Below are 113,251 nucleotides of genomic sequence, written 5' to 3' on the forward strand. Positions count from 1 at the left end.
CCCCCCACCGCCGGCACGCGGCCCCCCACAAGACCCGGGCCCGGGGGGGCGCGGGCTCCCCGGCGATGGGCTGCGTAGCAGCCCCAAGTGCAGCCGATAAGGCTTAACTGACTGGCATTACCCCGAAGGGCGTTTTTTCGTTACAGGCCGACTCAGGCGTAGTTTTGCTGCGCCGGGCTGCTGTCCTCGACCATTTCCAGCGCTTCGTCGTTCTGCGCGCTGATCTTGTGATAGAGCGCAGCGTCGGTGGCCAGGACCTTTTCGCGGGCCGGGAAGATCTCCTTGAGCTTGGCGGCCCAGGCACCTTTGGCCTGCTCGGGGAAGCAGCGTTCGATCAGCTCGAGCATGATCGACACGGTCACCGAGGCCCCTGGCGAGGCGCCGAGCAGCGCCGCGAGGCTGCCATCCTGGGCCGCGACCAGTTCGGTACCGAACTGCAGGATACCGCCCTTCTTCGGGTCCTTCTTGATGATCTGCACGCGCTGGCCGGCGACTTCCAGGCGCCAGTCCTCTGCCTTGGCTTCAGGGTAGAAGCGGCGCAGGGACTCCAGGCGCTGTTCCATCGACTGCATCACTTCGCTGACCAGGTACTTGGTCAGGTCCATGTTGTCGCGGGCCACGGCCAGCATCGGGCCGATGTTGCCCATGCGCACCGACAGCGGCAGGTCGAGCAGGGAGCCATGCTTGAGGAACTTGGTGGTGAAGCCTGCGTACGGGCCGAACAACAGGGACTTCTTGCCGTCCACTACGCGGGTGTCGAGGTGCGGGACCGACATGGGCGGTGCGCCGACCGCGGCCTGGCTGTAGACCTTGGCCTGGTGCTGCTTGACGATTTCCGGGTTGTCGCAGCGCAGCCACTGGCCGCTGACCGGGAAGCCGCCGAAGCCCTTGCTCTCGGGGATGCCGGACATCTGCAGCAGCGGCAAGGCCGCGCCGCCGGCGCCGAGGAACACGAAGCGGGCGTCGACTTCACGGCTACCGCCGCTGTTGACGTCCTTGATGCTGACGGTCCAGCCGCTGCCGTTGCGACGCAGGCCGACGACCTTCTTGCTGTACTTGACCTGAGCGTCCGGGCTGTTGCCCAGTTGCTTGAGCAGCTTGTTGGTCAGGGCGCCGAAGTTGACGTCGGTACCCTTGATCACGCGGGTGGCGGCGATGTGCTGGTCGGCCGGGCGGCCTGGCATCATCAGCGGCATCCACTCGTTCATCACGGCCTTGTCTTCGGTGTATTCCATCTCGGCGAAGGCGTGATGCTGCTTGAGCAGCTCGAAGCGCTTCTTGAGGAACGCAACACCCTTGTCGCCTTCGACGTAGCTCAGGTGCGGCACCGGGTTGATGAAGGCGCGCGGCGAGCCGAAGCCGCCCTTGCGAATGAGGTAGGCCCAGAACTGGCGGGACACCTCGAACTGGGTATTGATGTGCACGGCCTTCTTGATGTCGATGCTGCCATCGGCGGCCTGGGGCGTATAGTTCAGCTCGCACAGGCCAGCGTGGCCCGTCCCTGCGTTGTTCCAAGGGTTGGAACTTTCCGCGGCACCGGAGTCCATCGCCTCGACGACCTCCAGCTTGATCGTCGGGTCGAGTTCCTTGAGCAGTACGGCCAGGGTGGCACTCATGATGCCCGCGCCTACCAGTACTACATCAACCGATTCGTTCTGCGCCATTTAACGCGTCTCCACAATCTACAGCACCTAATTGACAGCATAGGATCACTGGGGTGGCCAGGATCGCCATGTCCGACTCTTCGCAGTTCTTGCCACTTCCGCGGACACTGCCAACTCAGTCTTGGTGTTCACATATTGAACGCCGTTTGCCACGGGTGCGGCAATGCGACTTATGGTCAAGGTATCCGCCGTGCGGTATGGACCGGCCTCAGCACCCCATCGAGGATGCAGGCTGTTGTCGTCTGTTCGAGGCTGTTCGGGACGCATCTGTCGCTTTTGCACATGCCAGACTGTTCATTTTGCTCGCCACACTCTTGTGAAGTTTGAAAAACCCGTTTTTTCACGTTCTTTTGGAACGTGAACCTCAAAAGGGACTGCGCGATGGCAACCCACAGGTTCATGCAGTGCGAAGGCCGGGAACAGCAGGCACGACAGCCGATGCAAGACCTGAGTGGAAGGCTCTCTGTGGGCGAAGCGTCGAAGGTGCCGTGGTCAACGGCGATGCGGGGCCCGATCAGGAGACGTCCTTATAATCGGGGGGAGATTATAACGATGTCGCGGGCAGAAAGGTGCGCTTAATGGCTTTTTATTGCTGCGTTTGTCAGGCTGGCAGGGTGCGTTGCTGCCAGCGACGGCTTGCGCGTGCGCAAACCCGGGCGCTGGCCGGTAGCGGTTGGCCCAGCCAGCCCAGCTGCGCTTCGCTGACCTGGACCCAGCCGCTGCTGGCGGGTAGCCGGGTGCAGTGCATGAAACCAAGGCATCTGCCGTCGGCGTCGAGGCGGGCGTAGGTGTTCCGGCGGGGGCGGGGGAAAAGCAGGTTCCAGAGCGAGGCCATGGCGAGCGATCCTGTTCGTTCGGTCTGGGCACAGGATACGGTGCAAGGCATGAAACCAATGTGACAGCGTGCCCGCTCCGATGACTGGTTCGCGCGCGACTGGGTATACTGTGGGCCTTTGCCGCATTTTCTGGAGAAACGCGCATGTTGCAACGACTGTTGTTCGGTTTGATCGCGGTGGCCAGCCTGAGCCTGGTCGGTTGTGCCCACAGCCCGCAACAACTCAGCCCGCAACCCAAGCTCACCGCCCAGCTCAACCCGGTCGGTCGTGGCCAGCCGGTGGTGGTCAAGGTGGTCGACGGGCGTGCTTCGCAGTCCCTGGGTACCCGCGGTGGCATGTACCCTGAAACCAGCACCATCAGCGTCAGTGGCAACGACATCGTGCCCAAGCTGCAGGCCCAGGCCGAAGCGGCGGTGCGCCTGCTCGGCTTCACCCCGACGCCTAACGCCTACAACGCCCCGCAACTGACCGTGACCCTGGCCGAGCTCAAGTACCAGTCGCCCAAGGACAACCTGTACGTGACCGAAGCCACCATCGGCGCCACCTTCCGTGCCGACGTGTCCAACGCCAACCGCCGCTACAGCGGCCGCTACGGCGCCTCCCTGGACCAGCGCTTCGGCATGGCGCCGAACCAGGAAACCAACACCAAGCTGGTGGGTGACGTGCTCAGCGATGCGCTGACCCGCCTGTTCAAGGACCCGACCATCGGTCAGGTGCTGGGCGAGTAAGCGATACGCGCCAATAAAAAGCCCGCTGCTCGGTCATCCGACGGCGGGCTTTTTTGTGCGTTCTGTCTGTGATCGTCGGGGCTGCTTTGCAGCTCTTTCGCGGCGCGAGGCCGCTTCTACGGGAGCGTCAGGCTGCGGCGATGTGGAAATCGATCACGCTAAGGCCGGTGTGCGGGTCGACTTCCGGCAGGTCCTGGTGGGCGTGGCCGCCCAAGGCGCAGTAGACCAGCCACTGCTGATCCTGGACGTTGATGGCGAAGCCGTCGATCAGCGCCTGCTGTTCATCGCTCTGGGTGACGAGATAGAGGCGGTCCTGGTTTTCGGCGTGCAGCATGTCTAGCTCCGTTGTAAGAAAAGGCCGACAGAGTGGCGTCTCCTCATGACGAGCGTGTGACAGATGAAATTAATGACAGCTGGTCGCAAAACCCGAGCGCCAGGGGCGGGCTTGGGTAGAATGCCGGCCTCCGCTGTCGTTCTTTCAGATTACCGAGGTTGTTGCGATGTCCTTGCAAGTGCTCTGGGGATTCCTGGCCGCCCATCCAGCCAAGTTGATCAACCTGCTTGCCCTGCTGATCACCTGCCCAGGCGGCATGTTGCTGCACAGTGCCCGGCGGCGCGAGGCAGTGGTGCGTGAGCGTGTGGTGAGTGACGAGGTGATGGTCGATACTTTCGGCCAGCGCGTGCCGCGCTATTACTACATCCTCGGGTTTTCCTGCCTGGCCATGGCGCTGCTGCTGTCCTGGTTCAGCACCTGGATCTGAACAGCCGATAAGCCTGTGGGGCGGGCAGGCCCGCACCCACGGCAAGCGTGTCAGGCGACGGGGCTTTGTGCCTTGACCTGATACTGGTTGCGTACCGGCGTCGCGTACTGCTGCACCAGGTACGGTTGCTGCTCGGTCGGGCAGGCGTCCAGGCGGCGCTGCCATTCTTCCTTGGCCTTGGCCAACTCCTCGGCCGGGAACAGCTTCTGCGCACTCGGCACCTGCAAGGCCGGGTCCGCCTCGCTCCACATCTCATATGCCAGGTAATGCACCGGGAACAGGCGGTAGCCGCCGAGGATCTGCCGGTCGATTTCCTGTGCCAGTTGCTTGGTATCCTCGTAGTACTCGGTCACCGGGGGCGCGAAGTTGATGTGCACGCGGCCTTTGTAGCCGGTGATGCCCTGGGCAATGCTGTTGTCGTCTTCGCCGGGCGCCTTCTTGTAGGTGCCGGTGGTGGCGCGGATGTACAACTCCCGGGCCTTGGCCAGGTCGCAAGGGTCGTACTCGTAGCTGATCGACACCGGGATCAGGTTCAGGCCCTGGATCACTGCGCCGAACGGCTCGTCCTTGCGGCTCATGTGGAACATCTTGAGGATCGCCGAATCGGTACGGTCGTCGCCGTCCTTGGCCCGCCCTTCGGCCTGGGCGATCCAGATCGATACGCAATCGTTGCGTATCGAGTGGTTGATGTAGGCCGACAACAGCTGGTAGGCGGCCAGCTTCTCCCGGCGACCGCTCAGCGAGCGATGCACGATGAAGCTCTTGTTCAGGCGCATCATGTCGCTGACGAAGGGCTTTTGTAGCAGGTTATCGCCGATGGCGATGCGTGGCGTCGGCAGGCCGGCGTGGTACACCGCGTAGTTGACGAAGGCCGGGTCCATGACGATGTCCCGGTGGTTGGCCAGGAACAGGTAGGCGGCGCCCGACTTGAGCTGTTCGACGCCCGAATAGGTCACGCCGTCGGTGGCCCGCTCGATGGTCTGGTCGACGTAGTACTCGACCTTGTCCTGCAGGGTCGAGACGCATTTGACGCCGGCGAACTCCTTGCGCAGGCGGCGGGCGATCAGCGGCTTGAGCAGCCAGCCGAAGGCACCGGCCGCGCGCGGGAAGCGGAAGTGGGTGAGGATATCCAGGAATGCCGGGTCGCTGAGCAGGCGTGCCAGGACAGCAGGCACCTCAGCGTCGTCGTACGGTCGGATGGCATCGAATTCGCCCATCATGCTCTCTTGTTGGAAACGGCTAGGGTAATAAGTAGGGGTGGGGCCCGAAAAACGGCTCGGACACACGCAGGCCCTGTAAACAGACCGGCAATTATACGCATAAGTCAGCGCGGAGGCCGCGATGCTGGAGATCGACTTCTATCGTTGTCCCTATTGCGGCGAAACGGTGGAGACCACCGTGGACATTTCCGGTGGCGACCAGGTCTATACCGAGGACTGCCAGGTCTGTTGCCAGCCCATCGTGTTCATTCTGCAGGTGCATGGTGACGAATGGATGCTCGAAGCACGACGCGAGGATGACGCTTGATGAAACGGATCTACGAGCCGGAAAGCCTGATGGAGGCGCAATTGTTGGTGGGCATGCTCGCCAGCGAAGGCGTCGAAGTGCACCTGGTGGGGCGCGACCTGGTCGGCGGCGTGGGTGAATTGCCGATGCAGGGGTTGCTGGGCCTGGCGGTGCCCGATGAACAGGCCGGGTACGCACGGCAGCTGATCGATGCGTACAATGCCGCCCTGCCACTTGCCGGCGACGAACCGGAGAGTTATCCCGGAACCCTGATCTGTTGAGTTTTTTATCGCCATGTGTGGACGCTACGCCCTGTTTCGCTGGTCTGCGGCCTTTGCCGCCTTGCCGGGCTACCCCGCCGACCAGCAGGCGCAATGGAACATCGCCCCAGGCGCTTCGGTGCTGATCCAGCGCCAGCTCGACGGCCAGCTGCAGCTAGCCCGGGCGCGCTGGGGGCTGACGCCGGCGTGGCTCACCGACCTTTCCCGCACCCCGGCCCAGGCCCGCGCCGAAACCTTGGCCGAGCAGCCGATGTTCCGCGACGCCTTTCGCCAGCGACGCTGTCTGATGCCGGCCAACGGCTTCTACGAATGGCGCGGCAACGTGCGCAAGCGCCCGTACTGGCTTACGCCGGGGGAGGGGGCATCGCTGTTCTTCGCCGGGGTATGGGAGGCGTATCCGGTGCAGGATCAGGTGTGGCTGAGTTGCGCTGTGGTGACCCAGGCGGCGATGAACCAGCGCCGGCCGTTGATCCTCGACGAGGCGGGGCAGGCGGCCTGGCTCGACCCAGATACACCGCTGGCGCGCTTGCACGAGCTGTTGGCCAGTCGGCCCGCGGCATTGCGCGAGCGGGCGCTGGCGCATTTCGTCAATGATCCGAAGCTCGATGGACCGGAGTGCCTGACTCCCGCTTGATGGGGGCGCTTTGCGCCCCAATCGCGGGACAAGCCCGCTCCTTGTACAACGCCGTGTTTGGATGTGGGGGGGGCCTGCGATTGGGCTGCAAGGCAGCCCCATCGCCGGCAAGTCAGCTCCCGCAGGTACAGCGCCTCCCTTGGGTGTGGGAGCGGGCTTGTCCCGCGATTGGGCTGCATAGCAGCCCAGCAGCTATAAGGCTTCAGACGCGGAACTGATTGATCAACCGGCGCTGCTGCTCGGCCAGCTTGGTCAGCTCGGCACTGGCCTGGCTGGACTCGTCCGCACCGCCGGCCACCTCACCGGCTACCTGGCCGATATTGATGACGTTGCGGTTGATGTCCTCGGCCACTGCACTCTGCTGTTCGGCAGCGCTGGCGATCTGGGTGTTCATGTCGTTGATCACCGACACCGCCTGGGTGATGCTTTCCAGTGCTTCGGCGGCGCGGCTGGCCTGCTGCACGCTGTCGTCGGTCTTGCCTTGGCTGTCTTCCATCACCCGGACCACTTCGCGGGTACCCTGCTGCAGCTGCTGGATCATCTGCTGGATCTCTTCGGTAGCCTGCTGGGTCTTCTGCGCCAGGTTGCGCACCTCGTCGGCGACCACCGCGAAACCTCGGCCCTGTTCGCCGGCACGGGCGGCTTCGATGGCGGCATTGAGCGCCAGCAGGTTGGTCTGCTCGGCGATGGCGCGGATCGCCACCAGGATGGCATTGATGTTCTCGCTGTCGCGGGCCAGGGTCTGCACCACGGTGACCGCACGGCCGATCTCGGTGGCCAGGGCACTGATCGAATGGGAGGTGTCGCGCACGATCAGCAGGCCCTGGTTGGCGGCCTGGTCGGCGTTGTTCGCGGCCTGGGCGGCATGGGTGGCGTTGCGTGCCACGTCCTGGGCGGTGGCGGTCATTTCCTGCACCGCGGTGGCCACCTGGTCGATCTCGGCCATCTGCTTGTGCACACCCTGGTTGGTGCGGATGGCGATGTCGGCGGTGTGCTCCGATGAATCGCTGACCTTCTGCACCGAGCCCACCACCTGGCTGATCATTGCCTGCAGCTTGGCCAGGAAGGTGTTGAAGCCCTTGGCGATGGCGCCCAGTTCGTCGGCGCGGTCGCTATGCAGGCGACGGGTCAGGTCGCCTTCGCCCTGGGCGATGTCATCGAGCATGGTCACCATCTGGCGCAGCGGGCGGGCGATGCCGTGGGCCAGCAACCAGATCACCAGCAGGCCGACGGCGGCGATGCCCAGGCCCACAAGGGTCATGCCGGTGATGTCGGTACGGCGTTGCTCGGCCAGGTCCTGCTGCAATTTGTGCACGTCGGCCATGACGGTGCTCAACGGCAACTCCAGCAGCAAAGACCAGCGCGCGGCCGTATTGGCGACCCGGAACGGCAGGTACAGCTCGATGCGGTCCTTGGCCTCGTCGACTTCGTAGTGCAGGTCTTCGCCGCTGAGGTTTTTCAGCGTGCCGGCCTGTTCGGCGTCGAGCACGTCATCGGCCTTTTCGCCGAACTTGGACGGGTCGCGGGTATAGGCCACCAGGCGGCCATTGCTCGACACCAGGGCCAGTTCGCCGGCGCCCCCGTACAGCTGCTGGTCGGCGGCATTGAGCAGGTCCTGGATGAAGTCCACCGACAGGTCGGCCCCGGCGATGCCCTGGAACTGGCCATTGACCAGGATCGGTTCGACGAAGGAGGCGAGCATGACGGTCTTGTCGCCGACCTTGTACGGCGCCGGGTCGATCACGCAGGCCTTCTTCGACTCCTTGGGACACAGGTAGTACTCACTGGCACGCACGCCGGTGGCCAGCACGGTGTGGTTGTCGACATCGATCAGTTTGTCCTGGCCGAGGCTGCCATCGCCATTGCGGAACCACCAGGGCAGGAAGCGGCCGGTGGCGCCGTCGACGCCCACCAGGCTGCTGCCGACATAGCGCGCATCGTCGTGGTCCAGGGCGTTGGGCTCCCAGCCCAGGTAGGCGCCGAGCACCGTCGGGTTGACCTCCACGGTGCGCTTGAGCTGGTTGGCCAGGTGTTCGCGGTCGATGCGCATCAGCGGCTGGCCATCTGCGCCTTGCATGCCGATCATCGCATTGCTGGTGGCCAGGCTGCGGGCGATCAGCAGGGGGGCCTCGAGACCGCGCTGGATCTCGCTGACCTGGGTGCGGGCGAGGGCGGCCAGGCGTTGTTCGATCACGCTCTCGAACTGCTGGCGGGTGCGCTCCTGCACCAGCGCCTGGGTGCGTTCGCCGGAATACACGGCGTACAGCACCAGGGCCGCGACAATGCTCAACACGATGGCGCCGGCAAGGGCTGCCACGGAAAACTGGATCGACTTGAACTTCATGGGGCACCGCGCACTCAGGAGGGTCGTTACCCGAGGTTATCGGCGGGGTAATCCCAAAGCATGAGGGGACGCGGATAAATCTTCCTTGCGGCTCTGGCGACGCCAGGCGACTCGGCCTAGGATACGCGGCATGTAGAAAGGGAGTGTTTTCATGCGTAGATCATTCGTTGCCAGCCTGCTGGGCACCAGTATCCTGCTGGCCGGTTGCCAGGCGGTGAATACCACCAGCGGTGGCGCCGTGGGCGTCGACCGCCAGCAGTACATGTTCAGCATGCTCTCGACCGACCAGGTCAACCAGATGTATGCCCAGTCCTACCAGCAGACCCTCAGCGAGGCGTCGACCAAGGGTGAACTGGACAAGACCAGCGCCAAGGCCAAGCGCATCCAGGCCATCGCCGACCGGCTGATCGCCCAGGCGCCGAAGTTCCGGCCCGACGCCGCGCAATGGAACTGGGAGGTCAACCTGATCAAGAGCGACGAGCTCAATGCCAACTGCGGCCCAGGCGGCAAGATCATCTTCTATACCGGCCTGATGGACCAGCTCAAGCTCACCGACGCCGAGATCGCCGCGGTGCTGGGCCACGAAATCGCCCACGCCCTGCGTGAGCATGGTCGCGAGGCGATGTCCAAGGCCTACGGCGTGGAAATGGCACGCCAGGGCGCCGGTGCCCTGTTCGGTCTGGGCCAGGGTGGCATGGCCCTGGCCGATACCGTGGTGAACTACGCCATGACCCTGCCCAACAGCCGTGCCAACGAGAACGAGGCCGACCTGATCGGCCTGGAATTGGCCGCCCGTGCCGGCTACGACCCGAATGCCGCGATCACTCTGTGGAACAAGATGAACCAGGCCTCGAACGGTGCGCCGCCGGAGTTCATGAGCACCCACCCGGCATCGAGCACCCGGATCGCCTCGCTGCAGGCGGCCATTCCGAAGGTGATGCCGCTGTACCAGGCGGCGAAGAAGTAATCATCGGGGCACAAGGCCGCTCCTACAGGGTTGCGCAAGATCCTGTAGGAGCGGCCTTATGCCGCGAAAGGGGCGCAAAGCGCCCCCGGTCTCAGACCCAACCGCTGGCCTTCATCGCCGAATACACCGCGACGATGGCCAGCACGAAGAACGCCGTCGCTGCCAGGCGACGAATCAGGGTCAGCGGCAGTTTTTCCGCCGCGAAATTGCCTGCCAACACCACCGGTACGTTGGCGATCAGCATGCCCAGGGTGGTGCCGATGATGACCATGATCAGGTGAGGATACTGGGCCGCCAGCATGACCGTGGCCACCTGGGTCTTGTCGCCGATCTCGGCCAGGAAGAACGCGATCAGGGTCGTGACGAACGGGCCGAAGCGGCGTGCTGCACTGTTCTCGTCATCGTCCATCTTGTCCGGTACCAGGGTCCACAAGGCCGTGGCGGCGAAGCTCGCGGCCAGGATCCAGTGCAGCACCGTGTCGCTGAAGAAACTGCTGACCCAGGCGCCTACGGCACCGGCGGCGGCATGGTTGGCCAGGGTGGCGGCGATGATACCGGCGATGATCGGCCAAGGCTTGCGAAAGCGCGCGGCGAGGATGAGTGCAAGCAGTTGCGTCTTGTCGCCGATCTCGGCGAGGGCAACGATGGCGGTGGGGACGAGCAACGATTCCAGCATCAGGATTCCTACGGGGGCGGGCCGACACGGCTATGACACGTACGACCTCCCCGCCCCGGGTAAGGTGTGCGTGTCATAGGTCTTGTCAAACCCGTGATCCGGCGGTGCGGATCGCTCTCTATGGAGCTTGGGTCGCACGCGCCATGGCCTGTGGGCCAAGTGTGTTGACGCGTGCCGGGCGAGCTGGGCGCTCGCGGGAGACTACTCCCCTAGGACGGTGCGGATTCTGCCTAGCAGAACGGGTTTCGGCAAGCCCTGTTTTTAACCGCGTGTTGCCTGGTAGATGCGGAAGCCCTCCGCCTCGGCGCAGGTTCGGCAGTTGCCCAAGGCCCCTTCGATGAGCGGCTGGTAGCGCAGGAAACTGTTGGCGACCAGGCGCATTTCACCGCCTTTTTGCAGGTGATCGCCGGATTTTTTCAGCAAATTTTCCGAAGCCTGGTAATTGGTGTGCACCCCGGTATGGAACGGCGGGTTGCTCAAGATCAGAGCCAGCCCGGTGGGCGCGGCATCGATACCGTCGCCACTGATCACTTCGGCGTCCAGGCCGTTGGCCGCCAGGGTCAGACGACTGCTGGCCACGGCGAAGGCGTCTACGTCGAGCAGGGTGACCTGGCTCTGTGGGTAACGGCGCTTGACCGTCGCGCCCAGCACCCCGGCGCCGCAGCCGAAGTCCAGCACGCGACCGACCGGCAGGTTGTCCAGGTGCTGGAGCAGGAGGGCGGTGCCGCGATCCAACCGGCCATGGCTGAACACGCCGGGCAGGCTGACCACCTGCAGCGGGCCGTCGGCAAGCGGTAGCTCGAAGCGCTCGGCCAGGCTTTCCAACGGTTTGGCCTGGGGGGCGTTGTCCACAGTCACTTGCCATAACTGGCAATGCCGGGCGCTGTCGAGCTTGCGCGGCTTGCCGAACGCCTGTAGCTGCTTGGCCGCGCCCTCGATGCCGCCGCGCTTTTCGCCCACCAGGTACAGGTCACGGCCGGCCAGGCGCGAGGCCAGGGCGTTGAGCAGGTAGGCGGCCAGCTCGCGGGACTTGGGCAGGAACAGCACGGCGGCCTCGAACGCGACGTCCGGCACCTCGACGCCATAATGGCTGCGGCCGGCGAAACGGCTGTCGAGCAGCGCTTGGTCGCCGGCATGCCAGGACCAGCCGTGGGCGCCCGGCAATTGACCGAGCAGATCGTCGGCGGGGAGCCCGGCAAGCAGCAACGGGCCTTGGAACAGTTCGGCCTGGCGAAGCAACACTTCACTGCGCGGGTCCATGGACGGCGTCTCCTGAAAAAGTGGCGCAGTGTACCAGAGGCCCTGGCTTCAGCCGACCACACGCCGTGGTTGGCCGGCGAAGAACGCCTGGGCGTTCTCGCTCAACTGGCCGACGATGCGCTGGCGCGACTCTACCGCGCCCCAGGCGTTGTGGGGCGTAACGATCAGGCGCGGGACATCTGCCTGCAACAGCGGGTTGCCGTTGACCGGCGGTTCGATGCTCAGCACGTCGGTAGCAGCGCCGCCCAGGTGGCCGCTGCGCAAGGCATCGGCCAGGGCCTGCTCGTCGATCAGCCCGCCGCGGGCGGTGTTGACCACCAGGGCGCCGGGCTTGAGCAGCGCCAGTTCGCGGGCGCCGATCATGTGGCGGGTGTGATCGTTGAGCGGGCAGTGCAGGGTCAGCGCATCGACCTGGGGCAGCAGCTCGTCCAGTGGCAGACGTTCGGCGCGCGCCGGACGGCCGGGGATCTGCCCGCTGAGCACACGCATGCCGAAGGCTTCGGCCAGGCGTGCCACCGCGCCGCCCAGCTCGCCATGGCCGAGCAAGCCGAGGGTCTTGCCCTGCAGTTCGACGATGGGGAAGTCCAGCAGGCAGAACTGGCTGGCCGCAGCCCAGCGGCCATCGGCGACGGCCTGGCGGTAGTCGCACAGGCGCGTGGCCAGGGCCAGCAGCAGGGCCAGGGTGTGCTGGGCCACCGAGGGCGTGCCGTAGCCCTGGCAGTTGCACACCGTGACGCCCCGCAGGCGGGCGGTGGCCAGGTCGACATTGTTGGTGCCGGTGGCGGCGAGCAGGATCAACTGCAACTGCGGGTTGGCTTCCATCGCTGCGGCATCGATCATCACCTTGTTGCTGATCACCGCGGTGGCGCCCTGCAGGCGCTCGGCGACCTGCTCCGGGCGGGTCGAGGCATACAGCTGAAGGTCGTCGAACTGCGCATGCAGCGGCGAGAGGTCGAGATCGCCGAGGTCCAGGGACTGGTGATCGAGAAATACGGCGCGACGCGGGCTGGGCATGGCAGGCTCCGGGGCTGGTAGGTTCTGGTTTCGCGTACCCTTTTGTCGGGGCGGGCGTGCCCCGCGATCAAGGGTGAAGCCCTTGCCATACAGGCGCGATGGCAGGGGGCAATCGCGGGACAAGCCCGCTTCCACAAGCGGCACGCTAGTCATGGATTCTCTTCGCGACAGCGCAGCCCGAAGGGCTGGGCTATTTCCCACAGGGGTTCATCAACCTGACGGCGAGCGGGCGATGTGTCAAGCACACGGCACCTGGCCACTCATACCTTGTGCCCGGCAAATCATTCCTTCGGCTGATTTGACCGGTGCGTCACCGTTCTACAGTAACGGCCAGACTTCTCCGGCCCGCAATGCAAAAAAGGGATACCCATGTTGCAGACGCGTATCATCCAGCCCGCCGAGGGCGCCTATACCTTCCCCTTGCTGATCAAGCGCCTGCTGATGTCGGGCGGGCGCTACGAAAAGACCCGCGAAATCGTCTACCGCGACCAGTTGCGCCTGACCTACCCGCAGCTGGTCGAGCGAATCGCGCGCCTGGCCAACGTGCTGACCGAGGCCGGGGTCAAGGCCGGTGACACCGTGGCGGTGATGGACTGGGATAGCCACCGTTATCTGGAATGCATGTTCGCCATCCCGATGATCGGTGCGGTGGTGCACACCATCAACGTGCGCCTGTCGCCGGAGCAGATCCTCTACACCATGAACCACGCCGAGGACCGCTTCGTGCTGGTCAACAGCGACTTCGTCGGGCTCTACCAGGCCATTGCCGGCCAACTGACCACGGTGGACAAGACGCTGCTGCTGACCGACGGCCCCGACAAGCACGCCGACCTGCCCAACCTGGTCGGCGAGTACGAGCAACTGCTGGCCGCTGCCAGCCCGCGCTACGACTTCCCCGACTTCGACGAGAATTCGGTGGCCACCACCTTCTATACCACCGGCACCACCGGCAACCCCAAGGGCGTGTACTTCACCCACCGCCAGCTGGTGCTGCACACCCTGGCCGAAGCCTCGGTGACCGGCAGCATCGATAGCGTGCGCCTCTTGGGCAGCAACGACGTGTACATGCCCATCACGCCGATGTTCCATGTGCATGCCTGGGGCATCCCATACGCCGCCACCATGCTCGGCCTCAAGCAGGTCTACCCGGGGCGCTACGAGCCGGACATGCTGCTCAAGCTGTGGCGCGAGGAAAAGGTCACCTTCTCCCACTGCGTGCCGACCATCCTGCAGATGCTGCTCAACTGCCCAGCCGGCCAGGGCGAACACTTCGGCGGCTGGAAGATCATCATCGGCGGCAGCGCCCTGAACCGTGCGTTGTACGAGGCGGCCCTGGCCCGGGGCATCCAGCTCACCGCGGCGTACGGCATGTCCGAGACCTGCCCGCTGATCTCCTGCGCCCACCTGAACGACGAACTGCAGGCCGGCAGCGAGGATGAGCGTATCTCCTACCGGATCAAGGCGGGCGTGCCGGTACCGCTGGTGGAGGCGGCGATCGTCGATAGCGAGGGCAACTTCCTGCCCGCCGACGGGGAAACCCAGGGCGAACTGGTGCTGCGAGCCCCCTGGCTGACCATGGGCTATTTCGGAGAAAAGCAGAAAAGCGAAGAGCTCTGGGCCGGCGGCTGGCTGCACACCGGTGATGTCGCCACCCTCGACGGGATGGGCTACATCGATATCCGCGATCGCATCAAGGACGTGATCAAGACCGGCGGTGAATGGATCTCCTCCCTGGACCTGGAGGACCTGATCAGTCGGCACCCTGCGGTGCGCGAAGTGGCGGTGGTCGGTATCGCCGACCCGCAATGGGGCGAGCGGCCTTTCGCCTTGCTGGTGTTGCGCGAAGGCCAGGCGATCGACGCCAAGGCGCTCAAGGAGCACCTCAAGCCGTTCGTCGAGCAGGGGCATATCAACAAATGGGCGATCCCCAGCCAGATCGCCATTGTTACCGAAGTTCCCAAGACCAGTGTCGGCAAGCTCGACAAGAAGCGCATCCGCCAGGACATCCTCCAGTGGCAAGCCAGCAACAGCACATTCCTGTCGACGCTCTGACTTCCCAACGGGCCGCCTGGGCTACCGCGCGGCCCCCATTGCAGAGCGGCTGCGAGCTTGTAAAACGGCAGAATTGCGCCATGCTTGCCGTGGCCTGCGGGCCGCCACCGGAGTGGGTGCATGCAAATCACACTTTAGAGGGATCAAGCACCTGTGCCTGCTGGCTATAGTCGGGGTCAGGGGATTTTCAGGAATGGGGGAGGTGCCGCGTGCAAGTCGCGGCGCCGGGGCGAAAGCCTGCACACCGATCGCTCGGGCCGTTTCTGAAAAGGACTCACTGCCATAACAATAAAAGTACATGGAGTAGCGTCGATGACATCTGCAAACCTGTTCTGGCGCCGGGCCAAGCTGCCCCTGGCCGTCAGCCTCGCTTCCACGCTCGCAAGTCCCGCGTTCGGTGTCAGTTTCAACATCGGTGAAATCGAAGGCCAGTTCGATTCCTCGCTCTCCATCGGCGCCAGCTGGTCGACGGCCAACCCGAACAAGAACCTGATCGGTGCCAACAACGGGGGCAAGGGCTTGTCCCAGACCTCCGACGATGGCCACCTGAACTTCAAGAAGGGCGAGACCTTCTCGAAGATCTTCAAGGGTATCCATGACCTGGAGCTCAAGTACGGCGATACCGGCGTGTTCGTACGGGGCAAGTACTGGTACGACTTCGAACTCAAGGACGAACACCGCGAGTTCAAGGACATCAGCGACTCCAACCGCAAGGAGGGCGCCAAGTCGTCCGGCGCCGAGCTGCTCGACGCGTTCGTCTACCACAACTACTCCATTGGCGATCAGCCAGGCTCGGTGCGCCTGGGCAAGCAGGTGATCAGTTGGGGTGAAAGCACCTTCATCGGCGGCGGTATCAACGCGGTCAACCCGATCGACGTGGCGGCGTTTCGCCGTCCAGGCGCGGAAATCAAGGAAGGCCTGATTCCGGTCAACATGTTCTATGTGTCCCAGAGCCTGACCGACAACCTGTCGGCCGAGGCGTTCTACCAGATCGAGTGGGACCAGACCGTCGTCGACAACTGCGGCACATTCTTCTCCCAGCCGGACATCGTCGCCGACGGCTGCACCGACAACCTGCGCGTGCTGGCCAGCAGCCGGGCGATCCCCACCGCGGTGCCATTCCTCAACAGCCAGGGCGTGGACATCAACGAAGAGGGTGTGCTGGTGCGCCGCGGCGCTGACCGCGACGCCCGTGACAGCGGCCAGTTCGGTGTCGCCTTCCGCTACATGTTCGAGCCGCTGGATACCGAGTTCGGCGCCTACTTCATGAACTACCACAGCCGCGCGCCGATCTTCAGCGCCAGTGGCGCGTCCCAGTCGACCTACGACCGTGCCCGCGCCTTGCTGGGTGGCCCATTCGCCGGCCTTGCGCCGCTGATCGTCGCCGGCAACTCGGAATACTTCATCGAGTACCCCGAAGACATCCGCCTGTATGGCCTGAGCTTCTCCACCACCTTGCCGACCGGTACGGCCTGGAGCGGCGAGCTGAGCTATCGGCCCAATGCCCCGGTGCAGTTGAACACCACCGACATCCTGTTCGCCGGCGTGGGCCCGATCGGAGTACCACCGTACAGCAACGCCTCGGTGCTCACCGGCACACCGGGCCAGGACCTGCATGGTTACCGGCGCAAGGAAATCACCCAGTTCCAGACCACCTTCACGCACTTCTTCGACCAGGTGATGGGCGCCAGCCGCCTCACGGTGGTGGGTGAAATCGGCGTCACCCATATCGGTGGCCTGGAAAGCTCGAGCAAGGCCCGGTACGGCCGCGACCCGGTCTATGGGCCAGGCCCGTTGCCGGCCACGGGGCCGTTCAATACCTGCGAGCTGCTCAACGGCAGCACCCTGGGCAACTCGGGCCTGGACACCTCGACCGCCAACCTCAGCCGCAAGTGCGAGAACGACGGCTACGCGACCACCACTTCCTGGGGTTATCGCGCCCGCGCCATCTGGGACTACAACGACGTCTTCGCCGGGGTCAACCTCAAGCCCAACGTGGCCTGGTCCCATGACGTCTCGGGTTACTCGCCCGGCCCAGGTGCCAACTTCGAGGAAGGCCGCAAGGCCATCAGCCTGGGCCTGGACGCCGAGTATCAGAACACCTACACGGCGAGCCTGTCGTACACCAACTTCTTCGATGGCAAGTACACCACCGTGGATGACCGCGACTTCGTCGCCCTCAGCTTCGGCGTGAACTTCTAAGAACAACGATCCAGGACGACAACAGAATGAACAAGACCAAGAGTCTGCTGAAGGCCGGTGTGCTGGGGCTGTCCCTGCTGGCGACCAGCGTCATGGCTGCGGTGTCCGCCGACGAGGCGGCCAAGCTGGGCACGACCCTCACCCCGATGGGGGCGGAGAAGGCCGGGAACGCCGATGGCACCATCGGACCCTGGCAGCCGCTGTCCAAGACTGCAGGCAGTGCCGACGCCAAAGGCTTCCTCTCCGACCCTTATGCGGGCGAGCAGCCGCTGTACACCATCACCGCGCAGAACGTCGACCAGTACAAGGACAAGCTGTCCCCCGGCCAGCTGGCGATGTTCAAGCGCTACCCGGACACCTACAAGATCCCGGTGTACAAGACCCATCGTGGCGCCACCGTGCCCGATGAAGTGTTCGCCGCCATCAAGGAGAACGCCACCAAGACCACCCTGGTCGAAGGCGGCAACGGCCTGAAGGATTTCCGCACCGCAGTGCCGTTCCCGATACCGAAGACCGGCCTTGAGGTGATCTGGAACCACATCACCCGCTATCGCGGTGGCAGCGTCACGCGCCTGGTCACCCAGGCCACGCCACAGCAGAACGGCTCGTACAGCCTGGTGTACTTCCAGGACCAGTTCGTCTTCCGTGACCGGATGAAGGACTACGACCCGAACAACCCAGGCAACATCCTGTTCTACTTCAAGCAGAAGGTCACCGCCCCGGCGCGCCTGGCGGGCACCGTGCTGCTGGTTCACGAGACCCTCGACCAGGTCAAGGAGCCACGCAAGGCGTGGATCTACAACGCCGGCCAGCGCCGTGTGCGCCAGGCCCCGCAGGTTTCCTACGACGGCCCGGGCACCGCGGCCGATGGCCTGCGTACCTCCGACAACCTGGACATGTACAACGGAGCACCGGACCGCTACGACTGGAAGCTCGAAGGCAAGAAAGAGATGTACATTGCGTCCAACGCCTACAAGCTCGATTCGCCGACGCTCAAGTACGCAGACATCCTCAAACCCGGGCACATCAACCAGGACCTGGCCCGCTATGAGCTGCGCCGCGTCTGGCATGTGGTAGCGACCTTGAAACCGGGTCAGCGGCACATCTATGCCAAGCGTGACTTCTACATCGACGAGGACACCTGGCAGGCCGCGGTGATCGATCAGTACGACGGTCGTGGCCAGTTGTGGCGGGTATCGGAGGCCCATGCCCAGGACTACTACAACGTGCAGGTGCCCTGGTACACGCTGGAAGCCATCTACGACCTGCAATCGGGTCGCTACCTGGCGCTGGGCATGAAGAACGAGGAGAAGCGCGCCTACGACTTCGGTTTCAGTGCCAGCCGCAGCGAGTTCCAACCTGCCGCGTTGCGCCAGGATGGCGTGCGTTGAGGTCCGTTCTCGCGTGAGGTCAAAGGGCTGCTTTGCAGCCCTTTTTTCACGGCCTGCGCGGTCCCTGTAGGAGCGGCCTTGTGCCGCGATGGGCTGCATCGCAGCCCATTCACGCATCCAATGCCCGCCCATTCCCGCCATCGGTCTTGTTGCTTTTTGTTGTAGTCTTTTCCTCGTCTGATGCAGCCATCATCTTCAAATGCGCCGCGTTACCCGCTAGTCTCGCAACAATCCGTACTGCCATCGTCCTCCACCCTGAACGAGCCGGCCATGACAGACCTGTCCCGTACGCATGGATTCGCCAGCCAGGCCTTGGACCTGCTGGACGGGCGTTTCTTCCGGCCACCACTGCCGGATGGGCACGTTCCCCGGTCGCGCCTGTGCCAGCGGCTGCACGCCGGGCTGAGTGGGCGCCTGTTGCTGGTCAATGCGCCGGCCGGTTTCGGCAAGAGCTCCCTGGCCATCGAGTTCTGCCAGGCCCTGCCGACCCATTGGCGCAGCCTCTGGCTGGGCCTGAGCCCGCGGGATGCCGACCCAGGCCGCTTCCTCGAACGCCTGCTCGAAGGGCTCCAGCAGTTCTGCCCGGCGCTTGGCGGCCAGGCCATGGGCCTTCTGAAGATGCGCCAGCGCCACCAGCCGTTCGCCTTCGAAGAGTGGCTCGACGGCCTGCTCGACGAGCTTGCCCTCTACCTGCAACCGGACTCGCCCGTGTTGCTGGTGCTGGATGACTACCACCTGGCCCAGGGGCCGGTGCTTGACCGCTGCCTGCAGTTCTTCCTCAACCACCTGCCCAATGGGCTGATGCTGCTGGTCACCAGCCGCCAACGACCGGACTGGCACCTGGCCCGGCTGCGCCTGTCACGTCAGTTGGTCGAGCTCACCGAGCAAGACCTGCGCCTGACGCCCGACGAAGCGCTGGCCGTGATCGGTCGACAACCCTCCGGCCTGCGCGGCCAGGCGCTGGACAACCTGATCCAGCGCAGCGACGGTTGGGTCGCGGGGCTGCGCTTCTGGCAGTTGGCGGCCAGCGAATCGGGCGAGGACAACGCCTTGCCCCAGGCTTTGCACGGCGGCGAAGGGTTGATCAGGGATTACCTGCTGGAGGAAGTCATCGACATCCTGCCAGCGCATGTGCAGGCCTTCCTCTACGACACTGCCTGCCAGGAGCGCTTCTGCGCCGAATTGTGCGATGCCCTGCGCGAGCGCGACGACAGCATGGGCATCCTGCGCTACCTGCAGGCCCACCAGGTATTTTTGGTGCCGCTGGACGAGCACGGCCACTGGTTCCGCTACCATCACCTGTTTTCCGACCTGCTGCGCAGCCGCCAGGGCAGCGAGTCGCTGGGGGTGTTGCACCTGCGGGCCTGCCGCTGGTTCCAGGTCCAGGGGCTGCTCGACGAAGCCGTGGAGCAGGCCCTGCGCGCCGGCCATCTGGACGTGGCTGCCGACTTGGTGCAAAGCCTTTCCGAGGAGCAACTGCTGGCCGAGCAGAATGTCGGCATGTTGCTGCGCTGGAAGATGGACCTGCCCGACAGCCTCCTCATCAGCACCCCGCGCTTGATCGTCCTGTACAGCTGGGCCTTGGGCCTGGCCTGCCAACTGGATGCGGCCGAGGAATTGGCCGCCCATCTCAGCCGTTTCCTGCCTGCGCCCTCGGCCACCGCGCAAAAATCCATGCTCGCCCAGTGGCTGGCGTTGAGCGGCGTGATCGCCAGGGGGCGGGGAGATCGCCAGCGGACCCTGGACTACTGCAGCGAAGCCCTGCAAAGCCTGCCGTACAAGCGTTACGGCCAGCGCCTGGTGTGCCTGTCGACGTTGTCCAACCTGGCGATCGCCGACGGTGATTTCTGGCGCGCGCGTGGCTGGAACCGTGAGTCCCTGGAGCTCGCACAGCGGGTCGGCAACCCTCTGTTCGAGGCCTTGGCCCATTATGATCGCGCCCGGGTCCTGCATGCCCGGGGCGAAGTGCTGCGGGCCCTGGAGGAAGTGCGCCAAGGATTGCAGCGCTTGCAGGGGCTGGCTGCCCAGCGCCTGTATGCGGTGCGGGCCAGGTTGACCCTGTACGAAGGCTACCTGCTGGTCTCCCGCCTGCAGCCGGCCCAAGGCCGCGCTCGGTTGCGCGCCGGGCTCAGCGAAGCGCGGGCCTGCCGCGACATCAGCGTTTTGATCGGCCACTGCGTGATCGCCTCGCTCGACGGCCGCGAAGGGCATTTTGCCGAAGCCTTCGCCGAACTGGCCGAGGCCGAGCGGCTGATGCATATCTGGGACGTGCCGCCGATCTTCTACCTGGCCATGATCACCCTGGTGAAGTGCGAGCTGTGGCTCGCCCAGCGGCGCACGGACCTCGCCGAGTCCTGGCTGTTGCGCCTGGGCCAGACCTACGGCGGCGAACAACCGGCGGCGGCACCGGAGTTCCATCCATTGCTGCCGCTTCATATCGAATTGCAGCAGGCTCTGCTCGACGGCGTGCTGGGCCGGTCACAGGAGACCACCGGCCGCCTTCGCGCGCTGGTCGCCCGTGGCCAGGGCAGCGGCGGGATGATGCTGGTGGTCTGCGGTTTATGCCACTGGATGGCTCAGTTGCTCGACGAAGGCCGGGTGCAGGAGGCCGAGGCCCTTTTGCCCCAAGCGCTGGAGGCGGCCCAGGGGGGTGTGTTGCAGCCCTTCCAGCGGTTGCTCGAGGCGCACCCCTGCTGGTTGCGGGAGCAACTGGCGGCGCATCCGGCCTGTCTGGTCCAGGCGGAGCTGTTGGCGCGCCTGCCGCGTCCGGTGGTGGTCAATGAAAGTACCGAAGCGCTCAGTGGCCGTGAGCTGGCGGTGCTCGAGCTGATCGCCCAGGGGTGCTCGAACCAGCAGATCAGCGAGCGGTTGTTCATCTCCCTGCACACCGTCAAGACCCACGCCAGCCATATCAACAGCAAGCTTGGCGTGGAGCGGCGCACCCAGGCGGTGGCCAAGGCCAAGTCGCTCGGGTTGCTTGCCTGACTGCCATCGCTGCCGGCGTCATCGCGCCCTCAGTTTTCCTCGCCTGCTGCCGATAAGCTGTTCGGGTTACTGGCTATCCGTGCCGACGTCATCGCGGGACGAACCCGCTCCTACAGGGGCGGCCTGCGTCGACACTGCCAGGCCCTATGTCGGGCATCGTCGCGTGCCACCCTCCAACCCCTCGCCAATACAGGTCGTATTGATGCTGCAGTATGGGCAAAAAAGCTTTCTGATCGTCGATGATTTCACCGACTTTCGTACCTCGACCCGCTCCATGCTCCGGGAGCTGGGCGCACGCGACGTGGACACCGCCGACAGCGGTGAGCAGGCCCTGCGCATGTGCGCGCAGAAGCGCTACGACTTCGTGCTTCAGGATTTTCACCTTGGCGACGGCAAGAAGAACGGCCAGCAGGTGCTCGAAGACCTGCTCCTGGACAAGCTGATCAGCCATGAATGCGTGTTCATCATGGTCACCGCCGAGAGCAGCCAGGCGATCGTGCTCAGCGCCCTGGAGCACGAGCCGGATGCCTACCTGACCAAACCGTTCAACCGCGTGGGCCTGGCCCAGCGCCTGGAAAAGCTGGCGCAGCGCAAGACCTTGCTCAAACCCATCCTCCAGGCCCTGGACCGCGGCCGCCCGGCCGAGGTGCTGGCGGCCTGCGCCGAGCTGTGCAAGCAAGACCCGCGCTTCGCCCCGCTGTGCCTGCGCTACAGGGCCGATGCCTTGCGTGATCTGAACCGCGTCGAGGAGCTGGAGAAGTTCCTCAAGACCATTCTGGCCAGTCGCCCGCAGCCCTGGGTCTATGCTGCCCTGGGCAACCTGCTGCACAAGCGCGGCCAGCACGCCGAAGCCCAGGGCGTCTTCGAGCAAGCGCTCAAGGCGTTCCCGATCATGCCCAGCCTTTACGACGGCCTGGCCGAGGTGCTGGTGGCCCAGGGCGAGACCAAGCGCGCCCAGCACATGCTCGAAGAGGCCGTGCGCCTGTCGCCCCTGGCCGTGCGCCGGCAGGCGGCATTGGGCAAGCTGGCCCTGGATAACGAAGATTTCGAGAGCGCGTCCAAGGCCTATCGGCATGCAGTCAACCAAGGGCAGAGTTCGCGCTACAAGGACCCGGAGAGCAACCTGGGCCTGGTCCAGGCGCTGATGAACAAGAATGTCGGCAACGGCCTGGACGCGCGCACCCGCGTCGAGATCAACAGCGTGCTCAGCGATGTCGCCAAGGAACACGTCGAAGACCAGGGCCTGCAAGTGCGCGCGCGCCTGATGAAGGCCGCCAGCCTGCAGCAGGCCGGCGACCCCGAAACCGCTGGCAAGCTCACCGAACAGGCCCTGCAGCGACTGGAGAAAATGGACCAGTTCTTCTCGGTCGAGGCCGCCCTGACCGTGGCCAGGCAACTGCAGCAGCTCGGCCAGGAAGCGGCAGGCACCAGCATCCTCAAGGGCTGCGTGGAAACCTATGGCGACGATCCCAAGGTCATGCAGAGCGTTGCCCGCGTCACCGACGATCCGGCCGTGCTCGGCGCCGTCACCGAAGCGGTCGACCTCAACCGCCAGGGTGTGCGCAGCTACCAGGCGGGCCAGCTCGGCGAAGCCCTGGACATGTTCCGCCGGGCTTTGGCGCTGCAACCGAAGAACATCAGCATCGCTCTCAATACCGCCCAGGCGCTGCTGCGTGTGGGCGGCGAGAGCCCCACTCCGGCGATCATGCAGGAGTGCCGCAACTGCCTGCAAAGCGTTGCAGGCATCCCGGCCAGCGACAGCCGCTACGACCGCTACCGCAAACTGCACATCCGGATCTTCGGCGCATGAATAGAGACGAACTGGGGCTGGATTTTTCCACGGTGATCGCCTCCACCGTGCACGACATGAAGAACTCGCTGTCGGCCTTGATCCAGGCCCACGACCAATGGCTGGCACGCTTGCCCGAGGCACTGCACGGCGGCAGCGAGCAGGGTGTGATGGAGCATGAGTTCCGTCATTTGAACGGCATGCTGGTCCAGCTGCTGGGCCTGTACAAGCTGGGTATCAACCAGTTGCCGATCTGCCCCGACTATCACGAGCTGGACGATTTCATCGAGGCTCAGCTCGCGGCCCAGCAGGAAGTGCTCAGGCATCGCGACATCCTCGCCACCTGGCGCATCGACACCGACAACCCGCTGGGGTTCTTCGACCGCGAACTGGTCGCCTCGGTGGTGGCCAACGTCCTCACCAATGCCATCCGCCACGCCGGCCACGCCCTGCTGATTGGCATCGAGGAGCAGGGCGAACAGCTGGTCATCAGCGTCAACGACGATGGCCCGGGTTATCCAGAGCGTATGCTCGAGCGTCAGCAGGACTACCTCCAGGGTATCGACTCACGCACTGGCAGCACCGGCCTTGGCCTGTACTTCGCCGCACGCATCGCGGCCCTGCACGAACGCAACGGCGTGCGCGGGCGCATCGAGATCGCCAATGGCGGGGCGCTGGGGGGTGGGTTGTTCCGGTTGTATCTGCCTTAGTGGCAGGGGGCGAGGTATGCGGTGCCTGTGAGATCGAGCGCCGCCCGTGCGGCGCTCGATCTGCGTCACACTGCATAGTCCAAGACAAACACCCGAGACAGGCCCACCAGGCACCGCTAACATGCCGGCAGTATCTAGGAGCCGCCCATGACCGCCCCCACCACCCTGATCCGCGAAACCTTCCCCGTAGGCCCGCTGCAATGCAACTGTACCCTGGTCGGCGACCCGGTCAGCAAGAAGGCCATCGTCGTCGACCCGGGCGGTGACCCGGAGAAGATTCTCGCGCGCCTGCAGGCCCACGGCCTGACGTTGGTGAGCATCATCCACACCCACGCCCATTTCGATCATTTCCTCGCCTCGGGCAAGCTCAAGGAGCTGACCGGCGCGACCTTGCACCTGCACAAGGACGACCAGCCTTTGTGGGACAACCTCGAGATGCAGTGCCAGATGTTCGGTGTGCCTTACACGCCAGTGCCGTCGCCGGACCGTTGGCTGGGCGATGACGAGGCGCTGGCCTGCGGCTGCGGTGTGGCCTTGCATACGCCTGGCCACACGCCTGGCTCGATGAGCTTCTGGTTCGCCGATGCCAAGCTGCTGATCGCTGGCGATACCTTGTTCCGCCGCGGCATCGGTCGTACCGATTTGTGGGGGGGCGACCAGCGGGCTATCGTTCGTTCCATCAAGTCGCGGCTGTATTGCCTGGATGAAGAGGCGGTGGTGGTCACGGGCCATGGCCCGGATACCCGCCTTGGCGACGAGATGCGCGAAAATCCTTTCGTGCGGGCCTGAGGTTCCAGGGAATTTTTCCGTTTCGTCTGGGTCCAAGGCTGGCATAGGGCCATCCATGACCTGTTGCACTCTCGAATATCTGTAGGAGCTTGTCCATGTTCACCATGCGTCGTCTGATTATCGTCGCTACCGCTGCTGCCCTGATGACTGGCTGTGCCGGCCAGAACCCCTATGACAGCCAGGGCCAGGCTCAAGGCTCCACAGGGATGAGCAAGACCGCCAAGTACGGTGGCCTGGGCGCGCTGGCCGGTGCCATCGCCGGTGCCGCCATCGACCATAACAACCGTGGCAAGGGCGCGCTGATCGGTGCTGCCGCGGTGGGCGCCGCTGCCGCAGGCTACGGCTACTACGCCGACAAGCAGGAAGCCGAGCTGCGTGCGAAGATGGCCAACACCGGTGTCGAGGTGCAGCGCCAGGGTGACCAGATCAAGCTGATCATGCCGGGCAACATCACTTTCGCCACCGATTCGGCGAACATCTCCCCAAGCTTCTACTCGCCGCTGAACAACCTGGCCAACTCGTTCAAGCAGTTCAACCAGAACACCATCGAGGTGGTGGGCTTCACCGACAGCACCGGCAGCCGCCAGCACAACATGGACCTGTCCCAGCGCCGTGCCCAGGCCGTCAGCACCTACCTGACCTCCCAGGGTGTCGACCCGTCGCGCGTTTCCGTTCGCGGCATGGGCCCGGACCAGCCGATCGCCAGCAACGCCGACGCCAACGGCCGCGCCCAGAACCGTCGCGTGGAAGTGAACCTCAAGCCGATTCCGGGCCAGCAGTATGACCAGCAGGGCACTGTGCAGCAGTACCCGTAAGGTGTAAGGAACGAGGGGCCGCTGCGCGCCCATCGCGGGACAAGCCCACTCCCACCGGGTCTGCGCTGTTTTCATAGACACCGCCGTACCTGTGGGAGCGGACTTGCCCCGCGATGGGGGCGTAGCGGCCCCTTTGCATTTCAGCGCACGGTGCTGGCCTGAATCGCGGTCAAGGCGATGGTATGCACGATATCGTCCACCTGCGCGCCCCGCGGCAAGTCGTTCACCGGCTTGCGCAACCCCTGCAGCATCGGCCCCAGGCTTACGCAATCGGCACTGCGCTGCACCGCCTTGTGGGTGGTATTGCCGGTGTTCAGGTCCGGGAATACGAACACGGTGGCGCGGCCCGCGACCGGGCTTGCCGGTGCCAGTTGGCGAGCGATCTCGGGGTTGGCCGCCGCGTCATACTGCAACGGGCCGTCGATCAGCAGGTCATGTTCGGCCTGCTGCGCCAGGCGTGTGGCTTCGCGCACCTTCTCCACTTCCTCGTCGCTGGCCGCCGAGTCGCTTGAATAGCTGAGCATCGCCACCCGTGGTGAGATACCGAAGGCCTGGGCCGACTCGGCGCTCTGCCGCGCGATTTCGGCCAGCTCCGCGGCGCTGGGGTGGGGGTTCATCACGCAGTCGCCATATACCAGCACTTGCTCGGGGAACAGCATGAAGAACACCGAGGACACCAGGCTGCTGCCCGGTGCGGTCTTGATCAGCTGCAAGGCCGGGCGAATGGTGTTGGCAGTGGAGTGCACCAGGCCCGAGACCAGGCCGTCGACTTCATCCAGGGCCAGCATCATGGTGCCGACCACCACCGGGTCTTCCAGTTGCTGTTCGGCCATCGGCGCGTTGAGGTTGCGGCTGCGGCGCAGCTCCACCATGGGCTCGACGTAGCGCCCGCGGATCAGCTCGGGATCGAGCACTTCCAGGTCAGGCGGCAGGGTGATGCCCTGGGCGCGGGCAACCGCCTCGACCTCCTCGGGCTTGGCCAGCAGCACGCAACGGGCGATGCCGCGGGCTTGGCAGATGGCTGCCGCCTGCACCAGCAGCGGCTCGGCGCCCTCGGGCAGAACGATACGCTTGTTCGCCTGCTGGGCGCGCTGGATCAGCTGGTAGCGGAATACCGCCGGCGACAGGCGCAGCTCGCGCGGCGTGCCGCAGCGCTGATGCAGCCAGGCCGCGTCGAGGTGGCTGGCGACGAAGTCGGTGATGAACTCGGCGCGCTCGCGGTCGTCCACCGGGATTTCCCGGTTGAGCGAATTGAGGCGGTTGGCGGTGTCGTACGAGCCGGTACCCACCGAAAGGATCGGCAGCCCGGCCTGCAGGGCGCCCCGGCACAGTTCCAGGATGCGCGGGTCGGGCTTGCTGTCACTGGTCAGTAGCAGGCCGGCCAACGGCACGCCATTGATTGCCGCCAGGCTCACGGCGAGGATGATGTCGTCGCGATCGCCCGGGGTCACCACCAGGGTGCCGGGCTTGAGCAGTGGCACGGTGTTGGCCACGGTGCGGGCACAGATGATGATGGTGTTCATGCGCCGTTGCTCGTAGTCCCCGGCATTGAGCACCTGGGCACCGAGCAGCTCTGCCACGTCGCGGGTGCGCGGGGCGTTGAGCTCGGGCTGGTAGGGGATGCAACCCAGCAGGCGGAAGTCGTCGCCGCGCAGCAGCGGCGAGTGCTCGCGCAGACGGGCGGCGAAGTCGGTCATGCTTTCGTCGGTGCGTACCTTGTTGAGCACCACGCCGAGCACCTTCGGGTCGCGCGGGCCGCCGAACAGCTGGGCCTGCAGCTCGACACGGCCGGAGAGTTCGCTGAGCACTTCGTTTTCCGGCGCCGACACCAGGATCACCTCGGCATCCAGGCTCTTGGCCAGGTGCAGGTTGACCCGCGCGGCATAGCTGGCGTGGCGGGTCGGCACCATGCCCTCGACCACCACCACGTCGTTGCCGATGCAGGCCTGCTGGTACAGGCGGATGATCTCCTCGAGCAACTCGTCCAGTTGACCATCGCCGAGCATGCGCTCGACCTGGGCCAGGCTCAGGGGCGTCGGCGGGCGGATACCATGGGTGCGCGCCACCAGTTCGCTGGAGCGCTCGGGGCCGGTATCGCCGGGGTGGTGCTGGGCGATCGGCTTGAAGAAGCCGACCTTCAGCCCGCCGCGCTCCAGGGTGCGCACCAGGCCAAGGCTGATGGAGGTCAGGCCGACACCGAAGTCGGTCGGCGCGATGAAAAATGTTTGCATGCGTGCTTCTCGAAATAAGCGGTGCAAGGGTTCAGCCGCCAAGGGTAGCGCTATCGGGCCCCTGGGCGCACCAGCCGCAGGCAAATACCTGGCCGATGCGGCGCTGGCGCTCGGCCGGGTCGAGCACCCAGGGCCGCGCTTGCCACGGTGGCTGGTGGCGCAGGTGCTGCGTATGGCCGCACGACAGCTCGACCACCCAGTGGCCTTCTTCATCCTGGTGGAAGCCGGTGATCCGACTGACGGATTTGTCATTCTCCGACACGCGTTCGCAATCGGGCGATGCGTTGGTTACACTTGATCGCTCTACATTCTTTTGCAAAAGGTCTTGCCCCATGCTGATCGCCGCCAACAAGGCTGTCTCCATCGACTATACCCTGACCAACGACGCCGGGGAGGTCATCGACAGTTCCGCCGGTGGTGCGCCGCTGGTGTACCTGCACGGTGCCGCCAACATCATTCCGGGCCTGGAAAAAGCCCTGGAAGGCAAGCAGGCCGGTGACGAGCTGAACGTTGCCATCGAACCTGAAGAAGCCTACGGCGAATACCTGGCCGAGCTGGTCAGCACCCTGAACCGCAGCCTGTTCGAAGGCGTCGACCAGCTGGAAGTCGGCATGCAGTTCCACGCTTCGGCGCCGGATGGCCAGATGCAGATCGTCACCATCCGCGACATCGACGGCGACGACATCACCGTCGACGGCAACCACCCGCTGGCCGGCCAGCGCCTGAACTTCAAGGTCAAGGTAGTCAACGTGCGTGACGCCAGCGATGAAGAAATCGCTCACCGTCATATCCACGGTGAAGGTGGCCATCACCACTGATTTTCTGCGCTAAGCTCAGAGAGTCGCCAGGCGCTCGGGCAAGCCGTTTTGCCTTCCTTGGGGAAGGATGACGGTTTGGCCGCGCGCCTTTTTAGTGGGCGCGATTCGCCCCTGCGACCATCGGGAACCTGAGAGGGGAGTCATCATGAGTGCATTTCACGACCTGACGTTGAAGGCGCTGAACGGCGAGGAACTGCCCCTCGCACCGTTCAAGGGCCAGGTGGTGTTGGTGGTCAATGTCGCCTCCAAGTGTGGCCTGACGCCGCAATACAAGGCCCTGGAGAACCTGTACCAGGACTACAAGGACAAAGGCTTCAGTGTCCTGGGTTTGCCATGCAACCAGTTTGCCGGGCAAGAGCCGGGTAGCGAAAAGGAGATCCAGGCGTTCTGCAGCCTCAACTACGGGGTGAGCTTCCCGTTGGGCGCCAAGCTCGAGGTCAACGGGCCGCAGCGCCATTCCCTGTACCGCCTGCTGGCGGGTGAGGGGGCTGAATTCCCCGGGGATATCACCTGGAACTTCGAGAAATTCCTGGTGGGCAAGGATGGCCGCGTATTGGCCCGTTTCGCTCCACGTACCACGCCGGACGATCCGGCGGTGGTCCAGGCGATCGAGAAGGCGCTGGGCTGAGTTTTCAGCGTTTTGGGCCTGGGGCTGCTTTGCAGCCCTTTCGCGGCGCAAGGCCGCTCCTACAGGTATCGCGATGCCTTTTAGCGGTGCGCAGCGAACAAGCGGCTAGCGCCGCCCCCCTGTGGGAGACTCTATGGTTGTGGGCAAGCCGGCTCCCACTGGTGCAGCGCCAACCACACCCTGTGGGAGCCGGCTTGCCGGCGATGGGGTTTAGCTGCGCGGCGCCGATGATTCCAGGCCCGCGGTCACCGTTCGGTTGCCCTCAGGCTGTCGGCAGGCATTGGCCAGGTACCCCTCGAACTGCTCGACGATCGCCGGCCAGCCCTGACGGCTGGCGTGCTGCCGTGCATTCAGGCGTACTCTGCGTAGGGTCTCGTCTTCCTCCAACAACCAGCACGCCGCATCGATGAAACCCGCCTGGTCACCTGGCATCGCCAGGCCGCCACTGTGGCCGTGGCGGATATGCTGGGCGGCGGCCGCCTCGTCGTAGGCGACCACGGCCAAGCCCGAGGCCAAGGCTTCGAGAACCACATTGCCGAACGTCTCGGTCAGGCTCGGAAACAGGAACAGGTCGCCACTGGCATAGTGCTCTGCCAGCGCTTGGCCCCGTTGCGCACCGCAGAACACGGCATCGGGGAGCGTCTGTTCGAGGCGCTCGCGTTGTGGCCCATCGCCAACGATCACCAGGCGCATGCGCCGCTGTGGGTAAGCCTTGTGCAGTGCGTCCATGCAAGGCTGCAGCAGCCCAAGGTTCTTCTCTGCGGCCAGGCGGCCGACATGGATCACGGCGATATCGTCCGGCCCCAGGCCCCACGCCTGGCGCAATGCCTGGCTGCGCCGGGCCGGGTTGAACAGGCAGGCATCGACCCCCCGTGCCATCAACCCCAGGCGTTCGAAGCCCCGGCGTTCGAGCTCCAGGCGCTGGCTGGCGCTGGGCACCAGGGTGACCGCGGTGCGCCGGTGGAACCATCGCAGGTAATGGGTGAGCAGGCGGGTCAGCAGGCCCAGGCCATATTGCCCCGAGTACTGTGGGAAGTTGGTATGGAAGCCGCTGACCACGGCGATGCCCAAGTGCCGCGCGGCGCGCAGCGCGCTCAAGCCCAGCGGGCCTTCGGTGGCGATGTAGAGCACATTCGGGCGCTGTCGACGCCAACGTCGTACCAACGCGCGCTTGGTTATTTCACCCCATTGCAAACCCGGGTAGCCAGGCAACGGCCAACCGCGGCAGAGCAACAGGTCGTCGGTGTCGTGGCTGGCGTTGTCGCTGGCCTGGCGAGGGCGTACCAGTTCCACGTGGTGCCCGCGTTGGCGCAGGCCATCGCTGAGGCGACCAAGGGTATTGGCCACGCCGTTGATCTCGGGTGGGAAGGTTTCGGTGACGAGGGTGATGCGCAGGGGCGGTATGTTCATGTCAAAAGTGTCCGCCTGGGCCGTTGCGTTCATGTGACAGGTTGGTGACTGGCCAATGACGCCGTGTGCTTCAGGTTTTGTCCGTGTGAACATTTCCCTGCGGGCCACTCAAGAATCCGGTGGGGCCAGCCGATGCAGAAGTATCCAAACGGTCGGGGTGCGCTCCCGGGAGCGGTCATGTTCAATAGCAAACTCAAGAAAGAAATCCAGCAACTGCGCGAGGACCTGATGTCCATCGAGCAGGTCAAGGAAAGCCTCGACAGCGAGATGCTGGTTCTGCAGCTTGGCCCCGACGGTCGTATCGAGTCGGTCAATAGCAACTTCGAACAGGAGATGCTCTACCGGGCCGAGCAATTGATCGGGCGCAATATCGAGGACATCGTCCCGGCCCATGTGAAGGAGCTGGACTTCTATCACCGCATGAAAAGCGCCATCACCCGTGGCGAACACCTCAACGGCGCCTTCCGCTTGCTGCGCGGCAATGGCCAGGAAGCCTGGCTGCGTTCGATCCTGCAGCCGGTCAAGAGCAGCGACGGGCGAATCCGCTATTTCAGTCTGCATTCGAGCGACCTCACGCGCACCATCGAGACCTCTCGCGAGCACGAAAGCCTGATCAAAGCGTTGATGCGCTCAACCGCGCTGATCGAGTTCAACCTGCAAGGCGAGGTGCTGACCGCCAATGACCGTTTCCTGCAGGCCATGGGGTATTCCCTGGAGCAGGTGCGCGGCAAGCATCACCGTATTTTCTGTGAACCTGAAGAAGCGAATTCGCCAGCCTACCAGGCCTTCTGGGACAAGCTGCGCCGTGGCGAATTCGTCGCCGACCGGTTCAAGCGCATCGATGCCCATGGCCGGGTGGTGTGGCTGGAGGCGTCCTACAACCCGATCATCGATGCCCATGACGTGCTCTACAAAGTGGTCAAGTTCGCGACCGTGATCACCGACCAGGTCAACCAGGAACTGGCCGTGGCCGAGGCTGCGGATATCGCCTACAACACCTCGCTGGGCACTGATGCCAGCGCGCGCAAGGCCACGGAGGTGGTGACCCAGACCGTCGATGTGATGCGTGGTCTGGAGCGCTCGATGCAGGACGCGGCCCAGGGAATCCAGGCGCTGGACACACAGTCCCGGGTGATCGGCTCGATCATCAAGACCATCAGCGATATCGCCGGGCAAACTAACCTGCTGGCGCTCAACGCGGCCATCGAAGCGGCACGGGCAGGCGAGCAGGGGCGAGGGTTCGCGGTGGTGGCCGATGAAGTGCGCCAGCTGGCCTCGCGCACCAGTACCGCCACCGACGAGATTGCCAAGGTGGTACTGCAGAACGAGCAACTGGCCCAGGCGGCAGTGGACATCATCGACACCAGCAAGCGCCAGGCCGAGCAAGGGCTGACGTTGGCTGCCGATACCGGTGGGGTGATCGTCGAGATCCAGGAAGGCGCGAAGAAGGTGGTGGATGCGGTGGGGCGGTTTTCCAGCCAGTTGAGCCTTTGAGCAAGCGCTGGAAAAGGCCTGCGGCGCGAACCGCGCGCAGGCCTTGGAGCATTTCAAGCATCAGGCGATGACGCCTGCCCTCATCATGAGGTTGAAGGTTTCTTGCAGGGCGGCCCAGAAGTTGCCGTCTGTATCGGTAACCACCTCGCCTGTATGAGCATCTTCATACTCAACCACATCTGGCTTTTGCAGGGTTCCGGTAATGAGTGCCCATGTCAGGAAGGTGACGGCATGGGACCGTTCGGAAAAATCGTCCTTGGCGTGGATGATCCAGTCCCCGAACGGGTCCAAGCCATGCGCTGGCAGTACGTCCCGAAGCAGGAACTCAGCACGCGCCTGTACTTTTTCAAATGCTTCATTTTCGGCATTGGTGAGGTCGGGTCCCTCTTTGCCTACCCCGCGTCGTTGACCCAACGGGCCCAGGGGGTCAATTGGGCCTTCAGGTTGCTCTATGGTCTCGAACACACGGGTTTGCTCAGGTTCAGCAAATGTTTCCGGTGCTTCCAGTTCAGGCTCGGCGAGCGCTTCAAGCGCTGCATCAACAGGATCTACGTCAGTCGTTTGCTGGTTAGGGATGGCTTCCTTCAGCTTTTCGTCAATCATCTGGTCATCCTCCAAAGATGAAATACCACAAGGTGTGGGCGATGATTGAGCCACTGACCGGAAGCGTACCTGGTGTAAATATCTATCGCTGGGACGTTCTACCGAGCCCTTCTTCACGCACCCAGAACAACGTGGCCCCGGCCACCGCCGCCGGCATCATCAGCACGTTCACCAGCGGGATCATCAACGCCAGGTAGGTAATGCCGCCAAAGCCCAGGCTCTGCCAGCGTTTCTGGCGCAGCCAGGCGAGCATGTCCTGCCAGCTCATCTTGTTGTTGTCCGCCGGGTAGTCGATGTACTGGATGGCCATCATCCATACCCCGAAGATGAGCCACAGCGGAGCGGCCACGACGTTGACCACCGGGATCAACGAGAGAATGAACAGGCCGATGGCCCGCGGCAGGAAGTAGCCCAGCTTGCGCATCTCGCGGCCAAGGGTACGTGGCACCATGGCGATCAACTCAGCCCAGCTGAAGGCGGGGAAGGTGTCCTCGCCGCGCACCACCACCTCGACCTTTTCCGCGAGGAAGCCATTGAACGGCGCGGCGATGATGTTGGCCACCAGGGTGAAGGTGAAGAACACCATCAGCACCACCAAGGCGACGAACAGTGGCCAGAGGATGTAGGTGAGAAAGCTCAGCCAGCTCGGCAGGGTGGGCATCAAGGCATCGACCCACAGGCTGAACTGGTGCCCGGCAAAGTAGATCAGGCCGCCGAACAACAGCAAATTGACCGCCAGCGGCAGCAGGACGAACAGCCGCAGGTTCGGGCTCATGACCAGTTTCAGCCCTTCGCGCAGGTACTGGGGGCCAGAGAGGACAGGGGCTTGCATCGAGACGCTCCGGATCAAAGGGAAAACGCGCTGACCTTACCCGAGTTTGCCGGCGCGACGAAAGGCGCCATGTCCCGGAGCAATGGCCTGTAACAAAAGCGAGTGAAGATTTTCTATCGGTTTTCGCCTTGGATAGAAGCACTCTATAAGGTGGATTGTCGAAGGATATTTCCTTAATCTCTGCGACCTCGCTACAGTGCGCTCAACTTTTGGTTTCGGATCTACGCGTTGTAGCCTTCCCCAAGTGCTGCGTGGGTCCCTTTTAATTCCACACCGATGCCGGCCCGCGGCCGCCTCGACAGGAGTTCGACATGTCTGAAGTACGTCATTCGCGCGTCATCATTCTCGGTTCCGGCCCTGCCGGTTACAGCGCTGCGGTCTACGCCGCCCGCGCCAACCTCAAGCCGCTGCTGATCACCGGCATGCAGGCGGGTGGCCAGCTGACCACCACCACCGAAGTCGACAACTGGCCGGGCGACCCCCACGGCCTGACCGGCCCTGCGCTGATGCAACGCATGCAGGAGCACGCCGAGCGCTTCGAGACCGAAATCGTCTTCGACCACATCAATGCCGTCGACCTGGCCAACAAGCCGTTCACCCTCAAGGGCGATAGCGGCACCTACACCTGCGACGCCCTGATCATCGCCACCGGCGCCAGCGCCCGCTACCTGGGCCTGCCGTCGGAAGAGGCGTTCATGGGCAAGGGTGTTTCGGCCTGCGCCACCTGCGACGGTTTCTTCTACCGCAACAAGCCGGTCGCCGTGGTGGGCGGTGGCAACACGGCCGTGGAAGAGGCACTGTACCTGGCCAACATCGCCAGCAAGGTGACCCTGGTACACCGTCGCGACACCTTCCGCGCCGAGAAGATCCTGGTCGACAAGCTGCACGCCCGTGTGGCCGAAGGCAAGATCGAGCTCAAGCTCAACGCCACCCTGGACGAAGTGCTGGGTGACGACATGGGTGTAACCGGTGCCCGCCTGAAGAACAACGATGGCAGCAGCGACGAAATCAAGGTCGACGGCGTATTCATCGCCATTGGCCACACCCCGAACACCTCGCTGTTCGAAGGCCAGCTGACCCTCAAGGACGGCTACCTGGTGGTCAACGGCGGCCGTGAAGGCAACGCCACCGCCACCAACGTCGAAGGCGTATTCGCCGCAGGCGACGTGGCTGACCATGTCTATCGCCAGGCGATCACCTCCGCCGGTGCCGGCTGCATGGCTGCACTGGACGTCGAGCGTTACCTGGACGGGCTGGCCAACGCATCGTTCTAACGATCGTTGATGTTTTGAACCCGACCCTGGGCACCCAGGGTCGGGTTTTTTATGCCTGTTCAATAAACAGCCGATGGATCACTAAGCACTATTTTACATTGAGGTAGCGCTCTTGATCGTTGGTGTAGGAAGGGGGGCGGCGTGACCTTGGCTATGACCGTGTTACTTACACCGCTCGATGTCTTGGCAACGATATGGAGGGTGCCGTCGCCTCGTACGTGGGTGTCTTGCGTCATAGTATTTCTCCTTTGATAGCCGGAATAACGCCGGTCCATCAATGGTATGGATGCTCTATGACGTCGGGTACGATCATATCTGCTAGGTAAGTTGCAAGTGGCCAGATTCTTTAATGGGGTAGGAATCTTTTATATGAGGTCAGGTAGCAGGCTTGCCTGCTGTCGAAGGAAGATGGGCTGCGCAATAATCAGGATGTATGTCGGTCATTCAGGCAATCGGGGCGCTTTGCACCCCGTTGCAGTCCCGACGGTACGGGCTTGTTGCAGGATCGATTTACAGGCTAAGACGCATGGATAAATCCACCGCCTTCACATCCTTGGTCATGGCACCAATGGAGATGTAGTCCACCCCCGTCTCGGCAATCACCCGCAGGGTGCTTTCATTGACGCCGCCACTGGCCTCCAGCTTGGCCTTTCCAGCGGTGATGCGCACGGCTTCGCGCATTTCATCGAGCGTCAGTTCGTCGAGCATGACGATGTCGGCGCCGGCCGTCAGCGCCTGGCGCAGCTCGTCCAGGCTTTCCACTTCGATTTCCACCGGCTTGCCCGGGGCGATCTTGTGCGCCGCGGCCACCGCCTCGGCCACCCCGCCACTGGCCGCGATATGGTTTTCCTTGATCAGGAAGGCGTCATACAGGCCGATGCGATGGTTGTCGCAACCGCCACAGGTCACGGCATATTTTTGCGCCAGGCGCAGGCCCGGCAGGGTCTTGCGGGTGTCGAGCAGACGCACCTGGGTGCCTTGCACCAAGTCGGCGAGAAAGCGCGCGCGGGTGGCAACGCCAGACAACATCTGCAGGAAGTTCAGCGCCGTGCGTTCGCCACTGAGCAACGAACGCGCCGGGCCTTCGAGGTGGAACAGCGCCTGGTTGGCCTTGGCCCGATCGCCGTCGGCCACCTGCCAGTGCACCGCCACTCGCGGGTCGAGCTGGCGGAACACCGCATCGACCCAGGCGGTACCGGCGATGGAGCAGTCTTCGCGGGTGATGATGGTCGCCTTGGCCAGGCGCTCGGCCGGGATCAGCTGGGCGGTGATGTCGCCGCTGCCGATATCTTCCAGCAACGCACGGCGCACGTTGGCTTCGATTTCGGCGGTCAGGTCGGCGAGGCGTAGGTTCGGCATGGTCGGCTCCACAAGCTAGGTGCCGGCGATTATAGGGCAGGGGGCCGAGGTGTACAGCGGCAACCACACCGGTGACCTTTGGTCAGGACGAGTGAGCATTTCGGCGAACCCATGGTCAGTTGGGGGCGTAAGTAGATCGCGCTAGAAGCTGTCAGATTTTTTACCGATAATGCGACCAGTATTTGGCGTCATGGTTTTGACTGGCCCAGGTCATTCGAACAGAACACCCTACAAGGAGTCCGGGATGCAGATAGAAGGCAAGGTGGTGCCGCTGGCGGCGGCCATCGATCGAGGGGCGCGTGTGCCCTTGCCTTGCCTGCCGGTCCCGCTCTTGCAGGTGCGCGACCAGGCGGCGCTGCAATTGCGCCTGGGCCTGCAGCGGCTGTTCGACAATGCCGATGACACCCTTTTCGAAATGGCTGACAAGGCCAGTGAACGGTTCGAGCAGAACCTGTACTTCGAGGCGATGCGCGACCTGCGCCTCAAGCGCAAGAGCATCGAACGCGGCTTCCTCGACCGCTTTCACGATGCGTTCGCCCGGCTCAATCAGGCCGATGAGCGGCCATCGAGCGTGGCCGATCGCCCGCGCAGCACCGCGCAACTGGAGCGCTCTGCCGCTGTCGAGGCGATGGTCGCGCGGGTATTGTCCCGGGATGGCCTGGCCCTCAAGCAACTGACGCAGCGCTTCCAGGCCCTGCTCGAGACCCCTCTGGCCCAAGGGCTCGCGCTGGAGCCTGAACGCTTGTGCGAGCTCTTCCTGCAGGCCGGGCGCGACCTGGGCGTAGGGCCAAGGGTCAAGCTGGTCTTGCTGAAATTGTTCGAGCGCTATGTGCTGCGCGACATCGACCAACTCTACGAGCAGGCCAACCAGTTGCTGGCCAGCGCTGGGGTGCTGCCTGAACTCAAGGCTGTGCCACGGCGCCGCGCCGAGGACCGTCGTCACCTGGAGCGTGCATCCAGCCGCCCGGCAGCGGCCGACGAGTTGCAGGTCGATGACGCCAGCCAGGTGTTTTTCGACGCGCTGCAGCCCTTGCTGGCACCCATGCGTGGCCGCGTTGCGCCGCGTGTCCAGCAGGTGGCCGGCGCGCAGCCGGTCAGCACCGGCGACTTGTTGCGGCTGCTTTCTCATCTGCAACATTACCTGCCCGCCACCAGCGAGGCCGACGACTTCGATCTAGGGCAGCAGCTCGAACAACTGCTGCTGCGGGTCAGCGTGCGCAGCGGCACGCGTCGCTGCATCGCCACGGCCGACGAAGACACCTTCAACCTGGTCGGCTTGCTGTTCGAATTCATCCAAGGCGATACCAACCTGCCAGCGACCGTGCGCGAGCTGATCGAGCGGCTGCACATTCCATTGCTCAAGGTGGCCTTGCTCGACAAGGCCGTATTCAGCCGTGCCAGCCACCCGGCCCGGCGCCTGCTCAACGAGATCGCGGCGGCCGCCATCGGTTGGGAGGCCGGCAGCGAGGGGCTGCGCGACAGCCTGCAACTGCGGGTCGAGCGTATTGTCCAGCGCCTGCTCAACGACTTCACCGATGACCCGCGCCTGTTCAACGAACTGCTCGAGGACTTCCTGGCTTTCAGCCAGCAAGAGCGCCGACGCAACGAACTGCTCGAGCAACGCACGCGAGATGCCGAGGAAGGGCGGGCCCGGGCCCTGCAGGCTCGTCTGCAGGTGCAACAGGAGCTGAACCTGCGCTTGCATGGCCGGGTCCTGCCGCAGGCGGTGGTGCACATGCTGGTCCAGGGTTGGAGCCAAGTCTTGCTGCTGGCCTGGCTCAAGCATGGCGTGGGTTCCCCGGCCTGGACGCAAGGGCTGGCGACCATGGACACGCTGCTGGCGAGCATCGCCCCGCACCACGAGCCCCAGGCGCGCGAGCGCTTGCTGCAGCAGGTGCCCGGGCTGCTCAAGGCCCTGCGCGAGGGCCTGGCGAGCGTGGTCATGGACGCGGTTACCACCCGCGAATTCTTCCAGCAGCTGGAGCAATTGCACTTGGCTGCCTGCGTGGGTGCGCCGAGCAGCGCCTGTGCCGTGGAGCACAGGCTAGTGGCCGAGGAAATCATTCTTGCGGTGGCCGACGAGTCCGCGTGCGGCCCCTTGCTGCAGCCGGACATGCAAGGGCCGGAACTGGCCCAGGTGCAGCGACTGCGGGTCGGTGCGTGGGTCGAGGTGATAGATGACGACGAGTTGCTGCGCTGCAAGCTGGTGGCCAGGATCGACAGCCATGACCGCTTCGTCTTCGCCAACCGCACCGGTATGAAGGTGCGCGAGTGGAACCGTGCGGGGCTGGTCCAGGCCCTGCGCCGCGGCGAGCTGCGCCTGCTGGACGACGGGCTGCTGTTCGAGCGGGCACTGGAAGCCGTGCTCGGACGCTTGCGCTCTCAGGCGGCTCGCTGAACAATCATTTACATGCAAGCGCATCGGGTGCGGGGCATACTGGCTACCTTCCCGACGATTTTCAGGAACTGCTCCATGCAATTGGATCGTGCGACAGGCTGGTTCTGCGGCGTTACTCACTGCCCTTCGCCCAACTTCAATGCGCGCCCCGATGGCGAAGCCATTTCCCTGCTGGTCATCCACAACATCAGCCTGCCGCCGGCCTGCTTCGGTACCGGCAAGGTGCAGCAGTTCTTCCAGAACCAGCTAGACCCAAACGAGCACCCCTATTTCCAGGACATTTGCCACCTCACCGTATCGGCGCACCTATTCGTCGAGCGTGATGGTGCGGTGACCCAGTTCGTGTCTCTGCTCGACCGGGCCTGGCATGCGGGTGTCTCGAGCTTCGAGGGGCGTGAGGGTTGCAACGATTTTTCCATCGGCATCGAGCTTGAAGGCACCGACGAGCTGCCCTACACCGATGCCCAGTACGCCGCCCTGGAGCAGCTGACTCGCGAAATTCGTCGCGCCTGGCCGGTGATCGGCCCGCAGCGCATCTGTGGCCACAGCGACATCGCCCCGGTACGCAAGACCGACCCGGGCCCGGCCTTCGACTGGTGCCGCTATCGCGCGGCGCTGCAGTGCAATGAGGACAATGCATGAGTTTCCTGGTGTTGGTGCTGGTGCTCTGGGTCGAGAAATTCTCCGCCCTGCGCCAGCGGCTGCAACGTGATGGTTTCTTCTTGGGCGAGCTGGTGCGCCTGGAGCGCAGCGGCAAGGTACACCCCTGGTGGACCCTGGCCATCCTGGTGCTGGCGCCGGTGGCATTGCTGGTCTTGCTGCTGCACGTACTGGAGCCGGTGGCCTACGGGTTGCTGGCGTTGCCGGTGCACCTGCTGGTGCTGATCTACAGCCTTGGGCGGGGTGATGCCAAGGCGGCCCTGGGGCCGTTCCGCGATGCCTGGCGCCGGGGCGATGACCAGGCCGCGTTGCACGTGGCCGAGCGAGACCTGGGGTTGGCCGCCGACGATGCGCAAAGCTTGTTGATCCGGGTGCAGGGCCATTTGCTGTGGCAGGCGTACCAGAGCTTTTTCGCGGTGATCTTCTGGTATTTCCTGCTGGGGCCGGGTGCGGCCCTGGCCTATCGCCTGCTGGCTCTGTGCGCGGGCAACAGCCGGCAACCGGCGCTCAAGGAACGGGCCGAGCAACTGCGTCATGCCATGGACTGGGTGCCGGTGCGGGTGCTGGCGTTGAGCTTCGCCCTGGTCGGTAACTTCGTCGCGGTGGTGCGGGTCATGTTGCACGAGTTGCTCAACTGGCACATCAGTGCCGGGCACCTGGTGGCGCGGGTCGGGCGGGTGGCCGACACGGTGCCCGAGGAAGAAGACAACCAGCGCGGGCTGGGGCGGTTGGACAGCCTCTGGGAGCTACTGCTGCGTTGTGCGGTGCTGTGGTACGCGTTTTTTGCGCTGTGGACCGTGTTGGTCTGACTGGGCGTGCGGGGTTAGGGGCTGCTTTGCAGCCCTTTCGAGGCACAAGGCCGCGCCTACAGAAAATTACAAACCTTGGATTCGTTCTGCGCTATACAGGTCGCCTGGCCGTTAATGGCCTTGTGCTACCTCAAAGAATAAAAAGAATCCAAGGAGATGCGCATGCAGCGTTTGCTCTATCCGGCCATCGCCCTGATGGACCGGCTGAGCTTCGGCTTGAAGTTCAGCCTGATCAGCGCCCTGTTCTTCGTGCCGATGCTGGTCACCAGCTTCTACCTGGTGCGCGGCGTCTATGAGCAATTCCATACCACTCGCGTCGAGCTCCAGGGCCTGGCCCCTCTGACGGGCGCCCTGGCCTTGCGCGGGGAGCTGGAAACCCTGGGCAACCTCTTGCAGGTCAACGTCATGCTCGGTCAATCGGGGCAGGCCGGCGACCTGGAGCAACGCATCGGCCAGAGCCAGGAGCAGGTCGCAGCGAAGCTGCAGGCCCTGCAGTTCGACGACCCGCAACTGCGGGCCCGGCGCGACGAGGTGGGCGAACTGCTCGATCGGGCCCGCAACGAGTCCTCCCTGCAAAGCAAGGCGGCCCTGGTGGACAAACTGCTGGTGCAGGCTCAGGTGCTGGTCAAGCAGGTGGCCAGCCACGTGGGCCTGGACCAGGACAGCCAGGCGTCGGTGCGCCATTTCAGCGAGGTGCTGGGTACGGCCACGGGCCAGGTGACCCAGGCGCTGGGCGAAGGGCGGGCGATGGGGGCCACGGCCCTGGGCCGTGGCTTCATCGACTCCTCCGGCAGCGCCCGTTTCGAAGATTTGCTGCAACGCCTGGAGCGGCTGGCCGCCGACTACGGCATTCGACTGGACGAAGCCTTGGCCGCCGACCCGTTGGCCAAGGCCGGCCTGGCCGAGCTGGCCCAGGCCAGCCAGGCGACCATCAAGCAGGCGGCCGGCCTGTTCGAAGACCAAGTGGTGATGGCCGAGACCCTGGAGGCGCCCTGGGCAGGGTTCTACCAGCAGGTCAGCGGCCTGATGGCGCAGACCTACCGGCTCAACGACGCCATTCTCGCCCACTTGCAGGTGCAGTTGCAGGCGCGCCTGGAGGAGCACCGGTTGCGCATGGTCGCCCTGGTCGCTGCGCTGGCCGTGGTGTTCGCCCTGATCATCTACCTTGCCGGAGCCTTTTACGTCTCCATTCGCGAGACGTTGGGCAACCTCGGCTCGGCCATGGACAAGGTTGCCGCCGGAGACATGACCGTCAGTTTCCGCGCCCGCAGCCAGGACGAGCTGGGTGAACTGGGCCAGGGGTTCAACCAGACCGTACAACGCATCCGCGAGCTGATCGGCCAGGTCAGCCGCACGGTCGGCCTGGTCGAGGAGCAGGCCGATCAGGTGTTGGCGGTGTCGGTGCGCAGCAACCAGGCCATCGGCGGCCAGCGCGAGCAGATCGAGCAGGTGGCTGCGGCCATGAACCAGATGAGTGCCACGTCCCAGGAAGTCGCACGCAGCGCGGCCCTGGCCGCCGAAGGCGCGCAACAGGTCAACCGCGAAAGCGCCACGGGCCGAGGCCTGGTGGAAAGCCAGCAGGGCAGCATCGCCCGCCTGGCCGGCGAGATCGACCAGACGGTGGCTGCGGTCAACCAGCTGGCCGGCGACAGCCAGGCCATCGGCCGGGTGCTGGAAGTGATCCGCAGCATTGCCGAGCAGACCAACCTGCTGGCCCTGAACGCTGCCATCGAGGCCGCCCGGGCCGGCGAGCAGGGCAGGGGGTTCGCCGTGGTCGCCGACGAGGTGCGGACCCTGGCCAGGCGCACCCAGGACTCCACCGAAGAGATCGCCCAGATGATCCAGCGCCTGCAGGAAGGAGTGGGCGCGGCAGTCAGGGCGATGGGCAGCAGTCACCAGATGGCAGCTGGTACGGTGGGCGAGGCGCGCCAAGTGCAGCAGGCGCTAGGCAACATTCTCGGGGCGGTGGGTGGCATCGTCGAGCAGAACCAGCAGATCGCCGCCGCTGTCGAGCAGCAGACCGCGGTGGCCCACGACATCGACCAGAACATCGTGGCGATCAACCGCGCCGCCCAGGACACGACCCAAGGGGCCAACCAAGCCGAGGATGCCAGCCGGAGCCTGTCGACCCAGGTGCTGGAGCTCAAGCGGCTGATCGGGGCGTTTCGTATCTAGGCAGTGGACGGCCCGATCGCGGGGCCAGCCCGCTCTCTCATAGAGCAGCGCATAACAATTTGATTTTGCAGGACCTTTGTGGGAACGGGCTCGTCCCGCGATTGGGCCGGTGCTACCAGCCAAATACCTCACAGGCATTGCGGCTGCTGACGTGCGCCAACCGTTCGGCCTCGATGCCCATCACCTCGGCCAGTGCGCCGGCGATCTGCGGCAGGTGCTCCGGGCTGTTGCGCACGCCGGGGAACATCGCCGGCGCCATGTCCGGCGCATCGGTCTCCAGCACCACGCTTTCCAGCGGCAACCGCGGTAAGGTCTTGCGCAGGCGCAGTGCCTGGGGCCAGGTGGCGGCACCGCCCAGGCCCAGCTTGAAGCCCAGCCTGATGTACTCGCGGGCCTCCTCGTAGCTGCCGGCGAAGGCATGGATGATCCCGGCGCGGGCGGGTCGGTAGCGCTTGAGGGTGGCGATCACCTGAGCGTGGCTGCGGCGTACATGCAGCAGGGCGGGCAGGGCGAAGTCGCAGGCCAGTTGCAACTGCGCTTCGAACAGCGCTTGCTGACGGCCCTTGTCCAGTTCTGGCAGGTAGAAGTCCAGGCCGAACTCGCCCACCGCACACAGGCGCGGGTCGCCGTGCAGGCGCTCTAGCCAGTCGCGCAGCTGGGCCAGGTGCTCGGGGCGGTGCTGGTCGAGGTACACCGGGTGCAGCCCGAGCGCGGCATGCAGGTTGGGCGTGCTGCAAGCCAAGTCCCACACACGTTGCCAGTTGCCTTCGTACACAGCCAGCACCACCATGCGCTCTACGCCGAGGGCCTGCGCGTTGGCCAGCAGGCGCTGGCGGTCGGCATCGAAGTCGGGAAAGTCCAGGTGGGTATGGGTGTCGATCAGGCGCATGGTCAGCCTGCGCTGATGCGTTGCTTGAAGGTACGTGCCACGGCATGCACACCGGGCTCGTAGCGTTTGTCCTCGATGGCGGCCAGGGCGAGCTCCAAGGCGGTGGCGGCGATCAGTCCGTGCTGCTGGGCCATGGCGTTGACCGGCAGCGGCAGGAAGTCCAGCAGCTGGTTGTCACCGAAGGTACCCAGCTGCAGTTGGCGCGAATCGGCCGGGCGTGCCTGCAGGGTGTCGAACACGCCTTGCAGCAGCACGTAGGACGTGGTGACCAGGGCATCGGGCAGGCCGCCGAAGTCCTCGATCAATTGCAGCATTAGGCGTTGGCCGCATTCACGGCTGAAGGCCTCGCCCTGGTAGCGGCGTACCTGGCCACTAAACGGTTGCAGCGCTTCGTCGAAACCGCCAGCGCGGGCCTGGCTGACCGACAGCTCCGGGCGGGCGCCAATCAGGGCGATGGTGCGAGGGTGGGTGTCCAGCAGGCTCTGGGCCAGTTGGCGGCTGGCATCGCGGTCGTCGCTGATCACCGAGCAGAAGTGCGCTGGGTCCATGCGCCGGTCGATGGCGATCACCGGCAGGCCCTTGTCCTGCAATTCGCGGTAGCTGTCGTCGTCCGGCGGCAGGCAGCTGGCGACGAACAACGCATCGCAGCGGCGCGCGCGGAACAATTGCTGCAACTGCCGTTCGCTGTCCGGCTGGTCATCGCTGCTGGCGATCAGCAACTGGTAGCCACGGGCGCGGGCGCCCTGCTCGAGCTGCTTGGCAATGCGGGCATAGCTGGGGTTTTCCAGATCCGGGAGAATGAAGCCCAGGGTCCGGGTGTGCCGGCTGCGCAGGCCGGCAGCCTGCGGGTTGGGTGTGAAGCCGTGGGCTTCGACCACCGCGCGCACGCGCTCGACCGTGCTGTTGCTGATGCGCTGCTGTTCGGCCTTGCCATTGATGACGTAGCTGGCGGTGGTCACGGACACACCGGCCAGACGGGCGATATCGCTGAGTTTCACCGAATTTTCCTTGTTATTACCGGGGCTGCTGCGGACTTGACCGGGTACTGTGACTCAAGGGCCAGGCCGTGCGCAGGCGACCATTGTCGCAATTGTCCGACAGGATGGGGCTTTTTCGTCGCAAGATTATCGAGTAACGTGGCCTCCTGGTCAGGTTAAACGATTCAGCAGGTGATTTACCTGCCGCGGCTTGCCACCCGCGCAAGGTCGTTGCACTGGCCCTTTTCGTGAATTTCACAACAATACCTCAGTACCCGACCCCGGGGCTGCAAAAGGAGAAGGTCATGCTGGAGCTCGCTCAGGAGCAGATCGCCATGGGCCAGGTGGCCGCCGACAAGGCCCAGGCGCTGCGTCTGCTGGCCGATCGGCTGGTCGCTGATGGACTGGTCGCCGAAGGTTACCTGCAAGGGCTCGAGGCTCGCGAGGCGCAAGGCTCGACCTTCCTCGGCCAGGGTATCGCCATTCCCCACGGCACCCCGCAGACCCGTGACCAGGTGTTCGCCACCGGCGTGCGCCTGCTGCAGTTTCCCGAGGGGGTCGAATGGGGCGATGGCCAGGTCGTCTACCTGGCCATCGGCATCGCGGCCCGCTCCGACGAACACCTGCGCCTGTTGCAATTGCTGACCCGTGCCCTGGGCGAGACCGACCTGGCCGAGGCCTTGCGCCGCGCCAGTTCCGCCGAGGCCCTGCTCAAGCTGCTGCAAGGCGCGCCCCAGGCGCTGGCGCTCGATGCGCAGCTGGTGGGCCTGAACCTGGCGGCTGAAGATTTCGATGAACTGGCCTGGCGTGGCGCACGCCTGTTGCAGCGCGCCGGGTGCGTCGAGGCAGGCTTTGCCAGCGTGCTGCAGCAGGCCGAGCCGCTGCCCTTGGGCGAAGGCCTGTGGTGGCTGCACAGCGAACGCCAGGTGCGCCAGCCGGGTCTGGCTTTCGTCACGCCGCAGCAGCCGCTGCGCTATCGCGACCAGCCGCTCAATGGCCTGTTCTGCCTGGCCAGCCTGGGCGTTGCCCACCAGGCGTTGCTCGAGCGCCTGTGCGAGGTGCTGATCGAAGGCCGTGGGCAGATGCTCTACCAGGCCACCAACAGCCGCGACGTGCTCGAGGTGCTGGGCGGTGAGGCGCCGAGCGATTGGCCCTGTGCGCGCATCGTCCTGGCCAACCCCCACGGCTTGCATGCCCGCCCGGCCAAGGTGCTGGCGCAACTGGCCAAGGGCTTCGAGGGCGAGATCCGTGTGCGCCTGCTCGACAGCGGCCAGCCGGCGGTATCGGTCAAGAGCCTGAGCAAGCTGCTGAGCCTCGGTGCCCGGCGTGGCCAGACGCTTGAACTGATCGCCGAACCGAACATCGCGAGCGATGCGTTGCCGGTGTTGCTTGCCGCCATCGAACAAGGCTTGGGCGAAGACGTGGAGCCGCTGCCCGAGCAGGTGGTGCTGGCTACGCCCGTTGCTGTCGAAGTGTTGCAGGCACCTGCCGCCGGCAGCCTGGTCCAGGGTATCGGTGCCGCGCCGGGCATCGCCAGTGGCCCGGCCCATGTCCATGTCGAGCGTGAGATCGATTACCCCCTGCGCGGCGAGTCGCCCGCCCAGGAGCGTCAGAAGCTGCGCCAGGCCCTGGAGACGGTGAACGCCGAACTGCAAGCCTTGGTGCAACGCAGCGACAAGGCTATCGGCGAGATTTTCGTCACCCACCAGGAAATGCTCGCCGACCCGGGCCTGGGCGATGAGGTCGAGCAGCGGCTGGCGCAGGGTGAAAGCGCCGCAGCCGCCTGGATGACCGTCATCGACAGCGCCGCGCGCCAGCAGGAGGCGCTGCACGACGCGCTGCTGGCCGAGCGTGCCGCCGACCTGCGCGACATCGGCCGGCGCGTGCTGGCGCAATTGTGCGGGGTCCAGGCAGTAGCGGAACCCCAGCAGCCTTATGTGCTGGTAATGGCCGAGGTCGGTCCATCCGACGTGGCTCGCCTGGACCCGGCGCGCGTCGCCGGCATCGTCACCGCACAGGGTGGTGCCACCGCCCACAGCGCCATCGTCGCCCGTGCTCTGGGCATCCCGGCGGTGGTTGGTGCAGGGGCTGCGATCCTGCTGCTAGAGCCCGGTACGCCGTTGCTGCTCGATGGCCAGCGTGGCCGGGTCAGCGTGGCGCCGCCTGCCGACGAACTGCAACGTGCCCTGGCCGAACGCGACCTGCGCGAGCAACGCCTGCAGGCCGCCTGGGCCAAGCGCCACGAACCCGCGGTGAGCCGCGATGGCCGCGCCATGGAGGTGTGCGCGAACATCGGCCAGAGCACCGGCATCGAGAAGGTGGTGGAGCAGGGCGCCGAAGGCGTAGGCCTGCTGCGTACCGAACTGATCTTCATGGCCCACCCCCAGGCACCGGATGTGGCCACCCAGGAAGCCGAATACCGCCGCGTGCTCGATGGCCTGGCCGGGCGCCCGCTGGTGGTGCGTACTCTCGATGTGGGCGGCGACAAGCCCTTGCCCTACTGGCCGATCGCCGCCGAGGAAAACCCCTTCCTCGGCGTGCGTGGCGTGCGCCTGACCCTGCAGCGCCCACAGGTGATGGAAGACCAGCTGCGCGCCTTGTTGCGCGCCGCGGATGATCGCCCGTTGCGTATCATGTTCCCGATGGTCGGCCAAGTGCACGAATGGCGCGAGGCCAAGGCCATGGTCGATCGCCTGCGCGAGGAAATCCCGGTCGCCGACCTGCAGGTCGGCATCATGGTCGAGGTGCCATCGGCTGCCTTGCTGGCACCACAGCTGGCCCGTGAGGTGGACTTCTTCAGTATCGGCACCAACGATCTGACTCAATACACCCTCGCCATCGACCGTGGCCACCCAAGCCTCTCGGCACAGGCCGACGGCCTCCACCCGGCCGTGCTGCAACTGATCGACATGACCGTGCGCGCCGCCCATGCCCAGGGCAAGTGGGTAGGCGTGTGCGGTGAGCTGGCGGCCGACCCGCAGGCGGTCGCGGTGCTGCTCGGCCTGGACGTGGATGAGCTTAGCGTCGCCGCCCGCAGCATCGCCGAAGTCAAGGCACTGGTTCGCCAGGCCGATCACCAGACGGCCCGCGCCCTGGCGCGCGAGGCCCTGCAACAGGACAGCGCCGCTGCGGTACGGGCGCTGGTGGAGCGTTACTGAATGGCCAAGATCCTCACCCTCACCCTCAACCCGGCGCTGGACATCACCGTCAGCCTGCAGGCCCTGCACCCGGGGCAGGTCAACCGTAGCCAGGCCCAGCACAGCCATGCCGCCGGCAAAGGCCTGAACGTGGCGCAGGTGCTGGCTGACCTGGGCCATCGCGTGACCGTGGGTGGTTTTCTCGGCCGCGACAACCTGGCGCCGTTCGAAGAACTCATCGCCTGGCGCGGTTTTGTCGACTGTTTTGTGCGGGTGCCTGGCGAGACCCGCAACAACATCAAGCTGGTCGAGGCCGATGGCCGCGTCACCGACATCAACGGCCAGGGGCCTGAGGTCGACGAGGCCGCCCAGCTCGCCCTGATGCGGCGCCTTGAACAGGTGGCGGCAGAGCACGATGCGGTGGTGGTGGCCGGCAGCCTGCCAAGAGGCGTCGATGCGCAGTGGTTCCAGGCCCTGTTACAGATGCTCAAGGGGCTAGGCCTGAAGGTTGCCCTGGACACCAGCGGCGAAGCATTGCGCGTAGGCCTCCAGGCCCAGCCTTGGCTGGTCAAGCCCAACACCGAGGAATTGGGCGAGGCGCTCGGTGCCGCCATGCACAGCCCGGCCGACCAGCGTGCGGCTGCCCAGCGCCTGTTGGCGTCGGGCATCGAGCATGTGGTGGTGTCCCAGGGCGAGCAGGGCGTCAGCTGGTTCGCCCAGGACCTGGCCTTGCACGGGCAACCGCCCAAGGTGCGGGTGGCCAGCACGGTCGGTGCTGGCGATTCGCTGGTCGCCGGCATGGTCCATGGGCTGCTGCAGGGTGAGCCGGCCGGGCAGACACTGCGCCGCGCCACGGCCATCGCCGCGCAGGCGGTGAGCCAGGTCGGCTTCGGTATTCGCGATCGGGAACAGCTGGCGCGCCTGGAAAGCGCCGTGCAACTGACAGAACAACAAGAGGGTTGCCGATGAACATCGCCATCATCACCGCCTGCCCCAACGGCCAGGTGTCCAGCGTGCTGAGCGCGCGCCTGCTGTCGGCGGCGGCCCAGCAACGGGGCTGGAGCACCAGCGTGGAGGTGCAGGATGCCGAGCATCCCGAGCGCTGCCTGAGCCCGGCGCAGATCGCCGAGGCCGACTGGGTGCTGGTGGTCAGTACCGGTGCTGTGGACCTTGCCCGCTTCGTCGGCAAGCGCGTCTACCAGAGCACGCCTGCCCAGGCCTTGGCAGACCGTGGCAGCTTCCTCGACGAGGCCGCAGCCAAAGCCCAGGTGCTGCGGCCGGTGGACGCCGAGCAGGCGCTGCCGGCTGCTGCCGTGCCCAGGCTCGTCGCGGTCACGGCTTGTCCCACGGGGGTGGCTCATACATTCATGGCAGCCGAGGCGTTGCAGCAGGCGGCCAAGGAGCTGGGCTACCAGCTCACCGTGGAAACCCAGGGCTCGGTGGGGGCGCGTAATCCTCTGCCCGCCGAGGCCATCGCCGAGGCCGACGTGGTGCTGCTGGCCGCCGACATCGAGGTGCCGACCGCGCGCTTCGCCGGCAAGCGCATCTACCGCTGCGGCACCGGCATCGCCCTCAAGCAGGCCCGCGCCACCCTCGACAAGGCCTTGGCCCAGGGCAAGGTGGAGGCGACGGGCGAGACGTCCGGCGAGGCCGTGAAAAAGGGCGAGAAGACCGGCGTCTACAAACACTTGCTCACCGGCGTCTCGTTCATGTTGCCTATGGTGGTGGCCGGTGGCCTGCTGATCGCCTTGTCGTTCGTCTTCGGCATCGAGGCCTACAAGGAGCCCGGCACCTTGCCGGCGGCGTTGATGCAGATCGGCGGCGAGGCGGCTTTCAATCTGATGGTGCCGTTGCTTGCCGGCTATATCGCCTGGTCCATCGCCGACCGGCCCGGGCTTGCCCCCGGCATGATCGGCGGCCTGCTGGCCAGTACCCTTGGTGCGGGCTTCATCGGCGGCATCGTCGCAGGGTTCCTGGCGGGTTACAGCGCCAAGGCCATCAGCCGCTGGGCGCGCCTGCCGAGCAGCCTCGACGCGCTCAAGCCGATTCTGATCATTCCATTGCTCGCCAGCCTGTTCACGGGCCTGGTGATGATCTATGTGGTCGGCCAACCTGTGGCGGCGATGCTCGAAGGCCTGACGCACTTTCTCGACAGCATGGGCACGACCAACGCCGTCCTGCTTGGGCTGCTGTTGGGCGGGATGATGTGTGTCGACCTGGGCGGGCCGATCAACAAGGCGGCTTATGCGTTTTCGGTGGGGTTGCTGGCATCGTCGAGCTACGCGCCGATGGCGGCGACCATGGCTGCCGGCATGGTGCCGCCGATCGGCCTGGGCATGGCCAGCTTCCTGGCCCGGCGCAAGTTCGCCCAGAGCGAGCGCGAGGCGGGCAAGGCGGCGTTGGCGCTGGGGCTGTGCTTCATTTCCGAGGGCGCAATTCCCTTCGCGGCCAAGGACCCGCTGCGGGTGATCCCGGCGAGCATCGCTGGTGGCGCGCTGACCGGCGCCTTGTCGATGTACTTTGGCTGCAAGCTGATGGCGCCCCATGGCGGTTTGTTCGTGTTGCTGATTCCCAATGCGATCAACCACGCGCTGCTGTACCTGGTGGCGATCCTGGCCGGGAGCGTGCTGACGGCGGTGGTGTATGCGGTGATCAAGAAGGGTGAGCGGGTGGAGCTGGCGGTGGCGCCGGTGAAAGGCTGAGGCCCTGCTCGCGTCTATGGTCCAATCGCCGGCAAGCCGGCTCCTACAGGTTCTGCGCTGCGCTCAAGAGCAGCGGTAACCTTGTCGGAGCCAGCTTGCCGGCGATAGCTGCTTCAAGGCTGGCGCGGCTGTTTGTGCCGCAACGGCACCAGCAACTCCCCCAGCCCGTTGTGATCGATCTCGTGCATCAGGGCCAGCAACCCACCCAGCTCCCCGGCCGGGAAGCCTTTGCGAGCGAACCATGCCAGGTAGTCGCCCGGCAGGTCGGCGATCAGGCGCCCCTGGTACTTGCCGAAGGGCATGGTGCGGGTAACCAGCAGTTGCAGGGATTCGGGTTTCATTGGACGGCCTGGCAGTGCAAAGCGCCGACCATACTGCAAAGTGCACGAACGCCCAAGCGGCAATCATGCAGAACGCCTCGTCAACGGTTGCGCCTTTTGGCTGTAACTTATTGTTTTTAATGGGAATTATATTCTCTGCCTGGCTTGGCACGATGCCTGCTCCTCTACAAGGGACTATCACCTGCCAAGGAGTTCGCGCCATGAGTCATCCAAACAAAGACGTGATCGACGTACTCAACGACCTGATCGAGTACAGCAAAGACGGCGAAAAAGGCTTCAAGGAGTCGGCCGAAGATGTGAAGAACACTGAGCTCAAGGCGTTCTTCGTCCAACGCGCTGGCGAGTGCGCCAGTGCCGCCGCCGAGCTGCAAGGCGAAGTGCGACGCCTGGGCGGCGACCCGGAAACCTCCACCAGCCTGAGCGGCGACCTGCATCGGGGCTGGGTCAATTTCAAGTCGATGCTGACCGGCAAGAGCGAGGAAGCGGTGCTCAACGAGGTCGAGCGCGGTGAGGACTTTGCCCTGAAAGCCTACAAGGACGCGCGCGAGAAGCTGGTCAAGCTTGGCCGCACCGCCAGCGACGAGACCTATGCCCTGGTGGAAAAACAGCTGCAAGGCGTGCAGCGCAACCATGACCAGGTAAAAGCACTGCGCGACGCCGCGCGGGCACGTTCCTAACCCGTGGGGCCTTCCACGCGGTTGCGGCCGTTGGCTTTGGCCCGGTAGAGCGCCTCGTCCGCCGAGCCCAGCAAGCCCGTGAGGTCTTGCTGGGTGCCTGGCGTATGCAGGCTGATGCCGATGCTCACGGTCACCGACCGCTCGTCGTCGCCGAACGGTGGCAGCGCCTGCACACTGTCGCGTATGCGTTCGGCCAGCAGCCTGGCACCGGGTAGATCGGTGTCGGGCAATACCACCTGGAACTCTTCCCCTCCATAGCGCGCAGCCAGGTCCGCCGGGCGGCGGATGCAGCGCTCTATCGTCTTGGCGACCTCGCGCAGGGCATGGTCGCCGCCAGCATGGCCGTGGCGCTGGTTGAAGGATTTGAAATGATCCACATCCACCATGAGGATGGCCAGCGGCTGGCGGTTGCGCTGGGCGCGGGCCCACTCCTGGCGCAGCACCTGGTCCAGCCGGCGGCGGTTGGCGAGCCCGGTGAGGCTATCGGTGGCTGCAAGGGCCGCCAGGCCTCGCTCGGCCTCTTGGCGGCGGCGCAATTCGCGGCCCAGCAACAAGGTCAGCCAAAGAATACCGATGCACAGCATGCCAGTGGCGACGCCCACCAGGGTCGCGGTGCGACGCCAGGACTGGAACACCTCATCGGAAGCATCCACCACCAGCACGATCAGCGGCAGGTCAGCGACCCGGGCGAAGGTATAGATGCGCTGCACCCCGGTGTGCTCGGACCTGGCGGTGAAACTGCCGCTGCGCTCGTTGAGGATGCGCTGGAAGTTGGGCCGCTCGCTGTAGTCGCTGCCGATCATTGGGTCTTGCGGGCGTGAAGGTTGCCTGGCTAGCAACTGGCCGTCGGTGTTGAGCAGGTTGATGCTGCTGTCCTTGCCGATGTCCAAGCGCTCGAACAGCTCGGTGAAATAGTCCAGGCGCAGGGCGCCGGCGGCGACGCCGGCGAATTCGCCATTGGGGCCTGAGATGCGGCGGCTGAAGCTGATGCACCAGTCCAGCTCGCCCAGACGGGCCTTGAACGGCGGGCTGATGAACAGGCCAAGGTCCGGTCGGTCGCGGTGGGCCTGGAAGGCGATGGTATCGGCGAAATTGGCCTGGCGTGGCCGCGTATGCAGCGAGTCGCCCAGCACATCGCCGTGGGCGCCGAGCCAGAGGATATCCCCACGCACCGGGGCGGCGAAGGTCTGGTTGAAGAGGATCTGCTGGCGCAGCTCTGGCGATGTGTTTAGCAATTCGGGATGTTTCACCGCCCAGATCAGCCCGTGCAGGGACTGGTCATAGAGTTCGACGTTGCGCAGGATATCGCTTTCGATGAGTTGGACGATATTGCCCGAAGAACGTATGGCCGACTGCTCGACGCTGTCGCGCTCGCGGGCCAGTAGGTAGCTGACGATGGCTACGATGGCGAGCACGGCGAGGCAACTGCCCAGGTTGAGGATCAGTTCGGGGTGCGACCTGTACAGGGAAGAACGCGATGATCGGGTGGGCATGCTCGCTACTGCACGGGCGGGGCCATTACGCGGCGGCAGTATTCTAGGGAAGCCCGCAGGGGCGAACAAGATTCGGTCGACGGAAAACATGGAGCCCTGGCCGAATGCCAGTCCAATTGAGCCTTGTCGGCTGCAGCTGGGGCTGCTGCGCAGCCCATCGCCGGCAAGCCGGCTCCCACAGGGGGACCAGCGCTAGCCGCTTGTTCTTTGCGCGACAGCGCAGCCCGGGAGGGATGGGTTATCTCCCACAGGTACTGCGCGGCTTCCAGATGTGGGAGCTGGCTTGCCAGCGATAGGGCCTGGGCAAGTAGCTCTAGATAGTTGCTCCCACAAGGCGCAGCCCCTCGCCGGGCCTTGAGGTCAGAAGATGTTCAAGGGGTAGTCGACGATCACCCGCACTTCATCGTTGTCGCTGTTGTCGTCGATATCGGCGTAGCCCTGGCTGCCGCGGTGGCTGGCGTAGCGCAGCAGCACCGACAGGTCCTTGAGGTTGCCTTCCTGGAACACGTACTTGATGTCCAGGTCGCGTTCCCAGTGCATGGCGTTCTTGCCATCGGCGTTGTAGTACCCGTAGTAGTCGCTCTGGGCCGCCTTGGTCAGGTCGGCTTCGCCGCGCGAATAGGAAACCGAGGTGCTCAGGCCGGGGATGCCGATGCCTGTGAAGTCATAGTCGTACTGCAGCTTCCAGGAACGCTCGTTGGGGGCGTTGAAGTCCGAGTACATGCGCGAGTTGTCGAGGTACACGCTGTCGCCCAGGTTGATGTAGTCGAACGGCGTGTTGCCGTTCACGCGCTGGTAGGCGGCAGTGATGCTGTGGTAGCCAGCATTGACGGTGAAGTGCAGGCTGTAGGTGTTGTTGTCGATCGTGCCCAGCAGCGCCTGGCCGGTGTCCTGGGTGTGGTAGAAGTGCAGGCCGGGGTTGAGGCTGACCAGGTCGTTGACCACATAGGTGTAGTCGAAATCGAAGTAGTACTGGTTCCAGATGTCCTTCAGTTCAGCGGCGTACAAGTTGGTGGTGATGTTCTCTGTACCGCTCCAGGACAGGCCGGCCCAGCTCAGGTGGTCGCTCTTGGTGCCGTCCGCCAGTTGCCCGTAGTAGGTGTCGATGCGGCGGTGGCCGCTCTGGTTGTAGGGCTTGGTGAAGCTGACCTGGCCGCCTTCGAGCAGCAGGCCGTCGATGCTGGTGTTGGTCAAGCTCACGCCGCGGAAGGTCTGCGGCAGCATGCGGGTTTCCCCGCCGGCGATCACTGGGTTGGTGAGGAACAGGTCACCGGCCTTGAGCTCGGTGTCGAAGGCCTTGAACTTGACCGCCGCGCCTGCGGTGGAGAAGGCATGTGGGGCTGCGCCCAGCTCACCGTTGTCCTTGAAGTGCTCGGGCAGGATGCTGGTACCGGCATGGCCGCCACCGCCGTCGAGCTTCAGGCCCAGGATGCCGTGGGCATCGAGGCCGAAGCCGACCACGCCCGGCGTGTAACCGGACTCGAAGCGCGCGACGGCACCCTGGCCCCATTCGCGCAGATCACGCACGCCTGGGTTGAGGTTGTTGCGGTTGAAGTAGGCATTGCGAAAATGCAGGTTCAGGGTTGCGCCTTCGATGAAGCCATCAGCCTTGGCTTCATCGCCGTGTGCGGCGACAGGCATCGTTGCGGCGAGTGCAACGAACAACGGGGTAAAGCGAAACGCGGAAGACACCGGTACGAGCTCCTTTGGTCTGGCGGTGAGGCGTTGTTGTTTTCGGGTTTTGCAAGTTTCTTTATGGGATACGTAACAGCGTGGCTGATAATTCGGGCACATAAAAAAAGCCGCTGATCGGCAGCGGCTTTAAAAGGCTAACATATCGACGCACAAGGCGCCCACGGGCTAGCCGAGGGAAAAACAGGCGCTATGAAAGTCGTCGATCAACTTTCGCTCTGATCATCGGTAACGACCTTGGAGGCAGTCTGCTGCACGTCTTTTGCCGCGTCTGCTTGCTGAGCGGCATAGGCGTCGCGGGCGTCTTGGTGAACAGCGGAAAGTTCGGCGTTACGGGCTACGAAGGCCGGCGATTCTTCAGCCATGGCCAGGGGCGACAGCAACAGGGACGACAGGACGAAAACGCTGGCAATACCCATACTGTTGGACATTTGAAACAACCTTCTTGCAAGGCAAGTGTTAATTGGGACAGGCGTAAGTTAGTCCTAACACAGGCGCGGAAACAGGCTTGAGTTGGATAAGCACTGTTGCGCAAAAAGTAATGATCAAGTCGGAAAATAGCCGGATCTCACCGCAAACCCGCGTAGTTGAGGGCTTGGCAGGGGTGTCGTCAGAAGCCGATGAAGGCGTAGTACACCGGCGTCTCGGCGGTGGTCAGCAACCCATGGCTGGCCAGCTCCTGAGCAAGGGCAGGGGCCTCGACATGAAGCGTCCAGGGCGCATGGTTGTCGTCCGGCACCTGTGCCAGGGCCTGGGCGAATGGCTCCATCGCCGGCAGGTAGGCAGTGAACCCGTTGCCCTTGAGGGCGCTGGTGGTCATGCCCAGGGCCTGGCAGATGGCGACCTTGGCCGCGATGTCGTCGCGGTCGGCCTGGCGCGAGGCCTCGATCAGCGCCGCCAACTGCGGGTCCACCGGTATCCGGCCATGGATCAATTCGGGGCCTTGTTGCCAGGCCTCGGGTGGGCAGTCCTTGTTCTCCGGGCGCAGTGGCAAGTGCGGGTTGATCTCCGCCGGGTAGATACGGCACACCAGCGGGCGGGTTTCATAGATGGTGCACAGGTCGTTGTCGTCCAGGTTGCGACAGCGGCCGGGGTTGAACGCGGCGAAGGTCACCGAGACGCGCAGCTCGGCTTCGCCGCAGGCCACCGGGCAGGAACGGCGCAGCACATGGTCGCGCTGCTCGGCGGGCAGGCCTGGGCCGTCAACGACGAAGCCTTCGATCAGCACCACCACCTGGCCGCCGCTGGCCGCCCACTGGCGGGCTTCGCCCAGGGTCAGCGGAACATGGTGGCCGGTGCAGCACTTACCGCAACCGGTGCAGGCGAAACGGATGTTTTCGGTCACGGGGTTGTGGCCACTCGCTGACGAAGGAAGCTGCGCGAATTATGCCCGAGCACACCCTGCCTGCAAGCCCAGGTGTTGGTTACCTGGGATCTCAGTGCTCGGCAAACACCACCGTGCGCGCCGCCACCACCAGGCAGTCGGTCAACTCTGGCGAGGAGAACTTGGTGAGGATGGCATTGGCTCCGGCCAGCTTGGCCTTCTCGGCGCTCATGGTGCTGTCCAGCGAAGTGTGCAGCAGCACGTAGAGGTGCTGGAAGTCCGGGCTTTCACGCAGGGTACGGGTGAAGGCGTAGCCGTCCATCTCGGACATCTCGATATCCGAGACGATGATATTGATCTCCCGCTCGGTGCCTTGTAGCTCCAGCAGCACGTTGATCGCATCCTTGGCGCTGCGCGCGGTATGGCATTCGATGCCCAGGTTGCGCAGGGTATGGACCGATTGCTGCAGCGCGACCTGGCTGTCGTCCACCACCAGGATGTTGGCGGCGGCCAAGAGGCTGGCATCTTCTTCGCTGAGCTCGCCCGGATGGGGCTCGGGTTCTGGCGGGGCAATGGCATGGATGACCTTTTCGATGTCCAGTACCTGGACCAAGGTGTTGTCCACGCGGGTGACGCCGGTGATGAACGAACGGGGGCCGGAGCCGTAGGGCGGTGGTTTTATGTCGGTGCTCAGGCAGTGCACGATGCGGCTCACCGCCTGTACGTGCAGGCCTTGGCGCGAGCGGCTGATCTCGGTGACGATCAGGCAGCCGCCATCCGGGTCGGCCAGGGGCTGTTCGCCGATGGCGCGGGACAGGTCGATCACCGACAGCGGGTTGCCACGCAGGGTGGCCACGCCTTTGACGTGGGGGTGCGACTCCGGCAGCTTGGTCAGCGACGGGCAGGGGATGATTTCGCTGACCTTGAGCAGGTTGATCGCCATCAGCTTGCCGCTGCGCAGGGTGAACAGCAGCAGGGACAACGAGTCCGCACGGGCGTTTTGCGTGGCCATGGGCAACCTTCGAGTCTGTCGGGAATAAAGGAGGATGCCGGGTTATCGGCCTGTTCGGGTCAGGCTTTAGGTCGATGGCCCCATCGCGGTCCGACTTGTCCCGCGATTGGGCCGCTTCGCTCAGCGCAGGCCCAGTCGCTTGGCCAGCCGGCTGAGGTTGGCCCGGTCCAGCCCTAGCTCCCGTGCTGCCGACGCCCAGTTGTCTTGGTGCTTGACCAGGCAGGCCTCGATCAAGCGTCGCTGGTAATCGTCCACCGCCTCGCGCAGGCCGCCCTGGGGCAGACTGGCCTGTGGTGCGGCGAGCGACGGTGTCGGCTCGGCGTTGGCCGGCAGGGCAGGGCGCAGGTCCAGGTCGCTGGCTTCCAGGGTCAGGATCCGCGGGCGCTGGGCATGCTGGCCGAGCGCCTTGAGCGCCGAGCGGCCGATCAGGTGCTCGAGTTCGCGTACATTGCCGGGCCAGTCGTAGGCCAGCAGGGCGGCCTGGGCGTCGGTGCTCAGGCGCAAGCTGTTCAGGCCCAAGCGCGAGCGGTTCTGCTCGAGGAAATAGCCGGCGATCAGCAACACGTCGCGACCGCGCTCGCGCAATGGCGGGACCTGCAGCGGGTAGACGCTCAGGCGATGATAGAAGTCGGCGCGGTACTTACCGTTGCGCACCTCCTCGGCCAGGTCGCGGTTGGTGGCGGCGATCAGGCGCACGTCGACCCGGTGCTCCCGGTCCGAACCCAGGCGCTGCAGTTGCCCGCTCTGCAACACGCGCAGCAGCTTGGCCTGCACGGCCAATGGCAGCTCGCCCACCTCGTCGAGGAACAGCGTGCCGCCGTTGGCCAGCTCGAACTTGCCCCGGCGTTCGCCATGGGCGCCGGTGAAGGCGCCACGCACATGGCCGAACAGTTCGCTTTCCACCAGCGTGTCGGGCAGGGCTGCGCAGTTGAGGCTGATCAGCGGTTTGTCGGCCCGGGCGCTGGCGCGGTGCAGGGCCTGGGCCACCAGCTCCTTGCCCACACCAGTTTCGCCGGTGATCAGCACGGTCAGGTCGCTGCCGCCAACCAGGCGGATCTCCTCCAGCAGGCGCTTGTGCGCCTTGCTCTGGCCGATCAGCTCCTTGTCCAGACCACTGGCCTGGCGGTAGACCTCGGCGCGCTGGTGTTCATCCTCGGCGCGCAGCGACAGGTCCTCGATACGTTCGGCCACGGTCACAGTGGCGGCGGCGAGGCTGGCGAACGCTTGCAGGGCATCCAGCTCCAGGCTCTGGAACTGCCCGGGGGTGAGGGCGTCGAGGGTCACCAGACCCCAGGGCCGTTCATCCACCATCAAGGGACAACCCATGCAATCGTGCACTTCCAGGTCGGCATGAGGCGCGTTGACCAAGCCGTCGTAGGGGTCGGGCAGTTCGCTGTCGCTGGCGAAGCGGGTTGGCCCGCTGCGGCTGAGCAGGATCTGGAAACGGGGGTGTTCGCTGACCTTGAAGCGTCGCCCGAGGGTGTCGGCCGACAAGCCATCAACGGCCAAGGGCACCAGCCATTCGCCATCCAGGCGCAGCAGCGCGGCGGCGTCACATGGCAGAAGATCGCGCATCGCTTCGAGCAGGCGCCGATAGCGCTCTTGGTCGGGTAGGTCGCGGGACAGGTCGCTGACCAGCGGCAGCAGGCTGGTGAGGAGGGGCTTTGCAGTCATAAGGACTCCTGTTGGTCGATATGACTATACGCCGGTCAGTGTCGTTTTGACTCCCCCTTGTATGGAGCCCCCGGATTCATTGGCCGGAAAAGTTGGCACGATTGGTGATATAGCCAAGGCAGTCAAGTTCAAGCCATAGGCTCAGGAGTCGTTGCAATGCTCAATGCCGAACAACGTGCAATCATCAAGGCCACCGTTCCGCTGCTCGAAAGCGGCGGCGAAGCCCTGACCACTCACTTCTACAAGATGATGCTCAGCGAGTACCCCGAGGTACGCCCGCTGTTCAACCAGGCTCACCAGGCCAGCGGCGACCAGCCGCGTGCTCTGGCCAACGGCGTGCTGATGTACGCCCGCCACATCGACCAGCTGGAACAGCTCGGCGGCCTGGTTGGCCAGATCATCAACAAGCATGTTGCCCTGCAGATCCTGCCCGAGCACTACCCGATCGTCGGCAGCTGCCTGCTGCGCGCCATTGAGGAAGTCCTGGGCAAGGACATCGCTACGCCGGAAGTGATCGACGCCTGGGGCGCAGCCTATGGGCAACTGGCCGACATCCTCATCGGCGCCGAGGAAAACCTCTATAAGCAGAAGGAAGAGGCCGCCGGTGGCTGGCGTGGTACCCGTGAATTCCGCCTGGTGCGTCGTGAGCAGGAAAGCAGCGAAATCACCTCGTTCTATTTCGCTCCGGTGGATGGCAAGCCGGTACTCAAGGCCGAGCCCGGCCAGTACATCGGCCTGCAGTTGTTCGTCGACGGCACCGAACAGCGCCGTAACTACTCCCTGTCGGCCCTTTGCGATGGCGAGCAGTACCGCATCAGCGTCAAGCGTGAAGAAGGCGGCAAGGTATCGAACTACCTGCATGACCAGTTGATGGTCGGCCAAACGCTGCAGCTGTTCCCGCCATCCGGTGATTTCACCCTGGCCGCCAGCGACAAACCGCTGGTGCTCATCAGTGGCGGTGTGGGTATCACCCCGACCCTGGCCATGCTCCAGGCCGCACTGCAGACCCAGCGCCCGGTGCATTTCATCCATTGTGCGCGCAATGGCGCGGTGCATGCCTTCCGCGACTGGATCGACGGCCTGGCCGCGCGTCACCCGCAGCTCAAACGCTTCTACTGCTACGAGCAGGGCGGCAGCGGCGAAGCCGATGCCGTGGGCCTGCTGAGCCAGGAACAACTGGGTCACTGGCTGCCGGGCGAGCGTGACGTGGACGCCTACTTCCTGGGGCCTAAAGGCTTCATGGCGGCGGTCAAGCGCCACCTGAAAGGCCTGGGCGTGCCGGAGCAGCAGAGCCGCTACGAGTTCTTCGGGCCGGCGGCCGCGTTGGAGTAACGAACCGATAGCTGCGATGACCCGATCGCCGGCAAGCCGGCTCCCACCAGGCCTGCGCTGTCTTAAGAGACACCGCCGTACCTGTAGGAGCTGGCTTGCCAGCGATAGGACCGGTGCAAGCAACTCAAGACAGTTGGCTCCCACCTGTGCTGCGCTGTTTCATAGGCGCCGCCGTACCTGTGGGAGCCGGCTTGCCGGCGAAGCGGACTCCATGGTTTTTCCAATCGCTGGCAAGCCAGCTCTCGTACGCGGTGCTCCCGAACGTGGGTAATCGAGACGAAACGAACGTGACATCGTGCGTGCGGGGGCTGGCTTGCCAGCGATTGGGCCTTACTGGCCTTCCTTTTATATAGAAGGAGATGAAATAAGCAGGCGCAATTTCATCTTTAATCTTCCATTAATCACGGTATCCTTCACTCCCGGGTGTCGAGGGGCTTTCGCCTGTCCGACATCCGGGCTGCCGCTTTTGGGCGGGCGACGTTGAACCGACGTCGCTTCGTCTGGTCAGAAGTCGTCACCGGATAGCCCCAGCGCAGTACCGCATACCGCCTCGGCGCGCGTGTAGACTGTCGCCAGGCAGGCCAACGCCCTGATGGGCCCCTCGCCTTGCCACTATCCATCGAAGGAACCGGTAATGAACGAACAAACCTCGCACCTGAACCGCGAACGGCGCTTCCTGGTGTTGCTGGGCGTGATCTGCCTGTCGCTGATCGGCGGCGCGCTCTACATGCAGGTGGTGCTCGGCGAGGCACCATGCCCGCTGTGCATTCTGCAACGCTACGCGCTGCTGTTGATCGCGGTATTCGCCTTCATCGCCGCGGCCATGCCCGGTCGGCGCAGCCTGACCTTCTTCGAAGCCCTGGTGGTGCTCAGCGCAATCGGCGGAATCGTTGCGGCCGGCAACCATGTGTATATACTCGCGCACCCGATGGTCAGTTGCGGTATCGATACCCTGCAGCCGATCGTCGATGACCTGCCGCTGGCACACGTGTGGCCGCTGGCGTTCCAGGTCGATGGGTTCTGCTCCACGCCTTATCCGCCAATTCTGGGGTTGTCCCTGGCGCAATGGGCACTCCTGGCGTTCGTCCTCACCGCGGTCCTGGTGCCGCTGGGCATCTATCGCAATCGTCGGCGGGCTTAGACAAAAGTCCCGCTTCGAGCCCCCTCTGTTGCATGGCGAGATAACATCTTTACCTCGCCTCCCGCTTGACCCAGATCAACGATAAAGCCTTGTAGAATGCGGGCTCCAGGGCTATCAAGCGGGGTGCGACAAACTGTCGCGAAGTTGATTTTTTGAGCAGTATTGTTACCGATTCGGTAAAAGACTGTTGCTCAATAAGTCATAGTCAAGGGGGGGCGACCTATCTACAATCGCCCCCAATTTCCGTTCGGCACTGCTTGCGAGTCGCAGGATTGGAGGAAGCCGCAGCGCTTTCTTTTGCTGACTTCGACAAGTTTCGCCCAACGGCGATACCGGGCGGACCCCCCTCCGCGTTTTCCCGCACCAAATGGACTTGGTCTGAAGTACAGGCCGTTAGCCTACGAACCACAAAGCACCGTAAACCCGCTCGCGCCCAGGTCCAGCAGTCGGACCACAGGCAGGAGCGAATTCGAGCCCGAAATGCTGACGCTTGGCAGGACGAAGTGTTGGCGACCAAAACACAAATTGCATTGAAGCAAGCTGATCTAGAGGTCGTGAGATGAGTAAAAAGCGTTACCCCAGACTGTTTGGCATATTGCCCTTTTTAGGCATGCTTTTACTCAGTGGGTGCAACTGGACCCTGCTCGATCCAAAGGGCCAGGTGGGCATTGAGCAAAAGAACCTGATCCTGATCGCCACCGGCCTGATGCTGCTGGTCGTCATCCCGGTCATCATCATGACCATCGCGTTCGCCTGGAAGTACCGTGCTTCCAACAAGGCTGCCACCTACACCCCCGACTGGTCGCACTCGACCAAGATCGAAGCGGCTGTCTGGATCATCCCGATCCTGATCATCATCGCCCTGGGCTACGTCACCTACCAGTCCACCCACAAGCTGGACCCATACCGTCCACTGGATTCCGATGTGAAGCCGGTGCAGATCGACGTGGTCGCGCTGGACTGGAAATGGCTGTTCATCTACCCGGAGCAGGGCATCGCCACGGTCAACAAGATCGTCTTCCCGGCTAACACCCCGGTCAACTTCCGCGTGACTTCCGACGCCGTGATGAACTCCTTCTTCATCCCGGGCCTGGGCGGCCAGATCTACGCCATGGCCGGCATGACCACCAAACTGCACCTGATCGCCAACGAGAACGGTGAGTTCGACGGTATCTCCGCCAACTACAGCGGCGCCGGTTTCACCGGCATGAAGTTCAAGGCTACTGCAACCTCCCAGGCTGACTTCGAGAAGTGGGTCGCCGAGGTCAAGCAGTCGCCGAAGAAGCTGGATAAGGCTGAATACGAAGCCTTGGCCAAACCTAGCGAAAACAACCCAGTCACGCTGTACAGCGAGGCTTCGGCTGACCAGTTCCAGATCATCGTCGACAAGTACGAAGGTATGAACCGCGGTCGCCCAAGCCACGAAGAAGTAGGCAGCAAGGAACTGGCCACTACCAAGGGTGTGGAGTCGAGTATGCAACCAGCTGCCGGGGCAGAGGAGTAAGAGATGTTCGGTAAACTAAGTCTGGAGGCGATACCCTATCACGAGCCGATAGTCATGGTGACGCTTGCCATGATTGCGCTCGGTGGTATCGCTGTCGTCGGTGCTATCACCTATTTCCGCAAGTGGACCTACTTGTGGACCGAGTGGCTGACTACGGTCGACCACAAGAAGATCGGGGTGATGTACATCATCGTCGCGATGGTCATGCTGCTGCGCGGCTTCGCCGACGCCATCATGATGCGTACCCAGCTCGCTGCCGCTACCGGTGGCGCCGAAGGCTACCTGCCGCCTGAACACTATGACCAGATCTTCACCGCCCACGGTGTGATCATGATCATCTTCATGGCGATGCCGTTCTTCACCGGCCTGATGAACCTGGCGGTTCCTCTGCAGATCGGTGCACGTGACGTTGCCTTCCCGTTCCTGAACTCCCTGAGCTTCTACCTGCTGCTGGCAGGCGTGCTGCTGGTCAACATCTCCCTGGGCGTTGGCGAATTCGCCAAGACCGGTTGGGTTGCCTATCCGCCGCTGGCGGGCATCCAGTACAGCCCTGGCGTGGGTGTCGACTACTACATCTGGGCGCTACAGCTCTCAGGCTTGGGTACGACGCTTACCGGCGTGAACTTCCTCGTCACCGTGATGAAGATGCGCGCCCCTGGCATGAAGCTGATGGACATGCCGATCTTCACCTGGACCTGCACCTGGGCCAACGTGCTGATCGTCGCTTCGTTCCCGATCCTGACTGCTGCTCTGGCCCTGCTGACCGTTGACCGTTATCTGGACTTCCATATCTTCACCAACGAGCTTGGTGGGAACCCGATGATGTACGTCAACCTGTTCTGGGCATGGGGTCACCCTGAGGTCTACATCCTGATCCTGCCGGCCTTCGGCGTGTTCTCGGAAGTCACCTCGACCTTCGCAGGCAAGCGCCTGTTCGGTCACCACTCGATGATCTACGCATCGGGCGCGATCGCCGTTCTCGGCTTCGCGGTCTGGCTGCACCACTTCTTCACCATGGGTGCCGGCGCCAGCGTCAACACCTTCTTCGGCCTGGCGACGATGCTGATCTCCATTCCGACCGGTGTGAAGCTGTTCAACTGGCTGTTCACCATCTACCAAGGTCGTCTGCGCTTCACCGCGCCGATCATGTGGACCCTGGGCTTCATGGTCACCTTCTCCATCGGTGGCATGACCGGCGTCCTGCTGGCTGTTCCAGGTGCTGACTTCGTCCTGCACAACAGCCTGTTCGTGATCGCCCACTTCCACAACGTGATCATCGGTGGTGCGGTATTCGGCTACATCGCCGGCTTCGCCTACTGGTTCCCGAAAGCCTTCGGTTTCACCCTGAACGAGAAGTGGGGCAAGGCTGCCTTCTGGTTCTGGATCTCCGGCTTCTACGTAGCGTTCATGCCGCTGTACGCCCTGGGCTTCATGGGCATGACCCGTCGTCTGAACCACTCGGACAACCCGGCTTGGGAACCGTACCTGTACGTTGCCGTCGTCGGCGCCGTGCTGATCCTGTTCGGTATCGCCTGCCAGCTGATCCAGCTGTACGTATCGGTTCGCGACCGCAACCAGAACCTGGACGTCACCGGCGACCCATGGGGCGGCCGTACCCTGGAATGGTCGACCTCGTCGCCACCTCCGTTCTACAACTTCGCCCACATGCCTGAGAAGGTTGGCCTGGACGCCTGGCACGAAGCCAAGGAAGCCGGTGTCGCCTACAAGCCTGCGGCCAAGTACGAAGCGATCCACATGCCGAGCAACACCTCCACCGGTTTGTTCATGGGCCTGTTCCTGACCGTCTTCGGCTTCGCCTTCATCTGGCACATCTGGTGGCTGGTAGGCGCGAGCCTGGTTGCAACCATCGCTGTCTTCGTTCGCCACGCTGCACGTGACGACCAGGGCTACATGGTTCCGGCCGAAGAAGTGGCGCGCATCGAAGGCGAGCGCATGAAAGCGCTGGCCAAAGCAGGTGCTCTGCCTGCCGGCGCACGTGTCGAATCGTTTGAGCGGGTGTAATCAATGTCCAGTCAAGTAATCCACGCCGGCGCTCATGGTCACGACCATGGGCACGACGACCACCACCACGACTCGGGCCAGATGACCGTACTCGGTTTCTGGCTGTACCTGATGACCGACTGCATCCTGTTTGCGTCGCTCTTCGCCACCTACGCGGTGCTGTCCGGCAGTTTTGCCGGCGGCCCGTCGGGTCATGACATCTTCCAGCTCGATTTCGTAGCTGTCGAAACCGCACTGCTGCTGCTGTCGTCGATCACCTTCGGCTTCGCCATGCTGCAGATGTTCAAAGGCAACAAGGGCGGCGTGCTGGGCTGGTTGGCCATCACCTTCCTGTTCGGTGCCGGCTTCATCGCGATGGAAGTCTATGAGTTCCATCACCTGATCGGCGAAGGCTACGGCCCGAACCGCAGCGGCTTCCTGTCGGGCTTCTTCGCCCTGGTAGGTACCCACGGTCTGCACGTGACTGCCGGCCTGATCTGGATGGCTGTCCTGATGTACCAGATCAGCACCAAGGGCATCACCCCGACCGCCAAGACCCGCATGAGCTGCCTGAGCCTGTTCTGGCACTTCCTGGACGTGGTCTGGATCTGCGTCTTCACCGTCGTCTACCTGCTGGGAGTTCTGTAATGGCTAGCGCACACGACACTCATCACGAAGGCAACCACGGCAGCGTCAAGTCGTACGCGATCGGCTTCATCCTGTCGATCATCCTGACCGCGATCCCGTTCGGTCTGGTGATGTACCCGAGCCTGCCGAAGAACCTGACCGTCCTGATCGTGGTGGCCATGGCCGTCATCCAGGTGGTGGTGCACCTGGTGTACTTCCTGCACATGGACCGCTCGAAAGAGCAGCGCTCCAATGTGTCGACGTTCCTGTTCACCACTCTCGTAATCGCTCTGTTGGTCGGCCTGTCGCTGTGGATCATGTTCAGCATCCACATCGAAATGATGGCCAAGTGAGGTAAGACTGCATGTCCGTGAAGCACTTTATCCAAATCACCAAACCGGGGATCATTTTCGGTAACGTGCTTTCCGTGGCAGGCGGTTTCTTCCTTGCCGCGAAGGGCCATGTGGACTTCGCCCTGTTCCTGGCGGTGGTGGTGGGTACCTCCCTGGTGGTCGCGTCTGGATGCGTGTTCAACAACTGCATCGACCGCGACATCGACCAGAAGATGGAGCGCACCAAGAACCGCGTCATGGTCCAGGGCGGCATGTCGCTGCCCTTCGCGCTGGTCTATGCCACCCTGCTTGGGGTGGCGGGCTTCAGCTTGCTGTATGTCCAGGCCAACCCGCTGTCGGCGTTCTGTGCGCTGGTGGGCTTCGTCGTCTACGTCGGCTTCTACAGCCTCTGGCTCAAGCGCAAGTCGGTGCACGGCACCTTGGTCGGCAGCCTGTCCGGTGCCATGCCTCCGGTGATCGGTTATTGCGCTGTGAGCAACAGCTTCGACCTGGCTGCAGTGACCCTGCTGGTGATGTTCAGCCTGTGGCAGATGCCGCACAGCTTCGCCATCGCCATCTTCCGCTTCAAGGACTACAGCGCGGCCAACATCCCGGTCCTGCCGGTGGCGCGCGGTATCCTGGCGGCGAAGAAGCAGATCGTGCTGTACGTGCTGGCCTTCGTGCTGGCTACCCTCATGCTCACCCTCGGTGGCTATGCAGGGCTTGGCTACCTGGCCGTTGCCGCCGCCATGGGCCTGTACTGGCTGTACATGGCCTGGGGTGGCTACAAGGCTGAGGACGACAGCAAGTGGGCGCGCAAGGTATTCGGTTTCTCTATCCTCACTGTCACCGCCCTGAGCGTGATGATGTCGGTGGACAGCCAGACCGCTACCGACGTGCTCATGACCTACGCACGCTGACAGTCGCCTGTTACACGAAAAGCCCCGGCCATGTGCCGGGGTTTTTTTTTGCATGTTCGGGCCCTATCGCGGGGCAAGCTCGCTGGCACATGGAAAAATAAACCTGAAAAAAACGATAAAAACAGGAAATAGACCTTTACAGAGGTCGTGTTTCGGCACTATCTTCTGATTCAGGCCGCCGCAGCGGCCAGCGTCGCTCGGACGGTTCCGGGCGCTTACGTACTCAGAGGAAGCCATGGCCAACCCAGGTTCGCCGCGCCGCTTTGCGCGCATCGATCGTCTCCCCCCTTACGTCTTCAACATCACCGCCGAGCTCAAGATGGCGGCCCGCCGTCGTGGCGAGGACATCATCGACCTGAGCATGGGCAACCCCGACGGTGCTACCCCACCGCACATCGTCGAGAAGCTGGTGCAGGTCGCCCAGCGCGAAGACACCCACGGCTACTCCACCTCTCGCGGTATCCCGCGCCTGCGCCGGGCCATCTCGCACTGGTACAAGGACCGCTACGATGTCGAGATCGACCCGGAAAGCGAAGCCATCGTCACCATCGGTTCCAAGGAAGGCCTGGCACACCTGATGCTCGGCACCCTCGACCATGGCGACACGGTGCTGGTGCCCAACCCCAGCTACCCGATCCATATCTACGGTGCAGTGATCGCAGGCGCCCAGGTGCGGTCGGTGCCGCTGGTGCCGGGCGTGGACTTCTTCAACGAGCTGGAGCGGGCGATTCGCGAGTCGATCCCCAAGCCGAAGATGATGATCCTGGGCTTCCCGTCCAACCCGACGGCGCAGTGCGTCGAGCTGGACTTCTTCGAGCGCGTGGTGGCCCTGGCCAAGCAGTACGATGTGCTGGTAGTCCACGACCTGGCCTATGCCGACATCGTCTACGACGGCTGGAAGGCGCCGTCGATCATGCAGGTACCCGGCGCCAAGGACATCGCCGTGGAATTCTTCACCCTCTCCAAGAGCTACAACATGGCTGGCTGGCGCATCGGCTTCATGGTCGGCAACCCGGAGCTGGTCAGCGCCCTGGCACGGATCAAGAGCTACCACGACTACGGCACCTTCACCCCGCTGCAGGTCGCGGCCATCGCCGCGCTGGAAGGCGACCAGCAGTGCGTGCGCGATATCGCCGAGCAGTACCGCCAACGGCGCAACCTGCTGGTCAAGGGGCTGCATGAGCTCGGCTGGATGGTCGAGAACCCCAAGGCTTCGATGTATGTCTGGGCGAAGATCCCCGAAGCCTATGCCCACCTGGGTTCGTTGGAGTTTTCCAAGAAGCTGCTGGCCGAGGCCAAGGTCTGCGTATCGCCCGGCATCGGCTTCGGCGACTACGGTGACGACCATGTGCGCTTCGCCCTGATCGAGAACCAGGACCGTATCCGCCAGGCGATCCGGGGCATTCGCCAGATGTTCCGGGCCAATGGTCTGACCCGCAAGTAACGGCGCAAACGGGGCTGCGAGTCGGCCCCGTTTTTCCCGGATCAGCGGCAAACTATTTTTGCTTTACCCCTCTTCTCAGCCACCCCGGCTTGGATTGAAAATGGCGCGCGGGCCCAGCCCCGAAAACAACAACTTTCCCTCCGTGCCATCATGTCCGAATACAACCCTTGCCTTGACTGCGGCGCCTGCTGCGGGTACTTCCGTGTGTCTTTCTTCTGGGGCGAATGCCAGTCCGCCGGTGGCCTTGTGCCCGATGACCTGGTGGTGCAGATCAACCCGACCCGCGTCGCGATGATCGGCACCGATGCCAAGCCATGCCGTTGCATCGCTCTGAACGGCGAGGTCGGCAAGCAGGTCGCTTGCACCATTTACGAAAACCGTTCCAGCCCTTGTCGGGAATTCGAGGCGTCCTGGGTCAATGGCGTGCACAACCCCAGCTGCGACGCCGCACGCGCGCATTACGGGCTGCCGCCGCTGGAAGCCAACGAGCCGCATTGGCCGGAGGATGACGGGGCCGAAGTCGCCTGAGGGCGAGCAGGGCAGGGCGCGGCGCTGGTTCTGCCTGTCACCTGAGGCCTGGGTGCGGTATGGTCATGGGCTTGTCGTTATCCGATGGAGCTCGCGGTTGCCTGCCTATTACCTCACCTTCAGCCTGGCGCTCTACCTGCTGGGGCTTTGTTTCGACGGTGCCTTGACCAGCGCCGGCCGGCATATGCCCGCGCTGCAAATGCTGCTCTACGGGCCTTGGGGCGTACCTTTCGGGCTGTACCAATGGTTCGCCAACCCGTTGCTGGCGCTGGCGGTCCTGGCGCACCGGCGCTTTCGCCGCCTGGCACTGCTGTTGGGGCTGGGCGCCCTTTACCTGGCCGCCAGCAGCCTGGGTATCGAGCGCCTGCCGGACAACCAGAGCTATGCATTCCAGGATGTCACCGGCTTTGGCGCAGGCTTCTACTTGTGGCTGCTGGCGATCGTGTCGTTCTGTCTGGGCCAGGCCTGGTGGTGCTGGAAGGCAAGGCGCGTCGACGACATGCCGGCCTGGCACTGGCTCGATGTCGGGCTGATCGCGGCCTTGGCCGTGGTGATGTATGCCGGCACCCAGATGCCCGCGCTGCATTTCGATGTGGACAAAGTGCTGATGCCGCCGGAGCAACCGCAGGCCTTGTAATGACGGCTGCCACCCTATGAGGCGCGGGACGTGCCCCATTGCACGACCAGCATGCCGATCACGATCATGCCCACCCCGGCCAGGCGAATCGCATTGACGGGCCGCTCCGGCAGCCCCATCAACCCCCACTGGTCGATCAGCAATGACGACAGCACCTGCCCAGCGATCACGCAGACGATGAACCCCGCCGCACCCAGGCGCGGTGTCAGCACCAGCGCGGCGGTGATGTAGAGCACGCCTGCCACGCCACCGAACCAGGCCCACCAGGGGGCCTGGGCAAGGTTTTGGAGCTGCGGCGCAGGCGCGCGCATTGCCAACAAGGCCGGTACCAGCATCAACAGGCTGACCATCAGCGATACCCCGGCCGCCCACAGCGGGTGGCCAAGCAGGCGTCCCAGCGCAGCGTTGCTGCCGGCCTGGAAGGGCACCGCCGCGCCGGCCAGCAGCGCAACGAGCGAGGGGAGGAGGGCGGACAGCGTGAGGGCATGTGGCATCGGGGGCTCCTTTGGAAAAACACTAGGCGCAGTGTTGTTTATCCATTTCAATGATGGAAATTCGAAGTTTGTACGGGCCCTATTCGTACCATGGATGATTTTCGCCGCATCGACCTCAATCTGCTTTTGACCCTGCATGCCTTGCTCAGCGAGCAGCATGTGTCCCGTGCTGCGGTGCGCCTGCACCGCAGCCAGCCTGCGGTCAGCCATGCGTTGGCGCAGTTGCGAGAAATCTTCTCCGACCCCCTGCTGGTGCGCAGGGGCGGTCGCCTGCACCTGAGCAGCCGGGCCCAGGCCTTGCGCGAGCCGCTCGAGCAAGCCCTGGAGCAATTGCACGGCTTGTTGGGCAGCCCACGCTTCGAGCCGAGCCGGGCGCGGCGAACCTTTCGCTTGGCCATGTCGGACTATGGCGCGCGGGTCGTGCTGCCCGGGCTGATGCGCCTGCTCAGGGCCGAGGCGCCGGAAATCGACCTTGTGATGTCCCAGGGCAGTCGGGAGGCCATGCTTGGGCAGTTGATCGATGGCGAGGTGGACTTGGCCCTGGGGGTATTCCCTGAGCTGCCGTCCGAGGTCCAGGTACAGGTATTGTTCGAAGAGTCTTTCGTGTGCCTGGCCGACCGCCAGACATTGCCGCCCCGTGGTGGGCTGGCGCTGGATCGATGGCTGGCTCGCCCCCATGTATTGGTGGCCGTGCGGCCGGGCATCGACAACGAGATCGACCTGGCACTCCAGGCACTGGGCGAACGACGTCGCATTGCCTTGACCTTGCCGCACTGGGGCGTGGCCCAGGGGCTGATCATCGGCACCGACCTGGTGCTTACCGTGGCCCGTCGGAGCCTGGCGGGCACCCGCCTGGAGCCGGGCTTGCGCTGCTTCGAGCCACCGTTGGCCATTGCGCCCTTTGGTTTTACCCAGGCTTGGCATTCACGACGCGAGGGCGATGCCGGGCACCGATGGTTGCGCGAACGGATTCGCACCTTGTGCGAGGCGGACCAGGCGCAAGAGTAGGACGTGTCCGATTTTTCCAGGCTACGGCTGATCGAGTGGGCAGGAGTGCTAGTGTGGTGTTTCACAAATAACAACCATAAGTCGCGGCGCTTTTTGCGCTCATGCTGCGTTGTCGCTCCTCGCCGTAGCCGGGCTACGACTCGTCGCGACGCCTTGCTTGAGCACAAAATTCACTTGCGACTTATTGGTCGTATTTGCAAAACACCACACTAGGCTCTGACCCCAATGTCAACGCACAAGGAGCGTACATGACCCGATATTCTCTGGCCGCCATCGTCCTGGCCTGCTGTGCCACCCAGGCCCAAGCACAGGCGCCGTCATCGACCTACTCGCAGTGCATGGACAAGGCCATGAGCACCCTGGCCATGAGCAATTGCATCGTCACCGAGACCCAGGTACAGGATGAGCGCCTGAATCGTGCCTACAAGCAGTTGATGGCCAAGCTGGAGCCAAGCCAGCAGAAGGCGTTGCGTGAGGTGCAGCGCACCTGGATCAAGTTCCGTGACGACAACTGCGCGTTTCATGGGCAGGTAAGCGGGGGCACTCTCCGCCAGCTCGAAAGCGGCATGTGCCTGATGGACCTGACCCGCGAGCGGGCCGCGGAGCTGGAGCGGGTGCTGAGCCCGGGGCCATGACAAGCCAGGGCAGCGCTGTCGCGCCTCCTTGTGGGAGCCAACTGTCTTGAGTTGCTTGCCCCGGTCCTATCGCTGGCAAGCCAGCTCCCACAGGTACGGCGGTGTCTCTGAAAACAGCGCAGGCCGGGTGGGAGCGGGCTTGTCCCGCGATCAAGGGCGAAGCCCTTGCCAGGCGAGGTGATATCGGGCCCGGCCCAATCGGGGGACAAGCCGGATCGCCGCACCGCCGCTCCCACAGGCTCTGCGAGCGCTATCGAGGTTCGCGCTGGGCCCGGGCCTTCAGGTATTCCCGCACTTCCACGCCATCGCCGGCAAACTCGATACGGCTCGCCTTGGCCTCGCGCTGGTAGGCGTACATCGGGTCGTAGTACTCGTTGAGCAAGCCTTCGATCCAGCCCCGGTGCAGGCCCACGTCGCCGCTGCGCAGCTGCTCGTCCAGCGCCTGTTCCAGCAGCGCGGACAACCGCTGGAAGCGCTCGCCGCCAAGACGCTTGTGGATATTGGCCATGCTCTGGAGCATGCGCTGGGCAAACAGGGTTGGCCCCTGTTCTTCACCGTGCACCGTGACGAACTCGGCACACAGGTTGATCACGTAGTCGCGCAGGATGCGTTCCACGCGGTTCTCGAAGCTGTCCTCGAGCCACACCAGTGGGTACTGCTGCATGCCCTGGTACAGCTCCAGGGGCACCGAGCAACTGCCGACGATGCGTCCTTCGTCTTCCAGCACGAATTGCTGCAGGCCGCGGGCGCGCTTCTTGAGGATATCGATGGCCAGCTGGTTCTCGAAATCGATCTGCGCTGGCTGCGCGGTGGCGCGCTTGCCAAAGCTGGAACCACGGTGATTGGCATGGCCTTCCAGGTCCAGCACGTTGTCTAGCTGGACCAGCACATCGGTCTTGCCCGTGCCGGTAAGCCCGCCCACCAGCACGAAGTCGCACTGCTCGACCGCCTGCAAGGTTGTGCCCAGCAGGAAGTTACGCATGGCCTTGTAGCCACCTTTGACCTTCGGGTACTGGATGCCGGCTTCATCCTTCAGCCAGCCCTGCACGATCTGTGAGCGCAGGCCGCCGCGGAAGCAGTACAGATAGCCCTCGGGGTGGGCCTTGGCGAATGCCGCCCAGGCCTCCAGGCGCGCTTGTTTGGTCGCCCCGCTGACTAACTGGTGGCCCAGGGCGATGGCGGCGGCCTGGCCCTGTTGCTTGTAGCAGGTGCCGACCTTCTGCCGCTCCTGATCATTCATCAACGGCAGGTTCACGGCGCCGGGGAAGGCACCCTTGGCGAATTCGACCGGCGCGCGCATGTCCATCATCGGCACGTCGTTCAGGAACAGCTGGCGGTAATCGGTGCAGTCGTTGCGCATCAAAGCACCTCGACTGCGTGGGTCTGTCGCTCGACCAGCTCGCCGATCGGCGAGAGGGTAAGGTTCAGTTGCGCTGCCACGGCGAGGAACTCGGCCTCGCCTTCGGGGCTCACGGCCACCAGCAGGCCGCCGCTGGTCTGTGGGTCGCACAGCAGGTGCTTTTGCGCGTCGGTGAGGGCGCCGATCTTGTGGCCATAGCTGTCGAAGTTGCGCAGGGTGCCGCCAGGAATGCAGCCCTCGGCCAAGTAGTGCTCGACGCTGGGCAGGCGTGGCACGGCGTCGTAGCGCAGGTGCGCGGTCAGCCCGCTGCCTTCGGCCAGCTCCACCAGGTGGCCGAGCAGGCCGAAGCCGGTGACGTCGGTCATGGCCTTGACTCCATCGAGCTTGCCGAAGCGGCTGCCGGGGGTGTTGAGAGTGCACATCCAGTCGCGGGCCAGGCCCTGGTCCTGCTCGCGCAGCTTGGCCTTCTTCTCTGCGGTGGTGAGGATGCCGATGCCCAGGGGCTTGGTCAGGTACAGGCGGCAGCCCGCACTGGCAGTGTCGTTGCGCTTGAGATGACGCTTGCCGACCACGCCGGTGACGGCCAGGCCGAAGATCGGCTCGGGGGCATCGATGGAATGGCCGCCGGCCAGCGGAATGCCCGCCTCGGCGCATACGGCGCGGCCTCCACGGATCACTTCGCGGGCCACCTCGGGCGGTAGCACGTTGACCGGCCAGCCGAGAATGGCGATGGCCATCAGCGGGTCGCCGCCCATGGCATAGATGTCGCTGATCGCGTTGGTGGCGGCGATTCGGCCGAAGTCGTACGGGTCGTCGACGATGGGCATGAAGAAGTCGGTGGTCGAGACCACGCCGCGCTCATCGTCCAGCGCATAGACCGCCGCGTCGTCGCGCGAGGCGTTGCCGACCCAGAGTTTCGGGTCCAGGGCCTGGGTGCCGCTCTCGGCGAGGATCACATCCAGCACCTTGGGAGAAATCTTGCAACCACAGCCGGCGCCGTGGCTGTACTGGGTCAGACGAATCGGTTCGCTCATACGCACCTCGGATTTTCGTGATGCGCGATTGTAGCAAAGCTGGCCTTTGCGCCAGCGACTCTTATAATTCCCCTCCGTCGGCGCGTCGCCGGCCCTTTCCCCGCTATTGAACCGGAGAATCCCATGCTCAAACGTCCCCTGGCGGTCGCCGCCGGCCTCGTGCTGTCCTGCTGTGCCGTCATTGCCCAGGCTGCAGATACCCTGCGGGTGAGCGCCATCCCTGATGAGGCGCCGACCGAACTGCTGCGCAAGTTCAAGCCACTGGGGGAATACCTCTCCAAGCAATTGGGCATGGACGTGAAGTTCGTACCGGTGGCCGACTACCCGGCGGTGGTCGAGTCGTTGGCGTCCAACCGCCTGGACATGGCCTGGCTGGGCGGCTTCACCTTCGTCCAGGTGCACCTGAAGGACCCGACCGCCACGCCACTGGTGCAGCGTGAGCAGGACGCCCAGTTCACCTCCAAGTTCATCACTGCCAACCCGGATGTGAAGAGCCTGGCCGATCTCAAGGGCAAGTCGTTTGCCTTCGGCTCGATCTCGTCCACCTCCGGCAGCCTGATGCCACGCTACTTCATGCTCAAGCAGGACAACATCAAGCCTGAAGGCTACTTCAGCCGTGTAGCCTACTCCGGTGCCCACGACGCCACCGTCGCCTGGGTCCAGGCCGGCAAGGTCGACGGCGGCGTGCTCAACGCCAGCGTCTGGCAGAAGCTGGTCGATGCCGGCAAGGTCGACACCAACAAGGTCAAGGTCTTCGCCACCACCCCGACCTACTTCGACTACAACTGGACCGTGCGCGGCAACATGGACCCGGCCTTGAAGGAAAAGATCAAGGCGGCCTTCCTCGCGCTGGACCCGGCCAACCCGGAGCACAAGGCGATCCTTGACCTGCAGGCCGCCAGCCGCTTCATCGAAACCAAGCCGGAGAACTACGTAGGCACCGAGCAAGCGGCACGCGAGGCCGGTCTGCTCAAGTGACTATCCATCTGCACGGTGTGGGCCTGCGCCATGGCCAGGTCCGCGCACTCGATGCGGTGAGCCTGCGTATCGACAAGGGCGAGCGGGTCGCGATCATCGGCCCCTCGGGGGCCGGCAAGTCCAGCCTGCTGCACGTGATGGCGACCGCCATCGAGCCCAGTGCCGGGCGCCTGGAGCTGCTCGGCGAACAGCCCTGGGCGCTGTCGGCCGGGGCCCGGCAACGCCTGCGCGCGCGCGTGGGGCTGGTGCACCAGGCGCCGCCCTTGCCGCCACGCCAGCGTGTGGTCACTGCGGTGCTGGCCGGGCGGCTGGGGCAGTGGGGCACGTTGCGCGGCCTGCTCAACCTGGTCTACCCGACCGATGTGCCCGGTGCGCGACAGGCCCTGGCTGAACTGGGCCTGGCGGACAAACTGTTCGTCCAGTGCGGCCAGCTCTCCGGCGGCCAGCTGCAGCGCGTCGGCATCGCCCGCGCGCTGTATCAGCGGCCTGACGTCTTGCTGGCCGACGAACCTGTGTCGGCCATGGACCCGGTACTCGCCGAACACAGCCTGGCACTGCTCAACCGCCATGCCCAGGCCAACGGCGTAACGCTGGTGGCCAGCCTGCATGCGGTGGAGCTGGCGCTGGCGCATTTCCCTCGGGTGGTCGGTATCCGCGACGGCCAGGTGGCATTCGACTGCCCGGCCCAGGCGGTCACCGAAAGCCTGCTCGACGCGCTTTATGCCAACGAGCAGTTGAGCTCGCCGCCGTCGCCGGGCCCGACCTTGACGGTACAGATTCCACGATGCTGAAGGCCGACGCCCGCGACCCGGCAGCTTGGCCCCGGTTGTTGCTGACCCTGCTCGCCCTGGCCGTGTTATGGCCAGGCTTGCACCTGAGCGAGCTGAACCCAGGTGTGCTGCTGCAGGCCGAAAACCGTCAACAGATGGCCAGTTTCGCCAGTGGGTTCTGGCCACCGGCCCATGATGCCGACTTTCTCTCGCTGTTGTTCGAGGCCACCTTGCAGACCCTGGCCGTGGCCACCGCCGGCATGGCCCTGGCCTGGCTGCTGGCGGTGCCGACCAGCCTGCTGGCCAGCCGCGCGCTGTCGCTGCGCGCGGCCTCCCGGGGTGGGCGCCCTGGGTTGGGGTCACGGCTGCTGCGCCTGCCGGTGCGCGGGCTGCTGGTGTTCCTGCGCAGCGTGCCGGAAATCGTCTGGGCGTTGCTGTTCGTCCGTGCCGTGGGCCTGGGGCCGACCGCTGGGGTGCTGGCCATCGCCATCACCTATGCCGGCATGCTGGGCAAGGTTTATGCGGAGATCTTCGAATCGGTGGACCAGCGCCCGGCGCATGCCTTATTGCAGGCGGGTAGTGGTCGGCTTACGGCGTTCTTCTACGGCATCCTGCCGGGGGCGGCGGCGGAGGTGGTCTCCTATACCGTCTACCGCTGGGAATGTGCCGTGCGCGCCTCGGTGGTGATGGGCTTCGTCGGTGCCGGCGGGCTGGGGCAGCAGATCGACCTGTCGATGCGCATGTTCGCCGGGGCCGAGGTGGCGAGCATGCTGTTGGCGTTCCTGGTGCTGGTGATGCTGGCCGACCTGCTCAGCCGCGTGCTGCGGGGGAGGCTGGCATGAACCGGGTGATCAACCTGTTGGTGGTCGTCGCGATTCTCGCCGCCGTGGTGGCGTCGTTCGGCTACCTCGAGTTGGACATGGCGTCGGTGGTGGGCAATGGCGGGCTGGCGCAGATGGGTGAGTATGCCCACCGCTTCCTGAGCCCGGACCTGTCCGCCGAGCACCTGCGGGCTGTAGGTAAGGGCGCACTGGAGACCCTGGCCATGTCCGGGCTCGGGACCCTGCTGGCGATGGTGCTCGGCCTGCTGCTGGCGCTGCCGGCCGCGGGCCGCTTCGGCTGGCCATTGCAGGGCGCTGCGCGGTTGCTGCTCAATGCCCTGCGTGCAATCCCTGAGCTGGTCTGGGCCGCCCTGACCGTGCTTGCCGCAGGCCTGGGGCCCAATGCCGGCACCCTGGCCCTGGCCCTGCATACCGCTGGTGTGTTGGGCCGCCTGTTCGCCGAGGCCCTGGAGAACGCCCCCACCGAGCCTGCCGCCGCCATCCGCCTGCAAGGTGGCAGCCAGGCCGCGGCGTTCTGCTTTGGAACGTTGCCCAACCTTTGGCCGCAACTGCTTGCCTACAGCCTCTACCGCTGGGAGAACAACATCCGCATGGCCAGCGTGCTTGGCTTCGTGGGTGCGGGTGGGTTGGGGCAGATGCTCTACACCACCCTGAGCCTGTTCCAGGAAGCCCAGGCCAGCACCGTGATCATCGGCATGCTGGTGCTGGTGTTGCTGGTGGATGCCTTCAGCGACGTGCTGCGCCAGCGGTACGTGCGCGCCTGATCACCCCAGGGGCCGCCTTGCGGCCCTTTCGCGGCATGAGGCCGCTCCTACAGGTACGATGCCGCTCTCGAAGCGCCTGTGTGGGAGCGGGCTTGCCCCGCGATCGAGCGCGTAGCGCTCGCCATCTGTTGTCTCTCGAACTGCGACGATAAAGCCGACCCAATCGTGGGGCCGCACTGGCTATCTCATCGCTGATTGCTGGACAGCGATGAGGCAATCAGTGAGTACCTGAGCCAGGTGCTGGCCGATGGTGACAGCGATGAAATCATCCGTGCACTCGAACATATCGCCAGGGCGCGGAGAATGTCCGAAATTGCAGCAAACAGCGGCCTGGGGCGTGAGAGTCTTTACGTGCTTTGGGAATCGACCTTTTTGCACAGCCTCATTCCGTATCACGCTGACGACCTGCTCATGTGAGTCTTTGACTCATCTGCACCAGCGCGACCCGGCTGCCATCCGGTGCCTGCCGTTCCTCGATGCCGAACGGCACGAACCCCAACTGTGGATAAAGCAGCAGCCCCGCCGTGTTGTGGTTGAAGCACGACACCCACACCTCCCGCGCGGCGAACTGTTCGCGGGCCAAGTCGATCATGCATTGCACCAGGTAGCGTGCGACGCCACGGCCACGCGCGGCGGGAGCGACCACCACGTTGCCCAAGGCACATACGCCACCGTGCTCGGCCTTGTAGAAATTGGCAAAGCCCAGCACCACGCCATCACCTTCGATCACCGTCGATCCGCTGCGCTGGGCGATGGCATCGTTCAGTTGGTCTGGCGTGAGCGGGTAGGTGGCCTTGGGGAACATGTAGAACAGCTCGTCCGCACCTTGCGGGAAGCAACAGATGGCGGCGATATCGTCGTGGCGCACGGGGCGGTGTGTCAGCTTCATGGGGTATGCCTTGGATAAGTGGGGCTTACTTCAAGGATACATCGTTGAACTTAAGGGCCTGTGTACCGTTATCCCGTGTTGAGAAGATCAGCTTGATCGAAGGCCAATGCTCGACCTTTGCACTGCTCCTATGGAGATCACCTAGCCCTGTCATGCAGAGAACAAGCGGCTAGCGCTGATCCGCTGTGGGAGCGGCGGTGCGGCGGTCCGACTTGTCCCGCGATCAAGGGCGAAGCCCTTGTCAGGCGATGGAGACATCGGGCTCGGCTAATCGCGGGACAAGCCCGCTCCCACAGGGTTTCGTGCATCGTTCTATGAGGGCGGGCTTATCCGGCGGTGGGCTATGGCTGTGTACGCTGCCGCCCAATTTCCACGTCATCCATGATCGCCTTGGCCATGTCGCTGAGCAGATGTGCCGCCCAGCCGAGGTCTGCCTCGCCATCGGTTGCCGCCAGCAGCGTCATCCGCCGAACGCATTGAAGCATTGCTGAGGCTTGGTCCAACGCGAGGATCGCGTCCTGTCCCGGTACCACCCGAAACAAAGGCGCATCACCCGTGCCATAGCCAAAACAGGTGACGCCTACCGTCTTGCTCGTCATCGTAATCCTCCTTGTCAGTGGCGTACCTGAACCTTGCTCAGCGCCATTTCCACCATGCCGCGGGCCGCCTCGATCTCATGCATCGTGGCCAGGGTCAGCGCCTGGACGGATGAGGCTTGATGGGTGAGGGTGTTCTGTTGGGCGATGGAGAGGGCGCAAACCAGCTATTCGGAGGTTTGCATCAGGATGTCTTCGAGGGAATGGGCGAGTTCGGTGGGGTAGGGTGGGTCGGGGACGATCTTTAGCATGGTGAAGCTCCTCATTTGAACGGAGCCGCCACCTTTTGCTGTCAAACAAAAGGGTGGCAGCTATACGCAGGGTTGACAGACCGGTCAAATAGAGGAAACCCGGCGCACACGAGGTGCCCCCACGTACAGCCGCCATTGAGGGCGAGCCATGAGGTTTCTACTTGGGTCGGCCTGTCAAAGCCGGTCGTTGAATTGGCAACGACAGGCCGAGACTAGAGCCCGATCCAGAGCACCGCAATGGCTTGAAAGGGATAGGCAGTATGTTTGGGAAACAGCCTACAGGGAATGGGGAAAATCCGAAAACTCAGGTTCTTTCACGGGATGTGGAGCGCGTCGCTGCTTGTCGGGAGATAGGGGGGGCTGGCAGGTGCCTGTCTTGGTTTCGAGGCGGCGCGCGATCTACGCATCACCTCAAACCCCAAGTCATGCCCCCAAAAAAATCCCAGGCACAAAAAAACCGACCATAAGGTCGGTTTCTTTCGGATCTTGGTGCCCCGAGGGAGACTCGAACTCCCACTCCTTTCGAAAACGGATTTTGAATCCGCCGCGTCTACCAATTCCGCCATCAGGGCTTGTGGGGGCGCAGTATAGAGAGCCTCTGAGGGACGGTCAATCGGGTTTCATGGTCAATTTTCGCTCTTTGGGCTAAACTTTCCGGCCCTGTCGAACCGAACACCATCATGCGCGTCGCCGATTTTTCCTTCGAACTCCCCGATTCCCTGATCGCCCGCCACCCCCTGGCCGAGCGCCATGGCAGCCGTCTGCTGGTCCTCGATGGACCGAGCGGGGAGCTGGCGCACCGTCAATTCACCGACTTGCTCGACTACCTGCGCCCCGGTGATCTGATGGTATTCAACAATACCCGGGTGATTCCGGCGCGGCTGTTTGGCCAGAAAGCCTCCGGCGGCAAGCTGGAGGTGCTGGTCGAGCGCGTGCTCGACAACTACCGGGTACTGGCCCATGTCCGCGCCAGCAAGGCGCCCAAGCCAGGCACGCAGATCCTCATCGACGGCGGTGGCGAGGCCGAGATGGTGGCGCGCCACGAGACGCTGTTCGAGCTGCGCTTTGGCGAAGAGGTGCTGCCGCTGCTCGAGCGCGTCGGCCACATGCCGCTGCCGCCCTATATCGACCGCCCCGACGAAGGCGCCGACCGTGAGCGCTACCAGACCGTCTATGCCGAGCGCGCCGGCGCCGTGGCCGCGCCGACCGCGGGCCTGCATTTTGACGAGGCGCTGCTGGAAAAGATCGCCGCCAAGGGTGTGGAGCGAGCCTTCGTCACCTTGCACGTGGGCGCCGGTACCTTCCAGCCGGTGCGGGTCGACAAGATCGAAGACCACCACATGCATAAAGAGTGGCTAGAGGTCAGCCAGGACGTGGTCGACGCCGTCCAGGCCTGCCGCGCCCGTGGTGGGCGGGTGATCGCGGTGGGGACCACCAGCGTGCGGTCGCTGGAAAGTGCCGCCCGTGATGGCCAGCTGAAGGCCTTCAGCGGCGACACCGACATCTTCATCTACCCGGGCCGGCCGTTCCACGTGGTCGATGCCCTGGTCACCAACTTCCACCTGCCGGAGTCCACGCTGCTGATGCTGGTCTCGGCCTTCGCCGGCTACCCCGAGACCATGGCTGCCTACGCGGCGGCGGTCGAGCAGGGGTACCGCTTCTTCAGTTACGGTGATGCCATGTTCATCACCCGCAATCCGGCGCCACGCGGCCCCGAGGATCAAGCATGAGTCGCACCTGTCGAATGTCGTTCGAACTGCTGGCTACCGACGGCAAGGCCCGTCGCGGCCGCCTGACCTTCCCCCGTGGCACGGTGGAAACCCCGGCGTTCATGCCGGTGGGCACCTATGGCACGGTCAAGGGCATGCTGCCACGCGACATCGAGGCCATCGGCGCCGAGATCATCCTGGGCAACACCTTCCACCTGTGGCTGCGCCCGGGCACCGAGGTGATCAAGAAGCACGGCAGCCTGCACGACTTCATGCAGTGGAAGGGCCCGATCCTCACCGACTCCGGTGGCTTCCAGGTGTTCAGCCTGGGCGCCATGCGCAAGATCAAGGAAGAGGGCGTGACCTTCGCCTCGCCGGTCGACGGCTCCAAGGTATTCATGGGCCCGGAAGAGTCCATGCAGGTCCAGCGCGACCTGGGCTCGGACATCGTGATGATCTTCGACGAGTGTACGCCGTACCCGGCCGAGCACGACGTGGCGCGCGCCTCCATGGAACTGTCGCTGCGCTGGGCCCAGCGTTCGAAGAACGCCCACGCCGACAACACCGCGGCGCTGTTCGGTATCGTCCAGGGTGGCATGTACCAGGACCTGCGCATGCGCTCGCTGGAAGCTCTGGAGAACATCGGCTTCGACGGCCTGGCCATCGGCGGCCTGTCGGTGGGCGAGCCCAAGCACGAAATGATCAAGGTGCTGGATTACCTGCCCGGTCAGATGCCGGCTGACAAACCTCGTTACCTTATGGGGGTAGGCAAACCCGAGGATCTTGTAGAGGGTGTGCGCCGCGGCGTCGACATGTTCGACTGCGTGATGCCGACGCGCAATGCGCGCAACGGCCATCTGTTCGTCGATACCGGGGTGATCAAGATCCGCAACGCGTTCCATCGCCATGATGATTCGCCGCTGGATCCGACCTGTGACTGCTATACCTGCACTAACTTCTCCCGCGCCTATCTCCATCACCTGGATAAATGTGGCGAAATGTTGAGCAGCATGCTGAATACCATCCACAACTTGCGCCATTACCAGCGCTTGATGGCCGGTTTACGCGAGGCTATTCAACAAGGTAAATTGGCCGCCTTTGTCGACGCCTTCTACGCCAAGCGCGGGCTACCCGTGCCGCCCTTGGACTGACTGTTTGCACTTATAAACTTATAGCAACTGGAGTGCCCAATGAGCTTTCTGATTCCCGCCGCCTACGCGGACGCTGCTGCCCCTGCCGCCGGCCCAGCCGGTACCGGCTTCGAATGGATCTTCCTGGTCGGTTTCCTGGTCATCTTCTACCTGATGATCTGGCGCCCGCAGGCCAAGCGTGCCAAGGAGCAGAAGAACCTGCTGAGCAACTTGCAAAAAGGTGATGAAGTTGTCACCAACGGCGGCATCGCCGGCAAGATCGTCAAAGTGGCCGACGACTTCGTGGTCCTGGAAGTGTCCGACAACGTCGAGCTGAAGTTCCAGAAGGGCGCCGTGGCCGCGACCCTGCCAAAAGGTACGCTCAAGGCTATCTGAGTTACCGGTTTTCTTTTCCAGTCGGGGCGCGCAACGCGCCCCGCGTCTTGAACGGGCGGCGTGATGCTGAACAAATACCCTCTGTGGAAATACCTGCTGATCCTGGCTGTGCTGGCGATCGGCTTTATTTATTCCGCTCCCAACCTCTACCCGGATGACCCGGCGGTGCAGATCAGCGGTGCGAGCTCCGCGCTGCATGTGGGTCAGGCCGACCTGGACCGCGCCACCAAGGCGCTGACCGATGCCGGTATTGCCGTCAAGGGCGGCAGCCTGGGCGAGAAGGGCAGTGCGCTGGTGCGCCTGACCAACCAGGAAGACCAGCTCCCGGCCAAGGATGTGGTGCGCAAGGCATTGGGCGATGATTACGTCGTGGCCCTGAACCTGGCCCAGACCACCCCGCAATGGCTGCGCAACCTGGGCGCGAGCCCGATGAAGCTGGGCCTGGACCTGTCCGGTGGTGTGCACTTCCTGCTGGAAGTGGACATGGACAAGGCCATGAGCGCCCGCATGAAAGTCTACGAAGGCGAGGTCAAGACCTTGCTGCGCAAAGAGCGCGTCCGCTACCGCAGCCTGCCTCAGCAGGACGGCGGCATCATGCTGGGCTTCGCCGACGATGCCACCCGCGAGCAGGCCCGCAGCCTGATCCGCAAGAATTTCAATGATTTCGACCTGACCACCACCGAGCGTAACGAGCTCGCCGTGCTGCGTCTGGCGCTGACCCCGGCGAAAGTGACCGAGATCCGCGAATACTCGATCAAGCAGAACCTGACCACCGTGCGCAACCGGGTCAACGAGCTGGGCGTGGCCGAGCCGCTGGTCCAGCGCCAGGGCGCCAACCGTATCGTGGTCGAGTTGCCGGGCGTGCAGGACACCGCCGAAGCCAAGCGTATCCTGGGCAAGACCGCCAACCTGGAGTTCCGCTTCGGTGCCGAGCCGGGCGCCTCCAAGGCCACCACCGAGGTCTTCGAGTTCCGCGAAGGCGGCCGTTCCGCCGCGGTCGAGCGTGGCCTGATCATCACCGGTGACCAGGTGACCGACGCCCAGGCCAGCTTCGACGAGCATGGCCGCCCGCAGGTCAACATTCGCCTCGACGGCCACGGTGGCGAGCTGATGAGCCGCGCCACCCGCAGCAACGTCGGCCGCAGCATGGCAGTGATCTTCATCGAGCAGAAGCCGATGACCCGCTACGAGAAGCAGGTTGTCGACGGCGTCGAGAAGGACGTGGCGATCCAGACCTTCAAGGAAGAGAAGAAGATCATCAGCCTGGCGACCATCCAGTCGCCGCTGGGCAGCCAGTTCCGCATCACCGGCCTGAACGGCCAGGGCGAATCGTCCGAGCTTGCCCTGCTGCTGCGTGCCGGTGGCCTGGCCGCGCCGATGTACTTCGCAGAAGAACGTACCATCGGCCCGAGCCTGGGTGCCGACAACATCACCAAGGGTATCGACGCGTCCCTGTGGGGCATGCTGTTCGTCTCGCTGTTCATCATCGCCATCTACCGCGCCTTCGGCGTGCTGGCCACCATCGCCCTGGCGGGCAACATGGTCCTGCTGCTGGCGCTGATGTCGTTGCTGGGCGCCACCCTGACCCTGCCGGGTATCGCCGGTATCGTGTTGACCATGGGTATGGCGGTGGACGCCAACGTGCTGATCTTCTCGCGTATCCGTGAAGAGATCGCCGCCGGTATGTCGGTGCAGCGTGCCATCCACGAGGGCTTCAACCGCGCCTACTCGGCGATCGTCGATGCCAACCTGACCACTTTGCTGGTCGGCGGCATCCTGTTCGCCATGGGTACCGGCCCGGTCAAGGGCTTCGCGGTCACCATGTCCCTCGGGATTTTCACCTCGATGTTCACCGCCGTCATGGTGACCCGTGCACTGGTCAACCTGACCTGCGGCGGGCGTGACATCAAGAAGCTGTGGGTTTGAGGGAGCTGCGATGAAAACCATCAACTTCATGGGCGTGCGCAATGTCGCGTTCGCCATTACCGTGCTCCTCACCGTCCTGGCGCTGTTCAGCTGGTGGCACAAGGGCCTGAACTTCGGCCTGGACTTCACCGGCGGTACGCTCATCGAGCTGACCTACGAGCGCCCGGCCGACCTCAAGGCCGTGCGTGCCGAGCTGGTCCAGTCCGGCTTCGACGAGGCCGTGGTGCAGAGCTTCGGCGCCACCACCGACCTGCTGGTGCGCATGCCCGGCGACGACCCACAGCTGGGCAACCGCGTTGCCGCGGCCCTGCAGAAGGCCGGTGGCGACAACCCGGCCACGGTCAAGCGCGTCGAGTTCGTCGGCCCGCAGGTGGGTGAGGAGCTGCGCGACCAAGGTGGCTTGGGCATGCTGCTGGCCCTGGGCGGCATTCTGGTCTACCTGGCCTTCCGCTTCCAGTGGAAGTTCGCGGTCGGTGCCATCATCTCGCTGATCCACGACGTGGTGGTCACCCTGGGTATCCTGTCGTTCTTCCAGATCACCTTCGACCTGACGGTGCTGGCGGCGGTCCTGGCGATCATCGGCTATTCGCTCAACGACACCATCGTGGTGTTCGACCGGGTGCGTGAGAACTTCCGCGTGATGCGCAAGGCGTCGCTGATCGAGAACATCAACGTCTCGACCACCCAGACCTTGCTGCGCACCGTGGCCACCTCGGTGTCGACCTTGCTGGCCATCGCTGCGCTGCTGTTCTTCGGCGGCGACAACCTGTTCGGCTTCTCCCTGGCGCTGTTCATTGGCGTCATGGCCGGTACCTACTCGTCGATCTACATCGCTAACGTGGTGCTGATCTGGCTGAACCTGAGCAGCGAAGACCTTATCCCGCCGGTCAAGGCCGAGGGTGAGGACGACCGTCCGTAAGCTGTTGCAGGCTGCCGTTTGGCGTGAAGAAAGGCGCGGGTATTGAACTCGCGCCTTTTTTTATGCTCCAAGGCTGGGAGAAGGCGGCTGACGCCGCGGGTACGATCAGGAGGTTCACGTGAATAAATCAATGCTTGTGGGTGCGGTGCTGGGTGCTGTCGGTGTGACCGCCGGAGGTGCTGTCGCAACCTACAGCTTGGTGAACAAAGGGCCGGAGTACGCCCAGGTTACGGACGTGCAGCCCATCAAGGAAACCATCAAGACCCCGCGCCAGGTGTGCAAGGACGTCACCGTGACGCGCCAGGCGCCGGTGAAGGACCAGCACCAGATCGCAGGTACCGTGGTCGGTGCGATCGCAGGTGGTTTGCTGGGCAACCAGATCGGCGGCGGCACCGGCAAGAAGATTGCCACCGTGGCCGGTGCCGTGGGTGGTGGTTACGCCGGCAACAAGGTGCAGGAGGGCATGCAGGAGCGTGACACCTATACCACGACGCAAACCCGCTGCAACACGGTCAATGACCTGAGCGAGAAGGTGGTCGGCTACAACGTCACCTACTCCATTGGCGACAAGGTTGGCCGAGTGAAGATGAACCATGAGCCGGGTTCGACCATTCCGCTGGACAAGAACGGTAACCTGGTCCTGAGCGAGAACCAGGCCGGGCAGTAAAGCCTCAATCTGCCGTTGTAGGAGCGGCGCAGGGTAATGCCGCGCCCATCGCCGGCAAGCCGGCTCCCACAGGGGCGGCGCTAGCCGCTTGTTCTCTGCGCGACAGTGCGGCCCTCCCAGAGAGACAGTGCTGTCCTCAAGGCTGACGCATCACTTGTGGGAGCCGGCTTGCCGGCGATGGGCTGCGTAGCAGCCCCAACTGCAGCCGATAAGGCTTAACTTTTGTGCCTGTACGCAGCGCTTAGCGCTTCATGTACTCGGGCAGGTGCGGCTGGATGGCCGTCAGCACGGCCTTGAAGCACTTGATGTTGCCAGCGACGATGTGACCCTTCTCGAGGAAGTCGTGGCCACCATTGAAGTCGCTCACCAGGCCACCGGCTTCCTGGATCAGCAGCACGCCTGCAGCCATGTCCCACTCGGACAGGCCCGACTCCCAGAAGGCGTCGAAGCGGCCGGCAGCGACGTAGGCCAGGTCCAGGCTGGCGGCGCCGGCGCGGCGGATGCCGGCAGTCTGGCCGGTCAGTGCGCGGAACATGCCCAGGTAGTTGTCCAGGTCGGCCATCTGGTTGTCACGGAACGGGAAGCCGGTACCCAGCAGGGCGCCTTCCAGGCTGGTGCGCGAGCTGACGCGCAGGCGACGGCCGTTGAGCTGGGCGCCGCGACCGCGGCTGGCGGTGAATTCTTCCTGGCGAACCGGGTCGACGATGACGGCGTGCTCGAGGCGGCCACGGTATTTGCAGGCGATGCTGACCGCAAAGTGAGGAACGCCACGCAGGAAGTTGGTGGTGCCGTCCAGTGGATCGATGATCCACAGGTAGTCCTTGCCTTCTTCACCGGTACCGGCGTGCAGGCCGGTTTCTTCACCCTGTATGGAGTGGTTCGGGTAGGCCTTGCGCAGGGCGTTGACGATGGTCTGCTCGGCGGCGCGGTCAACCTCGGACACGTAGTCCTTGGCTTCTTTCTCGTCGACTTTGATGCTGTCCAGGCGTTCGATGGAGCGGAAAATCAATTCACTGGCGCTGCGAGCGGCGCGCAGGGCGATATTCAGCATAGGCTGCATGGGCGTTTCACCTGGGATGTTAAAGAGGAAAGCCGCATAGTCTATCAGAAATCTGCTTCGGCAGAAGGGTGACATGTGCTTTCGTGGCGTTACGTCCGTCGCTTCTGTAAGATCGTTTGCCCCGTTATCCACATCCGTGAGCTCAACACCTTGTTGCAGAATATTCGTGTTGTTCTGGTCAATACCAGCCACCCCGGCAATATCGGCGGCGCTGCGCGTGCCATGAAAAACATGGGCCTGTCGCGCCTGGTGCTGGTCCAGCCTCTGGATTTCCCTGCCGTGGATGCCACGGCGCGCGCATCCGGCGCAGACGATGTGCTGGACAACGCCCAGGTGGTCGACAGCCTCGAAGAGGCATTGGTCGGCTGCAGCCTGGCGATCGGCACCAGTGCCCGCGAGCGTAGCATTCCCTGGCCGTTGCTCGACCCCCGCGAATGCGGTGCCAAGGTTGTCGAGCACGCCGGCGCCGGTGAGGAGATCGCCCTCGTGTTCGGTCGCGAGCACGCCGGGCTGACCAACGAAGAGCTGCAGCGATGTCACTTCCACGTGCACATTCCTTCGAACCCCGACTTCAGTTCGCTGAACCTCGCCGCGGCGGTCCAGGTGCTCTCCTACGAGGTGCGCATGGCCTGGCTGGCGGCCGAGGGCGCGCCGACGAAGGTCGAGAAGTTCGAGGCCAACTCGCTGCGCAGCGGCGAGCTGGCGACCATGGACGAGATGGAGCTGTTCTACGAGCACCTGGAAAAAACCCTGGTGCAGATCGGCTTCCTTGACCCGGAGAAGCCCAAGCACCTGATGCCGCGCCTGCGTCGGCTCTATGGGCGCAGCTCGGTCAATCGTTCGGAAATGAGCATTTTGCGCGGCATCCTCACCGAGACCCAGAAAGTCGCACGGGGCGAGCCGCATAAGCGGAAGGACTAGAAAAAGATGTTCGAACGTCTGCGCGAAGATATCCAAAGCGTATTCCATCGCGACCCGGCGGCGCGCAATGCCTTCGAGGTGCTGACCTGCTACCCGGGCATGCATGCCATCTGGCTGCACCGCCTGGGCCATGCCCTGTGGGTGCGTGACTTCAAGTGGCTGGCGCGCCTGGTGTCGAATTTCGGTCGCTGGCTGACCGGCATCGAGATCCATCCCGGTGCCACCATCGGTCGGCGCTTCTTCATCGACCACGGCATGGGCATCGTCATCGGCGAGACCGCCGAGATCGGTGACGACGTCACCCTGTACCAGGGCGTGACCTTGGGCGGCACCAGCTGGAACAAAGGCAAGCGCCACCCGACCTTGGAAAACGGCGTGGTGGTCGGTGCCGGGGCCAAGGTTCTCGGCCCGTTCACCGTCGGTGCCGGGGCCAAGATCGGTTCCAACGCCGTGGTGACCAAGGCGGTGCCTGCCGGTGCCACGGCGGTGGGGATCCCCGGGCGGATCATCGTCAAGGCCGAAGATAACGAGGTCGAGGCCAAGCGCAAGGCCATGGCCGAGAAGATCGGCTTCGATGCCTACGGCGTCAGTGGCGACATGCCCGACCCGGTGGCCCGCGCCATCGGCCAGATGCTCGACCACCTGCAGGCGGTCGACGAACGGCTCGAGGGCATGTGCGGTGCGTTGACCAAGCTGGGCAGCGACTATTGCGGCAAGGAACTGCCGGCACTGCCCGAGGAAGACTTCGTCGAGGTCAAGCAAGCCGCGCAGAGCGACACCCAGGCGCATTGATTACGGCGCGGTGAGATATGGGGCGTGTGCTCACGCCCCTGGTCTGTTAGACTCGCGCCCGCCTCCCCGATGCATACCCGACTAAAGCACTAGGTCTAATAGTTGACTTAAATGCTCGGGAATCGCATACTCGCACACATCCTGTAACTCCCGTGGTACCCAATAGCCATGCGACTGACTACCAAAGGCCGATATGCCGTGACCGCCATGCTTGACCTGGCGTTGCATGCGCAGCATGGGCCGGTGTCTTTGGCCGACATTTCCGAGCGCCAGGGCATTTCCCTTTCCTATCTGGAACAGCTGTTCGCCAAGCTGCGCCGTGGCAGCCTGGTTTCCAGCGTGCGCGGTCCGGGCGGTGGCTACCAGCTGTCGCGTGGCATGGAAACCATCCAGGTGGCCCAGGTCATCGACGCGGTCAACGAATCGGTCGATGCCACCCGTTGCCAGGGCCTGGGGGACTGTCACGCCGGCGACACCTGCCTGACCCACCACTTGTGGTGCGACCTCAGCCAGCAGATCCACGAGTTCCTCAGCGGCATCAGCCTGGCCGATCTGGTCGAGCGCCGCGAGGTGCAGGAAGTCGCCCATCGCCAGGACCTGCGCCGCGTCTCGGGCCGTACCGCCCGGATGGACAAGATTGAGACGTCCGCCGTCGACTGATAGCAGCGACGAGCGACGCCACCGCCTGATAGGAGATACCCAATGAAGTTGCCGATCTACCTCGATTACTCCGCGACCACTCCGGTCGATCCGCGCGTCGCCCAGAAGATGGCCGACTGCCTGCTGGTCGACGGGAACTTCGGTAACCCGGCCTCGCGTTCCCACGTGTTCGGCTGGAAGGCCGAGGAAGCCGTCGAAAACGGTCGTCGCCAGGTTGCCGAGCTGATCAACGCCGACCCGCGCGAGATCGTCTGGACCAGCGGTGCCACCGAGTCCGACAACCTCGCCCTCAAGGGCGTGGCGCACTTCTATCAGACCAAGGGCAAGCACATCATCACCTCCAAGATCGAGCACAAGGCGGTCCTGGACACCGCTCGCCAGCTCGAGCGCGAAGGTTTCGAAGTCACCTACCTCGAGCCCGGCGAAGACGGCATCGTCACCCCGGCCATGGTCGAGGCGGCCCTGCGCGAAGACACCATCCTGGTCTCGCTGATGCACGTGAACAACGAAGTCGGCTCGATCAACGACATTGCCGCCATCGGTGAACTGACCCGCTCGCGCGGCGTGCTGTTCCACGTCGATGCCGCCCAGTCCGCCGGCAAGGTCGAGATCGACCTGCAGAAGCTGAAGGTCGACCTGATGTCGTTCTCGGCGCACAAGGTCTATGGCCCGAAAGGCATCGGCGCGCTGTACGTCAGCCGCAAGCCGCGCGTACGCCTGGAAGCCATCATCCACGGCGGTGGCCATGAGCGCGGTATGCGTTCGGGCACCCTGCCGACCCACCAGATCGTCGGCATGGGCGAGGCCTTCGCCATCGCCAAGCAGGAAATGGCCGCCGAGAACGTGCGCATCAAGGCCCTGAGCGACCGCTTCTTCGAACAGGTTTCCAACCTCGAAGAGCTGTACGTCAACGGCAGCCGCACTGCCCGCGTGCCGCACAACCTGAACCTGAGCTTCAACTACGTCGAAGGCGAGTCGCTGCTGATGTCGCTCAAGGACATCGCCGTATCGTCCGGCTCGGCCTGCACCTCCGCTTCGCTCGAGCCGTCCTACGTGCTGCGCGCCCTGGGCCGCAACGACGAGCTGGCGCACAGCTCGATCCGCTTCTCCTTCGGCCGCTTCACCACCGAGGAAGAAGTCGATTACGCCGCGCAGAAAGTCTGCGAGGCGGTGAACAAACTGCGCGAATTGTCGCCGCTGTGGGACATGTACAAAGACGGCGTCGACATCTCCAAGATCGAGTGGGCCGCCCACTAAGCAGTCGCCAGCAAGAGCGGCTCCCTGATGAGGAAGGAATTGCACCATGGCATACAGTGAAAAGGTCATCGACCACTACGAAAACCCGCGCAACGTCGGCAAGATGAACGCCGACGACCCGGATGTCGGTACCGGCATGGTCGGCGCGCCGGCCTGCGGCGACGTCATGCGCCTGCAGATCAAGGTCAACGAGCAGGGCATCATCGAAGATGCCAAGTTCAAGACCTACGGCTGTGGCTCGGCCATTGCCTCCAGCTCCCTGGCCACCGAGTGGATGAAGGGCAAGACCCTGGACGAAGCCGAGACCATCAAGAACACCCAGTTGGCCGAAGAACTGGCGTTGCCGCCGGTCAAGATCCACTGCTCGGTACTCGCCGAAGATGCCATCAAGGCTGCTGTGCGCGACTACAAGCAGAAGAAAGGCTTGGTCTAAGACGCTTGTGCGCTAACTGAAGTTGAGGAAAGAGTTCCGATGGCTATCAGCATGACAGAAGCCGCCGCCAACCACGTGCGGCGTTCCCTCGAAGGGCGCGGCAAGGGCGAGGGCATTCGCCTGGGCGTGCGCACCACCGGCTGCTCGGGCCTGGCCTACGTGTTGGAGTTCGTCGATGAAGTGGCGGCCGAAGACCAAGTCTTCGAGAACCACGGCGTGAAGGTCATCATCGACCCCAAGAGCCTGGTCTACCTCGACGGCACCGAGCTGGACTTCGTCAAGGAAGGGTTGAACGAAGGCTTCAAGTTCAACAACCCCAACGTGCGCGGTGAATGTGGCTGCGGCGAAAGCTTCAATGTCTGAGGCTTGACGTGGGTACTCCTTGCCATTTCGCCCTGTTTGACCTGCAGCCCGGTTTCCGCCTGGACCTCGACAAGCTGGCCACGCGCTATCGCGAGCTGGCCCGTGAGGTCCATCCGGACCGCTTCGCCGATGCCTCCGAGCGCGAACAGCGTCTCGCGTTGGAGAAGTCCGCGGCTCTCAACGAGGCCTATCAGACCCTGCGCAGCGCCCCGCGGCGTGCCCGCTACCTGCTGGCCATCGGTGGCCACGAAGTGCCCCAGGAAATCACCGTCCACGACCCGGACTTCCTGCTGCAGCAGATGCAGTGGCGCGAAGAGCTCGAAGAGCTGCAGGACGAAGCCGACCTCGACGGTGTCGCTGTCTTCAAGAAGCGCCTGAAAGCCGCCCAGGAGACGTTGAACGAGGATTTCGCCGCCTGCTGGGATGTGGCTGCCGAGCGTGACAGGGCAGAGCGCCTGATGCGCCGCATGCAGTTTCTCGACAAGCTCGCCCAGGAAGTGCGCCAACTCGAAGAGCGCCTCGACGATTAACCCCGGCGTTGCACGTGACGACGCCTAAGGTACTCAGATAAGCATGGCCCTACTGCAGATCGCCGAACCCGGTCAAAGCCCCCAGCCACACCAGCGCCGCCTGGCGGTGGGGATTGACCTGGGCACCACCAATTCCCTGGTCGCTGCCGTGCGCAGCGGTCGCAGCGAGCCGCTGCCCGATGCACAAGGTAATGTCATTCTGCCTTCGGCGGTACGTTACCTCGACAGCGGCATCGACGTAGGCCTGGCTGCCCGCGAGGCGGCCTCCAGCGACCCGCTGAATACCGTCCTGTCGGTCAAGCGCCTGATGGGGCGTGGCCTGGCCGATGTCAAGCAACTGGGCGAGCAGCTGCCGTACCGCTTCGTCGGTGGCGAGTCGCACATGCCGTTCATCGACACCGTCCAGGGGCCAAAGAGCCCGGTGGAAGTGTCCGCCGACATCCTCAAGGTGTTGCGCCAGCGTGCCGAGGAAACGCTCGGTGGCGAGCTGGTGGGTGCGGTGATCACCGTGCCGGCCTATTTCGACGACGCCCAGCGCCAAGCTACCAAGGACGCCGCGCGCCTGGCCGGCCTCAACGTGTTGCGCCTGCTCAACGAGCCGACCGCGGCCGCCGTTGCTTATGGCCTGGACGAGAAAGCCGAAGGTGTGGTGGCCATCTATGACCTGGGTGGCGGCACGTTCGACATTTCCATTCTGCGCCTGACCGCGGGCGTGTTCGAAGTACTGGCCACCGGTGGCGACACCGCCCTGGGCGGCGACGACTTCGACCACGCCATCGCCGGCTGGATCGTCGAGCAGGCCGGGCTGTCGTCCGACCTCGACCCCTCCGCCCAACGCCAACTGCTGCAGGCCGCCTGCGCCGCCAAGGAAGCCCTGACCGACGCCGACGTGGTCAGCGTGCGCCACGGCGCCTGGCAGGGCGAGCTGACCCGTGCCGGTTTCGAGGCCCTGATCGAGCCCTTGATCGCCCGCAGCCTGAAGGCCTGCCGCCGCGCCGTTCGCGACAGCGGCGTCGAGCTCGAAGAGGTCGGCGCCGTGGTGATGGTTGGCGGCTCCACCCGCGTCCCGCGTGTACGGGAGGCGGTAGGTGGGCTGTTCGGCCGTACCCCGCTGACCTCGATCGACCCGGACCAGGTGGTAGCCATCGGCGCCGCGATCCAGGCCGATACGTTGGCCGGCAACCGCCGCGAGGGTGGCGAATTGTTGTTGCTGGACGTCATCCCGCTGTCCCTGGGGCTCGAGACCATGGGCGGGCTGATGGAAAAGGTGATCCCGCGCAATACCACCATCCCGGTGGCCCGCGCCCAGGAGTTCACCACTTATAAAGATGGCCAGTCGGCCATGATGATCCACGTCCTGCAGGGCGAGCGCGAGCTGATCAGCGACTGCCGTTCCCTGGCGCGTTTCGAACTGCGCGGCATTCCAGCCATGGTCGCTGGTGCTGCGAAGATCCGCGTCACCTTCCAGGTCGATGCCGACGGCCTGCTCAGCGTGTCGGCCCGCGAACTGGGCTCGGGCGTGGAATCGAGCATCCAGGTCAAGCCGTCCTACGGCCTGACCGATGGCGAAATCGCCCGCATGCTCAAGGACTCCTTCGAGCATGCCGGCTCCGACAAGCAGGCGCGCCAGCTGCGCGAGCACCAGGTGGACGGCGAGCGGCTGCTCGAGGCGGTGCAGGGCGCCCTGGATGCCGATGGCGAGCGTTTGCTCAGTGCCGAGGAGCGCGAGGCGATCGAGTTCCAGATGCAAGAATTGCGTGATTTGCTCACCGGCACCGATGGCGCGGCCATCGAGCAGCAGACCAAGCGTCTGTCGCAGGTGACCGATGCTTTTGCCGCCCGTCGCCTTGATTCGACGGTCAAAGCCGCACTGGCCGGGCGCAACCTGAATGAGATCGAGGAGTAACCGATGCCCCAGGTGATTTTCCTGCCGCACGAGAAGTTCTGCCCGGATGGGCTGGTGGTAGAGGTGGAGCCAGGCACCAACATCCTGGAATTGGCCCACGAGCATCACATCGAGATGGAAAGCGCCTGCGGTGGCGTTTGCGCCTGCACCACCTGCCACTGCATCGTCCGCGAGGGTTTCGACTCGCTGGAAGAGGCCGATGAGCTGGAAGAGGATATGCTGGACAAGGCCTGGGGCCTGGAAGCGCAATCGCGCCTGGCCTGCCAGGTGATCGTCGGCGATGAAGACCTGACGATCGAAATCCCCAAATACTCGCTCAACCACGCCGCCGAAGCGCCGCACTGAGGTTCCAGCATGAGCCTGAAATGGATTGATGTACTTGAGATCGCCATCCAGCTTGCGCAAAGCAAGCCGGAGGTCGATCCTCGTTATGTGAATTTCGTCGATTTGCACCGCTGGGTGCTGGCCTTGCCAGAATTCAGCGACGATCCGTCACGTGGCGGTGAGAAAGTGCTCGAGGCCATCCAGGCGGCCTGGATCGAAGAAGCCGACTGAGCGTCACCTGCAGGTTAGGCAATCCCCTGGAACCCGCGTATAATTCGCGGGTTTAATTTTTCGCAACACTCAATTTTGGAGTTATCCATGGCTGTTCAACGTACCTTCTCCATCATCAAGCCTGACGCCGTTGCCAAGAACGTCATCGGCGAGATCACCACTCGCTTCGAAAAAGCCGGCCTGCGCGTCGTCGCTTCGAAGATGAAGCAACTGTCCAAGGCCGAGGCCGAAGGCTTCTACGCTGAGCACAAAGAGCGCGGCTTCTTCGCCGACCTGGTTGCCTTCATGACTTCCGGCCCGGTCATCGTTCAGGTTCTGGAAGGCGAAAACGCCGTCCTGGCCAACCGTGAGCTGATGGGCGCCACCAACCCGAAAGAAGCTGCTGCCGGCACCATCCGCGCCGACTTCGCCGTTTCCATCGACGAGAACGCTGTTCACGGTTCCGACTCGGAAGCTTCGGCTGCCCGCGAAATCGCTTACTTCTTCTCCGCTACCGAGCTGTGCGACCGCATTCGCTAAGCGAAGCAGGTCTTGGGTGATTCCATGAGTGACATGACTGGCAAGATCAACCTGTTGGGCCTGACCCTGCAGGAAATGGAAAAATTCTTCGAGTCCATCGGAGAGAAGCGTTTTCGTGCCGGTCAGGTCATGAAATGGATTCACCACTTTGGCGTCGATGATTTCGCCGCCATGACCAATGTCGGCAAGGCCTTGCGCGAAAAGCTCGAGGCCGTTGCCGAGATTCGGGGCCCGGAGGTGGTCAGCGAAGACATTTCCGCCGACGGTACCCGCAAGTGGGTGGTCCGCGTTGCCTCCGGCAGCTGCGTCGAGACCGTCTACATCCCCACCGACGACCGCGGCACCCTGTGCGTCTCGTCGCAAGCTGGCTGCGCCCTGGACTGCAGTTTCTGCTCCACCGGCAAGCAGGGCTTCAACAGCAACCTCACCGCCGCCGAAGTGATCGGCCAGGTGTGGCTTGCCAACAAATCCTTCGGTACCGTCCCGGCCAAGATCGACCGCGCCATCACCAACGTGGTCATGATGGGCATGGGCGAACCGCTTTTGAATTTCGACAATGTCATCGCCGCCATGAAGATCATGATGGAAGATCTGGGCTATGGCATTTCCAAGCGCCGCGTCACGCTGTCCACCTCGGGCGTGGTGCCGATGATCGACGAACTGGCCAAGCACATCGACGTGTCGCTTGCGCTGTCGCTGCACGCACCGAACGACGAGCTGCGTAACCAGCTGGTTCCGATCAACAAGAAATACCCGCTCAAGGTCCTGCTGGACTCCTGCATGCGCTACATGTCCACCCTCGGGGGCAAGCGCGTGCTGACCGTCGAGTACACTCTGCTCAAGGACGTCAACGACCAGCCCGAGCATGCGGCCCAGATGATCGAGCTGCTGCGCGACGTGCCGTGCAAGATCAACCTGATCCCGTTCAACCCGTTCCCGCATTCGGGCTACGAACGGCCGAGCAACAACGCTATCCGTCGTTTCCAGGACCTGCTGCACCACGGTGGTTTCAACGTCACCACCCGTACCACCCGCGGCGAAGACATCGACGCTGCCTGTGGCCAGTTGGTGGGCCAGGTCATGGACCGTACCCGTCGTAGCGAGCGCTACATCGCCGTGCGTCAGTTGAACGCCGAGGCGGAGCTCCAAGACAACGCCGTGCGCCACTGACAGGACCCGGCCATGACCCTGCGCACTGCGCTGTCGATCCTGACGCTTACGCTGCTGGCCGGCTGCGTGTCCGGTGGTGCGGTTGACCCACTGGCCAGTCGCCAGGGGCGGGCGGACGCAGGGCGGGCCTACGTGCAGTTGGGCCTGGGTTATTTGCAACAAGGTTTGACCGGGCAGGCCAAGGCGCCGCTGATCAAGGCCCTGGCCCTCGACGGTAATGACGCCGATGCCCACGCCGCCCTGGCCCTGGTATTCCAGGCCGAAGGCGAGCCGACCCTGGCCGAGACGCACTTTCGCAAGGCCCTGTCGGCCCGCCCGAGCGATACACGAATTCGCAACAATTACGGCAGTTTCCTTTATGCTCAGGGGCAATTTCGCCAGGCCCAGCAGATGTTTCGCCAAGCCGCGGCCGATACCCTGTATCCTGAGCGCTCGCGGGTCTACGAGAACCTCGGCCTGGTCGCCCTGAAGCTCGAGCGTCGCGACCAGGCACGCGAGTACCTGGGCAAGGCTCTGCAACTCGACCCGCGGCAACCGAAAGCGTTGCTGGAAATGGCTGAGTTGTCCTACGAAAACAGGCATTATGTGCCGGCCCGGGACTACTACGATCGTTTCAGCCAGCTGAGCGACGCGAACGCCCGGAGCCTGCTGTTGGGCAGCCGCCTTGCCAGGGCCCTGGATGAGCCTGGCACCGTGGCCGAGCTGGGCCAGCAACTACAACGACTTTATCCCGGTACGCCGGAATATCAGCAATACCTGTCGGAGCAACGATGAAAGCCGCGCACCCCGAAGTAGCAGCAGCGACTCGCCAGAATCCCGGTGAGGTCTTGCGCCAGGCCCGCGAGAACCGGGCGTGGTCGCAAGCCGAGGTGGCCCGCAAGCTCAACCTCACGGTCAGTTCGTTGAACAACCTGGAAAACGGCGCCTTCGACAAGCTGCCGGGGCATACCTTCGCCCGCGGCTATATCCGTGCCTACGCCAAGCTGATGGACATGGACCAGGCACCGCTGGTCGAGGCCTTCGACCAATACACCGGCACCCATGCCAAGGGCAGCGAGGTCCATTCGCTGGGCCGCATCGAAGAGCCGGTGCGTCTTTCCCACAATATTCTGCGCGGTGTCAGCCTGTTGCTGCTGGTGGTCGTGGTCGGCGGCGGCTTCTTCTGGTGGCAGGACCAGAACAGCCTGCGCGGCAAGGACCTGGCCAAGATGGCCCTGGAGCACGTCGAGGTCGAGAGCGCCGACGGCACCACCCAGATCCACCCGCTGGATGAGCCGGAAGACCAGGCCGTGACCGCAGGCCAGCAGCCTGAAGCCGCTGCGCTGCCGCTGGAGCAGGCTGAGAACGCCGCTGCGACAGAGGCAGGCAGCGCCAGCGAAACGCCGGTCGAAACGCCTGCGCCTGCCACCACGCCTGCGCCTGCCGTGCCTGCCGTGCCTGCAGTAGCCCCGGCCGAACCTGCAGCCCCGGCGGCCTCGACGCCACCGGCTACCCCGGTCGCGCCCGTCGCCACCGCGCCAGCTGCTGCCGCGCCCGTTGCCCCGGCAACCCCGGTTGCACCCGTTGCCACTGCCGCCGCCAACACTCAGGTCACCCCGGCAGAAATCCCCGCCGGCAGCGGCAAGGTACAGATCCAGTTCACCGCCGATTGCTGGACCCAGGTCACCGACGGCAACGGCAAGGTGCTGTTCAGCGCCATCAAGCGTAAGGGCGACAGCCTTGACCTGAGCGGCAAGCCGCCGTTCGCAGTGCGCCTGGGCTTCGCCCGCGGCGCCCAGGTCAGCTACAACGGCCAGGCGGTCGACGTAGCTCCGTTCACCAGTGGCGAGACCGCTCGCCTGAAGTTGGGACAGTAAGTCATGCACGGCGAATCTCCGATCAAACGTCGCGAATCCCGGAAGATCTGGGTCGGCAATGTGCCGGTGGGCGGTGATGCCCCCATCGCGGTGCAGAGCATGACCAACACCGACACCAATGATGTCGCGGCCACCGTGGCGCAGATCCAGCGCCTGGTCGATGCCGGTGTCGATATCGTCCGCGTCTCGGTGCCGGACATGGACGCCGCCGAGGCGTTCGGCCGTATCAAGCAGCAGGTCAGCGTACCGCTGGTTGCCGACATCCACTTCGACTACCGCATTGCCCTGCGCGTGGCCGAGTTGGGCGTCGACTGCCTGCGCATCAACCCGGGCAACATCGGCCGCGAAGACCGCGTGCGCGCGGTGGTCGATGCTGCCCGTGACCGCGGCATCCCGATCCGCATCGGTGTCAACGCCGGCTCCCTGGAAAAGGACCTGCAAAAGAAATACGGCGAGCCGACCCCGGCTGCACTGGTGGAATCTGCCCTGCGCCACGTCGAGCACCTCGACCGCCTGGACTTCCAGGACTTCAAGGTGAGCGTCAAGGCCTCCGACGTGTTCATGGCCGTCGAAGCCTACCGCCTGCTGGCCAAGCAGATCGTCCAGCCCCTGCACCTGGGCATCACCGAAGCCGGTGGCCTGCGTTCGGGGACGGTGAAATCCGCCGTCGGCCTCGGTATGCTGCTGGCCGAAGGCATCGGCGATACCATCCGCATTTCCCTGGCTGCCGACCCGGTCGAGGAAGTGAAGGTCGGCTACGACATTCTCAAGTCGCTGCACCTGCGCTCGCGTGGCATCAACTTCATCGCCTGCCCGAGCTGCTCGCGGCAGAACTTCGATGTGGTCAAGACCATGAACGAGCTGGAAGGGCGCCTGGAAGACCTGTTGGTACCGATGGATGTGGCCGTGATCGGCTGCGTGGTCAACGGCCCGGGCGAAGCCAAGGAGTCCCATGTGGGCCTGACCGGCGGCACGCCGAACCTGGTCTACATCGATGGCAAGCCGTCGCAGAAGCTGACCAATGACAACCTGGTCGATGAGCTGGAAAAACTCATCCGCCAGAAAGCGGCCGAAAAGGCCGAGGCCGACGCGGCGCTGATCGCCCGTGGCTGATACCCAGATTCGTAAGGATTTTCCGTGAGCAAATCGCTGCAAGCCATCCGTGGCATGAACGACATCCTGCCCGAGCAGTCGCCGCTGTGGCGCTACTTCGAGGGCACCGTGGCCGGCCTGCTGGACACCTACGGCTACAGCCAGATCCGCACGCCGATCGTCGAGTTCACCGAGCTGTTCAAGCGCTCCATCGGTGAAGTCACCGACATCGTCGAAAAAGAGATGTACACCTTCGAGGACCGCAACGGCGACTCGCTGACCCTGCGCCCCGAAGGCACTGCAGCCTGCGTGCGCGCCGTGCTCGAGCATGGCATCACCGGCAACGGCCAGGTGCAGAAGCTCTGGTACATCGGCCAGATGTTCCGCCACGAGCGCCCGCAGAAAGGCCGCTACCGCCAGTTCCACCAGATCGGCGTCGAAGTGTTCAACCTGGAAGGGCCGGACGTCGATGCCGAACTGATCATGCTGACCTGGCGCCTGTGGGGCCTGCTGGGCATCCAGGATGCGGTCAAGCTCGAGCTCAATAGCCTGGGCACCAGCGAAGCCCGCGCGCGCTACCGCGACGCGCTGGTCGAATTCCTGTCGGCTCGCCTCGAGCAACTGGACGAAGACAGCCAGCGCCGCCTCAAGAGCAACCCGCTGCGCATCCTCGACAGCAAGGACCAGGGTACCCAGGCGGTACTGGTCGACGCACCGAAGCTCGAGGACTATCTGGACGAAGAGTCCCGCGTGCACTTCGAGGGCCTCAAGGCCCGCCTGGACGCCGCTGGCATTCCGTTCGTGATCAACACCAAGCTGGTTCGTGGCCTGGACTACTACAGCAAGACCGTGTTCGAGTGGGTCACCGAAAAGCTCGGCGCCCAGGGCACCGTCTGCGCCGGTGGCCGCTACGACGGCCTGGTTGAGCAGATGGGCGGCAAGCCGACCCCGGGCGTGGGCTTCGCCATGGGCATCGAGCGCCTGATCCTGCTGCTCGAGACCCTGGGCAAGGTCCCCGAGTCCATCAGCCGTCAGATCGACGTGTACCTGTGCGCCTTCGGCGAGCAGGCCGAACTCGCTGGCCTGCGCCTGTCCGAAGCCCTGCGCGATCGCCTGTCGGGCCTGCGCCTGGCAGTCAACGCCGGTGGCGGCAGCTTCAAGAGCCAGTTCAAGAAGGCCGACAAGAGCGGGGCGCTGTTCGCCCTGATCCTCGGTGACGACGAGCTCGCGCAGCGCGTGGTCGGCGTCAAGCCCCTGCGTGGCCAGGGCGAACAACAGAACATTGCCTGGGATGCTCTGGCCGAGCATCTGCAAGCCGCTCTCGCCCAGGCGTGAAGCGGACCAACCAGCCGAATTGCTGAAAAGGAGTATTGGGGTGTCGAGTACCGATGATGAAGGCCTGGCCGCAGCCAAGGACTGGTGGAACCGCAACGGCAAGCCGCTGCTGACCGGTGCCCTGCTGGCCGCCGCGGTGGTGATGGGCTGGCAGACCTGGCAGAAATACCAGACCAACCAGTCCCAGGGTGCCTCGGCGTTGTACCAGGCACTGCTGGAAACCAGCCTGACGCCGAGCGGCCAACCTGACGCGACCAAGGTCGCCGAGCTGTCCGGCAAGCTCAAGAGCGAGTTCGGTGGTTCGGCCTACGCCCAGTACGGCAGCCTCTTCGTGGCCAAGGTCGCGGTCGAGAGCGGCAAGCTGGACGATGCCGCCGCCGAGCTCAAGAGCGTGATGGACAAGCCAGCCGACGCCACCCTGGGCGAGATCTCGCGCCAGCGCCTGGCCCGCGTCCTGGCTGCCCAGGACAAGGCCGAAGAGGCCCTGAAGCTGCTCGATGGCGATACCGACAAGGCCTTCCAGGCCAGCCGCGAAGAGCTCAAGGGCGACCTGCTGGTTCAGCTGGGTCGCGCCGACGATGCCCACGGTGCCTATGAAAAAGCCAAGGCCGCGCTGTCTGACGACGCCGCGATCGGTGGCCTGCAACTGAAGCTGGATGACCTGGCCAAAGGGGACGCCTGACGTGATCGGTTGGAAACAAGCAGCAGTGCTGACCCTGGCCGTACTGGCCGCAGGTTGCAGCAGCAACAGCAAGAAGGAACTGCCCCCGGCCGAACTGACCAAGTTCACCGAGGAAGTGGTGCTCAAGAAACAGTGGAGCCGCTCGATCGGCGACGGCCAGGGCGAGACCTACAACACCCTGGTGCCGGCCATCGAGAACGACCGTATCTACGCCTCGGACGTCAACGGCCGGGTCATGGCCCTGGACCGCCTCAACGGCGACGTGGTGTGGAAGCAGGACCTGGACCTGCCGGTCTCCGGCGCTGTGGGCGTTGGCTACGGCCTGGTCATGCTCGGCACCCTCAAGGGGGAAGTGATCGCCCTGGATGCCAGCACCGGTGAAGAGCGCTGGCGTTCGCAGGTGACCAGCGAAGTGCTGGCACCACCGGCCAACAATGGCGACGTGGTTGTCGTGCAGACCCAGGACGATCGCCTGATCGGCCTGGATGCCGCGACCGGCGACCGCCTGTGGATCTACGAGAACACCCCGGCCGTGCTGACCCTGCGCGGCACTGGTGCGCCGATCGTGACCAACCGCCTGGCCGTTGCCGGCCTGTCCTCGGGCAAGGTTATCGCCGTGGATATCCGCAACGGCGTGCCGGTGTGGGAAAGCCGCGTGGCCATCCCGCAGGGCCGTTCCGAGCTGGACCGCGTGGTCGACATCGACGGCGGCCTGTTGCTGTCCGGTGGCACCCTCTATGTGAGCACCTACCAAGGCCGCGTCGCCGGCCTGGACCTGGAAAGCGGCCGTGTCATGTGGCAACGCGATGCGTCGAGCTACGTGGGTGTCGCCCAGGGCTTCGGCAACGTCTACGTCAGCGAGGCGTCGGGTACCGTCGAGAGTATCGACGAGCGTTCGTCCACCGCGCTGTGGAGCAACGACGCCATGGCGCGCCGCCAGCTGTCGGCACCGGAGGTGTTCTCCAGCTACGTGGCGGTGGGCGACTTCGAAGGCTACCTGCACTTGCTCAGCCAGGTCGATGGCCGCTTCGTCGGCCGCGAGAAGATCGACAGCGATGGCCTGCGCGCCCGGCCCCTGGTGGTCGGCGACACCATCTATGTCTTCGGCAACAGCGGCAAGCTCGAGGCATTGACCATCCGCTGAAGCTAAGCTTGAGATCGCATTCGGTCTCGAGCGGCGGCGCACGACGCGCCGCACGAACTCCGGCCGCTGCCTTGCAGCGGCCTTTGCATTTTCAAGAATTCAAGAGTGGAGAGCCGCATGGTTCCCGTAATCGCCCTGGTGGGACGGCCGAACGTCGGCAAGTCCACCATGTTCAACCGCCTGACCAAGACCCGCGATGCCATCGTCGGTGACCTGTCGGGCCTGACCCGTGACCGCCAGTACGGCGATGCCACTTGGCAGGGTCGTTCCTACATCCTGATCGACACCGGGGGTATCACCGGTGACGAAGTGGGCATGGACGAGAAGATGGCCGAGCAGTCGCTGATGGCCATCGAGGAAGCCGACTATGTCCTATTCCTGGTAGACGCCCGCGCCGGCATGACTGCCGCCGACCAGATGATCGCCGAGCATCTGCGCAAGCGGAACAAGGAAGCCATCCTGGTCGCCAACAAGATCGACAACATCGATGCGGACGTCGCCCGCGCCGAGTTCTCGCCCTTGGGCATGGGCAACGCCATTCCGGTGGCCGGCTCCCAGGGACGCGGTATCAACGCGCTGATGGAAGCCGTGCTCGGCCATATCCCGCGCGACAAGGTCGAGGAAGCCCTCGACGAGGAAGTCGCCGAAGGCGAGGAGGCCACGCGCATCCCTGGCCCGAGCGAGAAGGATGGCATCAAGATCGCCATCATTGGCCGCCCCAACGTCGGCAAGTCGACCCTGGTCAACCGCATGCTCGGCGAAGAGCGCGTGGTGGTGTACGACCAGCCGGGCACCACCCGCGACAGTATCTACATCCCGTTCGAGCGCGATGACGAGAAGTACACCTTCATCGACACCGCCGGGGTGCGCAAGCGCGGCAAGATCCACGAGGAAGTCGAGAAGTTCTCGGTGGTCAAGACGCTGCAGGCGATCAAGGACGCCAACGTGGTGATCTTCGTCATGGACGCCCGCGAAGGCGTGGTCGACCATGATTTGAACCTGCTGGGCTTCGCCCTGGAGGCGGGCCGCGCCATCGTCATCGCCTTGAACAAGTGGGACGGCATGGAGCCGGGCGAGCGCGACTACGTCAAGACCGAGTTGGAACGCCGGCTGTTCTTCGTCGACTTCGCCGACATCCACTTCATCTCCGCTCTGCACGGCACCGGCGTGGGCCACCTGTACAAGTCGGTGCAGGCCGCGTTCAAGTCGGCGGTCACCCGTTGGCCGACCAGCCGCCTGACCCAGATCCTCGAGGACGCCATCAGCGAGCACCAGCCGCCGATGGTCAACGGCCGCCGGATCAAGCTGCGCTATGCCCACCTCGGTGGCGCGAACCCGCCGCTGATCGTGATCCACGGCAACCAGACCGACAAGATCCCACGGTCCTACTCGCGCTACCTGGAAAACACCTACCGCCGGGTGCTCAAGCTGGTCGGCACGCCGATCCGCATCGAGTACAAGGGCAGCGACAACCCGTTCGAGGGCAAGAAGAACACCCTCACCGACCGCCAGGTCAACAAGAAGCGCCGCCTGATGTCGCACCACAAGAAGGCCGAGAAGAAGCGCAAGGACAAGCGCAAGTAAACCTAGGCCACCGCACTGGGGCCGCTGTGCGGCCCTTTCGCGGCACAAGGCCGTTCCTACACAGGTCACGCGATCGCTGTAGGAGCGGCCTTGTGCCGCGAAAGGGGGGCGAAGCGCCCCTGGGGCCTAGCACTGTCCCATATTGTTTCAACCTTTTTCCTGACCGCTCGATCCGCTATGCTCGGCCTCTACCCCGTGCCGAATGCAGTGTTCAGGAAAGAGGGCGTCATGATCCGCAGCAAATTGCCGAACGTCGGCACGACCATCTTCACCACCATGTCGCAGTTGGCAGTGCAGACCGGTGCGCTCAATCTCTCCCAGGGCTTCCCCGACTTCGACGCGCCCCAGGCGCTGCTCGATGCCGTCTGCCGCCATGTGCTGGCAGGGCACAACCAGTATTCGCCGATGACCGGCCTGCCGGCGTTGCGCCAGCAGGTGGCGGCCAAGATCGCCCGCCTCTATGGCGCCAAGGTCGATGCCGACCAGGAAGTGACCATCACCCCCGGAGCCACCGAGGCAATCTTCTGCGCCATCCAGGCGGTGATCCAGGCTGGCGACGAGGTGATCGTCTTCGACCCCTCCTACGACAGCTACGAGCCGTCCGTTGAGCTGGCCGGTGGCCGCTGCGTGCATGTGCAGCTCACCGACGGCGATTTTCGTATCGACTGGCAAAAGTTCAGCGAGGCCCTGACCCCGCGCACGCGCATGGTCATCCTCAATTCACCGCACAACCCCAGTGGCGCGCTGATCAGCCGCGAGGACCTGGACCAACTGGCGCGGCTGATCGAAGGCCGGGATATCTACCTGGTCAGTGACGAGGTCTACGAGCACTTGGTCTACGACGGGGTGCGCCATGCCAGCGTGCTGGCCCATGAGCAGCTGTATGCCCGGGCGTTCGTGATCAGTTCGTTCGGCAAGACCTACCATGTCACCGGTTGGAAGACCGGCTATGTGGTCGCACCGCCAGCATTGAGCGTCGAGCTGCGCAAGGTCCACCAGTACGTCAACTTCTGCGGCGTGACCCCCTTGCAGTGTGCCCTGGCCGACTTCATGGCCGAACACCCGGAGCACCTCGACGAGCTGCCGGGCTTCTACCAGGCCAAGCGCGACCTGTTCTGCGACCTGCTGCAGGGCTCGCGTTTCAACTTCACCCGCACGCCGGGCACTTATTTCCAACTGGTGGACTATTCGCAGATCCGCCCGGACCTGGGTGACGTCGAGATGTCCCTGTGGCTGACCCGTGAGCATGGCGTGGCCACCATCCCGGTTTCGGTGTTCTACCAGCAACCCATTCCCGAGCAACGCCTGGTACGCCTGTGCTTTGCCAAACGCGAGGAGACGCTGCGTCAGGCGGCGGAAAGACTATGCGCGATCTGAGTGAACTGCCCAACCTGAAAGTCGCCCTGGTACAGACGACGTTGGCCTGGCATGACCGCGAGGCCAACTACGCCCACTTCGAGGAACTGCTGGCGCAGGTCGAGGGTGCGGACCTGGTGATTCTTCCCGAGATGTTCACCACGGGTTTTTCCATGGAGTCGGAGCGCCTGGCCGAACCTGAGAACGGCCCGACCTACAAGTGGCTCAAGGCCCAGGCGAAAAAGCATGACGTGGTGATCACCGGTAGCGTGATCATCCAGGCCGCTGATGGCAGCCACCGCAACCGCCTGCTCTGGGCCCGGCCCGATGGCGAGATCCTGCACTACGACAAGCGCCACCTGTTCCGCATGGCCGGCGAGCACAAGCACTACACCCCAGGCGAGCGCCAGGTGCAGTTCGAACTCAAGGGCTGGCGGGTGCGCCCGCTGATCTGCTACGACCTGCGCTTCCCGGTGTGGAGCCGCGACGCACAGGATACCGACCTGCTGCTGTATACCGCCAACTGGCCGGCCGCGCGTCGCCAGCACTGGAACCGGCTGTTGCCGGCGCGGGGCATCGAGAACCTGTGCTTCGTGGCGGCGGTGAACCGGGTGGGCACCGATGGCAAGGGCTTTGCCTATTCGGGCGACAGCCAGGTGCTGGACTTCCAGGGAGAGAGCCTGCTCAGCGCAGGCGAGGCCGACGGGGTGTTCACCGTGGTGCTGCGTGCGGCGGAGCTGGCCGCCTACCGGGCGCGTTTCCCGGCCAACCTGGATGCCGATACCTTCGAGTTGCATTGAGACCCAGGGGCTGCTTCGCAGCCCATCGCGGCACAAGGCCGCTCCTACAAGGGATCGCGGGCTCCTGTAGGAGCGGCCTTGTGCCGCGAAAGGGGTGCCTGATCAATACACATCCCGTCGATACCGCCCATCCTCGATCAGCTGCTGTACCACTTCACTCCCGAGGATGCCGTTGAGCGCTGCGTCTGCACCGGCTGCCATGCCTTTCAAGCTGCCGCAGACATAAATGCATGCCCCATCGGCTACCCAGCGCTTGAGCGTCTCGGCCTGCTGCATCAACACATCCTGCACATACACCTTCTGCGCCTGGTCCCGCGAAAACGCTAGGTCCAGCCGCTGCAGGTCTCCCTTGGCCAGCCACCCGTGCAGCTCGTCAGCGCACAACAGGTCATGGGCCCGGTTGCGCTCGCCGAACAGCAGCCAGTTGCGTTGCTCGCCCTCGGCGATGCGCGCCTTGAGCAGGCTGCGCAGGCCGGCCAGGCCCGTGCCGTTGCCCACCAGGATCATCGGTGCCGGGGCATCGGGTAGGCGGAACCCGCTGTTGCGCCGCAGGCGCACGCCGACGTTGCCATGCACGGGTAGGTACTCAGTCAGCCAACCCGAGCCCAGGCCCAGGGTACCGTCTGGGTGCAGTTCCTGGCGCACGATCAGCTCCAGCACGCCGTCGCTGGCGATCGAGGCAATGGAATATTCCCGGGCCGTGATGGGGATCAGGGCATCGACCAGGGCCTGGGCATGCAAGCCCACCAGGTGTTCGCGGCTTTTCGGCAATTGGCGGCTGGCCAGGGCCTGCCCGAGCGGTTCGCTCAGGCCGTCGAGTTGGACGGGCGTATCGGCATCCAGGCCCAGGCCGGCAAGCAGGGCATCGACGCGTGGCTGGCCATTGCGCGGCAGCACCTCCACCAGGTCACCGGCTTCCCAGGCCTGGGGGGCTTGTGGCTGCAGGCCGAGCAGGTAGACCGGCGCGCCCTGGCTGCCAGGGTTGAGCAAGGTTCGCTGGCGCAGGGTCCAGTTGGCGAAGCTCTGCGGTTGCCAGGCGTCGATCGGCTGGGCGCCGGTCAGTTGTGCCAGCTCTCGCTGCCATTGTTGCAGCGCGCCCTGGTCGGCGTTGTCCACTTCCACCGGGCTGAAGGCGCGGGTGGCGCCGCGTTCGGCCAGCCAGGCCTGAAGCCTGCGGGCGAAGCCGCAAAAGTGCGGATACTGGCGGTCGCCCAGGGCCAGTACCGCATAGCTGAGGTTGTCCAGCGCCCACGGCTGGCCCAGGGCCTTGCGTTCGAAGGTGCGCGCACTGTCGGGCGCTTCGCCGTCGCCGAAGGTGCTGACCACGAACAACGCTCGCCTGGCTTGGCGCAGTTCGGCCTCGCCCAGCTCGGCCAGCGGGCGCACCTGCACCGGCAGGCCAGCCGCCTGCAGTTGCCCGGCGCTCTGCCAGGCCAGCTGCTCGGCGAAACCGCTTTGGCTGGCGAAGCCGATCAGCCAGCCGTCTGCGCCCGTGGCAGCGGGTGCGACGCTGCCGCGAGCTGCTTGGACTTGGCGTTTCTTGCGGCGGCGATCGAGGTACAACAGCCAGCCGGTGACGAAGAACAGCGGCATGGTGAGGCTGGCGAGGGTGACGATGATGCGCCCTGGCAGGCCGAAGTATTCGCCGACATGCAGGGCATAGACGCTCTGCAGCAGCTGGGCCTTGAAGGATTTGTCGGTGTAGCGGTCGTGGCGTTTGACCTGGCCGGTGGCCGGGTCCAGCACCAAGGTGTTGAACGCACGTGGGTGGTCGGCATCGGCCAGGAGGTAGAACAGGTTGGCCGGCTGGCCGCCAACCGGTGGCAGACGCAAGTTGTACATGGCCAGGCCGGGGCCTGCGGCGTCCTTGAGGTTGGCCCAGATCGCGTCGTAGTCGACCACCAATGGCGGCGCGTTGTTGTCCACTTTTTGCGGGCCGTGGCGCCCGCGGCCTTCGCCACGTTTGTGCTGTTGGCCGGCAGCCGGTGCGTCGGCCAGCAGCTTGTTCAGGCCTTCGCGGTACCATTCGTAGGACCAGAACAGGCCGGTAAGGGCGAACAGCAGGTAGAACAGCAGGCACCAGGTACCGGCCACCGCGTGCAGGTCCCAATTGAAGGCACGGCCTTTCTTGGCCCAGTCGAAGGTCAGCCAGGTGCGCCAGTTCAGAGCCTGCCGCGGCCAGCGCAGGTACAGGCCGGAGAGGCAGAAGAAAATCAACATCAAGGTGCAAGCGCCGGTGATCTGCCGGCCGGTGTCGCCCATGGCCAGGAAGCGGTGCAGCTGCAACATCAGGTTGAAGAAGCCCAGCCCGGCCACTTCGCCCTTGAGCTCGCCCGTGTACGGGTCGGCATAGCGCAGCTCGCCGCGGCGCTCGCCAGGCGGAGGCGTGAAGAAGATGCGTGCGGCATTGCCGTCACGGGTATCGACCCACAGCATCGCCACCTTGTCGCCCTGGGCCGCCTCGACTCTGCGTACCAGTTCGGCCGGTGGCAGCACGCCTTCCTTGCGCACCTCGACCTGGAGCGTGTGCGGGTTGAGCAGGCGCAGCAGCTCGTCCTGGAACGAATAGAGCGCGCCGGTGACGCCCATCAGCGCCAGCACCAGGCCGGCGGTGATGCCAAAGAACCAGTGCAATTGGAACAGCGACTTCTTCACCACATCGATCACCTTGTCTCGGCGCCGGGCAGGGCGCGGTGTGCATTATGCCTTGGTACGCGAAAGCCCCGCACATCGGAATGGGCGGGGCTTTCGGTCAACATCCTCAAAAATGGACGCTGGTGGTCAGCAGGGCAGTGCGGCCTGCCGCCTGGTTGGCGAAGTGGGTGGAATACGCCTTGTCGTAGTAGACCTCGTTCGTGAGGTTCTGCACGTTCAGTTGCAGGTCGATGTTCTTGGTCAGCTTGTAGGCCGCCATGGCGTCGTAGCGCACATAGCTGTCGACCATGGTGGTGTTGGCAACGCTGCCGTACACATCATCCACATAGAAGGCACCGCCACCGATTGTCAGCTTCGGCGTGACTGCGTAAGTGGTCCACAGGCTGGCGCTATTGTTCGGGGTGTTTGGCAACTGGTTGCCGTCATTGGCCTTGCCACGTGGGCCACCATCGATCTGCCGGGCTTCCATATAGGTGTAGCCGGCGAACACCTGCCACTTGTCGGTGAGCTTGCCGCTGGCCGACAGCTCGATGCCCTCGACGCGGGTTTCGCCAACGTTCTCGTAGCTGGTGGTGTCGACCTGTACGCGGGCATTTTCCTTCTCGGTGCGGAACAGGGCGGCAGCCAGGGACAGGCGCTCGTCAAGCAGGTCCCACTTGGTGCCGATTTCGTAGTTGGTGGTCTTTTCAGGTTCCAGATCGCTGCTCAGGATATTGCCGCCACGGTCGGGAACTCCCGGCAACGGGTTGGCTTCGGTGCCTTCGCCGAGCATGGCACCCGGCGGGGTCGCGGAGGTGGCGTAGGAGACGTAGATGCTGCCGTTTTCGGCTGGCTTCCATACCAGGCCCAGCTGACCGGTGAAGAACTCGCTCTTGTCACGGCCTTTGTTCAGGGTGCCATCCTTGTTCACGACGGTGGCGCCGGACTCGTCGTAGCCGCGGAACTTGGTGTCGAAATGGTCGTAGCGCAGGCCCATGTTCAGCAACCACTGGGGCGTCAGCTCCAGGGTATCGAAGACATAGATCGCACGGGTCTTGCTGCTGGTCTTGGTGCCTGCGTAGTTGCGCGTGACAGTGCCATCCCAGGCATCGTCCGGGTTCGGATCGCTCAGCGACGTGCAGCTGCCGCCGTGGCTTGGGCCGGTGCAATCAGAGATCTTGCTGTTTGGCGAGACCGTATAGCTCTGGCGGTCGGACTCTTCCTTGGTGAATTCCACACCGGTGGAGAAGCTGTTCTTGAAGCCGCCCACATAGAACTCGCCGAACAGGTCGGTCTGGTTGGTGGTGGTTGCGGTGTTGCCCACACGGGTGTTGGCACGGCGCCAGACACCATTGTTGTTGACGTTGCCCGCGCTGTCGTCAGGCTGGGTCAGGACATAGTCCTGCATGCTGTTGCCATGGCGCAGGGTGTTTTTGATCGTCAGCGAGTCGGTCAGGTCGTGCTCGATGGCGATGGTCGCGATATCGGTGCGAGTCTTGCGGAAGTCGCGGTCGGTCAGGCCGTAGAAGTTGTCGCTGTCACCGCCGTCGGTGGGCTTGCTCGGGTGTGCCGATGTGCGCGCGTTGCTGCCGGCGCGTGGAATGCTGTACGGAATGCCCGAGTCTGGCAGGTCGTCACTTTCCAGGTGGTAGTAATCGAGATTCACCCGGGTCGGTGTGCCCAGGCCGAAGGCCAGGGAAGGTGCGATACCCCAACGGTCATAGTTGACCTTGTCGCGGCCAGCGACGTTGCTTTCGTGGGTCATCAGGTTGAGACGACCGGCGACGGTGTCGCTGAACTGGTAGTTGCCATCGAAGGTGTAGCGCTGGGTCTGGTCGCTGCCCCAAGTCCAGGCGCCATCGAGCGAGTTGCCCAGGTGCGCGCGCTTGCTCACCAAGTTGATGGTACCGCCTGCTGCACCACGACCACCGATGGCCGAGTTCGGGCCTTTGGCCACCTCTACCGATTCGATGGCAAAAATTTCGCGGCTCTGTGCGCCGGTGTCGCGTACACCGTCCAGGTAGGTGTCGCCCTGGGCATCGAAACCACGGATGAACGGGCGGTCGCCCTGAGGGTTGCCGCCTTCGCCGGCACCGAAGGTGATGCCTGGTACGGTACGCAGAGCATCCTGCAAGGTCAGCGCATTGGTGTCCTTGATGACTTGCTGCGGAATCACGGTGATCGAGCGGGGAGTGTCCACCAGCGGTGCGGTGTACTTCTGCGAAGAGGCCTTGTCGACTTTGTACTCGGTATTGGCCTGCTCAGCCTTGCCATTGACGCTGGTGGCATCCAGGGTGATGGCAGTGTTGGCCGCAGGGTCGGCCGCATAGGCGGAGGTGGCAGTGATCGCCACGCCAATGGCAGAGGCAAGCAGACGTGGTGAACTCACAGCAGATGGCACGTGACGCATTTCGATGAACCTTCCCCAAGGTATGAAGTGCGCGGATCTTAATGTAAGCAATTGTGACTAACAATTGAGAACCGTTAACATTCGTGAGGAATTTACAATCTTTACAATTTCTCTTTACGGTTTTGGGTGGCTGAAACGTCGGAAGCGGCGAGTGGGGCTTGTAGGGCGTAAAAGGTAATCAATATCATTGGCGACTTTCCTCATTCCAGGTGCGCCATCATGCTGCTTCACATTCCCGGCCTGTTCGACGCCGACGAGCTGTCCCGCATCCGCGAGGCGCTGGAGCAGGCCGACTGGGCCGACGGCAAGGTCACGGCGGGCTACCAGTCGGCCAAGGCCAAGCACAACCTGCAATTGCCCGAGGGGCATGCGCTGGCCAAGGAGATCGGCAACGCCCTGATCGACCGTCTGTGGCGCAACCCTCGGTTCATGTCCGCGGCCTTGCCGCACAAGGTGTTCCCGCCGTTGATCAATTGCTACCGCGAAGGCGGTAATTTCGATTTCCATATCGACAACGCACTGCGCCAGCCCAAGGGCAGCCCGGAGCGGGTGCGCACCGACCTGTCCTCGACCCTGTTCCTGAGCGATCCGGACAGCTACGACGGCGGCGAGCTGGTGATCCAGGACACCTTCGGCACACAGCAGGTGAAGCTTGCGGCCGGCGACATGGTGCTGTACCCCGGCACCAGCCTGCACAAGGTCAACCCGGTGACCCGCGGTGTGCGCTATGCGGCGTTCTTCTGGACCCAGAGCCTGGTGCGCGAGGACAGCCAGCGGGCCCTGCTGTTCGAGATGGACAACGCCATCCAGCAATTGACCGCCGACGTGCCCGATCACCCCTCGCTGTTGCAACTGACCGGTACCTACCACAACCTTCTGCGCCGTTGGGCCGAGGTCTGAGCCGTGTCCTATCCGTTGCATCGCGAGGAAATCGTCGATATCGCCGACTTGCAGGCCATGCTCGAAGACAGCCCTGGCAAGGCTGCCCAAGCGATCTTGGCAGCTGCAGCGCAGGGCGTGGTGCAGGCCCAGTTGCTGCTGGGGCAGATTCTGCTCGATGGGCGCGGCATCGAGCGCGACCCGGTGCTGGCACGGCAGTGGTTCGGTATCGCTGCCCAGGGTGGCAGCGCCATGGGGCACAACATGTTGGGGCGTTGCCTGGAGCACGGCTGGGGAGGCGAGGTCAGCCTTGCGCAGGCGGCCATCCATTATGCGCACGCGGCCGACGCCGGCCTGGATTGGGGGCTCTACAACCTGGGCAACCTCCTGGCGACCGGGCGTGGCGTGAAGACCAACCAGGCGCAGGCGTTGGCCTGCTATGAGAAAGCCGCGCACATGGGCCACGCCAAGTCGATGAACCTGTACGGGCGTTACCTGGAACAGGGAATCGCCACGGCCGCCAGCCCGGCGCGTGCCATGCGCTGGTATCGGCGTTCGGCCGAGGCTGGGGATTTTCGTGGGATGTTCAGCCTGGCGATGGTCCTCATCGAACGAGGGCAGATGTCCGAGGCAGGCCCTTGGTTGGAGCGCGCACGCAGCGAAGGCAACCTGAACTTCCTGCGCAGCGCCTTGGCCACGCTGCTCGGCGCAGGGCCGATGTTGGCTGAGCATGCTGCGGCCTATGCCGCCGAACTGGACACGCGCGCGGCCTGACCCGGCGCTCCCCACAGCCCGGCCCTAGCAAGCGCGGGCTTGTCCCGCGAAGCGGATGGACGTGCGGGAGGTGAACGTGCCGGAGTTCGTCAGGTTCGATCAGTACCGACGCCGCTGATCGGCATGATGGAAAAACGGGGCGCGAAGCGGCCCCGCTCTGCTTTACAGGTAGAACGCCTTCAGCGGCGGGAAACCATTGAACTCCACCGCGCTGTAGCTGGTGGTGTAGGCGCCGGTCGACAGCCAGTACAGGCGGTCGCCGATGGCCAGGTTCAGCGGCAGGCCGTACTTGTAGTGCTCGTACATGATGTCGGCGCTGTCGCAGGTGGGGCCGGCGATGACCACTTCTTCCATCTCGCCTTTCTTCTCGGTCCAGATCGGGAACTTGATGGCTTCGTCCATGGTTTCGATCAGGCCGGAGAACTTGCCCACGTCGGTGTATACCCAGCGCTCTACCGCGGTACGCGACTTGCGCGCCACCAGCACCACTTCGCTGACCAGGATGCCGGCGTTGGCGATCAACGAGCGGCCCGGCTCGAGGATGATTTCCGGCAGGTCATCGCCGAAGTCTTCCTTGAGGAAGCGGATGATTTCCTCGGCGTAGGTTTCCAGGCTGTTGGTGCGGGTGATGTAGTTGGCCGGGAAGCCGCCACCCATGTTGATCATCTTCAGTTCGATGCCGTCTTCGTCCTTCAGGCGCTCGAAGATCACCTTCACTTTGGCGATAGCCGCGTCCCAGACGCTGATGTCGCGCTGCTGGGAGCCCACGTGGAACGACACGCCGTACGGCACCAGGCCCAGATCGCGGGCGAGGATCAGCAGGTCCATGGCCATGTCGGTCTGGCAACCGAACTTGCGCGACAGCGGCCAGTCGGCGGTGGTGGAGCCTTCGGTGAGGATACGTACGTACACCTTCGAACCCGGGGCGGCCTTGGCGATGTTGCGCAGGTCAGCCTCGGAATCGGTGGCGTACAGGCGCACGCCCTTCTCGTAGAAGTAGCGGATGTCCTTGGACTTCTTGATGGTGTTGCCGTAGCTGATGCGGTCGGCGCTGACACCCTGGTTCATCACCTTGTCCAGCTCGTAGATCGAAGCGATGTCGAAGTTCGAGCCCTTGTCCTTGAGCAGGTCGATGATCTCGACCGCCGGGTTCGCCTTGACGGCGTAGTACACCTTGGCGAACTCGAAACCGGCGCGCAGGTCATCGTAGGCCTGGCTGATGATCTGGGTATCGATGAGTACGAACGGGGTTTCCTGCTTGTCGGCGAACGCCTTCATCTTCTGGAAGGTTTCGCGCGCGAAATAATCTTCGACCTGGATCGACATGCTGAGGGACTCCATGGGCAAACTGAAAATGTAAGTGGCAACAAACTGAACGTCCTCCGTATCCCCACTTTGGTTCGCCTACTTCCCAAGGCATGTCGCCGAAAGCAAAAAGGTCAACCGTGCCCGTGAAGCGGAGCGGCGGGTGACCTTGCTGTCTCGTCGTCAGTACTTGAGCCGGATGGATCGTTTCCAGCATGGACGTTCGGCGCGCACTTTAGGGCGTGAACAAAGCAAGATCAACAGGCAATCCCGGCGTGTTGGCCGCGGATCGACGACCAGCTCATGGAATAACCGACTCATGTGACCGGCTGATGTTCCCCAGGGGTTGGAAGGCGTAAAAAATTGTGGAATGGAGAGTGATTGCCC

At 64.1% G+C, this 113,251-nt stretch carries 102 protein-coding genes, 1 tRNA gene, 5 pseudogenes and 1 riboswitch; of the genes and pseudogenes, 74 read left to right on the forward strand and 34 right to left on the reverse strand.

Annotated elements, in window-relative coordinates:
* Positions 1–152: 152 nt before the first annotated feature.
* Both mqo and ACNFG0_RS04510 read right to left on the reverse strand, forming a co-directional pair.
* The gene (mqo, locus tag ACNFG0_RS04505; RefSeq protein ID WP_196143725.1) at positions 153–1,664 is read right to left on the reverse strand and encodes a malate dehydrogenase (quinone); all 1,512 of its coding nucleotides are present in this window, start codon (positions 1,662–1,664) and stop codon (positions 153–155) included.
* 601 nt (positions 1,665–2,265) lie between these two features.
* Positions 2,266–2,499: a hypothetical protein gene (locus ACNFG0_RS04510; RefSeq protein WP_196143724.1), complete on the reverse strand. Its 234-nt coding sequence runs from the start codon at positions 2,497–2,499 to the stop codon at positions 2,266–2,268.
* A 144-nt stretch (positions 2,500–2,643) separates the two neighbouring features.
* On the opposite strand from ACNFG0_RS04510, the gene ACNFG0_RS04515 reads away from it, so the two are divergent.
* The gene (locus tag ACNFG0_RS04515; RefSeq protein ID WP_084858573.1) at positions 2,644–3,228 is read left to right on the forward strand and encodes a YajG family lipoprotein; all 585 of its coding nucleotides are present in this window, start codon (positions 2,644–2,646) and stop codon (positions 3,226–3,228) included.
* 127 nt (positions 3,229–3,355) lie between these two features.
* On the opposite strand, the gene ACNFG0_RS04520 is transcribed toward ACNFG0_RS04515, so the two are convergent.
* Positions 3,356–3,562, reverse strand: coding sequence for a hypothetical protein (locus tag ACNFG0_RS04520; RefSeq protein ID WP_416764094.1), 207 nt, complete (start codon positions 3,560–3,562; stop codon positions 3,356–3,358).
* A 166-nt stretch (positions 3,563–3,728) separates the two neighbouring features.
* Between ACNFG0_RS04520 and ACNFG0_RS04525 the strand changes: the two genes are divergently transcribed.
* The gene (locus tag ACNFG0_RS04525; RefSeq protein ID WP_196143722.1) at positions 3,729–3,989 is read left to right on the forward strand and encodes a hypothetical protein; all 261 of its coding nucleotides are present in this window, start codon (positions 3,729–3,731) and stop codon (positions 3,987–3,989) included.
* Positions 3,990–4,039: 50 nt separating this feature from the next.
* On the opposite strand, the gene ACNFG0_RS04530 is transcribed toward ACNFG0_RS04525, so the two are convergent.
* Entirely contained in the window at positions 4,040–5,209 is a 1,170-nt protein-coding gene (locus ACNFG0_RS04530; protein ID WP_196143721.1) for a 1-acyl-sn-glycerol-3-phosphate acyltransferase, read from the reverse strand.
* Positions 5,210–5,330: 121 nt separating this feature from the next.
* Here ACNFG0_RS04530 and ACNFG0_RS04535 point away from each other — a divergent pair, with 121 nt between their 5' ends.
* From ACNFG0_RS04535 to ACNFG0_RS04545, 3 genes are read left to right on the forward strand one after another with little or no spacing between them, the layout of a single operon-like run.
* Positions 5,331–5,516 carry a CPXCG motif-containing cysteine-rich protein gene (locus ACNFG0_RS04535; protein WP_084858569.1) on the forward strand — a complete coding sequence of 62 codons (186 nt, stop codon included), beginning with the start codon at positions 5,331–5,333 and terminating at the stop codon, positions 5,514–5,516.
* Positions 5,516–5,776, forward strand: coding sequence for a putative signal transducing protein (locus tag ACNFG0_RS04540; protein ID WP_196143720.1), 261 nt, complete (start codon positions 5,516–5,518; stop codon positions 5,774–5,776). Before ACNFG0_RS04535 ends, ACNFG0_RS04540 begins: the two co-directional genes overlap by 1 nt.
* A 13-nt stretch (positions 5,777–5,789) precedes the next feature.
* Positions 5,790–6,410, forward strand: a complete 621-nt coding sequence (locus tag ACNFG0_RS04545) for an SOS response-associated peptidase (protein WP_196143719.1) — start codon at positions 5,790–5,792, stop codon at positions 6,408–6,410.
* Between the two features lie 202 nt (positions 6,411–6,612).
* Here the strand turns inward: ACNFG0_RS04545 and ACNFG0_RS04550 are convergent, their stop codons facing one another.
* A complete protein-coding gene (locus ACNFG0_RS04550; protein WP_416764204.1) occupies positions 6,613–7,455 on the reverse strand; it encodes a methyl-accepting chemotaxis protein in 843 nt (280 codons plus the stop codon).
* Between the two features lie 12 nt (positions 7,456–7,467).
* Positions 7,468–8,754 (reverse strand): annotated as a pseudogene (locus tag ACNFG0_RS04555) (HAMP domain-containing protein); the annotation flags it as partial.
* Positions 8,755–8,905: 151 nt separating this feature from the next.
* On the opposite strand from ACNFG0_RS04555, the gene ACNFG0_RS04560 reads away from it, so the two are divergent.
* Positions 8,906–9,721, forward strand: a complete 816-nt coding sequence (locus ACNFG0_RS04560; protein WP_196143717.1) for a M48 family metallopeptidase — start codon at positions 8,906–8,908, stop codon at positions 9,719–9,721.
* A 91-nt stretch (positions 9,722–9,812) separates the two neighbouring features.
* Here ACNFG0_RS04560 and ACNFG0_RS04565 read toward each other — a convergent pair whose 3' ends face one another.
* The 3 genes from ACNFG0_RS04565 to ACNFG0_RS04575 all read right to left on the reverse strand — a co-directional run bounded on the left by ACNFG0_RS04565 (position 9,813) and on the right by ACNFG0_RS04575 (position 12,671).
* Positions 9,813–10,394 (reverse strand): TMEM165/GDT1 family protein, encoded by a 582-nt coding sequence (locus ACNFG0_RS04565; RefSeq protein WP_196154629.1) that lies wholly within the window; start codon positions 10,392–10,394, stop codon positions 9,813–9,815.
* Positions 10,395–10,485: 91 nt separating this feature from the next.
* Positions 10,486–10,619: riboswitch (yybP-ykoY riboswitch) on the reverse strand.
* Between the two features lie 39 nt (positions 10,620–10,658).
* Positions 10,659–11,657, reverse strand: coding sequence for a class I SAM-dependent methyltransferase (locus tag ACNFG0_RS04570; RefSeq protein WP_196143716.1), 999 nt, complete (start codon positions 11,655–11,657; stop codon positions 10,659–10,661).
* A 48-nt stretch (positions 11,658–11,705) separates the two neighbouring features.
* Entirely contained in the window at positions 11,706–12,671 is a 966-nt protein-coding gene (locus ACNFG0_RS04575; protein WP_416764095.1) for a 2-hydroxyacid dehydrogenase, read from the reverse strand.
* A gap of 369 nt (positions 12,672–13,040) precedes the next feature.
* Here ACNFG0_RS04575 and ACNFG0_RS04580 point away from each other — a divergent pair, with 369 nt between their 5' ends.
* The 8 genes from ACNFG0_RS04580 to ACNFG0_RS04615 all read left to right on the forward strand — a co-directional run bounded on the left by ACNFG0_RS04580 (position 13,041) and on the right by ACNFG0_RS04615 (position 25,404).
* Positions 13,041–14,723 (forward strand): fatty acid--CoA ligase, encoded by a 1,683-nt coding sequence (locus tag ACNFG0_RS04580; protein ID WP_416764096.1) that lies wholly within the window; start codon positions 13,041–13,043, stop codon positions 14,721–14,723.
* Between the two features lie 312 nt (positions 14,724–15,035).
* Positions 15,036–16,925 carry a DUF1302 domain-containing protein gene (locus ACNFG0_RS04585; RefSeq protein WP_196143713.1) on the forward strand — a complete coding sequence of 630 codons (1,890 nt, stop codon included), beginning with the start codon at positions 15,036–15,038 and terminating at the stop codon, positions 16,923–16,925.
* Positions 16,926–16,951: 26 nt separating this feature from the next.
* Entirely contained in the window at positions 16,952–18,316 is a 1,365-nt protein-coding gene (locus tag ACNFG0_RS04590) for a DUF1329 domain-containing protein (RefSeq protein WP_196143712.1), read from the forward strand.
* Between the two features lie 270 nt (positions 18,317–18,586).
* Entirely contained in the window at positions 18,587–21,301 is a 2,715-nt protein-coding gene (locus ACNFG0_RS04595) for a LuxR C-terminal-related transcriptional regulator (protein ID WP_416764097.1), read from the forward strand.
* Positions 21,302–21,503: 202 nt separating this feature from the next.
* A complete protein-coding gene (locus ACNFG0_RS04600) occupies positions 21,504–23,111 on the forward strand; it encodes a tetratricopeptide repeat-containing response regulator (RefSeq protein WP_196143710.1) in 1,608 nt (535 codons plus the stop codon).
* Positions 23,108–23,800 (forward strand): sensor histidine kinase, encoded by a 693-nt coding sequence (locus tag ACNFG0_RS04605; RefSeq protein ID WP_196143709.1) that lies wholly within the window; start codon positions 23,108–23,110, stop codon positions 23,798–23,800. The genes ACNFG0_RS04600 and ACNFG0_RS04605 overlap by 4 nt, the downstream gene beginning before the upstream one ends.
* A 147-nt stretch (positions 23,801–23,947) precedes the next feature.
* Positions 23,948–24,589 carry an MBL fold metallo-hydrolase gene (locus ACNFG0_RS04610; protein ID WP_196143708.1) on the forward strand — a complete coding sequence of 214 codons (642 nt, stop codon included), beginning with the start codon at positions 23,948–23,950 and terminating at the stop codon, positions 24,587–24,589.
* Positions 24,590–24,684: 95 nt separating this feature from the next.
* Positions 24,685–25,404: an OmpA family protein gene (locus ACNFG0_RS04615; protein WP_196143707.1), complete on the forward strand. Its 720-nt coding sequence runs from the start codon at positions 24,685–24,687 to the stop codon at positions 25,402–25,404.
* A gap of 140 nt (positions 25,405–25,544) precedes the next feature.
* Here ACNFG0_RS04615 and pta read toward each other — a convergent pair whose 3' ends face one another.
* Both pta and ACNFG0_RS04625 read right to left on the reverse strand, forming a co-directional pair.
* Entirely contained in the window at positions 25,545–27,635 is a 2,091-nt protein-coding gene (gene pta, locus ACNFG0_RS04620; protein WP_416764098.1) for a phosphate acetyltransferase, read from the reverse strand.
* A 31-nt stretch (positions 27,636–27,666) separates the two neighbouring features.
* Positions 27,667–27,969 carry a DUF3565 domain-containing protein gene (locus ACNFG0_RS04625; protein ID WP_196143705.1) on the reverse strand — a complete coding sequence of 101 codons (303 nt, stop codon included), beginning with the start codon at positions 27,967–27,969 and terminating at the stop codon, positions 27,667–27,669.
* On the opposite strand from ACNFG0_RS04625, the gene ACNFG0_RS04630 reads away from it, so the two are divergent.
* On the forward strand, positions 27,968–28,453 hold the full coding sequence (locus ACNFG0_RS04630) for an FKBP-type peptidyl-prolyl cis-trans isomerase (RefSeq protein ID WP_084858548.1): 486 nt from the start codon (positions 27,968–27,970) through the stop codon (positions 28,451–28,453). The two genes, ACNFG0_RS04625 and ACNFG0_RS04630, sit on opposite strands and share 2 nt — an antisense overlap.
* A gap of 145 nt (positions 28,454–28,598) precedes the next feature.
* On the forward strand, positions 28,599–29,081 hold the full coding sequence (locus ACNFG0_RS04635; protein WP_196154590.1) for a glutathione peroxidase: 483 nt from the start codon (positions 28,599–28,601) through the stop codon (positions 29,079–29,081).
* A gap of 210 nt (positions 29,082–29,291) precedes the next feature.
* Here ACNFG0_RS04635 and ACNFG0_RS04640 read toward each other — a convergent pair whose 3' ends face one another.
* Positions 29,292–30,491: a glycosyltransferase family 4 protein gene (locus ACNFG0_RS04640; RefSeq protein WP_416764099.1), complete on the reverse strand. Its 1,200-nt coding sequence runs from the start codon at positions 30,489–30,491 to the stop codon at positions 29,292–29,294.
* A gap of 267 nt (positions 30,492–30,758) precedes the next feature.
* Between ACNFG0_RS04640 and ACNFG0_RS04645 the strand changes: the two are divergent.
* Together ACNFG0_RS04645 and ACNFG0_RS04650 are read left to right on the forward strand one after the other, a co-directional pair.
* Positions 30,759–31,391 (forward strand): annotated as a pseudogene (locus ACNFG0_RS04645) (PAS domain-containing protein); the annotation flags it as partial.
* Positions 31,392–31,625: 234 nt separating this feature from the next.
* Positions 31,626–31,985: pseudogene (locus ACNFG0_RS04650) on the forward strand (methyl-accepting chemotaxis protein); the annotation flags it as partial.
* A 60-nt stretch (positions 31,986–32,045) separates the two neighbouring features.
* Here ACNFG0_RS04650 and ACNFG0_RS04655 read toward each other — a convergent pair.
* Positions 32,046–32,588, reverse strand: coding sequence for a hypothetical protein (locus tag ACNFG0_RS04655; protein ID WP_416764100.1), 543 nt, complete (start codon positions 32,586–32,588; stop codon positions 32,046–32,048).
* Between the two features lie 82 nt (positions 32,589–32,670).
* Positions 32,671–33,420, reverse strand: coding sequence for a sulfate transporter CysZ (gene cysZ / locus ACNFG0_RS04660; protein ID WP_416764101.1), 750 nt, complete (start codon positions 33,418–33,420; stop codon positions 32,671–32,673).
* 311 nt (positions 33,421–33,731) lie between these two features.
* Between cysZ and trxB the strand changes: the two genes are divergently transcribed.
* Positions 33,732–34,694 (forward strand): thioredoxin-disulfide reductase, encoded by a 963-nt coding sequence (gene trxB / locus ACNFG0_RS04665; protein WP_196154585.1) that lies wholly within the window; start codon positions 33,732–33,734, stop codon positions 34,692–34,694.
* Between the two features lie 510 nt (positions 34,695–35,204).
* Here trxB and nadC read toward each other — a convergent pair.
* A complete protein-coding gene (nadC, locus tag ACNFG0_RS04670) occupies positions 35,205–36,053 on the reverse strand; it encodes a carboxylating nicotinate-nucleotide diphosphorylase (RefSeq protein WP_196143698.1) in 849 nt (282 codons plus the stop codon).
* A 244-nt stretch (positions 36,054–36,297) separates the two neighbouring features.
* On the opposite strand from nadC, the gene ACNFG0_RS04675 reads away from it, so the two are divergent.
* The 5 genes and pseudogenes from ACNFG0_RS04675 to ACNFG0_RS04695 all read left to right on the forward strand — a co-directional run bounded on the left by ACNFG0_RS04675 (position 36,298) and on the right by ACNFG0_RS04695 (position 42,095).
* On the forward strand, positions 36,298–38,451 hold the full coding sequence (locus tag ACNFG0_RS04675) for a DUF1631 domain-containing protein (protein ID WP_416764102.1): 2,154 nt from the start codon (positions 36,298–36,300) through the stop codon (positions 38,449–38,451).
* A 75-nt stretch (positions 38,452–38,526) separates the two neighbouring features.
* Positions 38,527–39,093, forward strand: coding sequence for a 1,6-anhydro-N-acetylmuramyl-L-alanine amidase AmpD (gene ampD / locus ACNFG0_RS04680; protein WP_416764104.1), 567 nt, complete (start codon positions 38,527–38,529; stop codon positions 39,091–39,093).
* Positions 39,090–39,920: a regulatory signaling modulator protein AmpE gene (ampE, locus tag ACNFG0_RS04685; RefSeq protein ID WP_416764105.1), complete on the forward strand. Its 831-nt coding sequence runs from the start codon at positions 39,090–39,092 to the stop codon at positions 39,918–39,920. Before ampD ends, ampE begins: the two co-directional genes overlap by 4 nt.
* A 1,113-nt stretch (positions 39,921–41,033) precedes the next feature.
* Positions 41,034–41,240, forward strand: a pseudogene (locus ACNFG0_RS04690) (HAMP domain-containing protein); the annotation flags it as partial.
* A gap of 150 nt (positions 41,241–41,390) precedes the next feature.
* Entirely contained in the window at positions 41,391–42,095 is a 705-nt protein-coding gene (locus tag ACNFG0_RS04695; protein WP_416764205.1) for a methyl-accepting chemotaxis protein, read from the forward strand.
* Positions 42,096–42,207: 112 nt separating this feature from the next.
* Here the strand turns inward: ACNFG0_RS04695 and ACNFG0_RS04700 are convergent, their stop codons facing one another.
* Positions 42,208–42,984, reverse strand: a complete 777-nt coding sequence (locus ACNFG0_RS04700; protein WP_416764107.1) for a TatD family hydrolase — start codon at positions 42,982–42,984, stop codon at positions 42,208–42,210.
* A gap of 2 nt (positions 42,985–42,986) precedes the next feature.
* Positions 42,987–43,982, reverse strand: coding sequence for a catabolite repressor/activator (gene cra, locus ACNFG0_RS04705; RefSeq protein WP_196143692.1), 996 nt, complete (start codon positions 43,980–43,982; stop codon positions 42,987–42,989).
* A 284-nt stretch (positions 43,983–44,266) separates the two neighbouring features.
* Here cra and ptsP point away from each other — a divergent pair, with 284 nt between their 5' ends.
* From ptsP to ACNFG0_RS04720, 3 genes are read left to right on the forward strand one after another with little or no spacing between them, the layout of a single operon-like run.
* Positions 44,267–47,119, forward strand: coding sequence for a phosphoenolpyruvate--protein phosphotransferase (gene ptsP / locus ACNFG0_RS04710; protein WP_416764109.1), 2,853 nt, complete (start codon positions 44,267–44,269; stop codon positions 47,117–47,119).
* Positions 47,120–48,067 carry a 1-phosphofructokinase gene (pfkB, locus tag ACNFG0_RS04715; RefSeq protein WP_416764110.1) on the forward strand — a complete coding sequence of 316 codons (948 nt, stop codon included), beginning with the start codon at positions 47,120–47,122 and terminating at the stop codon, positions 48,065–48,067.
* A complete protein-coding gene (locus ACNFG0_RS04720; RefSeq protein WP_416764112.1) occupies positions 48,064–49,800 on the forward strand; it encodes a PTS fructose-like transporter subunit IIB in 1,737 nt (578 codons plus the stop codon). The genes pfkB and ACNFG0_RS04720 overlap by 4 nt, the downstream gene beginning before the upstream one ends.
* A 113-nt stretch (positions 49,801–49,913) precedes the next feature.
* Here ACNFG0_RS04720 and ACNFG0_RS04725 read toward each other — a convergent pair whose 3' ends face one another.
* Complete coding sequence (locus ACNFG0_RS04725) at positions 49,914–50,141, reverse strand: DUF3820 family protein (RefSeq protein ID WP_196154577.1); 228 nt, start codon at positions 50,139–50,141, stop codon at positions 49,914–49,916.
* A 200-nt stretch (positions 50,142–50,341) separates the two neighbouring features.
* Here ACNFG0_RS04725 and ACNFG0_RS04730 point away from each other — a divergent pair, with 200 nt between their 5' ends.
* Positions 50,342–50,818 carry a ferritin-like domain-containing protein gene (locus tag ACNFG0_RS04730; protein WP_084858530.1) on the forward strand — a complete coding sequence of 159 codons (477 nt, stop codon included), beginning with the start codon at positions 50,342–50,344 and terminating at the stop codon, positions 50,816–50,818.
* Here ACNFG0_RS04730 and ACNFG0_RS04735 read toward each other — a convergent pair.
* From ACNFG0_RS04735 to norR, 6 genes are all read right to left on the reverse strand, one after another.
* Positions 50,815–52,311: a sensor domain-containing diguanylate cyclase gene (locus tag ACNFG0_RS04735; protein WP_196143687.1), complete on the reverse strand. Its 1,497-nt coding sequence runs from the start codon at positions 52,309–52,311 to the stop codon at positions 50,815–50,817. The genes ACNFG0_RS04730 and ACNFG0_RS04735 overlap by 4 nt on opposite strands.
* A 360-nt stretch (positions 52,312–52,671) precedes the next feature.
* Positions 52,672–54,003, reverse strand: coding sequence for an OprD family porin (locus tag ACNFG0_RS04740; RefSeq protein ID WP_416764114.1), 1,332 nt, complete (start codon positions 54,001–54,003; stop codon positions 52,672–52,674).
* 206 nt (positions 54,004–54,209) lie between these two features.
* On the reverse strand, positions 54,210–54,434 hold the full coding sequence (locus tag ACNFG0_RS04745; RefSeq protein ID WP_196154573.1) for a hypothetical protein: 225 nt from the start codon (positions 54,432–54,434) through the stop codon (positions 54,210–54,212).
* A 179-nt stretch (positions 54,435–54,613) separates the two neighbouring features.
* The gene (locus tag ACNFG0_RS04750; RefSeq protein WP_416764116.1) at positions 54,614–55,348 is read right to left on the reverse strand and encodes a YkgJ family cysteine cluster protein; all 735 of its coding nucleotides are present in this window, start codon (positions 55,346–55,348) and stop codon (positions 54,614–54,616) included.
* A gap of 91 nt (positions 55,349–55,439) precedes the next feature.
* On the reverse strand, positions 55,440–56,339 hold the full coding sequence (locus ACNFG0_RS04755; protein ID WP_416764118.1) for a chemotaxis protein: 900 nt from the start codon (positions 56,337–56,339) through the stop codon (positions 55,440–55,442).
* Positions 56,340–56,459: 120 nt separating this feature from the next.
* Complete coding sequence (norR, locus tag ACNFG0_RS04760) at positions 56,460–58,013, reverse strand: nitric oxide reductase transcriptional regulator NorR (RefSeq protein ID WP_416764119.1); 1,554 nt, start codon at positions 58,011–58,013, stop codon at positions 56,460–56,462.
* Between the two features lie 156 nt (positions 58,014–58,169).
* Between norR and hmpA the strand changes: the two genes are divergently transcribed.
* The 10 genes from hmpA (at position 58,170) to ACNFG0_RS04810 (ending at position 68,479) form a co-directional block, all read left to right on the forward strand.
* Positions 58,170–59,345, forward strand: coding sequence for an NO-inducible flavohemoprotein (gene hmpA, locus ACNFG0_RS04765; RefSeq protein ID WP_416764121.1), 1,176 nt, complete (start codon positions 58,170–58,172; stop codon positions 59,343–59,345).
* A gap of 634 nt (positions 59,346–59,979) precedes the next feature.
* Positions 59,980–60,486: a disulfide bond formation protein B gene (locus tag ACNFG0_RS04770; RefSeq protein WP_196154569.1), complete on the forward strand. Its 507-nt coding sequence runs from the start codon at positions 59,980–59,982 to the stop codon at positions 60,484–60,486.
* A gap of 559 nt (positions 60,487–61,045) precedes the next feature.
* Entirely contained in the window at positions 61,046–61,990 is a 945-nt protein-coding gene (cyoA, locus tag ACNFG0_RS04775; RefSeq protein WP_416764123.1) for a ubiquinol oxidase subunit II, read from the forward strand.
* 3 nt (positions 61,991–61,993) lie between these two features.
* Positions 61,994–64,012 (forward strand): cytochrome o ubiquinol oxidase subunit I, encoded by a 2,019-nt coding sequence (gene cyoB / locus ACNFG0_RS04780; RefSeq protein ID WP_070094176.1) that lies wholly within the window; start codon positions 61,994–61,996, stop codon positions 64,010–64,012.
* 3 nt (positions 64,013–64,015) lie between these two features.
* Positions 64,016–64,639, forward strand: coding sequence for a cytochrome o ubiquinol oxidase subunit III (cyoC, locus tag ACNFG0_RS04785; protein WP_084858519.1), 624 nt, complete (start codon positions 64,016–64,018; stop codon positions 64,637–64,639).
* The gene (gene cyoD, locus ACNFG0_RS04790; RefSeq protein WP_043208038.1) at positions 64,639–64,971 is read left to right on the forward strand and encodes a cytochrome o ubiquinol oxidase subunit IV; all 333 of its coding nucleotides are present in this window, start codon (positions 64,639–64,641) and stop codon (positions 64,969–64,971) included. Before cyoC ends, cyoD begins: the two co-directional genes overlap by 1 nt.
* Before the next feature lie 11 nt (positions 64,972–64,982).
* Positions 64,983–65,870 carry a heme o synthase gene (gene cyoE / locus ACNFG0_RS04795; RefSeq protein WP_196143678.1) on the forward strand — a complete coding sequence of 296 codons (888 nt, stop codon included), beginning with the start codon at positions 64,983–64,985 and terminating at the stop codon, positions 65,868–65,870.
* 235 nt (positions 65,871–66,105) lie between these two features.
* Positions 66,106–67,314: an alanine transaminase gene (gene alaC / locus ACNFG0_RS04800; RefSeq protein ID WP_416764125.1), complete on the forward strand. Its 1,209-nt coding sequence runs from the start codon at positions 66,106–66,108 to the stop codon at positions 67,312–67,314.
* Positions 67,315–67,464: 150 nt separating this feature from the next.
* Positions 67,465–67,842, forward strand: coding sequence for a YkgJ family cysteine cluster protein (locus ACNFG0_RS04805; RefSeq protein WP_416764127.1), 378 nt, complete (start codon positions 67,465–67,467; stop codon positions 67,840–67,842).
* 97 nt (positions 67,843–67,939) lie between these two features.
* Positions 67,940–68,479 carry a hypothetical protein gene (locus tag ACNFG0_RS04810; RefSeq protein ID WP_416764129.1) on the forward strand — a complete coding sequence of 180 codons (540 nt, stop codon included), beginning with the start codon at positions 67,940–67,942 and terminating at the stop codon, positions 68,477–68,479.
* A gap of 14 nt (positions 68,480–68,493) precedes the next feature.
* On the opposite strand, the gene ACNFG0_RS04815 is transcribed toward ACNFG0_RS04810, so the two are convergent.
* Complete coding sequence (locus ACNFG0_RS04815) at positions 68,494–68,973, reverse strand: DMT family transporter (RefSeq protein WP_416764130.1); 480 nt, start codon at positions 68,971–68,973, stop codon at positions 68,494–68,496.
* Positions 68,974–69,063: 90 nt separating this feature from the next.
* On the opposite strand from ACNFG0_RS04815, the gene ACNFG0_RS04820 reads away from it, so the two are divergent.
* A complete protein-coding gene (locus tag ACNFG0_RS04820; protein ID WP_416764131.1) occupies positions 69,064–69,981 on the forward strand; it encodes a LysR family transcriptional regulator in 918 nt (305 codons plus the stop codon).
* A 248-nt stretch (positions 69,982–70,229) separates the two neighbouring features.
* Positions 70,230–70,616, forward strand: a complete 387-nt coding sequence (locus ACNFG0_RS04825; protein WP_416764132.1) for a lysozyme inhibitor LprI family protein — start codon at positions 70,230–70,232, stop codon at positions 70,614–70,616.
* Positions 70,617–70,866: 250 nt separating this feature from the next.
* Here the strand turns inward: ACNFG0_RS04825 and mnmH are convergent, their stop codons facing one another.
* Both mnmH and selD read right to left on the reverse strand, forming a co-directional pair.
* Positions 70,867–71,976, reverse strand: coding sequence for a tRNA 2-selenouridine(34) synthase MnmH (gene mnmH, locus ACNFG0_RS04830; RefSeq protein ID WP_416764133.1), 1,110 nt, complete (start codon positions 71,974–71,976; stop codon positions 70,867–70,869).
* On the reverse strand, positions 71,976–73,010 hold the full coding sequence (gene selD / locus ACNFG0_RS04835; protein WP_416764134.1) for a selenide, water dikinase SelD: 1,035 nt from the start codon (positions 73,008–73,010) through the stop codon (positions 71,976–71,978). Before selD ends, mnmH begins: the two co-directional genes overlap by 1 nt.
* Positions 73,011–73,133: 123 nt before the next feature.
* Here selD and ACNFG0_RS04840 point away from each other — a divergent pair, with 123 nt between their 5' ends.
* The 5 genes and pseudogenes from ACNFG0_RS04840 (at position 73,134) to ACNFG0_RS04860 (ending at position 76,765) form a co-directional block, all read left to right on the forward strand.
* Positions 73,134–73,988 (forward strand): putative selenate ABC transporter substrate-binding protein, encoded by an 855-nt coding sequence (locus tag ACNFG0_RS04840; RefSeq protein ID WP_196143669.1) that lies wholly within the window; start codon positions 73,134–73,136, stop codon positions 73,986–73,988.
* On the forward strand, positions 73,985–74,779 hold the full coding sequence (locus tag ACNFG0_RS04845; protein WP_196154564.1) for a phosphonate ABC transporter ATP-binding protein: 795 nt from the start codon (positions 73,985–73,987) through the stop codon (positions 74,777–74,779). The genes ACNFG0_RS04840 and ACNFG0_RS04845 overlap by 4 nt, the downstream gene beginning before the upstream one ends.
* Complete coding sequence (locus tag ACNFG0_RS04850; RefSeq protein ID WP_196143667.1) at positions 74,773–75,600, forward strand: PhnE/PtxC family ABC transporter permease; 828 nt, start codon at positions 74,773–74,775, stop codon at positions 75,598–75,600. Before ACNFG0_RS04845 ends, ACNFG0_RS04850 begins: the two co-directional genes overlap by 7 nt.
* Positions 75,597–76,364, forward strand: coding sequence for a phosphonate ABC transporter, permease protein PhnE (phnE, locus tag ACNFG0_RS04855; protein WP_196154562.1), 768 nt, complete (start codon positions 75,597–75,599; stop codon positions 76,362–76,364). The genes ACNFG0_RS04850 and phnE overlap by 4 nt, the downstream gene beginning before the upstream one ends.
* A gap of 195 nt (positions 76,365–76,559) precedes the next feature.
* A pseudogene (locus tag ACNFG0_RS04860) lies at positions 76,560–76,765 on the forward strand (addiction module antidote protein).
* Positions 76,766–76,773: 8 nt separating this feature from the next.
* Here the strand turns inward: ACNFG0_RS04860 and ACNFG0_RS04865 are convergent.
* From ACNFG0_RS04865 to ACNFG0_RS04875, 3 genes are all read right to left on the reverse strand, one after another.
* Positions 76,774–77,253: a GNAT family N-acetyltransferase gene (locus ACNFG0_RS04865; RefSeq protein WP_416764135.1), complete on the reverse strand. Its 480-nt coding sequence runs from the start codon at positions 77,251–77,253 to the stop codon at positions 76,774–76,776.
* A 341-nt stretch (positions 77,254–77,594) separates the two neighbouring features.
* Positions 77,595–77,852 (reverse strand): DUF3077 domain-containing protein, encoded by a 258-nt coding sequence (locus ACNFG0_RS04870; protein WP_416764136.1) that lies wholly within the window; start codon positions 77,850–77,852, stop codon positions 77,595–77,597.
* A gap of 735 nt (positions 77,853–78,587) precedes the next feature.
* A tRNA-Leu gene (locus ACNFG0_RS04875) sits at positions 78,588–78,672 on the reverse strand.
* Positions 78,673–78,780: 108 nt separating this feature from the next.
* On the opposite strand from ACNFG0_RS04875, the gene queA reads away from it, so the two are divergent.
* The 6 genes from queA to ACNFG0_RS04905 all read left to right on the forward strand — a co-directional run bounded on the left by queA (position 78,781) and on the right by ACNFG0_RS04905 (position 84,847).
* Entirely contained in the window at positions 78,781–79,830 is a 1,050-nt protein-coding gene (queA, locus tag ACNFG0_RS04880) for a tRNA preQ1(34) S-adenosylmethionine ribosyltransferase-isomerase QueA (protein ID WP_416764137.1), read from the forward strand.
* A 14-nt stretch (positions 79,831–79,844) separates the two neighbouring features.
* Positions 79,845–80,960, forward strand: coding sequence for a tRNA guanosine(34) transglycosylase Tgt (gene tgt / locus ACNFG0_RS04885; RefSeq protein ID WP_172403058.1), 1,116 nt, complete (start codon positions 79,845–79,847; stop codon positions 80,958–80,960).
* A 39-nt stretch (positions 80,961–80,999) separates the two neighbouring features.
* Positions 81,000–81,335 (forward strand): preprotein translocase subunit YajC, encoded by a 336-nt coding sequence (gene yajC / locus ACNFG0_RS04890; RefSeq protein ID WP_010223473.1) that lies wholly within the window; start codon positions 81,000–81,002, stop codon positions 81,333–81,335.
* A gap of 63 nt (positions 81,336–81,398) precedes the next feature.
* Positions 81,399–83,261, forward strand: a complete 1,863-nt coding sequence (gene secD / locus ACNFG0_RS04895; RefSeq protein WP_196143660.1) for a protein translocase subunit SecD — start codon at positions 81,399–81,401, stop codon at positions 83,259–83,261.
* 10 nt (positions 83,262–83,271) lie between these two features.
* Positions 83,272–84,180, forward strand: coding sequence for a protein translocase subunit SecF (gene secF / locus ACNFG0_RS04900; RefSeq protein WP_196143659.1), 909 nt, complete (start codon positions 83,272–83,274; stop codon positions 84,178–84,180).
* 118 nt (positions 84,181–84,298) lie between these two features.
* Positions 84,299–84,847 (forward strand): glycine zipper 2TM domain-containing protein, encoded by a 549-nt coding sequence (locus ACNFG0_RS04905; RefSeq protein WP_196143658.1) that lies wholly within the window; start codon positions 84,299–84,301, stop codon positions 84,845–84,847.
* Between the two features lie 241 nt (positions 84,848–85,088).
* Here the strand turns inward: ACNFG0_RS04905 and suhB are convergent, their stop codons facing one another.
* On the reverse strand, positions 85,089–85,907 hold the full coding sequence (gene suhB, locus ACNFG0_RS04910) for an inositol-phosphate phosphatase (RefSeq protein ID WP_196143657.1): 819 nt from the start codon (positions 85,905–85,907) through the stop codon (positions 85,089–85,091).
* 150 nt (positions 85,908–86,057) lie between these two features.
* On the opposite strand from suhB, the gene trmJ reads away from it, so the two are divergent.
* The 21 genes from trmJ to ACNFG0_RS05015 all read left to right on the forward strand — a co-directional run bounded on the left by trmJ (position 86,058) and on the right by ACNFG0_RS05015 (position 104,862).
* A complete protein-coding gene (trmJ, locus tag ACNFG0_RS04915) occupies positions 86,058–86,828 on the forward strand; it encodes a tRNA (cytosine(32)/uridine(32)-2'-O)-methyltransferase TrmJ (RefSeq protein ID WP_196143656.1) in 771 nt (256 codons plus the stop codon).
* A 6-nt stretch (positions 86,829–86,834) separates the two neighbouring features.
* Positions 86,835–87,620, forward strand: coding sequence for a serine O-acetyltransferase (gene cysE / locus ACNFG0_RS04920; RefSeq protein WP_416764138.1), 786 nt, complete (start codon positions 86,835–86,837; stop codon positions 87,618–87,620).
* A 168-nt stretch (positions 87,621–87,788) separates the two neighbouring features.
* On the forward strand, positions 87,789–88,280 hold the full coding sequence (iscR, locus tag ACNFG0_RS04925; protein WP_084858491.1) for a Fe-S cluster assembly transcriptional regulator IscR: 492 nt from the start codon (positions 87,789–87,791) through the stop codon (positions 88,278–88,280).
* Between the two features lie 42 nt (positions 88,281–88,322).
* A complete protein-coding gene (locus tag ACNFG0_RS04930; RefSeq protein WP_084858490.1) occupies positions 88,323–89,537 on the forward strand; it encodes an IscS subfamily cysteine desulfurase in 1,215 nt (404 codons plus the stop codon).
* A 46-nt stretch (positions 89,538–89,583) separates the two neighbouring features.
* Positions 89,584–89,970 carry a Fe-S cluster assembly scaffold IscU gene (gene iscU, locus ACNFG0_RS04935; RefSeq protein WP_084858489.1) on the forward strand — a complete coding sequence of 129 codons (387 nt, stop codon included), beginning with the start codon at positions 89,584–89,586 and terminating at the stop codon, positions 89,968–89,970.
* Positions 89,971–90,009: 39 nt separating this feature from the next.
* The gene (iscA, locus tag ACNFG0_RS04940; protein ID WP_084858488.1) at positions 90,010–90,333 is read left to right on the forward strand and encodes an iron-sulfur cluster assembly protein IscA; all 324 of its coding nucleotides are present in this window, start codon (positions 90,010–90,012) and stop codon (positions 90,331–90,333) included.
* 8 nt (positions 90,334–90,341) lie between these two features.
* On the forward strand, positions 90,342–90,863 hold the full coding sequence (gene hscB, locus ACNFG0_RS04945; RefSeq protein ID WP_416764139.1) for a co-chaperone HscB: 522 nt from the start codon (positions 90,342–90,344) through the stop codon (positions 90,861–90,863).
* Positions 90,864–90,906: 43 nt separating this feature from the next.
* A complete protein-coding gene (hscA, locus tag ACNFG0_RS04950) occupies positions 90,907–92,769 on the forward strand; it encodes a Fe-S protein assembly chaperone HscA (RefSeq protein WP_196143653.1) in 1,863 nt (620 codons plus the stop codon).
* Between the two features lie 3 nt (positions 92,770–92,772).
* On the forward strand, positions 92,773–93,114 hold the full coding sequence (gene fdx, locus ACNFG0_RS04955) for an ISC system 2Fe-2S type ferredoxin (protein ID WP_134689986.1): 342 nt from the start codon (positions 92,773–92,775) through the stop codon (positions 93,112–93,114).
* A gap of 9 nt (positions 93,115–93,123) precedes the next feature.
* Complete coding sequence (gene iscX / locus ACNFG0_RS04960) at positions 93,124–93,324, forward strand: Fe-S cluster assembly protein IscX (RefSeq protein WP_196143652.1); 201 nt, start codon at positions 93,124–93,126, stop codon at positions 93,322–93,324.
* Positions 93,325–93,411: 87 nt separating this feature from the next.
* On the forward strand, positions 93,412–93,843 hold the full coding sequence (gene ndk / locus ACNFG0_RS04965) for a nucleoside-diphosphate kinase (protein WP_023382208.1): 432 nt from the start codon (positions 93,412–93,414) through the stop codon (positions 93,841–93,843).
* A 24-nt stretch (positions 93,844–93,867) separates the two neighbouring features.
* Positions 93,868–95,013 carry a 23S rRNA (adenine(2503)-C(2))-methyltransferase RlmN gene (rlmN, locus tag ACNFG0_RS04970; protein ID WP_196143651.1) on the forward strand — a complete coding sequence of 382 codons (1,146 nt, stop codon included), beginning with the start codon at positions 93,868–93,870 and terminating at the stop codon, positions 95,011–95,013.
* Positions 95,014–95,025: 12 nt separating this feature from the next.
* Positions 95,026–95,787 (forward strand): type IV pilus biogenesis/stability protein PilW, encoded by a 762-nt coding sequence (gene pilW, locus ACNFG0_RS04975; protein ID WP_416764140.1) that lies wholly within the window; start codon positions 95,026–95,028, stop codon positions 95,785–95,787.
* The gene (locus tag ACNFG0_RS04980) at positions 95,784–96,869 is read left to right on the forward strand and encodes a RodZ domain-containing protein (RefSeq protein ID WP_416764141.1); all 1,086 of its coding nucleotides are present in this window, start codon (positions 95,784–95,786) and stop codon (positions 96,867–96,869) included. Before pilW ends, ACNFG0_RS04980 begins: the two co-directional genes overlap by 4 nt.
* Before the next feature lie 3 nt (positions 96,870–96,872).
* Positions 96,873–97,982 (forward strand): flavodoxin-dependent (E)-4-hydroxy-3-methylbut-2-enyl-diphosphate synthase, encoded by a 1,110-nt coding sequence (ispG, locus tag ACNFG0_RS04985; RefSeq protein WP_084854595.1) that lies wholly within the window; start codon positions 96,873–96,875, stop codon positions 97,980–97,982.
* A 24-nt stretch (positions 97,983–98,006) separates the two neighbouring features.
* Complete coding sequence (hisS, locus tag ACNFG0_RS04990; RefSeq protein WP_416764142.1) at positions 98,007–99,296, forward strand: histidine--tRNA ligase; 1,290 nt, start codon at positions 98,007–98,009, stop codon at positions 99,294–99,296.
* A gap of 40 nt (positions 99,297–99,336) precedes the next feature.
* Positions 99,337–99,978 carry a tetratricopeptide repeat protein gene (locus ACNFG0_RS04995; RefSeq protein ID WP_196143647.1) on the forward strand — a complete coding sequence of 214 codons (642 nt, stop codon included), beginning with the start codon at positions 99,337–99,339 and terminating at the stop codon, positions 99,976–99,978.
* A 1-nt stretch (position 99,979) separates the two neighbouring features.
* Positions 99,980–101,122: an outer membrane protein assembly factor BamB gene (gene bamB, locus ACNFG0_RS05000; RefSeq protein WP_196143646.1), complete on the forward strand. Its 1,143-nt coding sequence runs from the start codon at positions 99,980–99,982 to the stop codon at positions 101,120–101,122.
* Positions 101,123–101,239: 117 nt separating this feature from the next.
* Positions 101,240–102,706, forward strand: coding sequence for a ribosome biogenesis GTPase Der (der, locus tag ACNFG0_RS05005; RefSeq protein ID WP_196143645.1), 1,467 nt, complete (start codon positions 101,240–101,242; stop codon positions 102,704–102,706).
* Positions 102,707–102,934: 228 nt separating this feature from the next.
* Entirely contained in the window at positions 102,935–104,083 is a 1,149-nt protein-coding gene (locus tag ACNFG0_RS05010) for a pyridoxal phosphate-dependent aminotransferase (protein ID WP_196143644.1), read from the forward strand.
* Positions 104,071–104,862, forward strand: coding sequence for an amidohydrolase (locus tag ACNFG0_RS05015; protein WP_196143643.1), 792 nt, complete (start codon positions 104,071–104,073; stop codon positions 104,860–104,862). Before ACNFG0_RS05010 ends, ACNFG0_RS05015 begins: the two co-directional genes overlap by 13 nt.
* 102 nt (positions 104,863–104,964) lie before the next feature.
* Here ACNFG0_RS05015 and ACNFG0_RS05020 read toward each other — a convergent pair whose 3' ends face one another.
* Both ACNFG0_RS05020 and ACNFG0_RS05025 read right to left on the reverse strand, forming a co-directional pair.
* Positions 104,965–107,520 (reverse strand): PepSY domain-containing protein, encoded by a 2,556-nt coding sequence (locus ACNFG0_RS05020; protein ID WP_416764143.1) that lies wholly within the window; start codon positions 107,518–107,520, stop codon positions 104,965–104,967.
* Positions 107,521–107,623: 103 nt separating this feature from the next.
* On the reverse strand, positions 107,624–109,906 hold the full coding sequence (locus tag ACNFG0_RS05025; protein WP_416764144.1) for a TonB-dependent receptor: 2,283 nt from the start codon (positions 109,904–109,906) through the stop codon (positions 107,624–107,626).
* A gap of 219 nt (positions 109,907–110,125) precedes the next feature.
* Between ACNFG0_RS05025 and ACNFG0_RS05030 the strand changes: the two genes are divergently transcribed.
* Both ACNFG0_RS05030 and ACNFG0_RS05035 read left to right on the forward strand, forming a co-directional pair.
* On the forward strand, positions 110,126–110,806 hold the full coding sequence (locus tag ACNFG0_RS05030; protein ID WP_416764145.1) for a Fe2+-dependent dioxygenase: 681 nt from the start codon (positions 110,126–110,128) through the stop codon (positions 110,804–110,806).
* Between the two features lie 3 nt (positions 110,807–110,809).
* The gene (locus tag ACNFG0_RS05035) at positions 110,810–111,559 is read left to right on the forward strand and encodes a tetratricopeptide repeat protein (RefSeq protein WP_416764146.1); all 750 of its coding nucleotides are present in this window, start codon (positions 110,810–110,812) and stop codon (positions 111,557–111,559) included.
* A gap of 162 nt (positions 111,560–111,721) precedes the next feature.
* Here ACNFG0_RS05035 and ACNFG0_RS05040 read toward each other — a convergent pair whose 3' ends face one another.
* Positions 111,722–112,885: a type III PLP-dependent enzyme gene (locus tag ACNFG0_RS05040; RefSeq protein WP_196143638.1), complete on the reverse strand. Its 1,164-nt coding sequence runs from the start codon at positions 112,883–112,885 to the stop codon at positions 111,722–111,724.
* Positions 112,886–113,251 lie beyond the last annotated feature (366 nt).

Origin of the sequence: Pseudomonas sp. NY15372, assembly GCF_048068215.1 — a bacterium.
GTDB classification, from domain to species: domain Bacteria; phylum Pseudomonadota; class Gammaproteobacteria; order Pseudomonadales; family Pseudomonadaceae; genus Aquipseudomonas; species Aquipseudomonas guariconensis_A.

Bases quoted from the DNA above. Each gene is read 5' to 3' on its own strand.
- cysZ (WP_416764101.1), bottom strand. From the start codon at position 33,420: ATGCAAGCCCCTGTCCTCTCTGGCCCCCAGTACCTGCGCGAAGGGCTG.
- ACNFG0_RS04700 (WP_416764107.1), bottom strand. From the start codon at position 42,984: ATGCGCCTGATCGACACCCATACCCACCTGGACTTTCCCGACTTCGAT.
- ACNFG0_RS04630 (WP_084858548.1), top strand. From the start codon at position 27,968: ATGCTGATCGCCGCCAACAAGGCTGTCTCCATCGACTATACCCTGACC.
- secD (WP_196143660.1), top strand. From the start codon at position 81,399: ATGCTGAACAAATACCCTCTGTGGAAATACCTGCTGATCCTGGCTGTG.
- ACNFG0_RS04580 (WP_416764096.1), top strand. From the start codon at position 13,041: ATGTTGCAGACGCGTATCATCCAGCCCGCCGAGGGCGCCTATACCTTC.
- pilW (WP_416764140.1), top strand. From the start codon at position 95,026: ATGACCCTGCGCACTGCGCTGTCGATCCTGACGCTTACGCTGCTGGCC.
- queA (WP_416764137.1), top strand. From the start codon at position 78,781: ATGCGCGTCGCCGATTTTTCCTTCGAACTCCCCGATTCCCTGATCGCC.
- norR (WP_416764119.1), bottom strand. From the start codon at position 58,013: ATGACTGCAAAGCCCCTCCTCACCAGCCTGCTGCCGCTGGTCAGCGAC.
- ACNFG0_RS05030 (WP_416764145.1), top strand. From the start codon at position 110,126: ATGCTGCTTCACATTCCCGGCCTGTTCGACGCCGACGAGCTGTCCCGC.
- ACNFG0_RS04575 (WP_416764095.1), bottom strand. From the start codon at position 12,671: ATGCCCAGCCCGCGTCGCGCCGTATTTCTCGATCACCAGTCCCTGGAC.
- ACNFG0_RS04755 (WP_416764118.1), bottom strand. From the start codon at position 56,339: ATGGCCACGCAAAACGCCCGTGCGGACTCGTTGTCCCTGCTGCTGTTC.
- cysE (WP_416764138.1), top strand. From the start codon at position 86,835: ATGTTCGAACGTCTGCGCGAAGATATCCAAAGCGTATTCCATCGCGAC.
- mqo (WP_196143725.1), bottom strand. From the start codon at position 1,664: ATGGCGCAGAACGAATCGGTTGATGTAGTACTGGTAGGCGCGGGCATC.
- ACNFG0_RS04590 (WP_196143712.1), top strand. From the start codon at position 16,952: ATGAACAAGACCAAGAGTCTGCTGAAGGCCGGTGTGCTGGGGCTGTCC.
- hscA (WP_196143653.1), top strand. From the start codon at position 90,907: ATGGCCCTACTGCAGATCGCCGAACCCGGTCAAAGCCCCCAGCCACAC.
- tgt (WP_172403058.1), top strand. From the start codon at position 79,845: ATGTCGTTCGAACTGCTGGCTACCGACGGCAAGGCCCGTCGCGGCCGC.
- ACNFG0_RS04535 (WP_084858569.1), top strand. From the start codon at position 5,331: ATGCTGGAGATCGACTTCTATCGTTGTCCCTATTGCGGCGAAACGGTG.
- ptsP (WP_416764109.1), top strand. From the start codon at position 44,267: ATGCTGGAGCTCGCTCAGGAGCAGATCGCCATGGGCCAGGTGGCCGCC.
- ACNFG0_RS04640 (WP_416764099.1), bottom strand. From the start codon at position 30,491: ATGAACATACCGCCCCTGCGCATCACCCTCGTCACCGAAACCTTCCCA.
- alaC (WP_416764125.1), top strand. From the start codon at position 66,106: ATGGCCAACCCAGGTTCGCCGCGCCGCTTTGCGCGCATCGATCGTCTC.
- suhB (WP_196143657.1), bottom strand. From the start codon at position 85,907: ATGCAGCCTATGCTGAATATCGCCCTGCGCGCCGCTCGCAGCGCCAGT.
- ACNFG0_RS05010 (WP_196143644.1), top strand. From the start codon at position 102,935: ATGATCCGCAGCAAATTGCCGAACGTCGGCACGACCATCTTCACCACC.
- cyoB (WP_070094176.1), top strand. From the start codon at position 61,994: ATGTTCGGTAAACTAAGTCTGGAGGCGATACCCTATCACGAGCCGATA.
- ACNFG0_RS04540 (WP_196143720.1), top strand. From the start codon at position 5,516: ATGAAACGGATCTACGAGCCGGAAAGCCTGATGGAGGCGCAATTGTTG.
- ACNFG0_RS04570 (WP_196143716.1), bottom strand. From the start codon at position 11,657: ATGGACCCGCGCAGTGAAGTGTTGCTTCGCCAGGCCGAACTGTTCCAA.
- ACNFG0_RS04520 (WP_416764094.1), bottom strand. From the start codon at position 3,562: ATGCTGCACGCCGAAAACCAGGACCGCCTCTATCTCGTCACCCAGAGC.
- trxB (WP_196154585.1), top strand. From the start codon at position 33,732: ATGTCTGAAGTACGTCATTCGCGCGTCATCATTCTCGGTTCCGGCCCT.
- ACNFG0_RS04510 (WP_196143724.1), bottom strand. From the start codon at position 2,499: ATGGCCTCGCTCTGGAACCTGCTTTTCCCCCGCCCCCGCCGGAACACC.
- ACNFG0_RS05015 (WP_196143643.1), top strand. From the start codon at position 104,071: ATGCGCGATCTGAGTGAACTGCCCAACCTGAAAGTCGCCCTGGTACAG.
- selD (WP_416764134.1), bottom strand. From the start codon at position 73,010: ATGAGCGAACCGATTCGTCTGACCCAGTACAGCCACGGCGCCGGCTGT.
- ACNFG0_RS04850 (WP_196143667.1), top strand. From the start codon at position 74,773: ATGCTGAAGGCCGACGCCCGCGACCCGGCAGCTTGGCCCCGGTTGTTG.
- ACNFG0_RS04595 (WP_416764097.1), top strand. From the start codon at position 18,587: ATGACAGACCTGTCCCGTACGCATGGATTCGCCAGCCAGGCCTTGGAC.
- ACNFG0_RS04870 (WP_416764136.1), bottom strand. From the start codon at position 77,852: ATGACGAGCAAGACGGTAGGCGTCACCTGTTTTGGCTATGGCACGGGT.
- iscR (WP_084858491.1), top strand. From the start codon at position 87,789: ATGCGACTGACTACCAAAGGCCGATATGCCGTGACCGCCATGCTTGAC.
- cyoC (WP_084858519.1), top strand. From the start codon at position 64,016: ATGTCCAGTCAAGTAATCCACGCCGGCGCTCATGGTCACGACCATGGG.
- ispG (WP_084854595.1), top strand. From the start codon at position 96,873: ATGCACGGCGAATCTCCGATCAAACGTCGCGAATCCCGGAAGATCTGG.
- ACNFG0_RS04840 (WP_196143669.1), top strand. From the start codon at position 73,134: ATGCTCAAACGTCCCCTGGCGGTCGCCGCCGGCCTCGTGCTGTCCTGC.
- ACNFG0_RS04735 (WP_196143687.1), bottom strand. From the start codon at position 52,311: ATGCCCACCCGATCATCGCGTTCTTCCCTGTACAGGTCGCACCCCGAA.
- mnmH (WP_416764133.1), bottom strand. From the start codon at position 71,976: ATGCGCAACGACTGCACCGATTACCGCCAGCTGTTCCTGAACGACGTG.
- ACNFG0_RS04725 (WP_196154577.1), bottom strand. From the start codon at position 50,141: ATGAAACCCGAATCCCTGCAACTGCTGGTTACCCGCACCATGCCCTTC.
- ACNFG0_RS04635 (WP_196154590.1), top strand. From the start codon at position 28,599: ATGAGTGCATTTCACGACCTGACGTTGAAGGCGCTGAACGGCGAGGAA.
- ACNFG0_RS04820 (WP_416764131.1), top strand. From the start codon at position 69,064: ATGGATGATTTTCGCCGCATCGACCTCAATCTGCTTTTGACCCTGCAT.
- nadC (WP_196143698.1), bottom strand. From the start codon at position 36,053: ATGCCGAACCTACGCCTCGCCGACCTGACCGCCGAAATCGAAGCCAAC.
- ACNFG0_RS04695 (WP_416764205.1), top strand. From the start codon at position 41,391: ATGAGTGCCACGTCCCAGGAAGTCGCACGCAGCGCGGCCCTGGCCGCC.
- ACNFG0_RS05025 (WP_416764144.1), bottom strand. From the start codon at position 109,906: ATGCGTCACGTGCCATCTGCTGTGAGTTCACCACGTCTGCTTGCCTCT.
- pfkB (WP_416764110.1), top strand. From the start codon at position 47,120: ATGGCCAAGATCCTCACCCTCACCCTCAACCCGGCGCTGGACATCACC.
- ACNFG0_RS05040 (WP_196143638.1), bottom strand. From the start codon at position 112,885: ATGTCGATCCAGGTCGAAGATTATTTCGCGCGCGAAACCTTCCAGAAG.
- phnE (WP_196154562.1), top strand. From the start codon at position 75,597: ATGAACCGGGTGATCAACCTGTTGGTGGTCGTCGCGATTCTCGCCGCC.
- ACNFG0_RS04605 (WP_196143709.1), top strand. From the start codon at position 23,108: ATGAATAGAGACGAACTGGGGCTGGATTTTTCCACGGTGATCGCCTCC.
- cyoA (WP_416764123.1), top strand. From the start codon at position 61,046: ATGAGTAAAAAGCGTTACCCCAGACTGTTTGGCATATTGCCCTTTTTA.
- cyoE (WP_196143678.1), top strand. From the start codon at position 64,983: ATGTCCGTGAAGCACTTTATCCAAATCACCAAACCGGGGATCATTTTC.
- ACNFG0_RS04525 (WP_196143722.1), top strand. From the start codon at position 3,729: ATGTCCTTGCAAGTGCTCTGGGGATTCCTGGCCGCCCATCCAGCCAAG.
- iscU (WP_084858489.1), top strand. From the start codon at position 89,584: ATGGCATACAGTGAAAAGGTCATCGACCACTACGAAAACCCGCGCAAC.
- ACNFG0_RS04545 (WP_196143719.1), top strand. From the start codon at position 5,790: ATGTGTGGACGCTACGCCCTGTTTCGCTGGTCTGCGGCCTTTGCCGCC.
- ACNFG0_RS04600 (WP_196143710.1), top strand. From the start codon at position 21,504: ATGCTGCAGTATGGGCAAAAAAGCTTTCTGATCGTCGATGATTTCACC.
- iscX (WP_196143652.1), top strand. From the start codon at position 93,124: ATGAGCCTGAAATGGATTGATGTACTTGAGATCGCCATCCAGCTTGCG.
- ACNFG0_RS04720 (WP_416764112.1), top strand. From the start codon at position 48,064: ATGAACATCGCCATCATCACCGCCTGCCCCAACGGCCAGGTGTCCAGC.
- ndk (WP_023382208.1), top strand. From the start codon at position 93,412: ATGGCTGTTCAACGTACCTTCTCCATCATCAAGCCTGACGCCGTTGCC.
- cyoD (WP_043208038.1), top strand. From the start codon at position 64,639: ATGGCTAGCGCACACGACACTCATCACGAAGGCAACCACGGCAGCGTC.
- ampE (WP_416764105.1), top strand. From the start codon at position 39,090: ATGAGTTTCCTGGTGTTGGTGCTGGTGCTCTGGGTCGAGAAATTCTCC.
- ACNFG0_RS04730 (WP_084858530.1), top strand. From the start codon at position 50,342: ATGAGTCATCCAAACAAAGACGTGATCGACGTACTCAACGACCTGATC.
- hmpA (WP_416764121.1), top strand. From the start codon at position 58,170: ATGCTCAATGCCGAACAACGTGCAATCATCAAGGCCACCGTTCCGCTG.
- ACNFG0_RS04825 (WP_416764132.1), top strand. From the start codon at position 70,230: ATGACCCGATATTCTCTGGCCGCCATCGTCCTGGCCTGCTGTGCCACC.
- der (WP_196143645.1), top strand. From the start codon at position 101,240: ATGGTTCCCGTAATCGCCCTGGTGGGACGGCCGAACGTCGGCAAGTCC.
- ACNFG0_RS04560 (WP_196143717.1), top strand. From the start codon at position 8,906: ATGCGTAGATCATTCGTTGCCAGCCTGCTGGGCACCAGTATCCTGCTG.
- iscA (WP_084858488.1), top strand. From the start codon at position 90,010: ATGGCTATCAGCATGACAGAAGCCGCCGCCAACCACGTGCGGCGTTCC.
- secF (WP_196143659.1), top strand. From the start codon at position 83,272: ATGAAAACCATCAACTTCATGGGCGTGCGCAATGTCGCGTTCGCCATT.
- ACNFG0_RS04615 (WP_196143707.1), top strand. From the start codon at position 24,685: ATGTTCACCATGCGTCGTCTGATTATCGTCGCTACCGCTGCTGCCCTG.
- rlmN (WP_196143651.1), top strand. From the start codon at position 93,868: ATGAGTGACATGACTGGCAAGATCAACCTGTTGGGCCTGACCCTGCAG.
- ACNFG0_RS04610 (WP_196143708.1), top strand. From the start codon at position 23,948: ATGACCGCCCCCACCACCCTGATCCGCGAAACCTTCCCCGTAGGCCCG.
- ACNFG0_RS04815 (WP_416764130.1), bottom strand. From the start codon at position 68,973: ATGCCACATGCCCTCACGCTGTCCGCCCTCCTCCCCTCGCTCGTTGCG.
- ACNFG0_RS04745 (WP_196154573.1), bottom strand. From the start codon at position 54,434: ATGTCCAACAGTATGGGTATTGCCAGCGTTTTCGTCCTGTCGTCCCTG.
- yajC (WP_010223473.1), top strand. From the start codon at position 81,000: ATGAGCTTTCTGATTCCCGCCGCCTACGCGGACGCTGCTGCCCCTGCC.
- ACNFG0_RS04805 (WP_416764127.1), top strand. From the start codon at position 67,465: ATGTCCGAATACAACCCTTGCCTTGACTGCGGCGCCTGCTGCGGGTAC.
- ACNFG0_RS04930 (WP_084858490.1), top strand. From the start codon at position 88,323: ATGAAGTTGCCGATCTACCTCGATTACTCCGCGACCACTCCGGTCGAT.
- ACNFG0_RS04980 (WP_416764141.1), top strand. From the start codon at position 95,784: ATGAAAGCCGCGCACCCCGAAGTAGCAGCAGCGACTCGCCAGAATCCC.
- ampD (WP_416764104.1), top strand. From the start codon at position 38,527: ATGCAATTGGATCGTGCGACAGGCTGGTTCTGCGGCGTTACTCACTGC.
- ACNFG0_RS04770 (WP_196154569.1), top strand. From the start codon at position 59,980: ATGAACGAACAAACCTCGCACCTGAACCGCGAACGGCGCTTCCTGGTG.
- ACNFG0_RS04625 (WP_196143705.1), bottom strand. From the start codon at position 27,969: ATGGGGCAAGACCTTTTGCAAAAGAATGTAGAGCGATCAAGTGTAACC.
- ACNFG0_RS04530 (WP_196143721.1), bottom strand. From the start codon at position 5,209: ATGATGGGCGAATTCGATGCCATCCGACCGTACGACGACGCTGAGGTG.
- ACNFG0_RS04515 (WP_084858573.1), top strand. From the start codon at position 2,644: ATGTTGCAACGACTGTTGTTCGGTTTGATCGCGGTGGCCAGCCTGAGC.
- ACNFG0_RS04675 (WP_416764102.1), top strand. From the start codon at position 36,298: ATGCAGATAGAAGGCAAGGTGGTGCCGCTGGCGGCGGCCATCGATCGA.
- ACNFG0_RS04655 (WP_416764100.1), bottom strand. From the start codon at position 32,588: ATGATTGACGAAAAGCTGAAGGAAGCCATCCCTAACCAGCAAACGACT.
- ACNFG0_RS04865 (WP_416764135.1), bottom strand. From the start codon at position 77,253: ATGAAGCTGACACACCGCCCCGTGCGCCACGACGATATCGCCGCCATC.
- fdx (WP_134689986.1), top strand. From the start codon at position 92,773: ATGCCCCAGGTGATTTTCCTGCCGCACGAGAAGTTCTGCCCGGATGGG.
- ACNFG0_RS04550 (WP_416764204.1), bottom strand. From the start codon at position 7,455: ATGATCAGCCAGGTGGTGGGCTCGGTGCAGAAGGTCAGCGATTCATCG.
- pta (WP_416764098.1), bottom strand. From the start codon at position 27,635: ATGCAAACATTTTTCATCGCGCCGACCGACTTCGGTGTCGGCCTGACC.
- ACNFG0_RS04585 (WP_196143713.1), top strand. From the start codon at position 15,036: ATGACATCTGCAAACCTGTTCTGGCGCCGGGCCAAGCTGCCCCTGGCC.